This window comes from Pedobacter sp. AC190 (assembly GCF_979258025.1).
In genome coordinates this window covers 4,210,020-4,325,362 of sequence record NZ_OZ409824.1, presented here as the reverse complement: position 1 = coordinate 4,325,362, position 115,343 = coordinate 4,210,020, and the positions used below count along the sequence as shown (strand labels likewise).

The following is a 115,343-nucleotide window of genomic DNA, read 5'->3' as shown; positions in this document are numbered from 1 at the left end:
TTTTGACGGGAAAGACTATTTAATGGAGTATGCTTTCGATGCAGATTTTGCTATCGTAAAAGCCTGGAAAGGGGATAGCGCTGGAAATCTTGTGTTCCGTTCTACAAGTCGGAATTTTAATCCAATAATGGCAATGGCGGGAAAAGTAACAATTGCAGAAGTTGAGGAATTGGTTGAAGTGGGCTCATTAGACCCAGACCATATTCATACACCTGGAATTTATGTACATCGAATTTTTCAGGGAAAAGATTATGAAAAGCGAATCGAACAAAGAACAGTAAGAAAAGCTGATTAGTTCCCGAATTCATCACAATTCAATCACACAAAATTCATTAATGCGATCATTTTAATTTATGGCATTTTCAAAAGAAGAAATAGCACAACGTATTGCTAAAGAAATAAAAGATGGTTACTATGTTAACCTGGGTATCGGTATACCAACATTAGTGGCTAATTACATCCCAAAGGGAATAAATATTGTTTTACAATCTGAAAATGGTTTGCTTGGTATGGGACCTTTCCCTTTTGAGGGAGAAGAAGATGCCGATTTAATTAATGCAGGAAAGCAAACTATAACCACATTACCAGGTTCGTCGATTTTTGATTCGGCCATGAGTTTTGGGATGATTAGAGCACAAAAGGTGGATCTGACTATTCTCGGTGCAATGGAAGTTTCAGAAAACGGGGATATCGCCAATTGGAAAATTCCTGGTAAAATGGTGAAGGGGATGGGCGGTGCAATGGATTTAGTTGCATCAGCAAAAAATATAATTGTAGCAATGCAGCACGTTAATAAAGCTGGCGAAAGTAAGTTATTGCCAAAATGTACTTTGCCTTTAACAGGTGTTAATTGTATCAAGAAAATAGTTACTGAATTAGCCGTTTTAGATGTTTTGCCTGAAGGTGGTTTTAAATTGCTAGAACGTGCGCCTGGAGTAAGTGTCGAATTTATTAAACAATCTACGCTCGGAAGATTAGTTGTAGAAGGTGATATTCCAGAAATGCGACTAGATTAAGGGTTGATAAAAAAAAGGAAGGCTTAAGCCTTCCTTTTTGTTATATATCTTTTAAAACTGTATTTCTTAGTTCTACAGAAATTTCTTCAGTTATCGCAATAATTTCTTCTGCCTCGTTAGTATTGTTAACAACAATTTTATGGCATTGTTCTTTATAAGGCAATAGATATTCTTTATACGCAGGCAAAACATGATTATGCCATTTGTATAAAACATCTTCTTCAGGATAGCCACGTTCTAAACCATCACGTTTTATACGTCTGTCTAAAGCTATTTCCTCATCAGCATCAACAAAAATCATGTGATCTAGAAGTGCGGCAATTTCTTTAAAGTGAAGAATGAAAAGTCCTTCAACAATAATAATCGGAGCCGATTTAATCTCCAGAATTTTAACAACTGCCAGAGGGTTATTGAAGTTGTATTCTTTTTTGTAAACAACCTCTCCATCAAGCAGTTGCTTAATGTCTTTCAAAAATTGCTGACTATCAATTGTAGAAGGTAAATCAAAATTGTAAAGCTTGTTTTCCTCCTGAGACATTTCGCCAGCTGGGATGTAATAATCATCCTGAGAAACAAGTGTTACCTCATCTTGTTTAAAATGATGAAGGAAACAGTTTAAAAAAAAAGTCTTGCCCGAGCCACTTCCCCCAGCAATTCCAATTATAAATGGTTTTTTATTCAAGCTCATGCACACCGTACGTTAAATTGCAAAAAAATCTTTTGTCTAAAGCACCCAATGAATCGGCTACAGCTTTAGTCATTACAATTATAACATCTTTTGTGGATTCGTTCTCAGTAAATTTACCAACAACTTTAGCCAATGCGGTACGGTTGGTCATTGGATTGGTTAATTTAATAATGGTTCCAATAGGTGCAGTACGATGTAAAACGAGCATTTTTGAAGCATCTAAATCTGCATCAGTAATAGAAACTGCAGTTCCTTTCTCTTCCACCTGGCTCAAACCATAGCGACTTGGTGCACCACGAAGTTTCGGATCTTTAAACGAAGTACTATCTGTTTCTCCTTCTTGATCTTGCCTTGCTAATTCTGCAACCGATTTAGGTTCAGGAGCTTTTGGAATAATAAGTTTTTGTCCATTTGTAATGGTATTATCGTTTAATTTATTTGCTGTTCTTATTTGATAAGCGGTTAAATTAAATTTCTTTGCAATACTAAAAATCGATTCACCCGAATTAACAGTATAAATCTGGCTTTCTTCTTGTTGAGTTTCTTTAACAATTTTCTCGGCAACTTTTTCATTTACAACAGGTATTTCAGTCGTAATATCAGTAGGGATTTTTAAAAGCTGACCTGTGGATAATGTGTTATCCGAAAGGTTATTCATTTTTCTAATTTGATAAGCAGTTATACTATATTGTTTTGCAATATTAAAAATGCTTTCACCTTTTTTTACAGTATGTGTTCCAACTGCATCTTTTATAGCTGTTGTGCTTGCTGCCGTTTCTGTATCAGATACTATTTTATCGTGATCTATATTTTTAGTAGCAGGAATTTTTAATTTCTGGCCAATTCGAAGATTATTTCCCGAAAGATTATTTGCTTTTTTTATCTCTTCAACAGTTGTTCCGTATTTCTCGGCAATTTTACCTAAAAATTGTTTTGGCTCAACAGTATGTTCAATCATAGTTTCGCTAGCCGATGCTACAGATTCGGTAACAGGAACTACTTTTTCTTTAGCAGGTGGATTTGCAGGTGTACTTACCTGTGGTGTATTTTGAGCAATTTCACCGCTTTTTACAGGGATTTTTAAAACCTGACCAATGCTTAAATTAATACTTGTTAAATTATTTAATGCTTTTAATTCATTAATTGTTGTACCATATTTCTCAGCAAGCATATTCAAATTGTCTTTCGGTTTAACAACATGCTCAGTAACATTTGCTGTAGAAACAGTTTGTGTAGTTGTAGTATTACCTGAAGATGCAAAAGGTAGGTTTGTTGGTACTTTAACAATTACACCAATTTGAAGGTACTTATTGTCGTTATATGCCATAATTTCCTTAGGAGGAACATTATATCTTCTTCCTATAGAATAGTAAGTGTCTTTTGCAGCTGTTTGATGAACGATTAGTTTTTTACCGTTATTATTTTCAACTCCGATTGAGTCGATTACTGCGTTAGCTTTAGCACTTGCTACGTTTAAAGCAAGTAGAAGAACAGCAGTTAAGCCTATTTTATACATTTATTTTTATCTAAATTTTTTATGAGGGGTAGCAATTATACGAATAATATTATAAAAATTTTTAATCTCAGAATGAGGGAGACTAAATTTTATAAGATGATTTTGGTAAAAAGCTATCCATATTTTGTTAGTTAACAAATAGTTGCATTTATGTTAATTTATACAGCTACCTCTATTAAACGGATAGATAAAAAAGGTATTGTTTAAATTGATTTTTTAGGAAAACTTTTATGCTATATAGTTGTTTAGAAGGCATATTAATTTACTAAAACAAATAAAAATGGACGCTAAAGAAATAAGCTTAAATGAGAAAGAAGTTAAACCAGTTGTAGATCTGTTAAATGATTATTTGGCTAACTATCATATTCACTATCAAAAATTAAGAGGCTGTCATTGGAATATTAAAGGACAAAACTTTTTTACACTTCACATAAAGTTTGAAGAATTATACACGAATGCACAATTAACTATTGATGAAATTGCTGAGCGTGTTTTAACTCTTGGTAAACCACCGCATAGCCGTTTTGCTGATTATATTAAAGAATCTCAGATTAAAGAAATTGATACAATTGGGTTAAAAGATTTAGATATGGTTGATGCCATTTTAGATGACATGGCTACACTAATCGAACTAGAAAGAGACCTTTTAGAAGCTACAGATAAAGCAGGCGATGATGGTACAAACGATATGGTTAATCGCTTTATGCAGTTTAAAGAAAAAAATACCTGGATGTTGCGTTCTTTTGCAGGGAAGAAATAATCATCTACAAAATGTAAAAAGCCGCAGATATGCAGATTTTAAATCTGCATATCTGTGGCTTTTTGTTTTACAAATTAAGTAAATATATATCTTTGAGCATGGCATATAAAAGTTTAGCAGAGTGTGTAAGTGATTTAGAAAAGCATGGTCATTTGATTCGTATAAAAGAAGAGGTAGATCCATACCTTGAAATGGCTGCAATTCATTTACGTATTTATGAAAATAACGGGCCTGCCATACTTTTCGAAAATGTAAAAGGAAGCCCTTTTCCAGCAGTTTCAAATCTGTTTGGCACACTAGAACGGTCTAAATTCATTTTTCGAGATACATTGCCAAAAGTACAACAATTGGTTTCGTTGCGTAACGACCCAATGAAAGCCTTAAAGAACCCGTTTAAATATGTTGGCTCAGCAATGTCTGCTTTATCGGCTTTGCCATTAAAAACACCGTCAGCAAAAAATAATTTTTTACAAACTTCGATTAGTAAACTCCCTCAAATTGTAAACTGGCCAATGGATGGTGGTCCTTTTGTAACAATGCCACAAGTTTACACCGAAGATGTAGATAAACCAGGTGTTTTAAATGCGAACCTGGGGATGTACAGAATTCAGCTCGGTGGAAATGAATATGTACAGGATAAAGAAATTGGATTGCATTACCAAATTCATCGTGGAATAGGCGTTCATCAATCAAAAGCAAATGCTTTAGGCATTCCATTAAAGGTGAGTATTTTTGTTGGCGGTCCCCCGTCACATCCTTTAGCAGCAGTTATGCCCTTGCCTGAAGGATTATCTGAAATGACTTTTGCAGGGGCTTTGGGCGATAGAAGGTTTAGGTATTTTTATGATGATGAAGGTTTCTGCATCTCTGCTGATGCCGATTTTATTATTACGGGTACAGTCCATCCTAATGAAAATAAACCAGAAGGACCATTTGGCGACCATTTAGGTTATTATAGTTTAACGCATCCTTTTCCGTTGATGAAGGTTCATAACGTCTATCATAAAAAAGATGCAATCTGGTCTTTCACAGTGGTTGGCCGCCCACCGCAAGAAGATACCAGTTTTGGTGCTTTAATTCATGAAATTACAGGTTCTGCAATTCCGCAGGAAATACATGGGTTAAAAGAAGTTCACGCGGTTGATGCGGCTGGCGTACATCCTTTGCTGTTTGCAATAGGTAGCGAGCGTTATACTCCGTATCTAAAAGAACGCAGACCACAAGAAATTTTAACAATCGCCAATCATATTTTGGGTAAAAATCAACTGAGCTTAGCTAAGTATCTATTTATCGCAGCTAAGGAGGATGATGAAAGCTTAAGTACTCATAATATTGAAAACTTTTTACAACATGTTTTAGAAAGAATAGATTTTAAAACGGATTTACATTTTTATACTAACACAACAATTGATACTTTAGATTACAGTGGAGATGGATTAAACAGTGGTTCTAAAGTTGTGGTAGCTGCAGCAGGAGAAAAAAAGAGAACACTTTGGGATAAACTACCAGAAAATTTAAACTTTCCTGATGGATTTACAACCCCCCAAATAGCCATATCTGGTATATTTACTTTACAAGCCGAGCCTTATAAAAACGCTGAAAAAACTGCTGCAGAAATTGCATCATTAAATATATCATTGATTGATTCTGATTTATCAGGTTTGCCATTAATAATACTTTGTGATGATTCGAGTTTTACAGCACAGAATATTAACAATTTAGTTTGGGTAACTTTTACCAGAAGTAATCCAGCGGCTGATATATATGGTATTAATGATTTTACAAACAACAAACACTGGGGATGTAAAGGTTCTTTAATTATTGATGCAAGGAAAAAGCCCCATCATGCGCCAGAATTGCTTAAAAATGAAGCAGTCGAACAAAAAATTGATGAAATGAAAAAGGAGGGTGGATCGTTGTTCGGTTTGATTTAGTTTGATATTTGAAATAATATTTTGATTTTTAAGGACATCTATATCAAAATGTCCCGACCAAAACTGAAGTTTGTTTTTAATTTATTTTTGCTGATTGTCTGTTCAACTAATCTGAAAGCTCAGATTACGAAAATGGATAGTGTTGCAAATAACTTAACTAACTATGCTTCTAAAAATAAATCTTCCGAACTCTTTATTCATTTCGATAAGAATATTTACACCAATAACGATCAGGTTTGGTTTACGGGTTATATGCTTAAAACCATTACAAGCTTAGAGCGATATAACACCTTATATTTATCTTTAATTAGTAACCAGGATAGCGCAGTAGTTGTTCATCAAAAATTCCTAATTGATAAAGGTTATGTTTTTGGAAGCATGACTTTGCCAGATTCTATTCAAAGTGGAAATTACAGGTTTGTTGCCAGTACAAACATTAAGTTAAATGGGAAACCCGATGTCCAATTTTTTCAGCCAGTAACGATTAAGTCAACAACAATAAATCCATTAGTTGCAAATTTATCGTTATTTAAAGCAAACGACGAGCAAACAGGAAATGGTTCTATTCTGCTAAAAGCTTTATCAAGCGATAATCGTTTTATTTCTGATGCAGATGTAACTTATACTATTGGACGAAATTCTAATATTTTAAAAACTGGGAAAGCCAAAACGAGCATAATTGGCGAACTGATGATTGATTATCCAGCAGGTAAAATTAATGAGGATAATAATGAAGTTTCAGCAATTATAAAAAAGAATAGTGAAGTTAGATACGCTAAATTCGAAATTCCATTAAAAAACACTAATCGTTACACCGTTAAATTTTATCCTGAAGGTGGATATTTAATTTCAGCAATTAAAAATAAGATAGGGTGGGAGGTTAAAAACCATGAAGGAATTCCAACTAGTGTAAAGGCTATTTTATTTGCTAACGATAAGATTTTGGATACAATTAACACAAATTCTTCGGGTATAGGAAGCTTTTCAATTAAACCTTTACAAGGCTTAAACTATAGTGTAAGATTAATCGAGACTAATAATTTAATCGGACGTTACGAACTACCTAAGCCGTTAATTAGAGGAACAAATCTTAAATTAAATACTGCTTTAGCGACAGATGAATTAAGAATGCTTGTAGAAAGTAATTTTGAAAACAAGGTATTTGTTGTTGTACATAACTTTGAAACTGTTTTTTTGTCATCTGAATTAAATTTAGAAGATAAAAAAGCAACAAGAGTATTGTTGAAATTAGACTCGGTGCCTAAGGGGCTGAACACGATAACAATTTTAGATAGTACATATAAACCAATTGCCGAACGTATATTTTTTGCTCATTACGATGATATAAGTCGTTTGCAAATTAATGCTGACAAGGATGAATATACAACCAGAGATAGTGTTAATCTGGAGTTAAAGATTCTTGGAAAAGATGGTGAACTGTTTAATGGGCTAGTTTCTATTGCGTTGGTGCAGGGAAATAGATTAACACTTGCTAATAAAAGAAATATTATTGATTATACTTTTTTAGAAAACGAATTAAATGCACTGCCTCCAAATTTGTTGGGCGTAAAATATAGCGATGTAAATTACCTGGAAGATATTTTGTTGATAAAAGGATGGCGTAAATATAAATGGCCTGAAGAAAGGGAATCAAATTCAGATTATGAAAGGCAAATTTCTGAATACGAATATTCTGGTCAGATCAGCAAAAATAAAAAGCTTTTAAATAAAGCAGTTTCAATTAATACCATTGCTGCAAATAACATCAATTCTTTTGAAACCGACAGCGTTGGACATTTTTCATTACCCGCACATGCGCTTTTAACTGAAGATAAAATTAAGGTTTGGCTTAATGTGGGTGAGAAAAATTATCTCAATTATACTGTTAAGTTAAATGATCCTTCGGTAGAAATAAAATCATATCAAAAGAATCTGAGTTATAAAGAAAACTCGGGTAAAATGAATGTAATGCCTTCTATTTCGGAGGGCATTAATTCTTTGGCTGGCATAAAATTGAATGAAGTAATAATTAAAAAAACTAAGGATAATGATATTGGATTCGCAAAAGGAACCTTTGGTGTTAACCGATGTGGAGATTATGTTTGCGTAGCTAATATATTAAATTGTCAAAATCACGGAATCGGAACTATGCCCATTAAGGGTAAAAGCTATTTTTCAAATGGAAGGACGGTTGTTTATGCGGGTTGTAGTGAAGTTGAAAGTAAACCAAATTTTGTTGTTTTAAAAAACATTAATGTGCCAAAAGAATTTTACGTTTCAGATTTAACGAATAAAAATGAACCTATAAACTTTGCAACTGTATATTGGAATTATCAATTTCAAATAAAGAAGCAAGAAAAAGTTCCTTTAAAATTTACCACAGGAGATTTAACAGGTGATTTCAGTCTAATTATACAAGGTATTTCAGGAAATGGTGTAGTTTATGGAGAAAAGACAATCAGTATTAAAAAGCCATAAAAAAAGCTCTGATTTTCATCAGAGCTTTTTACTAATATGATTTTCTTTAAAACCTAACACCAAAAGTTAAAAACACATTATCTGCGCTATTTTTTAAATTGGCTGTTGGTCCAGCACCTGTGAAATTAAAATCAGGATAATCTGAAGAAATGGTATAAGGAGAATTTGTAGAATCCCACTTTGTGTGTCTGTAAGTAACATCCAAAGAATAATTATCAAAACGGTAGCCTAAACCCCCACTATATGATTGTGTAGTAAAATCTAAATTTTTATATGGAGAGCCTGAATATGAATATCCACCTCTAACCATAAATTGATCTACAACTTTTAATTCTAAACCAGCTCTGTAGTTAAAGTTTCCTTTATAAAGAGCAGCAATATCGCGTTTGGTATTTGCATTTATAACTGCATCATTAGAAGAGAGATGAATACTGCTGTAATCAACGTATTCTACATCGGCAGTAATTAAACCGCTATTGCCCAAAATGTAAGCTGCACCACCACTTACTTTATATGGTGTTCTTAAACTATATTCAAAATTATAATTTGATAATGGATTTGTATATTCAGGAATAATTGTTCCATTTGCTCTTTTAAACTGAGTATTTAAGTTTTCAGAAAAATTATCAGTTAAACTATACCAGGTTGGTGTAGTGAAATTTAATCCTAATCTTAACTCGTTAACTGGTTTATAGATTAAACCAAGCTTAGCATTAACACCATTACCTTTTGTTTGTTGTATAGAGTTATATCCAAAACTATAAGTACCATTTAAAAAAGTAGGGTCTTGTGCTGGAAAAGATCTATTATTTCCACTTTCAGTAAATGCAATATCAGAAGTATAATTGATATTGGTTAGCCCTAATGAAACACCAAGATATAATTTGTTGCCATAATTGCCAGCCATACCAATGTTTACTTCAGATTGAGATCCTGAACGAGTAATCGTGTTCTGTTGAGAGTTATTTGTAGCGGTTGTAGGAAAATAACCAGCCGGATCATACTCTATCAAAAAATTGCTATAAGCCATATCTTCTAGCGAACCTTGAATAAGATTAGCTGGCGCAGTATTGCCTGCAATATTAGCAAAGTAATCAGCCATCGAACTGCTGGCATTTTTTCCTCCGTAAGTAATGTTCTGGTTAAAGTTATTAGTTTTGTTATAACCGATACCAAAATTTACGCTTACCCATCCATCATTAAGATTAGAACCCTTTGCTTTATTTACTGGCGAATAAAAAACGGCACCAACCTGGTTTATACCCGCTTTACTTTTCTTATCAGATAAGCTGTTACCTAAATATTCAGATCCAACTTTAAAGTTGTTGAATTCTGGCGTAAAAGTAAATTCAGATTTTGTGAAAAAACCTAATCCTGCAGGATTACCAGATAAAGAACTAATATCTCCTCCTAATGCTGTTTGTGCCCCACCTAAGCCCCTAAAACGGGCTGTTGTTCCTTGCTCAGGCTGCGAGAAACGTAATACATCGCTGGTATATTGGGCATATAAAGAATTGCTGGCAAGAACTATCCCTGCCACAATAAAAATTGATCTGAGTTTCATTTTATAGAATGTGTGTATGTGCTAAATTATCTTCCGCCGCCTCTTGTTGGTCTTCCACCGCCGCCTCCGCCGCCACTAGAGCTACCGCCACCACTACTTCCTGATGACTGAGGAGGAGGGCTATAGCTACCACGATCAGGTCTGCTAGAAGGTTGTACCTGTTGCGTTTGAGGTTGCGGTCTGTAACTATCATCTCTGGATGGTCTTGCGCCTACACGACCTTGTCCATTATTAACTGGAGCACCATTATTACCATTCGACCATCTTTCTGGTCTACCAGAATTGTTAGTAGATACTGCTGGTCTTCCATAGTTTCCACTTATACCAGAAGGTCTTGATCCATTATTTCCGTAAGAACCACGATTATCGCCATCTCTGTTTGGTCTTGGTCTGCTGTTTCTATTGGTATATGAACCACCAAAGCCGCCACCGTAGTAACCACCTCCGTATCCATAACCGCCACCATAAAATCCACCGCCCCAACCAAAACGGTCGTAGTATGAATTTATTCCCCATCCAGAATACCAAGGATTATACCCAAAATATCCATAGTTGTATGGGTTGTTCCAGATGCTACCATAGCCAAAGCCACCGCCCCAACCGAATCCACCTCCCCAGCCAAAACCACTATTCCATCCTAAGCCGTATCCGTTATTCCAGCCACCTGCGCCGTAACCTAAAAAGTTTGTATTTCCGTAACTATTGCCGTAATAATAATTATCGTAGTAAGGATCGTAATACCCTCTCCAACTATATCCATTAGAAAAGCGACTTATTCTGGAAGAATAGTCCATATCGTAATATGGATTACTGGTTCCATAATATTCGTCATATTCCTGGTCGTTTTGGGCATATTGTTGTTGCTGTGGGGCAGGAGCACGGTATTCTACTTCTCTTGCTTTAGCCACAGTGTTGTAAACATCATCATTAGCATTGCTTTGAGCCAATTTTGATGTCGAACATGAAGCAACCAACCCAGCGGCTGCTATCATTACGATGGGTAAAAATTTAATTGGTTTCATTGTGTTTATAATTAGTTGTGTGTGTTAAATTTTAATAAAAACATTTTTAAAAAATGTTAAAACCTTTAATAATTATCGTTTTCAAATTAATGACTTGAGTTGATAATCGTTTTGTAGGCATAAATTTATAAATTTGTGGCTTAATTTCACATTATTTAACATACAATTTACGTTCCAAATACATAACATGAGCAAAGAAATTACAAGCAGAGCAGCAGATTATTCACAATGGTACAATGATATCGTAATAAAGGCCGATTTAGCAGAGCATTCTGCCGTACGTGGTTGTATGGTTATTAAGCCGAATGGTTACGCAATATGGGAAAAAATGCAGGCCGTTTTAGATAAAATGTTTAAAGATACTGGTCATCAAAATGCTTACTTTCCTTTGTTCATCCCTAAGTCATTTTTTTCTAAAGAAGCATCTCATGTAGAGGGCTTTGCAACAGAGTGTGCAGTTGTAACTCACTATCGTTTAAAAAATGATGGAAATGGTAATATTGTTGTTGATGAAACTGCAAAATTGGAAGAAGAGCTAATTGTTCGTCCAACTTCTGAAACCATTATTTGGAATACTTATAGAGGGTGGATTCAGTCGTATCGCGATTTGCCAATTTTAATTAATCAGTGGGCTAATGTTGTTCGTTGGGAAATGCGTACACGATTATTTCTACGTACTGCTGAGTTTTTATGGCAGGAAGGACATACTGCCCATGCCACCTCTCAAGAGGCTATTGAAGAAACAGAACGTATGCTTCATATTTATGCAGATTTTGCCGAAAACTGGCTAGCAGTTCCTGTAATTCGCGGTAAAAAAACTGCTAACGAACGTTTTGCTGGCGCATTAGATACTTATTGTATTGAAGCTTTAATGCAAGATGGTAAAGCATTACAAGCTGGAACTTCGCACTTTTTAGGGCAAAATTTTGCTAAAGCATTTGATGTTAAATTTACAGGTAAGGATGGAAAATTAGATCATGTTTGGGCTTCTTCATGGGGCGTTTCTACTCGTTTAATGGGGGCTTTAATTATGGCGCACAGCGATGATTCTGGTTTAATTATCCCACCTAAATTAGCGCCAATACAAGTTGTAATTGTTCCTATTTACAGAGGAGATGAGGATTTAGCCAAAATTACAGCTTATGTTAACGAATTAACGATGAGGTTGAAAGGCTTAGGCGTTTCGGTTAAATATGATGATAGAGATACACAACGCCCTGGATTTAAGTTTGCAGATTATGAATTAAAAGGTGTTCCTGTTCGTATTGCTATTGGAGGCCGGGATCTAGAAAATAAAACAGTAGAAATAGCTCGTAGAGATACAAAATTAAAACAAACCGTACCACAAGAGGGATTGGATATTTACATTGTTAAATTGTTGGAAGATATTCAAACCGCTATGTTTAATAAAGCTTTAGCTTATAGAGATGAACATATCACTGAGGCAAATAGTTATGAAGAGTTTAAAACTTTGCTTGATGAAAAAGCAGGTTTCATATCTGCCCATTGGGATGGAACGCCAGAAACCGAGCAAAAAATAAAAGAAGAAACTAAGGCTACCATTCGTTGTATTCCGTTAGATAATAAACTGGAAGATGGTGTTTGCATTTATTCAGGTAAACCTTCAATTCAACGCGTATTATTTGCCCGAGCTTACTAGATTTTAGAAAAGCATTAGTATAATTTTTAACCATCTTTCGCTAAAAAAGAGCTGGTTTTTTAGCTCCATAAATTGAAATATTAATGTAAAAAGGTCGAGATAAGGTAAAGGATTTAAAATCTTATTTCGATACTTGACATTCACACATTGATTTTATTAAAATGAAATTTGCAACAAAAGCTATACACGCGGGTCAGGAACCTGATCCAACAACTGGTGCAGTAATGACGCCGATATATCAAACTTCTACTTATTGGCAAAAATCGCCAGGCGATAATAAAGGTTATGAGTATTCAAGAGGTACAAACCCAACTCGTAAAGCGTTAGAAGATTGTTTGGCTGCTCTTGAAAATGCAAAATATGGTTTAGCATTTTCTAGTGGAATGGGTGCTACAGATGCGGTTTTAAAATTATTGCAACCTGGCGATGAAGTAATTACTGGAAACGATTTATATGGAGGTTCTTACAGGATTTTTACTAAAATCTTCACGAAATACGGCATAAAATTTCATTTCTTAGATTTATCTAAGCCCGAAAATATGCTTCCATATATCAATGATAAAACTAAATTGGTTTGGATTGAAACCCCAACAAACCCAACCATGCAGATTATTGATATAGAAGGTATTGCTAAAATCACAAAAGAGAAAAATTTAATTTTAACCGTTGATAATACTTTTGCTTCTCCATATTTGCAAAACCCTATAGATTTAGGTGCAGACATTGTAATGCATTCGGTTACAAAATACATTGGCGGGCATTCGGACGTGGTTATGGGTGCTTTAGTTACCAGCGATGAGCAATTGTATAAAGACCTTTGGTTTATTTACAACGCGTGTGGCGCAACGCCAGGGCCACAAGATTCATTCTTGGTTTTAAGAAGTATTAAAACATTGCACCTTCGTATGAAAGCACATTGCGAAAACGGAGAAAAAATAGCTCATTATTTAAAAAATCATCCAAAAGTCGATAAAATTTACTGGCCTGGTTTTGAAGATCACCCTAATCACGATGTTGCTAAAAAGCAAATGCGTGGCTTCGGTGGAATGATTTCGATTACCTTAAAAGGAGCTGATTTACAAGAAACTTTTAGAATTTCATCAAATTTTAAAGTTTTTACTTTGGCCGAATCTTTAGGTGGAGTAGAGTCGTTAATTAATCACCCCGCAACAATGACTCATGGTTCTATTCCGAAAGAAGAACGTGAAAAAGTTGGTGTTACTGATAACTTATTGCGTTTAAGCGTTGGTGTTGAAGATATCGACGATTTGCTTGAAGATTTAGAAAACGCTTTAAAATAAAAATATTAATTTCTTAAAATCCGATGATTAAATGGTTTTTACTGTTTAATTATCGGATTATTTTTTTCAATACAAATGGACTTTTTAGACCTTAAAAATTTTCTTGATGCTAAAGTTGAGCAATATAATAAGCCCAACTTTATTGAAAACGATCCCATTTGTATTCCACATTTATTTACCCAGAAACAAGATATCGAAATAGCTGGTTTCTTTGCTTCAATTTTAGCTTGGGGACAGCGTAAAACCATCATTAATAAATGTAAAGAGCTATTAAATCGTATGGATAATGCACCTTACGATTTTGTTCTGAACCATAAAGATGACGATTTAAAACGGTTATTGAATTTTAAACACAGAACCTTTAACGATATAGATTTACTGTACTTTATATCTTTTTTTAAATATCATTATACAAATTACGATAGTTTGGAAAATGCCTTTCTTCCAAATAACGGCGTTTTTTTGAATGATTATTATGAGTCTGCTTCGAGTGTTAATGCAATAGTCGCTGCTTCTGAAGTTTGTTTGTCTTCCACGTTTAGTTTTACTATCGAACAGGCGTTAAATCATTTTAGGCAATATTTTTTCGCTCTTGAAGATTTTCCACATCGTACAAAAAAACATATTTCATCTCCGCAGCAAAAATCTACCTGCAAACGTTTAAATATGTTTTTACGGTGGATGGTTCGAGCCGATGACAAAGGCGTTGATTTTGGTATTTGGAATATTTTAAAACCATCCGATTTAATTTGTCCTTGCGATGTGCATGTAGATCGGGTAGGCCGTTTGCTCGGCTTAATTAACCGCAAGCAAACTGATTGGCTTACGGCTATAGAATTAACTAATAATCTAAAGTCATTTGATAATAGTGATCCAGTAAAATATGATTTTGCCCTTTTTGGTTTAGGTGTAGAAAAAATATTATAGATCATTATTTTACATTTCGTTATTTCTGCATTGTAAGTATATTTACATGTAATACTTTAGATCACTCCCTATTTTAATAATATGATTCTAGTTAATTTATCTGATGAAAATCGATGGAAGGACTATAATAATTTTTCTCCTCTAATTTCAATATTTAAACAATTTCATCCCCTAAATCGAGAAATTGAACGTCTTATTAACGAGCAGACCTTTCCAGTAAGTTTTAAAAAAAATAAATTTCTTGTTTCACCCGTCGATCGTAATAATTATCTCTTTTTAATTGTGAAAGGTGTTGTGCGCAGCTATATTAAAGATGATAAAACAGAAATCACCACCTGGATGGCCAAAGAGAACGAGGTTGTAGGTACAATTCGAAACTTGTGGCTTGAAGGAGGATCAGAAGAATATCTTCAGGCAATAGAGGATGTAGATTTAATTGCTATTCCACATACACTTTCTGATTATTTGTATGATAATTTCCCTGAGGCCAATATTGTAGGGCGTAAAATGATGGAATTATATTATAGAACTGCTGAAGAACGAGCTTATTTGTGTCGAATATCTTCTGCCGAGAAAAGGTATAAAAGATTTTTAATTTCTTTTCCTGGTTTGATCAATCGAGTTTCTTTAAAATATGTTGCATCTTTTCTGGCTATAAGATTAGAAACTTTAAGTCGAATTCGTGCTAAATTGTAAGCTTCTTTTTCTTTAATCGGCTATCTTGTTAGAATTGTTGCATTTTGTCTTTTTAAACTATTCTAAAAATCGGAGGATATCAGTTTTAATATCATAAATGCGATTTTTATTGCGAATTAATCATCTATAAATCTAAATATTAGCCTTATCCTCGATATTACAATTGAAATTTAAATAATCAGAGAACTTATTTTGACTTTACAAAAACTGAGACTATTTCGATATAGAATCTCCACTGTTTTTTATGACAAATGTCAAAACTTTTCTAATATTCTATATGTTAAAAAAGTGATATTGCTTTTAACATATTTAATTATATATGTACATTTACAAATACAAACTTAAGAAACTAAAAAGTCCGATTACGAAATTGAAAACTACTGCGTCGTAATAATGTAACTATTGCCTATTTCATCCCCAATATCCAAACAATGAAGACAAAAAATACTGTAAGTACATTCTCTGTACTTATTGCTGATGATCATGAGATCATTCGCCGAGGTTTGAAAAATCTTATTTCAGACTACTGGACTGGTGTTCAGGTTCTTAACGCTTCTACTATGGAGCAAGCTTTAACCGAAGTTGAAAAATCTCCAAGTTTAATTATTATAGATGTAAACTTACCTGGAGGTAATAATTTAAAAGTAATTGATCAAATTAAATTAGTGCAGCCTAATGCTAAAATTTTAGTGTTTTCTTCACTTAATGAGAATATATACGCCGTTCCTTATTTAAAATCAGGTGCATCTGGTTATTTGACTAAGAATGCTGAAGAATCTGAAATTGTTACAGCAATTACTACAATTTTAGCTGGAAGCAGATATTCAAGTAGAAACGTAAAAGAAAATATGTTTAATAGCATATTGGGAAATGATGCAGATAATCCTTTCACAAAATTATCGGGAAGAGAATTAGAGGTTGCAGAATTGCTAACTAAAGGTATTGGCGTTCTCGAGATTTCAAATCAGTTGGGTTTACAAATGGGTACGGTGAGTACATACAAATTAAGGCTTTTTCAGAAACTTAAAATTAAAAGTATAATAGAATTAGCTGAAAAAATGAGTATCTACGAAAAATAATTTCCACCTAAATTATATAAAAAAGAGTTTACCAAAAGTAAGCTCTTTTTTATTTTATTATCATTTTTCTTTATTCTTGTTCGTAGTTCCTGCACCATCTTTTCCCGATTCATTGGGTGTTTTTCCTGCTTCACCAAACTTATCTGATGCACCCTTGCCGTTTTGATCAAACGTTGCCTTTTCTTTTGAGGTTCCTGATGTCTTTTTATCCTGCCCGTTTTTATGATTTTTATTTTCCATAACTGATGTGTTTTATTAGAATAAACAATCTGGAAGCTTTAAAAGTTTTTATAACTAAAAATGTTAGCATTTTGTTGATAAAATAATTAGTAATCAAAGTTAAAAACTAATAATTTTAGTAAATTTGTTTATTAGTTATGATGATTATGCAGCAGGATAAACATATTATTCATATGGATCAGGATGCTTTTTTTGTATCCGTAGAGTTAAAGAAAAACCCAGAACTTATTGGAAAAGCTGTTATTGTAGGCGGTAACTCTGATCGGGGTGTAGTTACTTCGTGCAGTTATGAAGCACGAAAATTTGGTGTGCACGCCGCTATGCCAGGTCGAACCGCAAAGCTATTGTGTCCGCAAGCGATCTTTGTTAAAGGTAATATGGATGATTATTCAAAAGCCTCTCATGAAATTACAGAAATCATAGCGCAACGTGTTCCACTATTTGAAAAGGCCAGCATCGACGAGCATTATATCGATATGACAGGCATGGATAAGTTTTTTGGTTGTATGAAGTTTGCGTCAGAATTAAGGCAAACCATTATTAAGGAAACTGGATTACCGATTTCTTTTGGCTTATCTGTTAATAAAACAGTTGCTAAAGTTGTAACTAACGAATGTAAGCCAAATGGAGAAATGGAAATTCCTTTTCCTGAGGTTCGCCCTTTTTTAAATCCTTTATCTGTACATAAAATTCCTGGTATTGGCCAGGCTACTTATCGAAAGTTAAGCGAAATGGGGGTTCGGAAAATTGAAACATTAGCCGAAATTCCTCAAGAATTAATGTTTAAAATTTTGGGTGATCATGGATTAAATCTTTTGCAAAAGGCGCATGGCATAGATTTTTCGCCTGTTGTTCCTTATCGTGAAAGAAAATCGATAGGAACACAAACTACCTTTGAAAACGATAGTATGGATATTAATAAAATGAAAGCCATATTAACGGGAATGGTTACTAACTTAACATTCGAACTGCGTAGCCAGCAGAAACTCACCGCTTGTATTACAGTTACTATTCGGTATTCTAATTTCGAAACGGTAACTCAACAGGCCCGAATTCCTTATACAGCATTAGATTCTTTTCTGATTACGAAAGCTCATGATTTATTTAAAAAATTATATAGTAAGCGAATGCTACTGCGATTAATTGGTGTTAAACTTTCTCATTTGGTTAGTGGTTTCGAGCAAATTGGTTTATACCATACTTCAGAGGAGGAGTATGATTTATATCAGGCAATGGATAAAGTGAGGCAGAGTTATGGTGTAGAATCGGTAGTGAAGGCTTGTATTGTAAATAAACCTCAAAGAGATGATAATGGAAAGATTATTAAATATAATCCTCGTAAAAAAAGACCAGACGAAAATAATAAAGAAGAAGAACGGAAAAAATCAAGAATCAGAACTTTTATCAATTCCGATGTTTCATCTGTAAATAAACCAACCGATAGCTAAATGTTTTTGAATGTACATTCATCGTATAGTTTAAAATATGGTACAATGAATATTGCATCCATAATAGCGCAAGCCCGTGCTTTAAATATTCATCAATTGGTATTAACCGATATTAATAATTCTACGGGTGCTATAGAATTTATTAGAGAATGTATAAAGCAAAGTATTTTTAAAGAAGCTGATGATGTGCAGGAAGGAAATATTCCTTACAACTTGAAGCCAGTTGCTGGCATTGAATTTAGAAGAGATAATCAGCTACTTTATTTTGGAATTGCCAGTAATAAAGAGGGAATGCGTGAGCTTAATGAGTTTTTAAGTTACCATAATATTCATAATGTTCCCTTGCCCTATAACGCACCAGAATTTAAGAATGTATTTGTTGTTTATCCTTTTACAAAAGATTTTAATCGGAAATTAGCTTCTAACGAATTTGTTGGCATCCGAAATACTCAATTAAACCATCTTTACAAACACTCGTTGCTTCAACAGAAGCATAAATTAGTTGTCTGGCACCCAGTTACTGTGTCTGATAAAATTACCTACAGACTGCATGAATACTTGCGTGCAATAGATTTAAACACACTTTTAACCAAAGTGCCCGATGACTTTAAATGTTCGAAAAATGAATTTTTGATTCCAGAAAATGAGTTGAAGATTTGCTTTAAAGATTATCCATTCATTTTAGAAAATACGCAGAAACTGATTGATAATTGCGATTTGTCAGTATATTTTGAGCCTGTAATTCAATCGAAAAATCGCTTTGCTTATACGAAAGAAGGTGCCGAATTTGATAAAGTTTTACTACGAAGAATTGCTTATAAAGGCTTAGCCTATCGGTATGGAAAAGATAATACCATTGCGTTAGCGCGCTTGGAAAAAGAATTGCGTATTATCGAATTCAAAAAATATTGCGCTTACTTTTTAATCACCTTCGATATTGTTCGTTATGCAATGGGTCGGTGTAAATTTTATCATGTTGGTCGTGGTTCTGGAGCAAATAGCATAGTTGCTTATTGCCTGCGTATAACCGATGTAGATCCAATTGATTTGGATTTGTATTTCGAACGGTTTTTACATGAAAAAAGAACCAGTCCACCCGATTTTGATATCGATTTTTCTTGGGATGAACGCGAAACCATTCAGAAATACATCTTTAAAAAGTATCCCTACTGGCATGTTGCGTTTTTGGGTACGATGAGTACGTTTAAAGATCGGGCAATTATTCGTGAAATTGGTAAGGTTTTAGGTTTGGCAAAAGATGAGATAGATAGTTTTAGCGACCAAACAAAAGAATGGCAGAATTTACAAAACCCAACTTATAAGAAGATAAAAAATGTACACAACAGAATGCGTGAAATGCCTAATCAGCGTTCGATTCATGCTGGTGGAATTCTAATTTCTGAAGAGCCGATAACTTATTATACTGCTTTAGATTTACCACCAAAAGGTTTTCCAACTGTGCAATGGGATATGTATGAGGCTGAATTAATTGGTTACGAAAAGTTCGATATTTTAAGCCAAAGGGGTATTGGGCACATCCGTGAAGCGGTTCAGTTGATCGCAAAAAATAAAGGAGATATTGTTGATATACACGATTTTAAAACATTTAAAGAAGACCCAAAATTAAATGGTATTTTAAAAGAAGGACAGCCAATTGGCTGTTTTTACATAGAATCGCCAGCTATGCGCCAGTTACTTAAAAAACTTAAATGCGAAAACTATTTAACGCTTGTGGCAGCTAGTTCCATTATACGTCCTGGAGTTGCCAGTTCAGGGATGATGAAAGCTTTTATAGAACGTTATCATGAGCCCGATAAGGTTGTGTATTTATGTGAAGAGATGAAAGAGCAACTTAAGGAAACTTATGGTGTTATGGTTTATCAAGAAGATGTGATTAAAGTTTGCCATTACTTTGCGGGTTTAGATTTGGCCGATTCAGACGTTTTACGAAAAGCGATGAGTGGGAAATATCGCTCTAAATTGGCTTTTGATGAACTAGTAAATAAATTTTTTGTTTCGGCAAGAGCACAAGGCCATTCGCATGAGTTGGTTACTGAGGTTTGGCGGCAAATTTCTTCTTTTGCTGGTTACAGTTTTTCGAAAGCACACTCCGCATCATTTGCGGTAGAAAGTTATCAAAGTTTATACCTTAAAACATACTATCCGAAAGAATTTATGGTAGCCGTATTAAATAATTATGGCGGCTTCTATAGTCGATGGGTTTATGTTCACGAACTTCAAAAAACTGGTGCAAGGGTACATTTGCCTTGCGTAAATAATAGTGATGTGGTGGTCAATATTAAGGGCGATGAAGCTTATTTGGGTTTTATCGGTATTCAAGGCTTAGAAAGCAAGTTCATCGAAATTATTCCAGCCGAACGAGAAAGAAATGGTAATTATCTGGATTTAGAGCAATTTATAAAGCGTACTCAAATTACTTTGGAACAGGCTATTCTGTTAATTCGTTTAGGTGCTTTAAGGTTTACAGGAAAGGATAAAAAAACGTTGTTGTGGGATATTTACAATTATTTAGGCCATAAGCAGAAGAAACTTAACCATGCCGAGCTATTTAACATCGAGCACAAATCGTATAGTTTGCCACATTTACAAAACTCACAAATAGAAGATGCTTATAATGAGTTAGAGCTTTTAGGTTATCCTTTAAATTTTAATATGTTCGATTTTTTGAAAACAAGTTATCGAGGTAATGTAATGGCTGCTGATTTAAACAATCATGTTGGCGAAACCGTAAAAATGGTTGGCAATTATGTATGCGAAAAAACGGTGCACACCATTAAAAATACTAAGATGTGGTTCGGTACTTTTTTAGATGCAAATGGCGATTTTTTCGATACCACACATTTTCCGAACACAACACCTATGTATCCTTTTAAAGGAAAAGGATGTTATTTGATTCTGGGGAAAGTGGTTGAGGATTTTAGTTTTCCAAGCATTGAGGTTTTGAAATTCGCTAAACTCGACATCCATTTAAACCCTGTAGCTTTTGATTAATTTTTTTATTTTTAAGCATGATTCATTTTAAAGCAGAAATAGAACGTTTCGAGCAAATGGGCGAAAAAACTGGCTGGAGTTATGTTTTTATTCCAGCAACAAAAGCCAATAAAATTAAACCAGAATGTAAAACATCCTTTAGGGTTAAAGGCAAAATCGATGATGTAGAAATCGCAGGAATGGCAACGATGCCAATGGGAGAGGGTGATTTTATAATTGCCCTTCGAAGCGAGCTGAGAAAGCAATTAGGTAAAGAAGCAGGAGCTGCTGTAGAAATCTATCTCGAAGAAGATAAGAATTTTAAAATTGATATGCCTGAAGATTTAGAAATGTGCTTAATGGACGAAGAGTATTTGATGTCAACTTTTTTATCATTTGCAAAATCGCACCAAAATTATTTCATTAAATGGATTAACGAGGCTAAAACAGAAGTAACCAGAACAAAAAGATTAGCCATGACCGTAACTGCGATGTATAAAAAGCAAGATTTTGGTGCAATGATAAGAGAAAGTAAAGCGAATAAGTGACTACCTTTTATAATTTCTAAACCAACTATTAACCTTCATTTGGATAACACCAAGAAAAGCTTCTCTGAAGATTTTAGTGCTCATTTTTGAAGTTCCTTCTGTTCTATCTGTGAAAATAATTGGAACTTCTACAACTTTAAAACCAAATTTTATTGCAGTAAACTTCATCTCAATTTGAAAGGCATAACCCACAAATTTAATTTTGTTTAATGGAATGGTTTCTAAAACTATTTTTCGGTAACATTTAAAGCCTGCTGTAGCATCCTGAATGTTAATTCGGGTAATTAACCGAACATACATTGATGCAAAGTACGACATTAATACCCTGCCCATCGGCCAGTTTACAACATTCACTCCTTTAACATAACGAGAACCCACAGCCACATCAGCACCATTAACACAAGCTTCTCTTAAGCGAACTAAATCATCTGGGTTATGAGAAAAATCAGCATCCATTTCAAAAATATATGGATAATCTCTTTGTAAAGCCCAGTTGAAGCCATAAATGTAGGCTGTACCTAACCCTTGTTTTCCAGAGCGTTCCTGGATAAATAAATGTCCAGAGTATTCTGCTTGTAACGATTTTACAATATCTGCAGTGCCATCTGGCGATCCATCATCAATAATTAAAACGTGAAAAGGTTGAGTTAAAGAAAATACCTTTCGGATAATTTTTTCAATATTTTCCTTTTCGTTGTAAGTGGGTATGATGACTAAACTATCGGACACGTTGTGATGTAAATTTAATTTGTTTGTGCGCTTTGCTTTTCGCTTAAAGTGGCACGAAAGTAAATATTTAAAGTGAAAAAACCCGTATCAATAGGCTTGATACGGGTTAAATTCTGTTAAAATGGCGTTTATCTTACTTCAGCCATTAATTTTTTAATCAATTGAGAAAAGATAATTAAAGCCAAGCCAGCAATTAAAGAATACAAGGCAAGCGATTTGTAACCTTCTGTATAAGCAATTAATTTAGTTGGTAAGGATGCATTGTCGATACTCGACATTTCTGCACCTAATTTACCAGCTGCTAGTTGTCCGAAGGCACTAAACAGAAACCACAAGCCCATCATCATACCAAACATTTTCTTTGGAGAAAGTTTCGTGATAATCGACATTCCAATTGGTCCGATACACAACTCGCCTAAAGTAAGCAACAAATATGCGAAGGTGAAAACATTCAAAGAACTGATACCTTGCACATTTGCAAAAAATCTTGTGGCGTAAAAAACATAAAAACTTGCTGCTAATAAAATGAAGCCCAAACCAAATTTTACAACCGTATTTGGTTCGATCTTGCGTTTATATAATCCTAACCACAAAATACCAATAATCGGACTGAATACAATAACGAAAAATGAGTTTACGCTATTGTTAACCACATTAGGATCGATGTTTAAGAATAGAATTTTATGGTCAAGGTTATCTTTTGCAAAAAGCGACAATGAACCGCCACTTTGCTCGGATATAGCCATAAAAATGAAGTAACAAAAGATGAAAACAAAGGCAGCCAATAGTTTATATTGTGCTTTTTTATCTTTTATTTTTATGGTTTCAAATAAGAAATAGACTAAAGCTACAACACCAATTGTGTACATGAAATAATCGGTGTATGCTGTATTTCTAACCATTATAAAAATTAATGGTATACATAACAATGAGCCAACATAAGTAGCTATTTCGTAAGTTTTTTGTTTAGTTTTTGCTAGGTGTAAAAGTGGCGAGATACCAATCGGACCTAGGTGTTTTTTTGTGAAAATAAATGTTCCTAAACCAAATGCCATTACAAGTGCAGCCGATAAGAAACATAAATGCCAGCTATAATATTTACCTAAATAAATGCACAATGCGCCACCTAATAAGCCACCAACATTAATCCCCGCATAAAATAACCCATAACCAGCATCTCTTCTGTTATCATTTTCGTGATACAATTCGCCAACCATTGATGAAATATTCGGTTTGAAAAAACCAGTACCAATAATGGATAGCGTTATACCAATATAAAATAAATCGTGAGGAGAAAAGGCCAGAATAAGATTTCCAATAATCATTAAAGAACCGCCCCAGAAAAGTGATTTTCTAAAACCTAAAATCTTATCGGCAAATATTCCACCAATAAATGTAAAAGCGTAAACAAAAGCTTGAATTGCGCCATATTGCAAATTCGATTTCTGATCACTTAAACCTAATTGGTCTACCATGAAAAATGCTAAAACACCTCTCATTCCATAGAAACAGAAACGTTCCCACATTTCTACTAAAGATAAATACCATAGTTGCTTTGGATATTTACCTTCGAAATTCTGAATTTCTTCTACTGTAATTGCTTTTTCCGAACTTAGATTCATTTTACTTAACCCCGTGCATTAGTTTTTTAATAATTGGATGTAAGGCTGCGATTAATAAACCAGCAACCATTGGAATGATAGTAAATATTAAGAAAAATGTTGTTAAGCTATATTTATGAGTAATTTCTTCAATCATACTTCCAGATACGCCAGCTAATTTATTACCCATTGCAAGGAACAAATAGTACACGCCAAACATAAAACCTATCCATTTTGCAGGAACAAGTTTACTAACATACGAAAGTCCTACAGGAGAAATACAAAGCTCACCTAGAGTATGAAACAGGTAAGCAAATACCAACCAAGCCATGCTAACTTTTATATCGGGTGATGTAATTGCAGTTGAACCGTAAGCTAAAAAGCCAAATCCTATACCAAGTAATACTAAACCTAATCCAAACTTTAAAGGACCAGGAAGATTGTATTTACTTTCCCACCATTTCGAAAATACAGGTGCAAAGCATATAATAAACAAAGAGTTTAAAATGTTAAACCACGAAGCTGCAATCTCAGTGGTGTTGGCAGAAAATTCACGTTCAACTTTCCATAATACAATACCCCATATAATTATGAAACTAGTAGCTAGTATTAAATTACCGAGTTTGTATTTTGAAATAGTTTGCGAAAAGAGTTTAATCAAAACATAAGAAATAATACCTAACGGAACAATAGTTAAAAGGGCATCAACTATTTTAAAAGTTAAGCCAGCGCTTCCTGTTAAAATCCTTGTGGTATTTTCTTTTGCAAAAATCGTCATACTTCCACCAGCCTGTTCGAAAGCTGCCCAAAAGAAAACGGTGAAAATCGAGAATATAAATACAACAATTAAACGATCTCTAACAATATTGGACGGAAGTTTTTCTTCTTTAATTTCTGTTGAATCAGCATTTTGTAATGCCTGTAATTTTTTTTCTTCTTTAGGAAGTAAGCCAATACTACCAAAAATGTTTTTTGTGAAATAAAATTGCAGCATTCCTAGAAACATGAAAATACCTGCTAGTCCAAAGCCCCAGCTCCAAGAAATTTTTTCACCTATATAACCACAAATCATGATACCTAAAAATGCACCTGCATTAACACCCATGTAAAAAATAGAGTATGCTCCATCTTTCTTCTCTGGATGATCTTTGTAAATTTTAGATACAATTGAAGTCATGTTTGGTTTAAATAAGCCATTACCTAACATTAAGCAGCCTAAACCGATATATAAAAATGTTGGTGTTTCTATCGCCATACTTGCATGACCAATAGTCATAATTAAAGCACCTAGAATTACCGCCCATCGGTAACCTAACAATCTATCGGCAATTAAACCACCAATAACAGGTGTAAGATATACGCCCATTGTGTAAGTTCCATATAAAGAAAGAGCATCAGCCTTGCTCCATTCCCAACCTCCAGCAGCAATAGTAGATGTAAGAAATAAAACTAATAGTGCCCGCATACCATAGTACGAAAATCTTTCCCACATTTCGGTAAAGAAAAGCACGAATAATCCTGCAGGATGACCCAATACCTTACTGCTAAAGAAATCGTCTTTAGTTTGAATAGATGTTTGCATAAAACATTTGTTTGTTTTAGTTTATGAATTCAGAATTTGTGTGTTGTTATGTTAGTTTAACAGCTCGCAATATAGTGAGGAGTGCGCATTCTAACAAATTTTTAAATTATGTGCAAAGTAATGAGGGATTTATGTTTGAGTAGAAATTAAAATTTTCTGATAGGTTTAACATTTTTACTTGGGTCTGCATATAATGCATCGCTTTGGTTGGCCTCATTTTTTAAAATAACATTTTCTTGAAATTTCAGTTTGCCTCCAATTACTTTGAAAGCATCGGTGCCGCCATCAGAACCATAAAATTGAAATCGACCCACCATTTCAGGATCAAAAGGAACAAGGTGGTCAAAAACGATAAGCCCTGCATTTTTATCTGTTTTTAAAACCATTGCATTTTGCTTATTATATTCGAAAATTACACGGTTTTTGCCTTTAAAATCCTTTCCGTCAAATACAGGCATTCCAAAATTGGCGTTGTCTTTATTAAAAGAAAGGATTTCGATTACTTTTTTAGTCGTTTCTGCTGTATTTCCTTTCCAGCCTAATAGAACATAATAGGGCAATTTGCCTGAAGATACAACTGGAATGATTTCATAATATCTGGCCCCAAACCATTTTTGGTTACTTGTAATAATGTTCGAATCGCCGATATTATCCGTTTGGTCGATTAGTGGAAATAACTTTAATCCACCTTTGTTATTCATTTGGATAGCACCATAATAACGGTAACTTCCGTTTTCCAATTGTACATACCAGGAAAGAGTTCTAAAAACCTGATCAGGAGATTTAATTACTGAAACCGTTTTTAACGAATCGAACGAATAATTAAAAGAATTCGGTTCTTTTAACGCTTCAACCAAAGTTTTAACAAACTTTCCATTTTCGGTAAGTTTGCTTTCATCACTTTGTGTTTTATAAATTATATTCGATATTTTGATTAAACTATCTTGAAAAACATCAAGTTTATTCGTTGATTGCTGAGCCTGAAGTTTAAAACTTATAAGGCTTATTAAAATTGCTAAATAAAATTTGATGTTTTTCATTAAAAGGATTTTATAATTTTTCGATTACCAAAGCGCTAGCGCCGCCACCGCCATTGCAGATGCCTGCAACTCCGATTTTGCCATCATTTTGTTTCAGTACAGATAAAAGGGTAACTACAATTCTAGCGCCCGAAGCGCCAAGTGGATGACCTAAAGAAACAGCGCCTCCATTAACATTTACCTGATTATCATTAAGGTTTAATATTTGATTATTCGCAATTGAAACTACAGAAAATGCCTCATTAATTTCAAAGTAATCTACATTTTTGATATCGATATTAGCTTTTTGTAGAGCTAAAGGAATCGCTTTCGAAGGTGCGGTGGTAAACCATTCAGGCGCTTGTTGAGCATCGGCAAAACCTAAAATTTTTGCTAATGGTTTAATTCCCAAAGCTTCAGCTCGCTCGGCGCTCATTAATACTAAAGCTGCAGCTCCGTCATTTAATGTCGAAGCATTTGCTGCTGTAATCGTTCCATCCTTTTTAAATACGGGTTTTAATCCAGGTATTTTCTCGAATTTAACAGCCGTTGGCTCATCATCAGTATCCACCAGGGTTATTTCGCCTTTTCTATCCTTTACTTCAATCGCAATAATTTCGGATGCAAATTTTCCTGAAGTTTGAGCAGCTTGCGCCCTTTTATAAGATTCTATAGCAAATTTATCCTGTGCTTCTCTACTAATATTGCAATCTGTAGCACAAAGTTCAGCAGCAGAGCCCATGTGATAATCATTGTATACATCCCAAAGCCCGTCTTTTACTAAACCATCAGTAATCTGGCCATGCCCTAAACGATAGCCATTTCGAGCTTTATCTAAATAATATGGAACATTGCTCATGCTTTCCATGCCGCCAGCAATAATGATATCATAATCGCCATTGGCAATACTTTGTGCAGCAAGCATAATTGCTTTAGTGCCCGAGGCGCAAACTTTATTTATTGTGGTTGCAGGTAAATCTGGTAAGCCAGCAAATTTTGCTGCTTGCGTAGCTGGCGCCTGACCTAAGTTAGCTGAAAGTACATTGCCCATATAAACTTCCTGAATCTGTTCGGCTTTTAAACCTGCTTGCTCTACCGCGGCTTTAATAGCAAAACCACCCAATTGAGTAGCAGAAAACTGTGCTAATGAACCGCCAAAACTTCCAATAGCTGTTCTTACAGCCGAAACAATTACAACTTCTCTCATGTAAACTAAATTTTATGAATTTTTGGTTAGGCTGCTAAGTTATGCATTTTTTGATATTGGATAAACGCAGTAAAAGCTATTTTAGCACAAAGCTTTGTCAAAATATATAAATCGGGTCGTAAAATAAAAAAGCACAAGTATTGTTACCTGTGCTTTTTAGAAGTTATTCTTCTTTCGATTTTCCCTTCTTTCTGGATTTAATTGCTTGATTTAATAGAAATTCAATTTGTCCGTTAGTACTTCTAAATTCATCAGCAGCCCAGGTTTCAATCTCTTTTAATAGGGCAGGACTAATTCTTAATACAAAAGCCTTTTTATCTTTCTCCGCCATTCTTATTGTACTGCTTGTATACCGTATTCTATTTAATTATATAGTGTTCCAGTATTTACAACTGGTTGCACATGCCTATCTCCGCACAAAACAACCAATAGGTTACTAACCATTGCTGCTTTACGTTCTTCATCTAATTCTACAATTCCTTTTTGCGATAATTTTTCTAAAGCCATTTCAACCATTCCAACAGCACCTTCTACAATTAGCTTTCTTGCCGCTATAACGGCTGTTGCTTGTTGACGCTGTAGCATTGCACTTGCAATTTCTGGAGCATAAGCTAAGTGCGATATTCTGGCTTCCAAAACTTCAATTCCCGCTCTCGATAAGCGTTCATTTAATTCGTTTTCTAAAAGCTCGCTTACTTTTTCAGCGCCATCTTTTAAAGTGATACTTGTTTCTTCTCCTTCGGCATGGTCATAAGGAAAGATATTTGCCAAATGCCTTACAGCTGCTTCACTTTGAATGTTTACGTACTGCATGTAGTTTTCTACAGAGAAAATTGCTTTTGCTGTTTCATTAACCTTCCAAACCACTACAGCCGCAATTTCTATAGGATTACCAAGCTTATCATTTACTTTTAATTGCTGACCATTTAAGTTGTTTGCCCTTAAAGAAACTTTTCTTTTGCTGTTTAAGGGATTTACCCAAAAGAAACCATCTGTTTTAACAGTACCAACATACTTGCCAAAAAGGGTTAAAACTTTTGATTCGTTTGGATTATTAATGATTAAGCCAGGTAAAACCAGAAAAAAATTAAAAGCTAAAATGCAGCCACCAAAAACAAAATTTTCTGTAAAAAAACAAAAAACGGTAGCACCCAATAGTGCTAAAAACAAAACGAGTGTTAAATATCCCGATGGTGGATTAATAATTTTTTCTTGATACATAATTGATATTAATTTGATATCATAAAGTAAAATATAAAACTTGGTAATTGCAAACAAAATCGTTAAAATGTATATTAGATAAAAATGTTATTTTTGACAACAACATATCCACATCGTTTTGGCCAAAATCAAGAAAAATTCGCACAAAATCTTTTACCGTAAGTATTCATCGAATCTAAAATATTTAATGATGATGTTTACAGTATTCGTAATCACACTTTTTTTACCTAAACAACCACGTTTCAGATATGAGTTTGAAAAGGGGAAAGTTTGGATGAATAAAGATTTGATTTCCCCTTTCCCATTTGCAATCTTAAAAACTAACCCGCAGGTAAGCACCGATAAAAAAGATGCTTTACGTGATATTTTACCCGTTTATCAAGTTGATAAAGAAGTAACAAATGATGCGCTTGAAGGTTATTTAAATGAATTTGATATAAAATGGCGATCAGGGCAATTAGATGAAAAGGATAAGATTTTGTTCAAAAATATTTCCTTTAAAATATTAGAAGGTATTTATCAAAAAGGAATAATTGGTTTAAATGTTAAGCATCTAACAAGTGGAAAGAATTACGATTTTTCTTTCCTCGATAATAATATTTCCAAACAGAAAAATACACAAGATATTTTTACAGCGGAAACAGCACTCAAATATTTTAAAGCCAATTTTAAGGCGCCTAATCAAGTTATGCAAGATTTGGTCGATAATTTAGCTGAAGATCATATTACACCAAACATCGTTTTTAACGAAAGGTTAACCGAAGTTATTCGCGAAAATACAGTAAGTAATGTATCAACCACTAGGGGAATGGTGCAAAAGGGAGAACTTATTGTGGCAAAAAACGACGTTATTGACGATGAAATTTATCAAAAATTAGAATCTTATAAAGCTACTTATGATGCTCAAACCAAAACTATAGGAAGTAGGACTTTAGTGTACTTAGGGCAGGTTGTTTTGGTTGCTTTTATCCTTTCTATATTGATGTCTTTTCTTTATCTCTTCCGTAGAGATATTTTTTCTGATAATAGACAGCTCTCTTTAATTTTAATTGTAACAACAGGAATGCTTCTGGCGCTAACATGGGCTTTGAAAATGAATATTGCCAGCTTATATTATATTCCTTTTTGTGTTGTTCCTATAATAATTAGAATTCTGTTCGATACCAGGCTTGCGCTTTATTTGCATATGTTGGTGATATTAATTGCTGGATTTTTTGTTGCAAATAGCTTTGAATTTGTTTTCTACCAGGTTACGGCAGGGATGGTTGCAATTTTTAGTATTAAAAACTTTGTGAAACGAGAAAGGTTTTTGGTTTCTGCACTTTTTATACTTTCAGCATACTTTGTTTCATTTGTAGGGATTGCTTTATTAAGAGAAGGGTCTTTCAGGGAAATTCAGTGGATCAATTTTGTTCCCTTTATTTTTAGTGTTTTACTTTCTCTTTTAGCATACCCTTTAATTTATATTTTCGAGCGAGTTTTTGGCATAACGTCTGATGTTGCATTGATAGAACTTACTAATACCAATAATAAATTGTTAAGAGAGCTAGCTTTTAAAGCACCTGGAACGTTTCAGCACTCTCTGCAGGTTGCAAACCTAGCCGAAGCTGCTATCTTTAAAATAGGTGGAAACTCTGTTCTGGTTAGAGCTGGTGCTTTGTATCATGATATTGGTAAGGTAGATAACCCCCAATATTTTATCGAGAATCAAAATACGGCAGTCAGCCCGCATGATAAGCTTCCTTACGAGCAAAGTGCTCAAATTATTATTCAGCATGTTCATAAAGGAATTGAGATTTTAAGAAAGAATCAAATTCCCGAAGCGATTATCGATTTTATCAGAACTCACCACGGAAATACGAGAGTCGATTATTTTTATCAGTCATTTCTTAAAAATTCGCCCGAAAAATTTGTCGATGAAAATATTTTTAGATACCCAGGACCGATACCTTTTAGTAAAGAAACTGGTGTGCTAATGTTAGCAGATTCGGTAGAAGCTGCCTCCCGAAGTCTGAAAAATCCCGATGCTCAGAACATAAATGACATAGTTGAACGGATAATTAACTATAAATTGGAGCAAAATCAATTAGATAATTGCGATTTAACATTAAAAGATATTGAGACTATCAAATTGATTTTCAAGACTATGTTGATGAGTATCTATCATGTTCGAATAGATTATCAACAAATTTTGTAATTTTTTTTTGTGGAATAGGTTGTTTTGCTATATTTGCAGACCTCAAAACAACGTCGGTAGGACAAAAACTTAGAGGAATAGGAGAGGTGCCTGAGAGGCCGAAAGGAACAGTTTGCTAAACTGTCGTACTGGTAACGGTACCGCGGGTTCGAATCCCGCCCTCTCCGCAAGAAAAATAAAATTGCAAAAATAAATGGAATTATCATTTTAAATCCGTTACTTTGCAGCCCTTAGAAATAAGGAAAAAAGGAGATACCAAGTTCGGGATGTAGCGTAGCCCGGTATCGCGCCTGCTTTGGGAGCAGGAGGTCGTAGGTTCGAATCCTGCCATCCCGACAAAAGTTCAAATCCACTTTAAAAAGGATTTAAAAAGGAGATACCAAGTTCGGGATGTAGCGTAGCCCGGTATCGCGCCTGCTTTGGGAGCAGGAGGTCGTAGGTTCGAATCCTGCCATCCCGACTAAACAAGACTTAAAACCCTCTAAATATTTATTTAGAGGGTTTCTTGTTTTTATCCAATTTAAGTGTGTTAATAATATCTGTTGCTAACTCAGTTTGTACTCTAATTTTCCCGTCAAAAATAAAAATTCGAAAGTTGTTTTTATGCAACAAATAACTGTTCTGCTTTATCATCCATTCTTAGTTTATTGAAAAAAAAGCCAACAAAATGTGGAGAGAATTAATTGAAGATTTCAAGATTGATAATTAATTTCGTGACCCAATAAATTTTATGATAGAACTTAACTACCGCTTTAAAGATGTTTATGGACATTACAGAACTTTACAACTATCTCAAATTGCACCTGAGGATTTATGGTGTTTAAATGAAGAAGGAGTATTGTTGGCAAGATTGTCAAAGATTCATGATTCATGGAAACAGTTATCTGGTGAATTATTGCCTAAAGAACTCATCCGTGGCGCTGGAGCTTATATTCAGCAGAATTATTATGATTCTATACCATTGCAAATTAAAGATCGATGGCCAGGGATTATTAGCAGTGCGGAAAAAAAATCTGATTCAGAAATCACAATTATTTGTAAACCTCAGGTAAATCTTTTTACGTTTCGATCTATTTTTTGCAAACACGTACCACGCCTCTTTAATCAAGAAATTAATGTTGAACTTAAAGTTTATAGCTATAATTATGCTCAGGACTTCAGTCTTAAATTAGATATAAAAACCAAACGCTAAAAGCACTAAAATTTGATTATAAAACTAATTAATAGTAAAGTTTTGTGTCTTTTTTAGATCATTCAATATTTTGAAATACGCCAATTTTAGGCCAAAAGTTTTATTATATTTGCGGCATGATCATAGGCATAAATGAAGCTAAATGCTGCGTTTTTCTTATAATTGTTTGTTGCCAGGTTGTAATTCAGTAAATCAGGTAATTGAATAGCTTGGTCCCGTAGTTCAACGGATAGAATAGAAGTTTCCTAAACTTTAGATATGAGTTCGATTCTCGTCGGGACCACTTTTGTATGTTTTAAAATGATTCAAAATCCTGTAAATCAACACGTTACAGGATTTTGTTTTTCATCAAAAACCACTAAAAACGGTGAGTTTTCACGCACTTTGGTGAGTAATTCGGTGAGTTTTGGAAAGAATCGAATTTCTACCACGGATTGAGTCTAAAATATTGATTGTCAGTATGTTCGAATTTTGAACATCTTGTTTTGATCAGGTTGCAAATCTAACTTTGTTAACCTGTTAATTCAAGCTTATGAACCAGAATTTTAGTGTGCTTTTCTATCTAAAAAAGCAAAAAAAAGAAAATGAAAACGGTCTTTTGCCGATTTACCTGCGCATCACCGTATGCGGAAAACGCTCTGAGATTTCAATCGGAAGAGAAATTGATCCTGAACAATGGGACAACCGCCGAAACAAAGTCAGGGGCACCAGGCAGGAAAGCCGTGCTTTAAATGATTACTTGAGTAGCATCATTTCCAAAATCAGGAAGATCCACACGGGTATGATAGACCGTGATGAAGAGATTGATGCAGAGACCATTCGTAATCACTACCTTGGAAAAGGCACAAAATCGAAAATGATTCTTGAAATTTTTCAGGAGCATAATGAAAAAGTGGCTGAGCTTATTGGCAACGGCTACAGCAAGAATACACTCAAGACCTACAAGAGTTCAATTAAGCATCTTGCTGCCTACATTCTGGCGAAGTATGAAAAAGCTGATTATCCCTTAATCAAGGTAGACTTTGGATTCATTACCGGATATGAGCACTATCTCCGGGTTGAAAAAGAATGCATGGCCATCTCTGCACAAAAATATATTGTTCATTTAAAGAAGATCATATTTTTCAGCCTGGCAAACGGGTGGATAGTCGCCAACCCGTTTCTGCATTATAAATTAAAAGCTAAGCCGTCTCCAAGAACATTTTTGACTCAGGCAGAGCTTGATGCCGTGCGGACAAAAAGGCTGCATGTACAGAGGCATATCCAGGTCAGGGATATTTTTGTTTTCAGTTGCTATACCGGTCTTGCCTACATAGATGTACAAAAACTTAAAAGAAGTGAAATCCAGATTGGGGATGATGGTAAGGAGTGGATTTTTACATCAAGGACTAAAACGGAAACACCTTCTCATATTCCCATCCTCGCTGAAGCGAAAGAAATCCTTGACCGATATCAGGACCATCCCGTTTGCGAGATAAAAGGTTTGGCACTTCCCGTGTACACTAACCAGCGGATGAACAGTTATCTCAAAGAAATCGCTGATCACTGCGGCATCACCAAGACCTTGACCTTCCATTTAGCCAGGCATACATTCGCAACAACAGTCACCCTTTCCAATGGCGTACCGATAGAAACTGTTTCAAAAATGCTCGGGCATAATAGCCTGAAAACCACCCAGCATTATGCCAAGGTATTGGATTCAAAAACGGGACATGATATGTCTGAGCTCGCTGAAAAACTATCTAAAAGAGTCAAGGATAAAGGACGGAAAAAGAAGAAAAAAGAAAAGGTAAAAGTTTTGAAACTTTATCAATATAGCTAACATATTAACCCGAATGGCATCATTGCAGGACATCGCTGCTATGAAATTGAATGCCATTGTCGGAAGTGGAGAACGTATTAAAGATTTTGTCGACTTATATCACCTGCCTGACAAACTCGACTATTCCGAAATGCTTAATCATTACTGGCAAAAATACCCCAACGTAACCATTGATATGGCTAACCGTTCTGTCGGCTATCACGAGCAAATTGATATGGAGGTACCCATAGATCTCCTGGACGGAACATTTCAATGGAAGAAAGTCGCAAACAAATTAATAAGCATCTCGAACGAGTTTAGTCTTCCCGCTAAAAACGTCCATGACAGACAGCCATGCCTTAGGCTTAACCTTGATAGCAACAAGGATAATGGACAAGGAATGACCAGATGATCACTAATTCTTTTTTGAAAAGTAAATTGAAAGATAACCTAAGTAACTGTGCAAAAGGTTGTGCTCTTTCTTAGATTATTGGGTCACAAATTACATTTTTGCCTAAATACAAAATCGGAACGAAGTTGGATTGTGTGTGCGGCTTCGATAAGCCACAGATGAGGGAGGGCCAACACGTATATCTCGGATTTTCATTTTTTTTCTCGCTTTTGTTGCAGTTTTTTCTTGAGTTTTTGCGCCTTGTTAAGTTCATCCTCTTTGTCCCTAAGGGTCTGTTCGGCCTGCTGCAGTTGCTCTTGATTTATTATGATTTCTTTGGTCGGATTTCCATAGTAGGTTTATTTAAGTTTTATCGGAGGTAGCCACTTTCTGCGACCATCGGAAGTGGAAAGCAAGTTCTTTTTCCATAGGAAAAAGGTTTTTGTGGTAACAAAAACATAAACTTGCTCCCTCAAAATTTCATAAAGACCATTCTTCCACATATTGCGAGGTGCATCATTATTTATTTAAAAAAATCAGGCTTCCAGATGGATTGAATGATGGTTGATAAGTGATGTACCCAGATCGACACAAGTCCTTAATACACTTATGATAAGTACTAGTTGATTGGATCTTGGACATCGTCATCAATTTTTTTCTTGTGATTACGATTGGATTCATTCTCCCTCCACTAGCCCAACACTGTACAATTGTAGTAAATAGACTGATATGCACTGGAGAAATCACTTCATCTTCCTGTGCCTTGCAAAGGAAGATTGAAAGAGGAGTTGCCATTTTCATTTTTAGGAATTTGGCGATTTAGAATGTTGGAGGACTTTGTTGATTTCCTCCATGCTGTAATACATGGTGCCCCCAATTTTGGTAAAACTGAGAGTTCCCTTATTTCTTAGTGTTTGAAGCGTTCCACTGGAAATAGCCAATAACTTTTTTACCTCATTACTTCGAAGCCATTTCTTACTGGCAGGTCTATCCGAGCTAAAAAGAAGTTTGAGTTCTTTAAACAGTTCAGATTTGAAATCTATCAAATCTGATTTAGTCATAATTTCTAACGACATAAATTTCAATTAGTATGGCAACATTGCCAGTACGAAATTGAACAAGAAAGGGACGTTTTAAATGACCATTTATTTGCTTTGGTCAGATTGGATGCGTTTTGAATTGGGTTCCAAGGTGATGATTTTAAAGCGCTTGCTAGATTCCGCAACTTCTGATCCTTTAATTAACTTGGAAGATGTATTTGCCGGAAAATAATTCCTGAGGGTTTCTAGGGAAATCTCATTTTCACCATGCTGAAAATACTTCGCAATCATTTTATACCAGGGGCTTTGTGATTGTGATCTGGCTAACTTTTTCCCATCAGGCATTGTGAGTTCCTGAATTTGCTTCACCAGATCGATTAATTGCGATAGGTTTCCGTCCAGCAATCTTATTTTCTGGTCCGGCTCATAACGGGTTAGTGATTTAATGTGATTTTTTAATAGTAGAATTTCTTCTTTAAGCTTTAATATCTCAATATCCTTTTCTGAAACAACTGTTTCTAGGCTCTTTTTGATATGCCATTTGTCGAACTTTCCAACAACATCTTTAAATTTTCTTAATGCATCGAGGCTCTTAATTGTATCCAAAGCCGTAATACTTTTTTTATGATAATGGACAATTTGGTCATCGATTTTATCTAAAACATGTGTAAAAAAGTCCTTTTCCGAATTTTCACAACTAAGAATAAACCAATCAAGATGGAATTGATAGTATTCCGCATATTCTACGGGTTCAAGACTAAAGAATTTTTTGAAGAAAAAGTTATCGCCTTTTTTTCTATCAAATTTAATTGGATTACCTATTTCAAACTTGTGGGGGCTTTTATCAAAAGGATCTCTGAATTTAAAATATTCTTTCATAATGCATTCTGCTGATCATTCTAAATTAAACATTTACACTTAAGATAGAGGAATGTGATGTGTAAATAACTAAACATGGTCTTAAAAAGCAGTGTGATTTTAACTGGAGATGAAGGTTATTGCGCTTCTCGGCCAGCAGATAAGGGTTGTTCGCTGGTAATTTCAGGAGACTGTTGAGCTTGCAGTTTGGCAATGGCCAGCACTCCTTTTCTTTAACGGTGAGGAGCGTGTGTAGTTTCAGGTTCGATTATCAAACTATAAAACACTGATTGCATTTCTGGTATTGATTAGATAATTAAATTATTCTGCTTCATTTTCAGTTGGTTAGTTTCCAGGGTTTGCGGATTTGAAAAAGGAATTTATTTTTGCGGCATGATTGTAACCGTACTGGCAATATTGGAGACTGATTTTAAGCCAGAGAAGAATCTTGCTAAGGTAATGAATGACCGTTTAGTGCGTGCGGCAAAGGATCTTCAGGACGTTTATTTTAAGCCGTTTTCTGGAAGGGGATTTTCTTCAGATGATCTGGTGGTGTATATTAGTTATAATCCGAAATATAAAATTCGTTTCCGTATTGTAAATGATGTACCTGCGGATATTGAGTATTTTGTGGCGGAATGTTGCGGGCGTTTGGGGTTTATTCTCTGGAAGGCTAATGCGATCGGGGTTAGCAGGGAAACTGTTTAGCAGGACTATCGTTACATAAATGTTCAATATCCTTGGTCTATTTTTTTTATGCTTTGCCATATCTCAGGACCAGCCGCGATTTTTCTGCGCCGGATACGTGCCTTGGTGTCCCTTAGATGCCAGCGTTTTTAGGTTATTTACTATTTTTGTGTTAAAGGTAAATCCAATTCTGCCACAAATTTAAGGTTCAGCTGCGGCACGCGAAGGAATTTCCGGCATAAACCCGCCTATGGCCTTTTCAGCCCGTTTCCATTTATTCCGTTCCTCCTTTCGCTTTGGCGCCGGGGCCTGAACCTTTTACTGCACCATAATTAAATCTTAAATATTATGGAAAAGCAAGTTTTTAGAGTTTCAGAAATCGAAATCAGTTATCGTCCGGCATTCAAGCTTTCAGAAAAACCCAGCGTAACTTCTTCCCTTATTGCTTACGGGATACTGGATCAAAGCTGGGATCGCAACAAAATGGAATTGTTAGAGGAGTTCAAAGTGCTTTTGCTTAACAGGCAGAACAGAGTGCTGGGTGTGCTGAATGTAGCTCAAGGAGGTTTTTCTGAAGTATCGGTGGATCCTAAGGTGATATTTTCCGCGGCACTGAAGGCTTGCGCCAGCGGGATTATTTTAAGCCATAATCATCCGAGCTCAGAATTAAGGCCTAGTGAGGCAGATGTAAAGTTGACTACTAGGATGGTGGAGTGTGGTAAGCTGTTAGGTGTTGAGGTTCATGACCATATCATCTTATCAGCTTATGGTTATTATAGTTTTATGGATGAAGGGATGATTTGATTCATTCCTTCATTATCTTTTGTTATAGCCTTACTTCTATGGTCGGACTAAAACTTCCGTTTAGGTATAATTATATCATGATCCAACGTAATTAGTGCCTGAATGAGTGTTTAAGCTGATGGCTTTAAACACAGTTTATTTTATTTTTAGTTATATGTAGTGAAGAAGGTATTGGGCAAGCGAAATGAATCCAGATGATTCAGAGAGCAAGCCGGTCTTCTTTAAGACAGATCAGTTTGTTGGCGGTTGCCTATCGGGCTTAGCTAGAATGGTTGTAGTTAAAATTAACTAATGCAATTTAAGTTAGGTGGCTGACGTAATAAATCGCCTCATTTGGGGCACTAAGAAAGGCAGCCTTGGTTTTTTCGTTGGGCACTAATGATCCAGATACAAGCTACCCAGCTTACAAGTGCGGTAGAAATACCTAGTTCCGGGTCGGCAAGCGTAAATGAGGAGAATATGGCTATTACCGAGATAGCTGTTGCGAAGAAAAAAGGGATAAATTTTTTCATAATTGTTAAACTGATTTAGATCAGGGTTTTCAAAAACTGAACCAGAATATCAATTTATTTAAAGATCATATTCTTTATTTCAATAGTCTGACATTTCTACCAAAAAAGTCAGGATTTTTTATATAATTTTCTAAAACTCAGAAAACAGACTGACATTGAATCCTTATTCGAGTGCAATACAGATAGTAGAAAACAGGTCATTTGAAATGGAGCTTCCGTCCAGTCGAAAAAATTCCTTTGATCTTTTCTGAATGTATCCTTTGAACTGGCCATTGGTGGTCACCCTGAATAGTGATCCATCACCTTTGACCTCGCTTATTACTATCAAATCCTCACCAATACTTAAAATTCTTTCTGGAGTAGCTGCTTTAGTAATCATATGCAAATATTGTTAATACTAAAATTATTAGCAAATAATCTTTTAAACAATTGATGATAAACAGTACGACCGATAAATTCATAATCTTATAATGGCCAGCGATACAGCGAAATAACTTTAGAATCGAATTGGAAAACAAATCTGAAAATCAGCGGTTTTATTAAAAATCAAACTTAATATTATGAACGATAATTCGAAAACAGTAGTTGCATTGCTTGCAGGACTTGCCGCAGGTGTTGCTTTGGGAGTGCTTTTTGCACCCGATAGAGGTGAGGAAACCGTTGATAAGCTTTCACGTTCATTATCCGATCTTAAAGACAGAGTTTTGGAACGTGCGAAGGATGAGCTGGAACGTCTGGTGGATACGGGAAAAGAGTATGGTAGTAAGTCCGCCGACAGTTACCAGTCAGCAAAGGAAGAGTTAAAAGAAAAAGCTGGTTCTGTTAAAGAAGAAGTAAAGGATTCAGTCATAGATTCAATTGAACAAGCTTAATATAATTACCTGAAAAATGGGATTACCAGATACAGGAGAAGCGGCTTGTACCGTTTTTTTATGTATCGGACTTGTGGTTTCGGTGCTCTGGTTAAATCACGGTTTTGTTAATGAAATGATGCAATGGGCGCTTGATGGGTATTCAATTTAATTTTCATAATTTTCGATATGGATCCATTTAATATTGTAGTCGTTCGGGCAGGAAAGCAACTTGGCCTAAACATCCACCCTAAAAATCAATCGGAATACATGGTGCTTTTTGAAGGCTCTCTTGTTGGGGAGGTATTGCTTAATGAGCAGGGAAAAGTATTGGGTGCTGTTTCTGCAAGTGAACTTCTTAAGGGCGATTATCCTGACTATCCATGTGATGTTTCACTGGATTGTGAAGGCTTGATTTCTGAAAACATAATGGTCGATCAAATTGGCAGGGAGATTTCCAGGGCTCTTGGTTTGTTGAGATAGCGGACCTAAATTTTTAGTAATGGCGCTGAGTTCGGGTATTTTGGTTTTTAGAAAAGCTGGTGAAGCACTGGAATTTTTTCTGGTGCATCCTGGTGGGCCATTCTTTGTTAAAAAGGATGTAGGGTTCTGGACAATTCCTAAGGGGCTTGTTGAGGAGAAGGAAGATCTGCTTGTTGCCGCAAAACGTGAGTTTCTGGAGGAAACTGGCTTCGAGCTTTCGGGGGATTTTATTGATCTGGGTTTCATAGTGCAGAAGGGGGGAAAGCGGGTTCATTGTTTCGCTGTGGAGTTTGACCTTGATCCCTCGCAGCTTGTCAGCAATACCTTTGACCTGGAGTGGCCACCGCATTCTGGAAAACTGGTTTCTTTTGCTGAAGTGTACAGGGGTGATTGGTTTAGCTACAAGAAAGCTTTAATCAAGATTAATTCGGCCCAAGCTAGCCTTATTACTAAGCTTGTAGATATAAATTCATAGTTTTATCAATCCAGCTATTTGCTAAGGTAATAATACCATTTGGCTAGGGGTGGCATTGCGCAGACCACGGGGGGGACCAGGGCATACTTGATGGATTTGTTATCCTTTCTTTTTATATGAGGTTTGAATTTTAAACTATTCTGGGAAAGTGTTGTTTAAGGCATATGGAAAAACTTAGCCTCTCTGTAAACACACTCTTACTTTTTGTGCTGGCCTTTGCAGGACTTTATTTTGCTGCGCCTTTCTTGATTCCCTTGACCTTAGCAGCAGTGCTTTCTATGGTCTTTATTAGATTATGCAGTTTTTTTGAACACCAAGGAATGTCCAGGGGTTATGCCTCGCTTATTTGTATACTGATTTTTTTGATAGCTATGGCTCTGGTTGTTCTATTATTATCCATTCAGCTAAGCAGTCTTTCGGAGAACCTGGATGGGATGGAAAAGCGTATTGTCAGCATGCTGGAGTCGCTTAAATCCTGGATTAATGAAACAGTGGGTATCAGAAAATCTGAACAGCAGAAGGCTATTGAGGATGGAACAAAGGGGAAATCTGGGGGAATGATACTGGCTTTTGCAGCGGGGCTAATGGGCGTTCTGGTCAATACGATACTTGTTTTGGTATATATGTTCCTGTTTCTTTCGATGCGTGGCCATATCAAAAAGTTCATTTTGAAACTGCTCCCAAAAAAAGAGAATGCTGATGCCAGTGTGGTGATCCATCAGACGGGAAAAGTTTCCCAAAAATACTTGAGCGGACTTGCGGCAATGATAGCAATTTTGTGGGTGATGTACGGGATTGGCTTCAGCATTGTCGGCGTTGAGAGCGCAATCTTTTTTGCTGTGCTCTGCGGTCTGCTTGAAATCGTGCCTTTTATCGGAAATCTGACGGGAACTGGTTTGACCGTACTAGCGGTAATGGCCCAGGGCGGTGATGGCAAGATGGTCTTTGGCGTCCTGGTCACTTACTTTATAGTGCAGTTTATCCAGACCTACATTCTGGAGCCGATCATAGTGGGCGAGCAAGTTAACATCAACCCGTTATTTACCATCATGGCCATTGTGCTCGGGGAAGTGGTTTGGGGGGTAGCAGGGATGATCCTGGCGGTACCGCTTTTGGGAATGGCAAAGATCATCTGCGACAGTTATCCTCACCTCCAGCCTTACGGGTTTCTGATTGGCCCCGAAAATCCGAAAAAGCCGCAGACAACTATAGTAGACTATATCAAAAAAATATTTTCAAAACAATAAGAAATGGTATTTAGCGGTTGATCGCTCGGGATACCAGCCGAACCATCCTATAAAAAGCTTTTGATTATAACTTGGTAGTTAGAAATAAATTTTTTCTAAATTGTTGCTTGCATACACGCCAGTAAATAAGCGGAATGATTTACTGTGCTGTAAATCAGTAGTTAATAAAAAAGGAGATGGAAAATCATCAAGATCATAAGTCCCAGACCATGCTCAACTTGCTGATCTGGGGATAATGCTGTTTTTGTCGTGTAATACGGAACGCATAACCAATGATTTCGTTGAAAGTAAATTCAAAACTGAGATAGCCCCATGTACAACAATTTATCCCGGATCCCGAATTTGTTGCTCAATTAAACGATATGATTTCGGATATCGACGCCAGGCTTTCATTCATTTTTATCAGATCATTTTTTTTGCCTGAAACCTTGAATACAGCGGTAAGCCTGTCTTCATCTTTACCAACTTCGAGTCTATCAAGCGTCAGCGAATTGCTTTGCAGCGACTGTTCCAGATTTGTGATTTGTGAAAACTCTGGTCCGCGAAAGGTAACGCTTAACAACTTTTCTTTCTGAAGCCCTGCGATTAGTTTTTCAATTCTGGTGACCATCAGCAACATGCATAGGGTAATCAGTGTTAATGCCAAAGCCAAGGCGTGATAGCCAATACCGGTAGTCATCCCAATTGCGGCTGAAGTCCAGATTACGGCCGCTGTTGTTAGTCCACGCACAGAAATCTTATCCTTAAAGATAACACCTGCACCAATAAAGCCGATTCCAGTGATTATATTAGCCGAAATCCGGTCGTCGGTGCCCACGCCATGCCGGGAAACAATTGTAAAAATTGTCGAACCCAGGGATATTAGTATAATGGTCCGAAATCCGGCAGACTTGCTTCTGTATTCCCTCTCGAAGCCGATTATGCCGCCACAAATCATGGACACCAACATGGCAACCATATCCTCAAGCTCAATTGTAAAATCCATTCTGTATTTTGTTTTAGAGTTGAATCATTAACCGACTATCATTTGTTTTTGTTTGGATAACATTATGCAAACTTCAGATATAATTATACAGGGGAATTCGTATTGATGCTGGTAATACACTGCCAGTCGCCTGAATTTCGAATAAGATCTTGTCTTGTGCCTTTCAGAATTTATCATAGGAAAATAATAAAATGGTTTTCTAGTGTTAATTATTAACCTTGATTTTTTGATTACTTGTATTGGCAGTTTCCTATATTCGCTACCTAATCTAATTGAGGACATAAGCTTGCCAAAGGATTCGGATTCTATACAAACGTAAATATGAAATTAACTATCTTGCCCCTTTCACTACATTTTCAGGTCAAGTGTTTTCGGACGAAATCGATAAAGACAAAATGGAAAATTACACCAAAAACTAATTGATTGATAAAGTGAATTTATTAACTATAGTCGCGGTCGTGACAATCTCCATTTCATTATTTTTTTCCTTTTTTTTGCTGACTGTTAAAACGGCACATAAATTAAGTAATCGCCTTTTTACTTTTTTTCTCTTTTTACAGGTGATTGACCACAGCGTTAATCTGGGTCAACTTTTTGAAATCCCGTTAACTGGGAGAATTTTGATCAGCTCATTTTTTTTCCTGCAGCTCCCTGTTTTTTACTTATATATCCTTTCGGTTTGCTATTCTGATTTTAAGTTAAAACCTATACACTTACTTCATACCATTCCTTTCCTGCTGGCAAACTCAATCTTATTGCCCCGCTTTTACCTAGTCGACCTGGCTGCTAAAATTAGCTTTCTCGAAAAAGGCAGTAGTATGGTGGAAGTGCAGTTCAATCATATTTAATGCATGTTCAATGTGTTTTTTATATTGTGGCAGCTTTTATGATCTTAAGGAAAGCCAAAAAGATTTACCTGGAAAATTACACCGGAGCAAGCCTGGAATCGCTTAACTGGTTATTCCAGTTTACTTTAGCCTTATCGATTTTCTTTTCTATTGCACTTTTAAAGAACATCTTTAAGTTTACTGCATACCCTGATGTTGCCGAATGGTTAAAAGTTGGACTGATCCTCTCTGAGCTGGTTATCATTTTCTGGTATCTGTATAAAGCATTAAATAATCCAGCACTGTTTAGAAATATCGATTCAAGGTTAAAGCTGGTTTCTGAAATCATTTTTGAGGATCAGAACATCAACACAGGGGTAATAAGTGAAAAAGAGCATAACTCGACCTTATTAACGCTAAAGCAATACATGACAGAAGCAAAGCCATTTCTTAATCCTTCATTAACTATACAGGAAGTATCGAAAGATATCAAAATTCCCGTGCGTGAATTATCTGTTTTGATTAACCATAATCTGGAGCAGCATTTTTACGACTTCGTTAATAACTACCGGATAGCTTATGCCATGGATTTATTAAAAGATGCGTCACAAAACAAGGTAACGGTTTTAGAAATTCTGTATGCAGCCGGTTTTAATTCAAAATCTTCTTTTAATACGGCTTTTAAAAAGCACACTGGCCAGACGCCCACTGCTTACCGTAAATCGCTGTAGAACAAAGCTTTGTAATTACCCGTACATCTTTTTTTAATTACTCGTACTCTTTTTTCAAAACAAATGCGTTCGAATGCTTTTACTCGGTCGCAGGAACTTGAATTCTTGTACAAATTTGTATCGAAATAATTTTTAATCTAAAGATAAGATACAATGAAGACCTCTATTACATTTTTAGCGGCGCTTTTGATAAGCAGCTTTTCCTTTGCACAGAATGTCACCAAAAGGATCGATTCGATAATAAACGACAACTACAAAAAAAATCCCCAGGTAGGGATAAGCGTTGGCTATATTGAAAATAATAAGGAATTCTTCACCGCATATGGTAAGTTGAATGAAGAAACCCAGGCACAGATTGATAAAAATTCCATATTTGAAATTGCTTCGATCACCAAGATTTTAACTTCGAATTTAATTGCACAGGCGGTTATTGAACATAAAATAAAATTGGATGATTATATAGATAACTTACTTCCAAAGGTGTATGTGCTGCATGAAAACTTAAGGAACAAAATAAAAATTTCAGATCTGGCTTCGCACCAATCTGGTCTGCCCGATATAGATTTTGCGAAACTCATAGCGGCGGATCCTAAACAGCCGTTAAATGGGGTTACCCAGGAAACGTTGAGTGCGGTAATAAATAGTTGTAGTGAACTGAAAGATTATGGCAAATACCGTTACTCAACTATTGGATATACTTTGCTGGGTCAGATACTGGAAAGAGCATATGGCAGTAGCTACGATAAAATTATTCGTGAAAAGATGCTGGATCCTTTAAAAATGAGGAATACGCTGACAAAGAATTTTGATGTAAAGAACAGAACAACCGCTCACAACGTTGAAGGAGGAACTCAGGAATTCCTTAAATGGAATGTTACCGCGCCTGCCGGGCTTGTAAAATCCAGTACTTCTGATATGGTCAGATTTTTAAAAGCGATATTGGATCAGGAAACTGAGGTGGGGAAGGCTGGATTAATTACTGAAAAAATATTCTATAAAGATGAAAACAGGGAAATGGGAATGGGTACAAATATTTCAACTGATGAAAAAAACACGATTTACCTAAAATCAGGGGATTCTATGGGACAATCTTCAATTATTTGTTATAACAGGGTTAAAAACTGGGGTGTTGTAATATTACTGGACCATCGGAATTCGAAAATGAGACAAAATCTTTTGAACACGATTTATGATACGGTTTTAAAGTAAGTAAGAAAATTTTTTTCTTATATAGCTATATCTAAGTGGCACGTTGTCCTCTAGTTTAGTTACCAGTTATCTCCCGCATATATCACTGGCCTACTGAATAAGCTGAACCTAATTGACCCCTTCTCACCAAAATATTTTTTTATCCTAATGTCTAGTTTATTAATGACTTTATAAATAATTAAAGATTGATGAGACGGGGTTAAGTAAGTTGGTTCGTACATGATCATCCTGGCCGGAAACGCATCACTTTGGAAGCGGGAAGAGCTTTTCATCTACCTGTGTTCCCTGACCCGCGACCATGCACCAGCTCCCGTTTTTCTTGATGAACACCTCAAGTCTTCTTACTTTAAGGGAGATATCATGTCCCTGAACACTAATCTGTACATCGGCCAGCCAGTTCACTACAGCTGTGGTAGCGGTATAGATCCTGATGATCTCTGTTCCGGATACAACCTTTACGGATTTAAAAACCAGTTTTTCTTTTTCCTGGGTGCTCTTCCATTGTGGCAGCGAGTAATTGATGTCGCCTTTGGGGCCAACCGATACAAAGTCATTGCAGTTGTGCTGCGTCTGAACCTTAAATTCTGGGTCATGCATAAATGCGATCACTTCTTTTCTTTCCTTGGGATAACTTAGTGTGTCCAGCTGAGCGAAAGCACTTACTGATCCAGTAATTAGAGCGCAGATGATTAATATTTTTTTCATAATCGTTATTGATTTGTTTGTCTAAAACTATAGGAGATAATTGACTTTTTTTTTCAAAATAGCCAGGATGGATTTTTGAGAGTACATAAATATTTAAAATCTGTTCTATCTCTTTTTATCGACGACGAAAAGCTTATGTCGATAAATGGGGTGGTTTTTTTAGCTAATTTGTATCTTGGTTAAAATTTAAAATTGAACAGACTACAATTTGTTTTCTCAGAGAAGCCTGCCTGGAAAATTCTCAGGCATTTCAGCTTTTGGTTTTGCTGGTATCTGTTTCAGGTGTACCTGTATTCTTTTACCCCTTCACCTATTTTAATGCGTGTCGATTTTCTGGAACGTATCCGTATAAACCTGGGAGAGAGTTTCTGGTTCATCCTGCCAAACCTGTTTTTGTCCTACTCGGTGATGTATCTGGTTATTCCGAAATTAATCATTCCGGCAAAGTACCTTAAGGCTACCCTTTGCATTATCGTACTCATTTTTCTTACTGCATTTTTTTCTGCGGCCTTATCCCTGAGCATTATCGAGTGGATGCGGCACGAATATCTTAAAAGCCACGCTGAATTATTCAATGGTGCACTGCCGGAAACACCTTTTAAAATCCAGTTATTCCAGGGCTTAATTTCGGGTCTGAGGGGAAGTATTACCATTGGCGGCCTGGCTGCAGCAATTAAGCTTACCAAATATTTTTACCTCAAGCAGGAGCAGACCCTCGCCCTTGAAAGGCAGAATGCAATTACAGAACTTCACTCACTCAAAGCGCAGCTCCATCCGCATTTTCTCTTTAACACGATTAACAACATTTATTCCCACGCGCAGGAAACAGCGCCCGTTGCAGCAGATATGCTCCTTCAGCTTTCTTCCCTGTTACGTTATATCCTATATTCCTGCAATACACCTCTGGTACCCCTTTCGCAGGAAATATCGATGATCAGGGATTATCTGGAACTGGAAAAGAAGCGCTATGGCAACCGACTTGAGATATCTCTGCAATTTCCTGGAAATGAAACAAGTGAACATTTCATTGCCCCTTTGTTGATCTTGCCTTTTGTAGAAAACTGCTTTAAGCATGGAACAAGCACTATTCTTTCCCACCCCTGGATCAGTATCGAACTGAGGCTTTCAGGGAAACGTTTGCTAATGAAGTTCATTAACGGTAAGTCGGAGATTGGATCGGAAAATACAGGTGGCATCGGGATTGAAAATGTGAGGAGAAGGCTTGAACTTCTTTATCCTGAGACGTACCGCCTGGATATTATTTCAGAAGAAGATGTTTATATTGTAATCCTGGAAATAACCACTCATCCCAATGCTGCGCTATAACTGTTTGATCGTTGATGATGAACCACCTGCAAGGGCGGTGTTAAAGCGCTATGTTGAAAAAATGCCTATGCTCAAACTATCGGGTGAGTGTTGTAATGCTTTTGAGGTCATTTCTTTTCTTCAAAGCGGGAGCGTCGATCTTATATTTTTGGATATCCATATGCCGCAGTTGACTGGTCTGGAACTGTTGAGGACACTGACCAAGCCACCCAAAGTGATTTTCACCACAGCATATGAGACTTATGCGCTGCAGAGTTATGATCTCGATGCAGTGGATTATCTGTTAAAGCCTATAGAATTTGAAAGATTTGTAAAAGCTGTAAATAAGGCTCTTCCTTCAAAGGTAATATCTTCCACAACTCAACAGATTTTGGGAACCGATCCGCTAGCCGCAACGGATGCCTTTCTTTATTTTAGGGTCGATCGAAAGATGGTCAAGGTGGTACTAAAGGATATTGTTTTTGTGGAATCTTTAAAAGATTACGTGAAGATTGCGACTATAAATGAGCTTGTTATTACCAAGAATTCCATGTCTGCAATGGAGGCGATGTTGCCTGGTGATCGATTTTTGCGTATTCACCGGAGTTTTATGGTCTCTATAGAAAAGATCCGTTCGTTTTCCCAAAGTAACATTCAGCTCTCCGAAGTAGAGCTGCCTATCGGAAAGCTCTACCAAAGAGAGGTTTTGAAAATATTGCAATCTTAATTTATGCATGCATTGAGTAACATATGCAAACATCTCCTTTTTTATCAAAAATTAATTCTACATAAATCAGTATTTCCCCCACTAAATAATTTCTTCTTTTAGCTCCGGATTTGACAATACTTGAAACCTAACCTTCAATAAGGTGGAAAGAGTATCTCAGCTCTCGGGATATTCAAGTATCTGAACATGTGGGCGCATTTTGGGATTTCTTTCCAACGCTCGCCGACCTTGCCGCACAAGCCAGTTAATCTTCCTTTTATTCCAGGCTTGGATGCCTCAGGGATTGTGGATGAGGTAGGTTCCGGTGTTACCCGAATTAAAGTCGGTGATAGGGTTGTAGCCAATGCCTATAATGGCACCTATGCAGAATATGCTTGTTTTCCTGAGGAAAATGTCGCAAATATCCCCACAAATATTGATTTTCATAGTGCCGCTGCCGCATCAATAGGTCTCATAACAGCACATACGTTTTTGATCGAACGAGGGGAGATTAAAGCAAGAAGCCGGATTTTGATACTTGGTGCTGCCGGGGGCACGGGCACTATCGTAATTCAAATGGCTAGAGCTTTAGGTGCTTATGTGATCGCCGTAGACTCCGGTGATGGCATTAAACTCGCAAAATCTCTGGGAGCTGATCAAGCATTGGATTACCGTGAAATAGATTTTACTGAAGTAGTCTCAGAGATCGATTTGGTTATAGATTTTGTAGGGGGGGATACACAATCAAAGGCCTTTAAAATAATTAAGGCGGGAGGTAAACTGTTAAGTGCTTTCTCAGTTCCTTCAATAGGGCTTGCTGATGAATACAACGTGGAAGCAGCATTTGTAATCGCAAACTTATACTATGAGAATCTTCAGTTCGGATTGAAAATGATGTTGGAAGATAAAATAAAACCAATTATCCGTGAAATTATGCAGTTAGAAGAGGCGGCAAATGCGCAAGATCAGTTGAGCAGAGGTGGCTTAAATGGTAAAATTATCTTGGAAATAAATTCTTAAAGTACAGTCAGCGCGCAGACAGATTCAGACACTGCCTTGCGCTCTGATTGATGAATCTTGTTCTGTTGTAACCAGTTCCATCCAGGTCACAGATGTTCCGTCCAATTTTTTCTGGATAGCGATGTGGCTCATACCAGTTGTAGACACTGTCATATATTTAAGAATAATATTTTTTGATTGCATTTTGATGCATACCTTCTAAAACAAATCCATTTGATAGAAACACTAATCAATGAATATTGGCAATTTTAACAACTTCGCATAAGAATAATACAATTGGCCGTTGTCGCCTTACCCACCAATTGTTAATCTAAAAACCCCCTTTAAGTGTTTGTGTTGGTAAGGACAGATTCTTGCCGGGCTCGCCACCTTCAACGTTTCTTTCCGGCCATATCACATCAAGTCTTGATCGGCTGATATACCATTTTCCCGATATCTGTTTGTATTCGTCAGAGTATAGGCCCAAAAGTAGTAAGGGATTTTGATCCTTTGGTCTGGCCGTTACCAGGTCAATCAGGTAGCACCGCCCTTGGGCAGTTGTTGGCCCGGTAAACTCGATCCAATGATTGGTAATTGCGTGCATAAATGGATAGTTGCCGTGCTGATTTGTATCATAATCTCTGAAGGCCTTTCTCAATCCTTCCAAAACACCGTTTCGTCCAATCCACGGCTCCCTGTCGGTCTGAACAATAGTATCTTCAGTAAATAATCCAGTTAGGTTTTCGAGATTGTTTCCATCAAGGTAGTGCGCATATTTAACGCGAAGACTTCTTATTTCTTCTATATTGCACAATTTTTCAATAGCTTCCATATACGCTGTCTTTTTTAAGTTTATCTTTTGTAATATTTTGAGACCCCTTGTTAAGATCAAATTCTTTAGCGATTAGCGCAATTGATCTCAACCTGTTTTCAACCCCATATATATGCGGTAGCAACATTATCTCATTTGTCTGATATTGGCTCGCCAAAAGTAAAATTTGTTCTTTTGCTGAAGCAGGTGTACCAACGATTATCCGGCTTCGATTATGTTTAATAATGCGCTTTTCCTGTTCCGAGTAATTATACTGATGTTCAGGAGACATGTAGTAAGGTGTTTCCCTTCCGGATTCAATCATTAATAACCAATGGTCAAAGCCTTTTGCCAGTGTCTCAGCTTCATGTTCCGTACCCGCAATTGCGACAAATATGGCAACCATCGTATTTGCTGCAGTATTAAAAAGGGATTTATAATTTTTTATTGCCGCTATTCCCAAGCCACTTGGGTTGATAAAGTGTGCGAAAATAAAAGAAGTTCCCTCCTGCGCCGCTAATATCGCCCCACTTTCTCCGGCTCCTAATGACCACATTTCTGGTAGGGTCTCAATTAACGGGGAGGTATGAAGTCCGGCAAAATTCGCCTCAACCACGGTGCTACCGGTTAAATAGGATTGCAAATCCTTCAATTGTTGTTCATAGGCAACAATATTGGTCTTGCCAATGTTCAGCGCAGATTGTGTTATTTTATCACCCCCTGCAGCCCGGCCTGTCCCCAAATCAATTCTTTCCGGATAGAGCGCTTCGAGCATCTTGAAACTTTCGGCAACTTTATATGCGCTATAATGTTGCAGCATAACCCCTCCTGAACCTATCCTTATTTTTGATGTACTGGCAGCCGGATGCATCATCAGCATTTCAGGATTACTTCCCGCCAGGGTTTTCATGCCGTGATGTTCAGAAACCCAAAACCTTTTGAATCCGGATTCCTCTGCCTGACGAGCCATCTTCGTAGTGGATAGAAGCGCTTCCCTATCAGTAGTATTTTCGTCGACTGGCGAATAATCTAATATGCTTAAATTAATCATGTGATGTTTTTTTATGACCACAAAGTTAGAGACTTGCCAAATGCCTATCAATTAGGGCAGATGTATTCTCATAGGGCAAACTTATGCCCGGTATGCTAAAGAGAATCCAATTGCGCCTCTTTCTTATGCTCTAATATCGCATAAAATTTTTCTCGGTATTCATTTCCCCACACCTCCATAGCCTGTGTAATCGGCAATAAGGATATGCCGAACGCAGTTAATTTGTATTCTACGTGGGGTGGGAGCACAGCATAAATTACCTTTTCAATAATGCCATGTTCCTGAAGTTCGTTTAATTGTATATTTAGTGCCCTTCGTGATGCCAACGGCATAGAACGCTGGAGGTCGCTTGGCCGGACAATACCGTTTTGAATGTGGTTGATCAATGTAGGCTTCCACTTACCGCCAATGATTTCCGTTGTAATTTCCAATCCGCAAAAATATTGTTTTTCAATCTTTCTCTCGTACATGTCTACTCTGATTTTTTGGTCAATGTCTTAAGATAGTGTATTCTCCATGACAGTCCCGATATTGATTTTAGCCGCATAGGTCCAATGAACCATTTTAAAAAGGCTAACATTCATACCTAAAAATACAAATTTACAATGACTTGCATCATAAATCAAGCCATAACGGCATTTAATAGCATTTCTATAAGAATGTTCGGTTTCAATAAGGCAAATTTTTGCCCTATAGGAATAATCCTGCCCTTATTGTGCCGTCAAAAAGCAGTAATTAGCTTTGCAATTCATTCACAACAAATAAAAATGAAATTATTAGAGCCTTACAAATCTAATCAGTTGAGCCTTAGAAACCGTGTAGTAATGGCACCTATGACCAGATGCCGTGCGGATAATGATGGTAATGTCGCAACAGACTTAATCGCAGAATATTATGCCCAACGCGCATCAGCAGGACTGCTCATTACTGAGGGTACTTTCATCAATGAGATGGCGCATGGGTACATCAACGTTCCTTGTATATATACCAGTGACCAGATTCAAGGCTGGAAGAAGGTAAATGATGCCGTTCATGCAAAAGGAGGAAAGATCTTCGCTCAGCTCTGGCACGTAGGTAGACTCGCACATCCTGATCTGTTGGGGGGAAGGCTGGCATTTGGCCCTTCAGCAATTAACGGACACTTTACATGTTACACCAAAGATGGTTTTAAAGAAACAGAAACACCTAAAGAGATGAGTATCGAAGATATCAGGCAAACCATTTTAGATTTTCAGCAAGCTGCAATAAACGCGATTCAAGCTGGCTTTGATGGCATAGAGCTTCACGCTGCAAACGGGTATCTTTTTCACCAGTTTTTTGCTAAATGCTCGAATTTAAGAGGAGATGAGTATGGTGGATCCATTGCCAATAGACTTCGTTTTCTGTTTGAGGTACTTGACGCCCTGACCGAAAAAATTGGTTCAGATAAGATCGCTGTCCGAATCTCTCCCTCACTGGATCAAACATTCGGGATTGTTTTGGACGATGAAACAGAGGTGTTGTATGACATAATGGTTGAACGCATGAATGCATACAAATTTGCCTACTTGCACATATCAGGTTTTACCATGTCGAATCACCCTAATCCATTTGGTCTGGTAATCGAAACGGCCAAACATTTTAGGTCAATTTATAAAGGAACACTCATGGTAAATAAGGCTTTTAATGCAGAAACTGCTAATATGGCCATTGAAGATTGCGTCGCAGATTTGGTGTCATTTGGAGAACCCTTTATTGGTAATCCCGACCTTGTCGAACGGTTTGCAGCCAATGAGCCCTTAAACCACAATGACAGGACTACATATTACACGCCTGGTAGTATTGGCTATACTGATTATCCCAAAATTTCAAAAAGCCAACAAAGTTGAAAAAGCTGATTCTAAAGTGCAATCAAAAGACCAATGCTGAAGGATGTTAGGGTCTATAGGGTGCAAGGTGGGCCAAGTAAAATTGGTCCCCTGAGAATTCAGGATCGATATCGGATTTGCTGGTTAAAGTGCCCTAAGGGTAATGGCGGTTATCTAGTATTCACCGGACCTGCGCTTCTCTATTGTGAGGATATGGTTGATTTTAAGCACTCTGGATATGTCGTGGAATTTACCGAAATCAACAAAAGAGGGCAGTGTATAAATTCGAGCTTTTACCTATTGGAAGTGCCTGTGTTTCGCGTTACAAGTTTCCAAATGAACTCTTTGGATCAGGTATTCAGAAAACTGACCGAATTGCTGAAATCAACCGGCCTTTTTGATACAGGAGATATAATTCATAAATTGATATTCATTATCTACCTTTGAATTCATTAATTTATCATTGTGAACAAAAGCCGAATTACTGAAACGTCTGAATTTAATTCTGAACTGAAACTTGCAGGATTTAAGGTATATCGAACGGATAGCAATTCCGGTGGGCACAGTTATAGCCGTAAGGATTTTTACAAGATCAACATTACCGTTGGCCAATTTCTGTTCCATTATGCTGACCGCACTATCGAAACCGAGGAGACTTATTTGTTTTTCGGCAATCCGCATGTGCCATATTCCTGTGAGCCTGTTTCGGATTCTTTCCATGGATATACATGCCTATTTACTGAGGATTTCTTGAAGCAGATCGACCGTTCGGAGAGCCTTCAGCAATCTCCCCTTTTCAAATTGGGCGGTACCCCGATCTTTAATCTAAATGAGCATCAGAAGGACACGGTCAGTAGTCTTTTCGAAAAAATGCTTGTCGAACAGGAGTCGGCCTATGTGTTCAAAGATGAGGTGATACGCAATTATATCGGGCTTATTATCCATGAAGCGCTGAAAATGCAGCCAACTCAAATTAGCAGTAGACATAACAATGCAACTGAACGGATCACAACCGTGTTTCTTGAGTTACTAGAAAGACAGTTCCCTATCGAAAATACTCAGCAACATCTCCAGCTTAAAACAGCCCAGGATTATGCTAGGCATCTTGGTGTCCATGTTAACTATCTTAATAGCTCGGTAAAAGAAGTGACAGGAAAGCCAACGACCAATCATATAGCAGATCGGGTAATCAGTGAGGCGAAGGCGTTGCTAATACATACTGACTGGAATATTTCAGAAATCGCCTACGCGCTGGGATTTGAATACTCAACCTACTTCAACAACTTCTTCAAAAAGAAGACGGGATTGGTCCCAAAAGCGATTAGAACTTCAAATATTTGATTTTTATACTTTTTACTTTGTTTTTCTTTATTTATTGACCTAGGCAATACGGACTTTTGTTAAATGATTACTGATCGTACGCTAACAAAATGAAATGAGGCTATCGAAGATGATGCATCAAGCATTCCTGAGCTTCGGCTCTATGGAGGTAGTGGTATGTATTCGAGAAGCCCTAAGTATGGTTTGGTGTCGGTAAATAGGATTAATACAAATCAATTGAAGTTAAGCATGAACTCACAAGCAATTCCAAAAGGTTATTTAGTTGCAAATTATACCGTTCATGATCAAGCTATATATGATAAATATGTGGTTGCCGCAAGGGTTCTTAATACAAGGTTCGATCTAAATCCAATCGTATATGACAGTAATGTAGAAGTCAAAGAGGGCAAGACAGGATTTGTAATTGCAATAGCGGAATTTCCAGATTTTGCTGCTGCTGAACGATTTTATAATTCGCCAGAGTATCAAGAGATTTTGCCGTATAGACTTGCCTCAACTACGGGAACTGTTGTACTCGTAAAAGGTCTTATCGTTGAGCAGAAATGAATGGTGTCAAATAATAATACTAAAATCTACATAAATAGTTAAGTATGGATCACAGTAAAAACAAAGCAACGGCAAATAATCAGGGAAAATGCATGGTAACCCGCCGAAATTTCTTAACCAGTTCGGCAATAGCGGGTTCAGCCATTGCACTGGCTCCCCTATCAAATGTTTTTGCCTCGGAAAAAACAAAACAAATAGATAAATCAACCTATAAAGGAAATAAAATGAAAACAAGAAAATTGGGTAACTTGGAAGTATCTGAAATAGGACTAGGATGTATGAATATGGCCGGAAATTATAATCCGCCTGCCGATCATGCGCAGTCTATCGCAACCATCCGAAAAGCATTTGAACAAGGCGTTACGTTTTTTGATACAGCCGAAGTTTATGGCCCATACCTAAGCGAAACATTGGTAGGTGAAGCCGTAGAACCTTTTCGTGATAAAGTTAAGATTGCCACCAAGTTCGGCTTTGCCATCGATGGTACCATTGGACTGGATAGTCGCCCTTCGCACATCAAAAAAGTAGTGGAGGATTCTTTGAAACGCTTACGTACAGACCATATCGATCTTTATTATCAACACCGTGTTGATCCAAACGTGCCTATTGAAGAGGTTGCCGGAACAATAAAAGAACTGATTCAACAAGGGAAGGTTTTACATTTTGGTTTGTCTGAAGCCAGTGCTAAGACTATTCTCCGTGCACACGCGGTTCAGCCAGTTGCAGCTGTACAATCAGAATATTCCCTTTGGACACGTAACGTAGAACTGAACGGGGTTCTGGCTACATGTGAAGAGTTGGGCATCGGCTTTGTGCCATGGTCGCCTGTTGGTGCAGGCTTTTTAACAGGAAAGTACGACACAAATACAAAACTTGATGAAAAAGCAGATTTCAGAGCCGCATTCCCGCGTTTTTCGAAAGAATTCTTGGCGTTAAACATGCCGATCATTGAATGGCTAAAAGGTTACGCAGCAAAGAAAAAAGCTACTCCTGCACAAGTAGCACTGGCATGGCTACTTGCCAAAAGCCCATCCATTGTTCCCATTCCTGGCACTCGTTACGAAACTCATTTGCTAGAGAACCTGGGCGCAAAGAACATCCAACTCTCCAAAGAGGATGTACAGGAAATTGAGACCTCGCTTTCAAAATTCCCAGTCTACGGCGACCGAATGGGGAAGGCGCATATGAGTCAGATTGATTATTCTTTTTAATCTCAAATCAATCCATGCATAAAAAAATGAACGAAATAAATCCAACTTACGATTTCAAGGGGCAGGTTGCTTTAGTAACCGGTGCAAGTGCGGGTCTTGGGCTTGCGACAGCTATTGCATTTGCCGGGGCGGGTGCAGCTGTAGTACTTTCCGATATAAATCACGATGCTTTGCTTAGAGAGACAGAAAAACTAAGAAATGCCGGATACATCGTAAGCAGCTTTAGATGCGACGTTGCTGATGAAACCCAGGTGGTCGGACTGATTAAGCATGCCGTAGATACTTTCGGGCGTTTGGATATGGCCTTTAATAATGCAGGCATTGCAGGCCCTTCTGGCCCTTTTCTTAATGAGACCATGGATGAATTCGAAAAGGTTAATGAGGTTAACCTAAAAGGGATCTGGATCTGTATGCAACAAGAGTTGAAACAGATGCAAAAACAGGGTTGTGGAGCAATTGTAAATTGTTCATCATTAGGGGGGGTAGTCGGCCAAACAGGTCGGGCGGCATACCACGGAACTAAACACGGCGTCTTGGGCTTAACAAAAAGTGTCGGTCTGGAATACGCACCTTTAGGAATACGCGTGAATGCGGTCTGTCCTGGAGTGATCGATACACCAATGTTGGGTTCTTTAAAAGAAACATCCCCAGATGCTATGGCAGAGGTTTTGCGCGATCAGCCTATCAATAGATTGGGGCTTCCAGAGGAAGTTGCATCAGCTGTGCTTTGGCTTTGTAGTTCTGCCTCAAGTTTTGTTGTAGCCACATCATTATCTGTTGACGGTGGATTTACTGCTCACTAAAATAAGCTAAAAAACCTATGAGTATGGATCAAAAAACCTTTTATGATACAGTACGAGAAAGACACTCTTGCCGAGGATTTTTACCCAACGAAATCCCTCATGAGATGATAGTCAATGTATTGAATGATGCACAACTTTCTCCTTCCAACTGTAATACACAACCCTGGAATGTGCACATTGCATCTGGTGAAAATAGGAAGACCTTGTCCAATAAGTTGATTTTGGCACATAATGAACGATTGTTTGATCCTGATTTTACGTTTGATACCAATGCATTTCCGGGTCGGTACAAGGAACGGATGTTTGCCCAGGGAAAATCCTATTATCAGGGATTGGGCATCAGCAGGGAAGATAAAGAAGGCCGCAATGAAGCTAATCTTAAAAATTATAATTTTTACAATGCTCCCTGTGTGGCGTTTCTTTTTGTACCAATTGTTGGCGATTGTGTAAGGGTCGCAACAGACGTTGGTATGTATGCCCAAACCTTTCTGCTTTCCCTTACTGCTCATGGTTTGGCAGGTGTACCTCAAACAATCTTAGGTTTTTATCCCAATCTAATAAGAGATCACTTGAAAATAACCGAAGACTACAAAATGCTATTTGGAATTTCCTTTGGGTATGAAGATAAACAGGCAAAGGGCAATACGATAAAAGTGGGAAGAGATTCTTTTACCGAGAATGTGACTTTCCACTAAAAAGATAATTACAATGAATTCAATGAAAAAAGTACTCCTAATCAATACCCACTTAACCTATCCCAATTGGTCAGAAGGTTTGCTAAATGATGCATTCTACAAAAAGGCAAAAGATTTTTTTGTCACTAATAACTTTGAGGTAATGGAAACCAAAGTAGAAGACGGCTATAATCCAGATGAAGAAGTGGAAAAACACGTTCAAGCCGATATCATTATCCTTCAAACACCTATCAATTGGTTTGGGGCTCCATGGATTTACAAAAAATATGTGGACGAAGTTTTCAATAGTGGATTGCACAGTGCAAAATTTCTAACGGGCGACGGTAGGACAAGAGAGGATGTGACCAAACAGTACGGAACAGGAGGAAAACTGCAGGGCAAGAAATTTATGGTATGCAGTACCTGGAATGCTCCAAAGGCAAGCTTCGACAATCCACAACAGTTACTTTTTGAAGGCAGAAGTACAGCGGATGTTTTAATACAGATTACCAGCAATTACCGATTCTGTGGCGTTGAAATTGTTTCAGACTACAACTGTTTTGATATTTTTAAAGATGGTGATATTTTAGGGGCTTTAGAAAATTATCCCGCTCACTTAAAGAAGGTATTTAATCTCTAAAACTCAGCCAAAACTAACTCGATCAGCCTTGGCAGCTCATTTTCGAAATTCTGCAGGTCTGTCGCATAGATGATGCGTTTGATTGGGTGATACTTATATTGGCTCGGCACAACGATCACCGGAATACTTGAGGTGTGCAGCAGCCGGCTGGTATGGGTGCCGAAGATTTCCTTGATCCAGCCGGCACCCCGTGTAGCGATCAGCAGGTAATCAAACTTTTGCTCCGCTACGTAGTCACTGATCGAACCGACGACATCGGTTGAGTTCAAAATAACGGATTTAAACTTGATGGGTACAACACCCACCGATCGGCAGATCGCAGAGACAAACTTGCTGAGCTCAGCGGTAAGCTGCGCCATGCTCTTTTTCAAAAACCTATCATATGCCTCAGTCGTCCAGCTAAAAGGCTTGGGAATGTGGTTTACCTGAACCACACTCAGGCTGCAGCCCCTGAGCTTGGCAAGGCGCAGGGCCATGCGCACCGCGGATTTCGAGTTGTTTGATTGGTCGGTGGTCACCATTATTTTTTTCATCGTTTTGTAGCCGGGGTCTTGGCAAAAGCCCGGTTTGGGCGCTTTCCGGCTTGGCCCAAATTGCAAAACATCAGCATTGCCCGCTATGACCGTGATCACCGCTCAGACTGATGCTCATTGGCAATGGCCGTTCAAAGGGAAGGCCTCAAAAGCCCGTCCAGTCAAGACGGACCTCTTGGCTTGACCCAAGGGCTCCAAGCCGGGCCCGACAGGCGTGAGCAAGCTCATCGGCGCCAATGACCGGGGTCAATACCGGCGGTTCTCAAACAGGATAACTTTGGGAAAGAAAATTAAACAGATTTGATAATGGAAAATTTAAAAACAAAGGAGGTGAGCTCAATGGTCGAGGACTTTTGGGATCCGGAATTCTTCGATGAGCCCGGGGAAATGAAAAAACCCGTCAATGTCATCGAAAGGGACAGTAAGATCAAACTGGAAATCCTCGCACCGGGGTTTCGTAAAAAGGATTTCTCGATAAATATCGAGGATGGCGTGCTCAATATTCTGGCCGAACATGACGGAAAGGACGAAGAGGGGTATCTCAGGAGGGAGTTTTCCCGATCATCTTTTTGCGGTGCCTTCTCGCTGCCTGAAAATGTCTCACCCGATGATATCAGCGCCAAGTACCGTGATGGCATTCTTTCACTCACCCTGCGCAAATCAGGTAAGCTCACGCCGATCAAAAAGCATGTAAAAATATCCTGAACAACGCCGCTGCAATACCCTTGCGGCCATCCGAAACCTTCCGGCCGTTGGCCGCTTAGTTTGGAAGGTCGCTTAAAGGAGTTCTGCCGGCATGACGCCAAACGTTAAAACACTTATTCAAAAGTTCTCATTGCCCATGGATAACACGACGGATTTATTTGATAAAAGGAAGTCTTTTGAGGCAGCACTGCTTCCGGAGATCGATCCCCTGAATAAAATGGCAAGACACTTTGTCCACGAAACGCAGGAAATAGAGGATCTGGTGCAGGATACCCTGCTAAAGGCGCTCCGTTTCTATGAAAAGTTCAGCCTGGACACCGACATTCGCAAATGGTTATACACCATCATGCGAAATACCTTTATCAACCAGGCAAGGCGGAACGGTAAAAGACGCGATCATGAGCTCCTGCTGTCCTCCTCGCACAGAGAGATCTCCTCTATCAGCCCGGTCTTTGGAAAGTTTATCCTGGATGATGTAAACCGCGTGATTTCAGACCTTCCCGTAAAGGTGAGCGAGGCAGTGAACATGTTCAATGTCGGATATAAATACCATGAGATTTCCAAGGCCACCTCGCAGCCCATCGGAACGGTGAAGACACGGATCCGTGCCGCCAGGCTGGCGCTGGCCGAAAGGTTTAACCTTCCTGCTTCATCTAATGCAAAAGGTACTCCATAAGGCTTTGCCCCAGGTCTCAACAGTAATGATAATCATGCCGGGCACTGACCGCCATTCTTTGGGCGCACAAAGAAATTCACGCTATTTGATGAATTGAAACAGTAAACATATTTAATTCAGAAATCATGAAAACAGACAACCAGATCCAAAAGGATGTTTTGGATGAACTCAAATGGGAACCATTGTTGAACGCAGCGGAGATTGGCGTAGCGGTAAAGGAGGGCATTGTTACCCTCTCGGGTGAAGTGGACAGTTATTCCAAAAAATTGGCTGCAGAGCATGCAGCAAAACGCATCTCAGGTGTCAGGGCCATAGCTGAGGACATCCAGGTCGGCCTGGCGCCAGTCTATCGCAAAACAGACGCCGAAATCGCAGCTGCTGTGGTAAATGCCCTAAAGTGGAACACCGCGGTCCAACAGGAAAGATAAAGATCAAAGTGGAGGACGGCGTGGTACGCCTGGAAGGACAGGTGGACTGGGCCTTTCAGAAAAATGGTGCGGGGAAGGCCCTGGAGCACCTGTTGGGGGTTAAGTCGGTGATCAACCTCATTACCCTAAAGCCCCGGGCAACCTCCTCGGAGATCAGCCGTCAGATCACCTCGGCCTTCACCCGCAATGCCATCCTTGATGCGGCAAACCTTAAGATATCGATCGATGGTGACAAGGTTACCCTGAAGGGAACGGTAAATTCTTTTGCAGAAAAAGAGCAGGCTGAGCATGCCGCATGGTCCGCGCCGGGGGTGATGCAGGTCGAAAGCCACCTGCAGGTTGAGCAACCGGAATTTTCTTTTTAGCACATCCCCAAAGAATAGCCCAAAAACAATCAAACCAGGTTTCCTGCATGCGCAGGCCTGGTTTTTTAAACCTTGCAGACTGCGCAATCAGTTGTGCATCTTTCTGAGCCTGCCCAGGTCCTCAATGTGGATAACACTCTCCGTGATGGAAATCACCCGCTCGTCCCTGAATTCCCCCAGCATCCGGATCATGGACTCCTTGGCCACGCCCGCCATGGCAGCCAGGTTCTCGCGCGTGAGGTCGATTTGAAAGGTTTCCTGTTGGGAGGGGTTGTATTTTTCATGGATGGATACCAGTGTGTCGGCAACTTTTTTGCGCAGGGAATTGTATGCGGTCGCCAGTAAATGGTCCTCTTTCTCGTTCAGGTTCCTGGCCAGCAGCGAAATGAACTTTTTCATCACCTGGGGATTACTGCCCATGAGCGATTCAAACTCCCCCTTGGGAATCACCGCAACCACCGTATCTTCCAACGCCTCTGCAGATTCCCGGTAGTTTCGGCCCTCGAGCAATGGAAGATAACCAAAGAAGTCCCCCTGGTTGTAGAGTCCGATAATGAGTTCCTTCCCGTCGGCATTTCGTTTGAAGGCCTTGACCTTACCTTTTATCAGGTAGAAAAGCTTTGATGGAAGGTTGCCCTCGGTATATATGATCTGCTTTTTTTTATAGTGGTTTTCCGTGCGGCTTTCCCGGAGCATGTCCAGATAGTCTTTGCCGCCATCGAGGCTGATCAAGCTGTTCATGCCGCTGATTCCGGAAATGACTTCATCTCTCAGGGCCGCGGCCTTACGAAGTCTGCCCTCAATGGCATTGATTACGTCGGTTCCGTCAAAGGGCTTTATAATATAGTCATCGGCGCCCATTTCCATGCCCTTTCTCACCTCCATCCGCTCAGATTTCGCCGTCAGGAAGATAAAAGGGATGTTTGCCGTAATCGGATTTTTCTGCAGCATCAGCAATACCCCATAACCATCCAATACAGGCATCATGATATCGCACAGCACAAGATCCGGCCGTGTCTTTAGGGCCATTTCCACACCCTGTTTGCCGTTTTCCGTCTCATACACCTCATAGCTGGCAAGCCTGAGCAGCTCGGCAAGGTTTTCCCTGATCTCCCTGTTGTCCTCAATGACTAAAATTTTCTTCATGGTCATCCTGATTTGGTTTTGAATGTTAAAATAAACTCACTGCCCGCCCCCAAAACACTCTTGAAAGAGATGTCGCCGTTCATTAGCCCCGTATACCTCGATACGATGTGCAGCCCCAGACCGGTGCCCTGAATGTTGGAGACGTTGCCGCCTCGGAAAAAACGTTCAAAGAGATGCGCCTGGTCGGCCATTGAAATGCCCATTCCCTTGTCCCTCACCACAATGCGCAGCTGATCTTCCTCCGCTGCGCTCAAGACCTCAATCAGCCCGTCTTCGGGCGAAAACTTGATGGCATTGGAAAGCAGGTTGACCATGATATGCTTGAGCATCACCCGGTCAAGATACGCGCGGGATGGGCCGCTATGGCTGAGGGAAATGTACTGTCCCTTGCCCTTAAGGCTCTCCAGCTCTATGACGACCTCACTCAGGCACTCCGCCAAATCAAAGTTGCTGTTATGGGTTACCGCCTTGTTTTCCTCGATCTTTTCAAGTGATAAAAAGTCGTTGAGTATGTCAGTCAATGATTGTACCATGGTGGCGATCCTGTTTACATGGTGTTGCCGCTTTTCCTGTTCCTGCGTGGTAGTGTATTTTGAAATGATATAGGCCGAGGAGAGAATGGTGCTCAAAGGTGTTCTGAATTCATGTGAGGCCATCGAGACAAACCTGGACTTGAACTCATTTGCTTCCCTTTCCTTTTTCAGGCTTTGCAGAATTTCTTCCTCAGCCTTCTTGCGTTCTGAAATGTTCATTGCGATGCCCAGGTAGCCCTCGATCTCTCCTGTTGCTGCAGTATGCATGGCCGTAAGGGTGAGCGATGCGGGAAACTGTGTTCCGTTTTTTCTCAAGTGCAGGATTTCCTGTTCATTGGGCATGCCCATATCGGCCCGGATCTTCAGTGCCTCAAAGTCCCCGCTCACGGGTTTGTTGAGCAATACTGACAAAGCCCCGGCCTTTTGCATCAGCACCTCTGCAGGATGGAGGAACGAGGGGGTAAACTTGTCTATGATCTCTTCCGCCGAATAGCCCAATTCCCTTTCAGCAGCAGGATTAAACATCTTTATAAGACCACTCGCATCGGTAACATAAAGGATTACCTCGGCGTGCCCCCATATACTGCGCAAGAAATTGTTCGCCCGGTTGAGTTCATTGTCCTTATGCTCCGTCTCGGTAATCAGCTCAGCAAGCTGCTTGACCGTACTGGTCAGCGAACGTGTACGATTAAGCACCTTTTCTTCCAGTTCCTGGTTTAAAAGCTTCAGCTCCAGTTCCGCCTGCTTCCTTGCCGAGATGTCGCTGATAAAACCAATGACAAATTTGCCATGGCCGGTCCTGTAACTGCTTAAACTCACCTCAACCGGAAATTCCGTACCATCTTTACGCAGACCGAAGAGATCAAGTCCCAGTCCCATCGGCCGGCTGCGGGGCTGCTCCGCATAGCCATGGACATGTGACTTGTGCTTGCTGTTGAATCTGGCGGGAATCAGGGTTTCAATGGCCCTGCCTCCGAGTTCACCGGGCTGATAGCCAAATTGATTTTCCAGGAAAGGATTGGTAATGACAATATTACCCTTTTCGTCGGCAACGATGATGCCCATGGAGGCATTATCAAATAAAGGATCGAAGCCAATTCCGGTGGTCTTGTTCATCGCGCATTTTGGAGACATATTAGCCTGTTTGATAAAGGTACACATTTTTGCCTGGATTATTCCTTATAGTTGTTTTGTGGCTTTCGCGGGTATATCTCGCAGCTATATTACCCAAAATCATAAAGGGTTTCCCGCAAGGACACATAAAAAAGGGTTTTTTAAATATGCGCCCTTATTTTCCCGTTTGCGATGACCGGGATCACTTTCAAATGTGATCACCATCACCCGCAAGCTGGTGCCCAGCCTCCGGGAAGGACGAGTATCGAGCCCAAATGCGTTTTCAACAGTTCATGGCAGTGCGAAGCGCTGAAGAGTTCATGAAGTAATCCATGGTCACGATTTACGATGACCAGCAGACGGGCAGCGGATCGGGTGGAATCCCCCTCGATCGCCTGTGAAACCGAATGACCTTCCAGTACCCTGAAGCCGATCCCGCCAAGTTCATCCGTTGCGCTCAGGGCATTCGAGAAAGCTGCAATATGATCTTCTTCATTAAAGTCGGCGACCAGCGCCGTCCTTGCCATAACATAGCGTACCGAGATGCCGGCATGGAAAACCTTGGCCATTCCCTGAAGCGCTTTTAAAAGCAATAAATCATTTTTATCGAGATTTGAGGCAAAGGTTATCTTGCAACAGTCTATTTGCAAACCACTGTTGGGGACGATGAGCAGCGGACAATTGCTGTTGCGCAGGGCAATATGAACATGATTGCCGAAAAGAAAACTGCTCTTATGCCCCTTATGCATGCCCATCACCACCAGGATGATTTCACCACTTTGCTGGATGTCGTAGAGCACCTCAGATAGGGGAGCCAAGGTGTTAATGGTACGGATGTTGATTCGGGCCTTTTTGGGCGGCATAATAGCGCTGAGCCTTTTTTTCTCCTTTTCCAGCCGTGCGTCTGCTTTTTTCTCTATCCCTTTATAGTCCATCAAGGGCGGATCAAAGAAGATTACCTGAGGCCAATGATAACTGTGCAGGAGCAGGATTTCCGCATGGAAATGTAGGGCCATATCGAGTGCGCTCAGGGCGGCATTTTTGGCCGCCTTCGAAAAATCCGTCATTACCAGAATCTTTTTCATCTTACTAAGCTAAATCCACGCCATTTCTAAATTGCTGATAATGGTCAGTTCTATGGGAAACATTCATCATTTCCGGAGCGAGGAGTGCAGGATCATCCCTCAGGATGATCCTCCTCATCGGGACATGTTATCGGTTTTGCCAGATTTACCCCTCATATATCCCAATTCAAAATGAGAACATTATTGGTCGCCACAGATTTTTCACCTGCAGCTGATGCCGCTGCGAAGTATGCACTTCAGATGGCCTGTCACTGTAAGTTGAATTTGATCCTTGTTCATGTATATTCTCCGGTTGTCCCCATGATCGCCGAGGGAACGGTACTGGACCAGGGCCGGATCTATGACCTGGCCGACAAGAGCTCCCTTGACAGATTAACGGCACTCTCAAATGAACTCACTCTTGCCGCGAGCCGTTTCCTGGGTCCGGATTTTCAACCTGATATCCGGCTAAGCCCGATGATAGGCATTCCGTCAGCGGCCATAAAATCCCTTTTGGAGAACAGTACTGTCGACATAGTGGTCATGGGCATCAAGCCCGGGGAACGGTTTTCGGGGATCTTGCCCGGCAGCACCATTCGCAGCCTGGTGAGATCGTCCAAGGTACCCATTTTGCTCATTCCACAGACTTTTCCCGCTCTGCGTCCACGGCAGATCGCTTTTGCATCCAATTTCACTGATGGTGATGCACAAGTCATCACCGTGCTGGCCCGGATTGCCCGGGATTTTGGCTCCGGACTGCTGATCTTTCACAACCTTCGCGCGAGTGAAAAAGGCAGGGGCTTTATGGCCAGGGAAAAGCAATTTCTGGATAACATCGCCTCAAGCGTAGACTATCCAAAAATATTTTACCAGCGCAGGTACAAGCACACCCTTACGGAAGCAGTAGCGGTACTGGAAAGAAACAACGATATGGACCTGCTGGCCATCAAACATCATGCACATCATCCAATAGGGGAGTTCTTCGGAACAGACCGTGTACTGCGCATGATCTCCGGGACCCGGATTCCTTTATTTGTCTTTCCTTATGGATTTGCCACCTCTGCACCGGACATGCCATTTACCACCGGACAACACGCTGATTAGATGGAAGACCGGTTGACCGCTCCTATGGCGATCAACATCGTTTGCGCTGAAATCAATATACCCTATTGCGGGATCATCAGATTCTCACCTGCTCCGGTATTTCAATAGCTCCATGCACAACGCTTCCAATTCCACTGAGGCGAAGGCGATACAGTAATCGGCGGCTCCGTAATAAATGTACAATCGCTTGCCGAACAGCGCAGCCCCGGAAGGAAAGCAGACATCATTCACTTTGCCCTCGCGCTCCCAGGATTCTGTTGGGGAAAATAAGGGGTAAGGAAGACGTGAGATCTCCACTTCCGGCCGCTCGAGTTCCAAAAGGGCTGCACAGGCATTGTAACAATACCCATCCGGGGTATCGCATACGCCATGGTAAATCACCAGCCAACCCCACCTGGTTTCAATCGGCGGACAGCCGCCCCCGAGGTAACTGACCTCATGCGGAAATTTCGGTCGCAAAAGAATATGGGATCCGAAGCTGCGCAGGTATGCCTTCCAGTATTGATCATCGAGCTCTTTCAGCTGATTTACCCAGGCGAGTTGAATGTCCGGTTTGACCCGATGTAGAAAACATAATTTTTCATTGATTCTTCTTGGGAAAAATACCAGGTCCTTATCCCAGACCCACAGTGGTCTGTTGCCCTTTTTAAGGATCTTGTCGTGCGCATAACGGGCATACTTCCCGTTCAGCACGCCTGATGTTCCGGCAAGGGTCGCGAAGTCGGGAAAGAGGATTTTGGGCACCAAAATCCCGTAGCGCTCAAAAGTGCCCAGATCAACTGAGGTACAGACCGAGCCCAGTGCGTTCATCCCGTCATAGGCGGTGTAGCTCAATAAGTAGTGCCCGTCGATCCTGACCAATCTGGGATCTTCAATGCCCATCCGTTCCGCCGCTCCGGCAGGTTTTAAAACAGGCACGCTCTCCCGCCAGGCGAGCCGCAGTGGCCCTTTGAACCGGCAAAGGCCGATACTGGAAATTCCCTGGGGACTTACCGCCCTGTAGAGCATTAGTAATTGCCCGCCTTCACGGAGCACCGCCGGGTTCAGCACGGCTATGGATTCAAAGGATTCATCACCTGGCCTCAACAGAACCCCATGCTTTTTGACCATGATCATGATTGTTGGTATCCCCTCATTTTCCCTCGTTTTAGCTTAGCAAAAATCAGCCTATGATCATCTTTGGTCAATGTCTCAGGTTATCATTTCCACTGACGCCCGTCATCTTCAAGGGATACCCTTTTGATTATTTTTGATGCGTAAGGGCTTTTGGGAGGGGAAACCGGAAGTCTTTCAAAAAACAAACCCATAAAGATAAAAAAATGAAAAAGATCCTTGTTCCGACAGATTTTTCCGTGCCTGCAGAAAATGCGGCAAACTATGCCATCGCTATTGCAAAAACCTTAGACGCCCGCGTCACCCTGGTAAATGCATTTACTTATCCGGTGCCGGTAGCTGAAAGCGGGCTATGGCCCGTGATTGACAATGAGGACATCAAAACCAGTCTTTCCGGCGAACTTGATGCGGTAATGAAACGATTGCTTGATGAATCCTGTCCCGATGGTGCCACCTCACCATGTCCTGTAGTAGACTATCAGTGTGCCGAGGGACCGGTGCTGTCGGTGATCAACCGGATTTCCGATGAAATGGATGTTGATCTGCTGGTTATGGGACTTTCCGGAGCCGGAGGATTGGTAAACTTTATTCTGGGAAGCAACGCTATGGGTATCACCGATAAGGGGGATCGTCCGACACTCCTGGTGCCTTATGGTGCAGATTTTCATGGCATTAAAAAAATAGTCTTTGCCGGAGCGCTTTCTTCGCTGGATATCAAGCCTTTGGAGTATATATGCCGACTGGCATCCTGGTTCAAAGCTGAAGTCAGCGTGCTCCATGTAATAGATATGCGCGATGATCTCAATACCGGGATTCAGTCCATAGGAGAGGATTTTGTTGATCAGATCCGGATATTGACCGGTTATAACAAGCTGCGTTATGAGCCGGTATGGAACAAGAATGTTGATCAGGGACTGGAGTGGATTGCCGAACAGCCGGATATCGACATGGTGGCCATGCGCCACCAAAAGCACCACCTGCTGGATAAGCTTTTTGCAGGGTCAAGGACCAAGCGGTTTGCCAGGTATACCACCATTCCGCTGCTGGTATTCCCGCCGAAATACATCGAAAAAGCAAACATACATAAAAACACCAATACCATGGAGAGCAAAAGCAATGAAAACTAGATACTTATACCTGAGTCTATTCGGGGTGTCATTGTTATTGATGTGCAGGCAGCCCTCCAATAAAAAGGATGCCGAAACGCTGATGAATATCGCCTCCACCAAAAGCTGCTATCTGGCTGTGGACGGCAGTGATTCCGCATTCCTGATGATCAATAACTATACTCAGCGTGCCGTGACAGGTAACCTAATCATCCGATACGCCGACCATCGAAAAAACACCGGCAAGTTTACGGGGAGTTTCTCGGGGGACACTCTTTTTGTCCAGTACAGGTTCCAATCAGATAAGAATGCGAAGACGGTGTTCACCAACCCCCTCGCTTTTTTAAAGTCCGGCGATTCGCTTATCTTGGGAACCGGTAAAATCATAAAAAACCTGGGACGCGTGTATCTGGATGAAAAGCAAGGCTTAGACTTTGAAAAAGGCAGGTTTAGGTTCTATACCATTGACTGCAAAGAGCGCCTGTTAAATCTGTCTGCAAAATGATAGCTGCTGCCCGCTATGCTTGATGCAAGAGGGATTTTGATCTCGTCATTTAAGCTGTCGGTATGCTTCTGTGGATAATCAGTTGTTAAAAAGGGAGCAGCCAAGACCGTTGGATCTTGCTGTTCATCTGTCCACCTTTAAACGGATAGAAAGGGTTATTCCCTCATCTATCCGCTTTTTGTTAATATTCTATAAATTCATCCCAGATCCAATCTGAAATCTCGGGCATATCCTTTCCATAGCAATGCACATAATGTTTGTGCTCCAGGAGTTTGTCCTGCAGCTGCTGTTTCAGGTAGTCACCCCGGGTACCCAGGTTGCCCAGGAGGTCGATGACCGCTATCACCAGGTGAAACCGGTCAATCCTGTTCTGAACCCTGAGGTCAAATGAGGTGGTAATCGTGCCCTCCTCGATATAGCCCCTTACGTGAAGGTTTCTGTTTGCCCTTTTATAGGTGAGCTGATGGATCAACCAGGGGTATCCATGGAAATTGAACAGGACAGGTTTTTCACGGGTAAAGATGGAATCATAATCCTCATCGCTCAGCCCATGAGGATGGGTTTGGATGGATTGCATTTTCATCAGATCGACCACATTGACCACGCGCACCCGAACCTGGGGCAGCTCTTTTTTGAGGATATCCACCGCGGCCAGCATTTCCAGTGTTACCGTATCCCCACAACTTGCCATGACGATGTCAGGTTCGCCATCCCGGTCATTGCCCGCCCATGGCCATATTCCAATGCCCTGGCTACAGTGCGAAGATGCCGCCTCAATATCCAGCCATTGCGGCAAGGGATGCTTTCCCGCAACCACCACATTTACATAGTTCCTGCTACGCAAACAATGGTCCATCACCGATAACAGGCAGTTGGCGTCAGGAGGCAGGTAGACCCGCACCACATCCGCTTTCTTACTGATCACATGATCAAGAAAGCCCGGATCCTGATGGGTAAAGCCATTATGGTCCTGCTGCCAGACGTGTGAGGCCAGAAGGTAATTTAGGGAGGCAATATCAGCCCGCCAGCTCAGTTCGTTGCAGACCTTCAGCCACTTGGCATGTTGACTGAACATGGAGTCTATAATCCTGATGAAAGCCTCATAGCTGTTGAAAATTCCATGCCTTCCGGTCAACAGATAGCCCTCCAGCCAGCCCTGGCACTGATGCTCACTGAGCTGCCCGTCCATGATGCGTCCTGCCGGGGATAGGAATTCATCACCCGGGATCATCTCCGCGGTCCATTGCCTTTCGCTGGCCTGGAAGACAGCACCCAAAAGATTCGACATCGTCTCATCCGGGCCAAAAAGCCTGAAGTTATCTGTATTGAGCAACATCACCCCGGCCAGGAAACGACCCAAGATCATGGTGGCCTGCGCCATGGATGCACCTGCACGGCCGGTGTTAAAGGCAAAATTTCGGTAGTCAGGCAGTCTGAGCGTTTTCAGAAGCAGCCCGCCATTGGTATGGGGATTGCTGCCCATCCTGGCATTTCCCTTAGGTGAAAGCGCGGCAAGGGAAGCATGGAGACGTCCGCTAGCATCGAAAAGTTCCTCAGGATGATAACTCTTCAGCCACTCTTCGAGAAGTTTCACATTTTCGGGATGCTGGCCGTCAACCGCAACGGGCAACTGATGGGCCCTGAAGGTGCCCTCGATTTTTTTGCCCCCGATCTCTTTGGGACCGGTCCAGCCTTTTGGGGAGCGAAGGACGATCATCGGCCATTTCGGCCTTGCAAGATTGCCCTCCAGTCTGGCGCCCGCCTGGATGGTTTTGATCTCTGAAATGACCCCTTCCATGACCATTGCCATTTTCCGGTGCATCTCACCGGGATCAGAGCCTTCTACAAAGTATGGCTTCCACCCGCAGCCGAGAAAGAACTGTTCGAGTTCCTCATGGGGGATGCGGGCAAAGATGGTTGGGTTGCTGATCTTGTATCCGTTTAGGTGAAGTATAGGAAGTACTGCGCCGTCTCTTTGTGGGTTCAGGAACTTATTGGAATGCCAGGCCGTGGCCAATGGCCCCGTCTCGGCCTCGCCATCACCCACCACGCAGGCCGCGATGAGATCCGGGTTGTCAAAAACCGCCCCGAATGCGTGGCTCAGGGAGTAGCCAAGTTCGCCGCCCTCATGCATGGATCCGGGAGTTTCCGGTGCCACATGACTGGATATTCCTCCTGGGAAGGAGAACTGCGTAAAAAGCTTTTTCATTCCCTGCTCATCCTCGCTGATATCCGGGTAGGTCTCGCTGTAGCTACCCTCCAGATAGGTATTGGCCACAAGTGCAGGTCCCCCGTGGCCGGGTCCGGAGATGTAAAGCATGTTCAGATCAAATTTTTTGATCACCCTGTTCAGGTGCACATATATGAAGTTCTGCCCCGGGATGTTCCCCAGTGGCCTACAACAATTGGCTTAACGTGTGAAATCGCCAAAGGCTCCCGGAGTAAGGGGTTGTCATAAAGGTATATCTGGCCAACAGAAAGATAGTTTGCTGCTCTCCAATAGGCGTCCATTTTTTTCAATTGCACTTCACTGAGCACAAAAGGCTGCAAGGGTGTCTGTATTTCCATTTTGAATTCTTTTTATCTTTGATTAATTATCATCTTTTGCTTCCTTTTCCGGCCTTTGATGATCATGATCCGGGTATTGACCCTTAGGCTAAGCTTCTGCAGGCTTTTGGACAGGAATCTCAAAAAGCTTTGTCTTTTCCCCTTGCCGGTTGATATGCGCCTCAAACCCCAGCGTATCGCGGATCTTTACCCGCAGGGATTCCTGTGCGCCGGGTTCTCCGTGCACAAGGAAAACGCCGGCATCTTTTTTTGCTGACAGTCTAAGCCACTCGATAAGTTCATGCTGATCTGCATGTGCAGACAAATTATTCAATGAAATGGTTCGGCATCTTACCGGAAAATATTGCCCTTCTATACGCAACTCGTGGGTACTTTCTTTCAGGGCCCGACCACGGGTACCCTCGGCCTGAAATCCCGAAAGAATGAGGCAATTGCGATCCTCCCCGACATAGTGCTTGAGGTATTCCAGAATCCTTCCCCCGGAAAGCATGCCACTTCCGGCGATGATGATCTTGCTTTTGCGGTTTCGGATAATACCGATCGTGCCCTCGTGTCGTTCATTGATCACAACGCTTTTCATCATCGCCCGGCATTCGCCCTCGCTAAGTGTTGTCCACTCCGGGAAGCGTAAAAGGATCTCTGAAGCTGCGGCAGCCATGGGGCTGTCAAGGTAGACAGGAACCTCGCCGGGAATCCTGCCGTCCGCTTTGAGCAGAAAAAGCATCCGGATAATTTCCTGGGCCCTTCCAACGGCAAAACAAGGTATCATGATATTTCCACCGTGATCCAGGGTCGTATTTATCGCATCCTGTAATTCGCTTTCCGCGCTGATCTGCTCATGTAAACGGTCACCATAGGTGGACTCCATTACCACGAAATCCGAAAGGGGTCCATGTTCGGGCGCTTCCAGAAATCCCGATTGGGTCCTTCCTATGTCCCCGGAAAAAAGGATCTTTCTATCGTAAACAGTAAAGGATATGGAACAGGCTCCGGGAATATGGCCCGAAGGGATGTACCTCATACTGATTTGTTCACCCAGGCTGATATCGACATCGGCATCGACCACCACAAACTGATGAAGCGAACGCTCCACCTCAGCCAGTGTATAAAGGGGCCTGGCAGGATGGTGACGTGAATAGCCATGACGGTTCGCCTTCCAGGCATCCTCTTCCTGGATTTTTGCACTGTCCCGCAGGATAAGCTCGGTAAGCTCCCGGGTGGGAGCGGTCATGAATATCTTTCCACGGTAGCCCGAGGCCACCAGCCTGGGAATATATCCGCAGTGGTCCAGGTGGGCATGGGTGAGGCACAATGCATCAATTCGATCAACATCAAAACCCGGATCGTCCCAGTTTTTGCGACGCAATGACTTTATTCCCTGAAAAAGTCCGCAATCGATAAGGATATCCATATTTGGGGTGTGCAGAAGGTGTTTGGAGCCGGTAACGGTCTCTGCAGCCCCGTAAGAGGTCAGCTCAACCCGTTGGCCGGCTACAGATGCTTCCACATGGTTCAAGTTCAGATCTTTTTGCATGTTCTTCTTTTTTAAGTCCCAATAAAATTAACGCTATTCCCTTGCCCGGCTTATGATCAGGATCACCGCTGACCATGACGGCAATTAGCAGCGCAGGATCAGATGTATGCGCTTTTATTTTCGCTTTTTCTGAAGATCATCCCGGGCTATGACCATGCTCATTTGATGTTCTTTCGTATATGTTCAATTTGCGGGAACAGTGCAGGGACGGGCCATGTCCAGTGATAACCTGTCCAAATCATAAAAATCTACCACCACTTAAATTTGAAATTTATGGAAATGAAAACGAACATGGGCATGCTGGACCGGACGCTTCGCACCCTACTTGCCATAGCAATCATACCCGCATATCTGTTCGGTGTCTTTGCAGGGACTGCCGAGATTATACTCATTAGCCTTGCCGGGATGCTCCTGTGGACAGGGATATTTGGTTTCTGCCCCTTGTATATGGCCCTGGACATCCGCACAAACCGTCACCGATAGTCTTTTCTTATTATTTCCGGTCAGTCGCTACTGATCAAACATTCTTATCCCCGCCAGAGACCATGAACCATAAATCAGAGATAAAATTCCTGGAGGGTCCCCGCTCGCGGACCAAGGAGCTCCTTTTTGTCATCCGTACGATGATGGATCTGATAAGGGGCTTCAGGGGGCTGCACTTCGTCGGCCCTTGCATTACATTTTTTGGATCCGCGAGGTTTCCCCCGACCACCCCGAATATATTTTTGCCAGAAAGGCTGCCGCTGCCTTTGCAAGGCTGGGATTTACCATCATGACCGGCGGCGGACCCGGACTGATGGAAGCGGCAAACCGTGGAGCCAGGGATGTGGGCGGCCGCTCGGTAGGCTGCAATATCGCGCTTCCGAAGGAACAAAAGCCAAATCCCTACCTGGACAAATGGGTTCACATGAAATATTTTTTTACCCGGAAGATTCTCCTGGTAAAATATTCCTACGCTTTTGTTGTGCTTCCTGGCGGCTATGGAACACTCGATGAATGCTTTGAAGCGCTTACCCTGATCCAGACCCGCAAGATCCATGACTTTCCCATTATCATATTCGGTAAGCAATACCATGAAAAGCTTTTTGCCCATATGCTCCATATGCGCGATAGCGGAACGATTACGGACCTGGACCTGCAACTTTGCCTTTTTACCGATGATATTTCCCGGGCCGAGACCTTCATCAAACTGCACAGCATCGACCGTTTTGGACTAAGGCCTGCCCGGGCCTTGCGTCCCTTTGGCTGGCTTATGGAAAGCCCATAATCTTGCTTTCGATCCTGTCGAAAATTAGTCCGTACAATGACCCCGGTCATTATTTACTGCCTACAGAAAACGAAACTTTGAGCATCCAAATCGACAGATTATGAAAACGACGAAATTTTTTAGCCCGCAGAATGCTTTCCAACGAATATGGATCGCCTTTGGTTGCATGATTTTCCTTTTTTTGGTCAATGCAACCGCATTGGCCGATTCTCCTGAAAACAGGGGGACGAGAAAAAACGATTATCCCGCTGACTCTCTCGGGATCAGCTCGTCGATCAGTCGCCTGTCGCCCAAATTGAACTACCCGAACCTTGTAAAGCAGTTTTACGGCAAAAGAAACTTTTCCCTGGCCTGGGTGAGGCCGGACACCGTAAAAACAGAAATCTATAAGTCCATGCTATTGATGGACTGTGTGCTTCAGTTCGGGCTGAACAGAGCGGATTTTCATCCCGAATACCTCACTTATGACAGGTTGCGTCCGCTCGTGCAGAAAAATGCGCCCATCGAATCGAAGGTCAATTACGATGTTTACCTGACCGATGCGCTCATCACCCTGATCAACCACCTTCACTATGGTAAATTTAACCCGGTTTATGCCAGACAGGTTTTGGAGTCCGGCAAAAGGCCGTTGGCCTTTGATCCGGTTCAACACCTTTCCGGTGCCCTTAAGTCCAAAAGCTTTATGGAGGCGGTCGTATCCGCACAGCCTGCAACAGAAATGTACAGACTGTTACAGGACTATCTCCATCTGGTAAAAGGACAATACATCGATGATTGTTATGAATTCCCCGAGGGTGATGCCCGAAGAATTGCCATCAACATGGAACGCCTGCGCTGGGTAAATTCCGGTAACCGGTATTTTATCCAAATCAATATCCCGGCTTTTACGCTCAAGGTCATCCATGCAGACAGCATCTCTGTCTTCAGAACGATTGTTGGCAATCCCTCTACGCCGACTCCTGAGCTGGAAAGCACCATCAACTACATGACCACCGCTCCGGAATGGAAGGTGCCCGCTAAGATATTTTCCAGGGAGCTCCTGCCAAAGGCCCTGAGGGACTCCGGTTTTATGGCCAACAACCAATACAATATCTATGATCAAAAAGGCAATCTTATTGCCGCATCCCGAAAGAACCTGCTGGAAATAGCACGTTATCCTAACCGATACTCAGCCAGGCAATCCCCGGGATGTGACAACGCCCTGGGCAGGATTGTATTCCGCTTTCCCAACCGCTTTGATATCTACCTTCACGATACGCCCGATCAAAAACTCTTCAAAAAAGATTTAAGGTCTTTTAGCCACGGATGCGTGCGTGTGGAGGATGCAGGCAAACTGGCCGCACTGCTGTTGAAGTATGACGGATCACCGGAAAAGGTTCCCTCACTGGACCTGTCGATGGCAAAACTCAAAAGGAAGACCTTTGGACTGAACCGTCCGGTGCCCGTCATGATCACCTACCTGACATGCGAAATTGTGGATGGGATTTTCACTTCCTATCCCGATATCTATAAAAGGGATGCTGTTCTGGAGGGCCTGATGTTTCCGGTAACACAGCAACTTGCGGGAAAAATAAAATAGATGCCGCGCCGGCCAGTCCCTGCCTTGCAGATCGTATACAAAAAAAGATAAAGAAAAGCTCATGAAAAAGATCCTTGTGCCCGTTAATTTTACGCCGGCTGCCAATAACGCGGCATATTTTGCAAGCGCACTTGCCTGCAGAATCGGCGCAAGCGTTGAACTGATGAACATCCTGCCCGTTCCGGTGCAGACTCCGCTGGCAGCCTCACTTCACTTCCCCGAGGATGAAACGGAGCTCCTCTGTGCTGATTCGGACAAAAAGCTCAACGAACTTGCCGGGAAGCTTTCACAAAAAATAAGGGATTCCTATGAGGTTTTGGACTTTAAGCCCGAAATCCATGGCAAATCCATCCTTGGCAATGTGACAGAGGAACTGAGCAGGCGTTTTGAGCATGAAAGGATGAACCTGGTGGTGATGGGCATCACCAAGGCCCCACGGATCAACAGGATCCTGGGCGGAAGCACGGTAAGGTCGGCCATTGAGAATTGCGAACTTCCGCTGCTGCTCATCCCCGAATCGTTCGCATTCCGTAAGTTCAAAAAGATCGCCTTTGCCTCGGACTACAATGTCAAGGATATTCCCTTGATCGCTATAATGGCTGAGATGATGAGGCCCTTCAATGCTGATATCTTAATCATACACAGTAAAAACCCCAAGGAAGATGACCGCAGTTACGCAGACACTTTTTTGAAACTGGTTTCCAATAAGGTGGATTATCCCAATATATATTTCAGGGAGGTGATCTCAAAAAGCGTCGATGAGGGAATTGACTACGTCCTGACCGGTTCCCAGGTGGATATGCTCGTCATGGTGCACAGGCACCACAGTTTTTTTCAGGACCTGTTCATGGGCAGCTCTACAAAGAGAATCTCGGACTCTATCCGGATCCCCTTATTCGTCTTTCCGCCGGATCAGAAACGGCTTATCTGAAGATTAAGGCGTTCAATTTGGGTACACATCCAATGCCCGATCATCGCCTGCCGATACCAAACCCGGGTTCAGTCGGGGTTGTCGGTACAGGGATATTTATAGTGGACGGCCGCAACCCTGCCCCTGAAATATTCCCAGTCGCCCCGGCGGGTGCTCCAGATTGCCCGTATCGTGCTTTGATTGGTTTTTACATCTTTTATGATTTCCACCCGCCATGGCGTCCTTAGGAGCTCCCCGTTATGCCTCAGGAAGCGGTCGTTGGTCGAAAAACCCATGAGCTCCCCGTCCTCTCCGATAGTGAAATCCCCTGCAGCACGCGTTCCTGCATCCCTAATGGTCGCATGCAGATAATGCGCGGAACGTTCCTGCCACTCGATATAGGGCATAAGCAGGTATGCCGGAATAATGAGTGCCTCGGCGAGCGTAACGGCCAGCTCTGATTGGGCAGTGTCTCTTCCGGAGCACCTGTCCAAACAAAAAAGGTTATTCAGGTTCAACTGAAGACTTCCCTGGCCGGACCAGTAATGATCGCGGCCAAGGAGGTGAAAGGGACCGAAGAAAGGAATCCGCATTTGGACAGACCGTCCGGGTTTATCGATCTGATTGAATTGCTCCATCCCAACACGGTGCCATTTCCCCTTGGGCGAAAATTTGATACTGGCCTCCGCCCATTCCACAAATGCGCTTTCGGGCCTTATTCTATGCTCCAGTCCCTTGCCCTGCAAGTGTCTGTTAATTGCGGCAGGCAAGTCCGGAAAAGGGTAGGTCATTTCCCCGGCAGGTGTCGGCCCGGAAAAGATTTTGCCGTATAAAGGACGTTCGTGATGTTTCATGGGTGTAGATGTTTTGGGATTAGACCTTTAATGCGTGCTGCTCCGGAACCACCAGAATAGGCCGCTGGGTAGTGTAAAGGATTTCATCAATTTCTGTACAAAACAAATAGTCATTGTTTTTTAGCGGACGTCCCCCCATAACAATCAGCACGATGTCTTCCTGTTCCAGAAGATCGCACACGCCTTGGGATAATGCGCCATCGCTTCCGTAGCTTTCGATGTTGGGCCGGAAGGCAGATTTTTCCATTTCCTGCAACTGTTTTTGGAGCCTTTCCTTTTCCAGCTCGAAATGTTTCTCGATAGAGGAGAGGTAGCTTGCATCCTCAAGGGGATGCATAATGCCGGGGCTATAACGTTGGGTGTAGGCATGCAACAAAATCAGGTCCAAGCCCAGTTTTATGCCCAGTTTGAGTGCTGCGTCTGAGGCATTTCGATCCCTTTTGCTAAACTCGGTCAGCACCAGGATCATCGGTTTTTTTTCTTTGCACATCTTATTCACGATCATTGTTTTTTACTGATTAAATATGACCAATAGGATACGCTTCGCAGCTGACTGCGGTCATGGCAGAATCTGTTTCCCGTCATCCCCCAAAGCTTTTGCCCGCAAGAGTGGGATATTGAACAGACTAAGATAATGCCGGTTCATCTCAAATCATCTTTCCCGATGACCATCATCATCACCCAAAAAGCTGTCATGGTATAAATTTGAGACACACCCCATCAGCGGCGTTCCACCTGTATGCAAAACAATGATTATTATTTCCAGGGTCTCACAGACGCCCAAGTGGCCGGCTCCAGAGCCAAATTTGGATCTAATGTACTATCCCGCAAAAAGGAACACCCGGTCATTGCGGAGCTCCTAAATGTGATCAAAGAGCCTATGGTCATTCTTCTGATCATCATATCGGTAATGTATTTTTTGACCGGAAACATGGCCGACGGAATATTTCTATGTTTTGCCGTATTGACCGTTGCCGGGATATCACTCTTTCAATCCTCCCGAAGCCGGCGTGCATTGGCAAAACTGGAAACTTTTTCCCGTCCTGTTTCCAAAGTCATCAGGGATGGGAAGATACTGGAACTAGAGACCCGGCAACTCGTTATCGGGGATTGCCTCATGGTTGAGGAGGGAAGGACCGTTCCGGCCGACGGAACGATCATTTATGCCCATGACTTCTGCGTGGATGAAAGCCTGCTCACCGGTGAGTCGCTCCCGGTCTATAAAAACCTCAACTCACCGGATAAATCGGTTTTTCAGGGTACAGTGGTCGTTGGTGGAATGGCTGTTGCGACCATTACCGCCATTGCCAACGGCACAAGACTGGGCAGGATCGGCAAAAGCCTTGCAGACATTAAAGAAGAGGCAACGCCGTTGGAGCGACAAATCAACAGTTTTGTTACAAAAATGGTTATTGCCGGCACGATCGTATTTATCCTGGTCTGGCTTATCAACTATTTTCAGACCCTGAATTTCCTGGATAGCCTGATCAAGGCGCTGACGCTTGCCATGAGCATTCTGCCTGAGGAAATCCCTGTGGCCTTTACTGCCTTTATGGCTATTGGTGCATGGCGTATGCTCAAAATGGGCATTGTTGTAAAACAGATGAAAACTGTTGAAACCCTGGGCAGTGCCTCGGTGATCTGTACCGATAAGACCGGAACTCTTACCGAGAACAGGATGTCTCTTGCTGGTATTTTTGCCCTTGATGGCGTCCGTTTTTTTTATCCGGAGGAATTTAAATCAAGCAGCGCCGCCCGGCAGGTGCTCACAATGGCCATGTGGGCAAGCGAGCCCATACCTTTCGATCCCATGGAAATCGCACTTCATAATGCCTATTCCGAAAATATCCTTCATGACTTACGCCCGGATTTCCATATGGTCCATGAATATCCGCTCGGGGGGAGGCCACCGATGATGACCCATATTTTTGAAGACGTACACCATACGCGCATCATCGCCGCCAAGGGTGCTCCTGAAGCAATTATGCAGCTAGCCGGGCTCAATGAAGCAGAAAGATTTGCCATTGGCGAGGCAATAGTTTCCCTGGCTGCCTCCGGTTACAGGATATTGGCCGTCGGGGAGGCGGTTTACCATGGCAGTGATTTCCCAAAGCTGCAGCAAGAGTTGGAGTTTTCCTTCAAGGGCCTTGTCGCCTTCTATGATCCACCAAAAAAGAACATCAAATCGGTACTGGAAGCTTTTTACCTTGCAGGGATACAGGTTAAAATCATCACAGGCGATAATGGTCCTACCACAAGTGCCATAGCCCGTCAGATTGGCCTAAAGGGCTCCATCGACTGTATTTCAGGCGAAGAGCTTATGACACTCTCTGAAGAGAAACTACGGGAAAAAGTTGAGACGGTCAACATTTTTACGCGTATGTTTCCCGAGGCCAAACTGCGCATTATAAATGCACTCAAAGCCAACAGGCAGATCGTGGCCATGACCGGAGATGGCGTAAATGATGCACCCGCACTCAAAGCTGCCCATATCGGAATAGCCATGGGAAAAAAAGGTGCTGAGGTTGCCAAAACAGCTGCATCGCTGATACTTCAGGAAGATGATCTCTCCAAGATAGTCGATGCAATCGCCATGGGACGGCGCATATATGCCAACCTGAAGAAGGCCATACAGTATATCATCTCCATCCACATCCCCATCATATTGACCGTGCTCACCCCACTTGCGCTGGGATGGAGGTATCCGGCCATCTTTACCCCATTGCACATCATTTTTCTGGAGCTGATCATGGGGCCTACCTGTTCGATTATCTATGAAAACGAGCCGATGGAAGAAAACACCATGCAACAAAGGCCCAGGCCTTTCACAACCACCTTCTTCAATTGGAAGGAACTCTCAACAAGCATCTTCCAGGGCCTGATGATTACCCTTGGCACTTTGGGATCCTACCGGTATGCCCTTCATCACGATGCTGATGAAGCGACAACGCGTACCATGGTATTTGTCTCCCTGATTACAGCGAACATTTTCCTGACCCTGGTGAACCGTTCTTTCTTTTATTCGCTGCTCACCGTGATTACCTACAAGAACAACATGGTTCCCTTTATAATAGCTATCACCACGCTGGTTGCTGCCGCTTTGATATCCTGGCCGCCATTTGCTGTTTTTTTTGGGTTCAGCACACTTAGTTCCTCCGCGCTTTTGTTCAGCATAACCACTGGATTTGTTTCTGTTGCATGGTTTGAAGTTGTGAAATTGAAAATCCGTTACGACCACAGGAATTAAACTGCAGCTGTAAGTCTCTTAGTAGATCCTGATTGACGAAGATCAGGGTAAGCGCTGATTCCGGTCATGGTCTAATATGCCCCGCCGGCTAACTTTGTGATGCCAATATGTCCATGCTTAAAACGATTGATCACAAATGAGAGCAAGATGAAATCAAGACCCGTTAACAACGTCCCGTTGCCCTGGTGGCTTTTTGTTTTTTTTTCCGGAACGTTTATGGTCCTGGTCGGCATATGGGTATTGATAACCCCAAGCGAGGCCTATTTTTCCCTGAGCATACTGCTCGCTGTTGGCCTTGTTGCGGCCGGATTGGTCAACCTGATGTTGGCCCTTTACCTTCGCGGAACAGTTAGGGGATGGTTCTGGCTTTTGGCCGGGGCACTGCTCGACCTCGCACTGGGGATTTACCTGCTTTACTTTCCCATGCTGAGCATGATCCTGCTGCCTTTTTTGATTGGTCTCTGGCTTCTTTTTCGCGGGCTTACCGATATAGGCAGATCAACAACCTATCCAATCGGTCCTCGCAAGTGGTTCCATTCCCTGTTGCCGGGCTTGCTGATCTTGCTCTTTTCGGTATTCATTCTCCGGTATCCGCTAAGCGGAATGATCAATATTGTTTCCTGGATGGGATTGGCATCTATTGTTTCGGGTTTGCTCCGCATATATTTCTCCGTCAGGCTTTATCAGTCTTCAACTTTCAATTAACCCTCCGAATATGAAAACCATACTCGTACCAACCGATTTTTCCGAAGCTGCTAACCATGCGCTTGACCATGCTGTGGTTCTTGCAAAACAGCTTCATGCAAGGTTGCTTCTGGCCAATGCGATACTCGTGCCCATACCTGTTGTTACGCCCGCGGGAATTGACATTCCCTTTGAGGGCACTGGCGAAATCCTGGATTCCACGCTCGGTCAACTCCAGGCGATCAAGAAATGCATAGAGAAAGCTGAAAGTAGCGATATTTTGAAGCCTCCCCTTCAGGTAAGTGTCGCCGCAGGTTTCGGTCCTCCGTTTGCCTATATTGCCAAGCTCGCCGGCCAGCAGGCTGCGGGACTGGTGGTTGCCGGGCGCTCAGGGGCGGGGGCCATGCACCGTTTCTTTTTGGGCAGCACAAGCAGGGATCTGATCAACGTATCAGCCTTTCCGGTGTTGCTCATTCCCCTGCAGGCGCCCCTAAGGCCTGTTTGCAATATCGTCTTTGTAAGTGACCTCAGCGCCACGGACATCGATGCCATCCGTATTTTGGTGCCATTGGCAAGAACAATGGGGGCAAAGATTCGCATAGCCCATATCTGCGGCGAACATGATACGGCGCTGAGCAGCAAGATAGAGACCTTCATGGCCAGGGCAAAAGATGAATGCACGGACGTTGAACTCCACTACCAAAGCGTGTATAACAGAGCAGAGGAAGAAGGCTTCGAGTGGCTCCTGGAACACATGAAGGTCGACTGGTTTGTGATGGTCCACAGACACCATGGTTTCCTCAATACCATATTCAAAGAAGGCTATTGCCAGAAAATGGCCAAACAGTCCACCGTTCCGGTGCTGGTTATACCGGAACATTTCCATCCGAAAAATTAACGCTGAAAATATGTATCCCAAAAAAATGAAGGCCGCGGTCATCCGCCAACATGGTGGACCGCTGATGATAGAAGAACTTCCGGTTAGGGCTTGTGGTGAAAATGAAATATTGGTCAAAGTGCTCGCCTGTGGGGTCTGCCACACAGACCTGCATGCCTGTAACGGGGACTGGCCTGTAAAGTCAAAAATGCCCCTGGTGCCGGGTCACGAGGCCATAGGGCAAGTGGTCGCGATGGGAAAGGGCGTGAGGAATACCTCCGAAGGGGCGATTGTTGGGGTGCCCTGGCTTTACAGCGCCTGTGGGTGCTGCGAGTTTTGCCTCACCGGATGGGAGACACTCTGCTATGAGCAGAAGAATGGCGGCTACAGTGTGGATGGGGGATTTGCGGAATACATCGTGGCAGATGCCCGGTATGTAGCACATTTTCCTTCCTATGTCAATTTCCTGGAAATGGCGCCCATTATCTGCGCAGGGGTAACCGTTTACAAAGGACTTAAAGAGCTCGAGGCAAATCCCGGAGAATGGGTGGCCATATCGGGCATCGGCGGGCTTGGCCACCTTGGCGTGCAGTATGCAAAGGCTATGGGTTTCCAGGTCGCAGCAATCGATGTTTCGCATGAAAAGCTCGATTTGGCAAGAAAGCTGGGCGCAGACGTGACCGTGAATGCACTGGAGGAAGATCCGGGAGAAACCCTGAAGAAAAAAACCGGTGGCATGCATGGGGTACTGGTTACCGCCACAACCCCCATTGCTTTCAAACAAGGCCTTTCAGCTCTTCGCAGAAAGGGAACCCTGAGCCTGAACGGACTTCCCCCCGGAAGTTTTGATCTGCCCATTTTCGATACCGTGCTCAACCGGCTCACCATTCGCGGCTCTATCGTAGGCACCAGACAGGATATGCAGGAAGCGATCGGCTTTGCTGTAGAAGGGAAGGTTCGTGCCCGGGTGTCCGCGGCAAAGCTCGAGGATATCAACCAGGTTTTCCAGGATATGAAAGCCGGGCGCATCGATGGCAGGGTGGTACTGGACATCGCCGGAATTTAAATTTTTACTTCTTAAATGAAATACCATGTTAGGCAAATTAACAGAAAACCAGATTGAAGCGCTCCTGTCCGGTCAGCATATCGGCCGCCTGGGTTGTAGCTCCGCGCAGCAATGCTATATTGTACCCCTGAACTACATTTATCGTAAAGGTGCCATCTTCAGCCACTCTGCGCCCGGAAGGAAAATCGCCATGATGAGGGGAAACCCAAGGGTGTGTTTCCAGGTGGACCATATTCTGGATACCTATAGATGGGAGAGCGTAATCTGTCAGGGCAGCTTTGAAGAGGTAACCGATCCAAGCGAGAAACAACAGGTCATCCAGGGCATTATTCATAAAATGATGCCCCTGACAAACAGTCCTGAGCAACAGCCCTCCCACGGAACCGGCAAAGATGGGCCCTATGAGGATAGTATAATTGTCTTTAAGATTGTCATTCTGGAAAGAACAGGACGGTTTGAGAAGCAGGAGGTATTATAAGTCCCGCGAGTGTTATTTGTAAGGTTCAATTTTTTGAATGCTCATGAGCGCGATGTTCGGTTTCTCGCAGACCTTTACGAGGTTCCTCGATTTGGGTATGTTTCTGAAACTTTTTATTGGCAGCATAGTGTGTCAGGCAACAATTTCCTTTCGATTTTGAAACATCATGTGGATCAGAAAACAAGTACGATATCAATAACAAAACAATAGATGTCCCAACAAAAATCTACGAAGAAGCGTAGCAAGTTTCGCCGTTTGCTAAGCATAATGGGACCCGGACTTGTAACGGGTGCTGCAGATGATGATCCTTCAGGGATTGCAACCTATTCTCAGACCGGGGCTCAGTTTGGTTATGGCCAGTTATGGACGGCATTTTATATGCTTCCTTTTCTGATCGCCGTTCAAGAATCATGTGCAAGAATTGGCCTGGTGAGCGGAAGTGGTATATCCGCTGCTATAAAGGCGCGGTACAATCGAACAGTTCTCTATTTTGTCGTCGGACTTGTCGTAATGGCCAATACGATAAACATTGGAGCCGATATTGGGGCAATGGCTTCAGCTATGCAACTGCTGCTTCCGGCACCATTTTTTATTTTAACATTAGTCTTTACCTCAATTATCCTCATCCTCGAGCTATTTACCTCCTACAAAGCCTATGCAAAGATATTGAAGTGGCTGACCTTGGCATTGATTGCCTATCCAATCACTTTATTTATTATAGATCAGCCATGGCTAATAGTAATTAGATCAACGCTAATTCCACACTTTGAGTTTTCTTTTACCTTCCTGTTTGTTATCACCGGGGTATTAGGAACAACCATTTCTCCATATATGTTTTTCTGGGAGGCATCACAGGAAGTCGAAGAGCAGCGGCAGCGGGATAGCTTACTTAAAAGGCGTCGGCATATTAGTTGGTCACAGATTAAGCGAATGCGCATCGACAATACCATAGGTATGCTAATTTCCGAATTGACCACATGGAGTATAATTATAGTTAGTGCAACCGTACTCCACAGTAACGGATTTAAAGATATTAAAACTGCGGCCGACGCAGCAAAGGCGATAGAGCCGCTGGTTCACAGCTTTGCAAATGCGGGCCTGCTGGCAAAGCTGATTTTTTCTTCAGGTATTATTGGCCTGGGCTTACTGGCAATACCTGTGCTTTCTGCATCTGCATCGTATGCGGTATGTGAAGCTTTCAGCTGGAAATCAGGTTTAAATCTTAAGCTTAACCGGGCACCGGCTTTTTATGCGATAATCTGTGCTGCCACCGCCATTGGTCTTATTATGAATTTTTTGGGTGTAGATCCAATTAAGGCGCTCATTTATGCAGCTGTATTTAACGGGATTGCCGCCGTACCATTGCTGTTCTTAATTCTTCGTATCGCCGGTAACGAAGAAATCATGGGTGAATATAAGAGCGGCTGGTTATCAAATTTGCTCTTGTGGATTACATTTTTAGGAATGGGGGCGGCCTCAATTGCTATGTTTTACAGTATTATTGAATAGGCAAGTCCATAAAACCGGATAAACCAGAGTAGATTAAGGTTACCTCGCCGGAAACAAATCTATTGCAGTTCGTTACTTGCCATTACGTTTGTATGTTGGCTAGAAGGGGTCAAATGGATTGGTTTGCCCACTACACATTATTGCGGGCTATTGCCATAAGCGTTAAAGACGGGATTAATAATTGGGCGGGAAAATCAAAATTTGTAAACCCCACCTGAATGTATATGAATTGGTTAAAAGTATTCCATACAAACTTCAACTTGTCTTTAGATTTGATGTTTATTATTGCCTGATGCAACAATCATAAAGAAACATGGAGCAGATAATAGACAGGGCAATGGTTTACGTTAAGAGATTGTTTATGGATCAGTTATCCGATAACATGTACTTTCACGACCTTCAGCATACCCTGCAGACCGCCAGGATTGCCAGAGAGATCGGGATCAACAGTGGGTTAAGCGAGCTTGAGCTGTTCAAACTGGACCTTGCGGCGTTGTTTCACGATACAGGTTATACTAGGAAATACATAGGGCACGAAGAAGAAAGCATACGGATTGCAACTGACTTTTTGCGAAATGAAAATCTGGGACAGGAGATCATTGATGAAATATGCCGTTGCATTGCCGACACCAGGTTTCCTCAATTCCCAACGGAAAAACTCGGAAAGATCTTGTGCGACGCTGACCTTTACCATTTTTCTCTACAGGATTATGTCCTTTATTCTGAAAAACTTAGAAAGGAATGGGAGGTCACGTTAAACCTGTTTTATGACTCAGCGCAATGGAATTCCTTAAATCTTAAGCTTCTTATCTCCCACGAGTATTTTGAGCCCTATTCCAGGTCTGCATTTCAGCCGGGAAAACAGGTTAACATTAAAAGACTTTCAGGCAATTGATTCACCTTAAATCCATTTTGGTACTTTTTTGCGGAAACTTCAAGATGTCTTCAGTATCTTAAACCATATTTGTTCTTATGAAGATTCTAATCATTGAAGATGAACCCGGGCTGCAACGTAGCATAGCCCAGTATCTGCTCTCCCAGGGAAATTTATGTAGTCAGGCTTCAACCTATAGCGAAGCACTTGGCCGCTTGGGATCCTATGATTATGACTGCATTTTGCTCGATCTCAACCTTCCCGATGGAGAAGGGCTTCAGATACTGAACTATCTTAAACGGATGAACAGAACAGAAGGAGTAATCATTATTTCCGCGAGAAACTCAATCGATCAAAAAATAGAAGGCCTTAGCCTTGGAGCTGACGATTACCTGATCAAGCCCTTCCACCTCTCGGAGCTCAATGCCAGGATACTGGCAGTTGTTCGCCGAAAAAGTGCGCAAGGTGAAAGGCATATTGAATTTAATGAAATCAGGATAGACCTGGATGCTAAAGAGGTACATGTAAATGGCAAAGTAGTTCACATGACCAAAAAAGAATTTGATCTTGTGCTTTATTTTGTTTCCAACAAAGGTAAGGTAATCTCCAAATCTGCTGCGGTTGAGCACATCTGGGGTGATGATTCAGATATGGCCGACAGTTTTGATTTCATCTATACCCATATCAGGAACATCAGAAAAAAACTCACTGACGCCGGGAGCAGGGATTATTTTCAGTCCGTATACGGCATTGGTTACAAATTCACGGAAGTATGAGGCTATTTACAAGATATAACAGGATACTGATGATCATCAGTCTTTTTGGCCTGCTGCTGATCGGATTTCTTTTTTACCGGATGCTCATCTATTATCTTGATCAGCAGATTGATCATGATCTGGTGGAAGAAGTTATGGAGGTAAAAGAATATTCGGCAGCGGGAAATTTTTATCAGCCGCATGAATTTGAGGACCTTGTTGTTCAATATAGAAAAATCGAAAAGGCCAATCCTTCCAGTAGCTACGCTGATACCCTGTTCTACAATCCCCTTAAGCATCGCAAGGAAACCGCAAGATACCTTAAAACCGAACTCGAACTGGTTGGGCAACCTTACCGGGTCCTGGTCATCGCCTCTAAATTTGAACGGCAGGAGCAGATCAGGAACATCTGCCTCATTATCCTCCTTCCGGTGACGATGCTTTTTGCCCTGGTGTTATTGGTGAACAGGATTTTGCTCAGGAAAATCTGGGCCCCTTTTGAGCAGCTTTTAAAGAATATTACAGCCTTCAATATCAACCATGACCGGCCATACGAGCCTGTTGAAATGCCCGTGGCAGAATTCAGGCAATTAAACAAGGTATTGGTAGAACTTTCGGGTAAAGTAAAATCTGATTATAACGAGATCAAGCTTTTTACCGAAAACGCATCCCACGAAATGATGACGCCGCTGGCGGTAATCAATTCGAAGCTCGATAATATGCTCCAGTCAAATGTTCTGGGTAAGGAAGATGGCGAAACCCTGGTTGAACTGTATAAGGCCACTTCACGACTAACCAAGCTGAACCAATCACTACTACTCCTGGTTAAGATTGATAATAATTTATTGCAGGACGAGGAAAAGGTTAACCTGAAATCGCTTATCGAAGAAAAGCAGGTATACTTCCAGGAATTGATCAGCGAGCGGAATATTACCGTAGAAACCATTTTGACCGATGTAACGATTTCTGCAAGCCGAAGCTTACTTGAAATACTGATTAACAATCTTTTCAGCAATGTGATCAGGCATAACTATGATGGAGGAAAAATTGAGATTAGCTTGGATGCAGAAAAAATAGTATTTGCCAATACCGGGCACAACAAGGTGCTCGATCCCGAAAAAATATTTGACCGTTTTTACAAGGACAACGCCTCTGAGGGTGCAGGTTTGGGGCTTGCCATACTCAAGCAGATCTGCAACCGGCAACATTATCAGCTTGATTATTTCTATTATCAAGACCTGCATACTTTTACTGTAACCTTTAAAGCCCAATAAAATCATATGGCCATTATCGAACCTACCAATCAAGAAATCGGAGGCAGCAGAAAAGGAAAGAAATATGCTTCTTCCACACGTTTCTGGCACTGGCTAAATTTTATTATAATCTCAGGATCCCTGCTCACTGTGCTGATCAATTCTACACTTTTTGACCGTGCGCAGCGCAGCTTTGTGAAAAATGAATTGGTCAATGCCGGCGCAACTGTAAGTGATCAGCAGGCCGGTGCAGTTACGCATGGCCTGGAAGATCAGGTATGGGATATACACATCTATTTTGGCTACGCATTAGCCGCGCTTTTTCTGTTCAGGTTAATCGCAGAGTTTTTTATGCCGCCCTCGCAAAAACTCTTTCCCAAGCTCAGAAAGGCTTACCGGGCTTATTTTGTCTTAAAAAAAGAGCGAGAGGCAGCAAAGCACGAACTGGTGGTAAAAGGACTTTACATCATTTTTTATCTCCTGCTTTTGGTTATGGTGGTTACAGGCCTCCTGCTCACTTTTGAAGATTATACCGGCATCCCGCAAAACATTAACCACAGCATAAAGGAATTCCATGGCTTTTGCATGTACCTGATACAGGGTTTTATTGTTCTTCATTTGGCGGGAGTTTTTCTAGCCGAGCGTAAAGATGGAAAGGGAATTGTTTCGGATATGATCAACGGGGGAGAGAGTTGAAAATGATGAAAATAATTAGGATCTAGGCCATGCTAAAAAGAACTGCTGTACTTCTGTTGTGCTGTTATCTTTTTTCATCTACAGCGCTTTCCCGGTTTCTAAAGGTGCCCGAGCTGATCGGACATTACCTTGAGCATAAAGAGAAGCAAAAGCATTTATCCCTTTGGAGATTTTTTTATATCCATTACTTTAACGGAGATGTGCGTGATGCAGACTATGATAAGGATATGAAATTGCCCTTTAAGACCTGTGTTCCGTTGAACCATGGGGAATCCTTTGTTCGCCTGGAAGCCGGTCAGATAGTCGTTCCAATCGATCCGGGCATTGAATTGCGACACCTCAAATTATTCTTTTATCAATTTCCCGAAACCCCTACACCCGGAGGCGACATTTGGCAACCACCAAAGTGCTGCCTGAGCACTTATGCGCTATCGATCTGATAAGCATAAGAACAAATTTTATTAATTTTTAAACGTTTATTAAAGATTTTATGCTCAACAGGATAATAGAATTTTCGGTGCGCAATAAGCTCATCATCGGGCTGTTTATTTTTGCGCTCATCGGATATGGATTTTACGAGATCAAAAAACTCCCCATAGACGCAGTTCCCGACATTACCAATAACCAGGTTCAGGTAATCACCATTGCACCCTCTTTCGGTGCGACCGACATCGAAAGACTGGTCACCTTTCCCATCGAACAGGCCAACAGCAATATACCGGGTATGCTCGAGATCAGGAGCTTTTCGAGGTTTGGCCTTTCCCTGGTTACCATTGTTTTTAACGATGATACCGATATTTACTGGGCAAGGCAACAGGTTGCAGAACGTCTGCAACAGGTTCAGACGCAAATTCCGCAGGGAATAGGAAGCCCTGAGCTTGGGCCGGTATCTACCGGTCTGGGGGAAATTTATCAATACGTGGTCCGGCCGGAAAAAGGTTATGAACATAAGTATAAAGAAACCGAGCTCAGGACCATTCAGGACTGGATTGTAAGAAGACAGTTACTTGGCGTCAAAGGGGTAGCAGAGGTAAGCAGCTTCGGTGGCAAGCTTAAGCAATATGAAATTGCCATTAGCCCCAACAAACTCGCATCTTTCGGAATTACCATCAATGATGTGTTCAGTGCGATTGACCGGAATAACCAGAATACCGGCGGTGCTTATATCGAAAAAGGTCCCTCGGTACTCTTCATCCGTACCGAAGGACTGGTATCTACGGTAGAAGATATTGGAAATATCGCCATTAAAACGCCGCAGAACAGACCGCTGTTTATCCGCGATGTAGCTGAGGTCAAGCTTGGCTACGCCACTCGTTACGGTGCAATGTGCTACAACGACCAGGGCGAAGTATCGGGCGCAGTGGTAATGATGCTCAAAGGCGCAAACAGCAGCGAGGTGATCAAAAATGTAAAGGACAGGATTGCCCAGATCCAGAAGACCTTGCCGAAAGGGGTTGTAATCGAACCATTTTTGGATCGGACCAAGATGGTGAATAATGCCATCGGTACGGTAGAGAAAAACCTGATGGAAGGTGCACTGATTGTTGTATTTGTACTCGTTCTTTTTCTGGGTAATTTCAGGGCTGGGCTGATTGTGGCTTCCATTATTCCCCTGGCCATGCTTTTTGCGGTGATTATGATGAATACCTTCGGGGTAAGCGGAAACCTGATGAGCCTCGGCGCACTGGATTTCGGATTGATCGTAGATGGTGCGGTAATTATCGTTGAAGCGGTGATGCACCAGCTTTCCCATCACAGGAAGTTTGCGACGCTCGATAAAATATCGCCGCATGAAATGGACGGACAGGTGGAGCAATCTGCAGGTAAGATGATGAACAGTGCAGTATTCGGGCAGATTATCATTCTCATCGTTTACCTTCCGATTTTTACCTTGCAGGGGATTGAGGGAAAAATGTTCAAGCCAATGGCGCAGACAGTCGCCTTTGCGTTGCTGGGTGCCTTTATCCTCTCGCTCACTTACATACCCATGATGAGTGCGCTGTTTTTGAGCAAAAAAATCAAGCACAAAGCCAATTTTTCTGACCGTATGATGTCCAGACTGGAAAATTCTTACCATAAAACGCTATCGAAAGTTATGGCATTTCCAAAAATGGTATTACTCACTGTATTTTCATTATTTGTACTGGCTGCGATTACACTCACATTTCTTGGGGGCGAATTTATTCCGGCACTGGAAGAAGGCGATTTTGCTGTAGACACCAGGGTACTCACCGGAAGCAGTATTTCCACGACGATAGAAAGTACTCAGAAGGCCGCCCACATTTTAAAAACCCGGTTTCCGGAAGTCGAAAAAGTGGTCACCAAGATTGGAAGCGGCGAGGTGCCGACTGATCCCATGCCAATGGAGGCCAGTGATATGATGGTGATATTGAAGGATAAAAAAGACTGGACCTCGGCAAAAACATTCAATGAGCTTTCTGAAAAAATGGGCAAGGCGCTGGAAGCAGTGCCCGGCATTACCGCAGGATTTCAGTATCCGGTACAAATGCGATTTAATGAGCTGATGACCGGAGCCAGGCAGGATGTGGTTTGCAAGATTTTCGGGGAGAACCTGGATACCCTAGCGATATTTGCCAAACAACTGGGTTCGGTGATTTCTTCTGTAAACGGCGCCCGGGATCTCTTCATTGAGCCGGTAACCGGAATGCCGCAGGTGGTGATTTCTTACAACAGGGCATTAATCGCTCAATATAACCTGGATATTACGGACGTGAACCGGATCGTGAATACCGCATTTGCCGGCCAGAGTGCAGGTCTTATTTTTGAAGGGGAGAAGCGTTTTCAACTTGTCGTTCGGCTTGATGGGGAGCAGCGCAAAAACTTAGGAGACATTCAAAATCTTTTAATACCAACGCCTGCAGGGACGCAGATACCCTTATCTCAACTTGCAAGCGTCGAAATCAAAAACGGCCCCAACCAGATTCAGCGTGAGGATGCCAAAAGGAGATTGGTTGTCGGTTTCAATGTAAGGGGAAGAGATGTGCAGACCATTGTTAATGAACTGCAGGAAAAGGTGAATGCCAAGATCAAATTTCCCCCGGGCTATTACGTCACTTATGGTGGTGCATTTGAGAATCTGAATGCGGCCAAGAAAAGGCTGATGGTTGCAGTGCCCGTATCCTTGGTACTGATATTTATCCTGCTGTTTTTTGCTTTTGGCTCGGTTAAACAGGGACTGCTTATCTATTCAGCCATTCCGCTATCTGCAATAGGCGGGATCTTCTTTCTGGCGCTTCGTGGAATGCCTTTCAGTATCAGTGCAGGGGTTGGCTTTATCGCGCTGTTTGGTGTGGCTGTACTCAATGGAATTGTGCTTATTGCGGAATTTAACAGACTAAAAAAAGAAGGCATGACGAATTTAAGGGAAATAGTACTTAAGGGAACCAGTTTGAGATTAAGACCGGTCATGATGACCGCCTTTGTGGCATCTTTAGGCTTTCTGCCGATGGCCCTGAGCAATGGAGCAGGTGCCGAAGTGCAGCGTCCTTTGGCAACAGTTGTGATAGGAGGCCTTATGGTTGCAACTTTTTTAACACTTTTTGTATTACCGGTGCTTTATATTTTGTTTGAAAAAGGAATTGGATTTTCATTTGGTCGTAAAAGGCTTACCATAGTTGGTATTGTACTTTCCATTGGTATAGGTAAGGTAAATGCCCAGCAGCCTATCTCGCTTTCAGCAGCCATAGATACCGCCATGAAAAATAGTTTGACGGTTAAAAACCAGGCACTACTCATCAAATACCGGCAGCAACTCATCAAAACGTCTGGCGCTAGGCCCATGGCCAATCTAACAGGAGAGATTGGACAGCTAAACAGTGCTTTTACCGATAACCGGATCGGAATTTCCCAGTCTTTCAGTTTCCCGTCCGTATATGCAAAACAGCGAAATCTGCTTACTTTGGAAGCCGAGCAGGCAACCTTAAGCGCTACCCTGAAAGCAGCCGAGCTCCGCAGGACAATAGCAGAAGTGTTTGATCATTTTTTATATTTAAAAGAAAAGGAAAAACTCATCCTGAAAAGCGATTCGCTTTTCAGCCGGTTTTTGGATAAGGCAAAAATCCGTTTTAAGGTTGGAGAAAGCAATATCATGGAAAAGGCTACAGCCGAAACCCAAAAAGCGGCAGTGGCTTTTCAGTTAAGCCAGCTCCGCCAGGAAATGGAAACGGTATTGCTTCAGTTTGGGGTGTTACTCAATAGTGAAAATAGGTTTTATCCTGCGGGCAAAATAGAAAAGAAAAAATTGCCTGAAAATGTGGCGGCTTTTGAAGTGGATAAAAATTATACCTTGAAGATCTATGAGCAGCAAAAGCTCATCAGTAAGGCACTCACCAAGGTAGAACAGTCGAAACTGCTACCGGAAATAAGCCTCGGCTACTTTAATACCTCCATGAAGGGAACCGGTGCTGATGACCGTTACTATAATGGTAACAAACGTTTCCAGGCCGCGCAGATAGGGATCGGTATCCCGATTTTTAGCGCTGCCCAGAAAGCCAGCATATCGGCAGCCAGAATTAATGAGGACATTGCCATTTCCGGTTTCGAGCAGCAAAGACAGCAACTGAACCTACAGTTAATGACCCTCAGAAAGCAATACCAATATGGGCTGGAAAATGTAGAGCAGTATGAAAAAACGGTGCTTAAAAATGCGGACCTCATTATAACCACAGCCAATAAGCAGTTTGTAAACGGTGAAATCAATTATCTCGAATGGGGGATGCTGATCAACCAGTCTGTTACGATACGAAGCAATTACCTTGACCTTGTTAAAAGCCTGAATCAGGCAGTCATTCAGTTTAATTACTTAAACGCAGGAACAGAATGAAAAAATCCCGTATCTCACCTGAGCAACATTCAGTGAACACAGACTCGGCACTGTCATCACCAATAAAAATTAACCAAGGCCATCGTGAGTTTCACGCCAATAAAATGGATTGGATCAAAACTCATGATCGCCGCATCGCCAATAAAAAATAAACCCTATAAGGATGAAAAATATAATTCCAATCTTCGTCATATTGCTTTTTACAGCCTGCAGCCAAAAGAAAGCAGCACCTGAAAAGGCAGCAGATCACACCGATCAAACTGATGTAGTCGCACTGACTTCACCCCAGTTAAAAAATGCGGGAATCAAAACCGGTCAGATAGAAAACCAAGATATTGCGGAAGTGATCAGGGTAAACGGGAGCATAGATGTACCGCCCCAGAATATGGTTTCTATAAGTATGCCACTTGGTGGCTATCTGCGTTCTACCAAGCTTTTGCCGGGTATGCACGTGGTCAAGGGGGAGGCCATCGCTGAAATGGAAGATCAGCAGTATATCCAGATGCAGCAGGATTACCTGACGATAAAGGCTGAACTCGAATTCGCCCAAAGGGAGTACTTCCGCCAGAAAGAGCTGAACCAGAGCCAGGCCAGCAGCAACAAGGTGTTTCAACAGGCAGAGGCAGACTATAAAACCCTGCGCATCAGTTTGGGTGCACTGGATGAAAAACTGGTCCTGATCAATATCAATGCCCCCAGGCTTACCGAGCGGAATATTTCCAGGAAGATAAATTTATATTCTCCCATCACCGGCTTTGTATCGAAGGTGAACGTGAATATCGGTAAATATGTAAACCCTTCTGATGTGCTTTTTGAGCTGGTGAACCCGGCCGATATTCACCTTAACCTTAAGATTTTTGAAAAGGATTTGCCAAAGCTGGTCATTGGCCAAAAACTCAAAGCCTACAGCAACAATAATCCCGGGAAAAAGTATGATTGCGGGATTATTTTGATCAGCAAAGATTTATCGGCAGACCACCTGGCGGAGGTTCACTGCCATTTTGAAAACTATGATAAGGCGCTGATCCCTGGTATGTATATGAATGCAGAGATCCGGGTCACCAATAATAACTCATCCACGCTCCCCGATGAGGCGCTGGTTGATTTCGAAGGCAAGCAATACATCTTTGTGGCAATCGCCCCTGATAAGTTCAAAATGACTCTGGTAGAAAGCGGTAAAAGCCAGTCAGGAAGGACCGAAATCAAGGATGCGGAGACCTTAAAAGGAAAACCGATTGTGATCAGGGGCGCTTACACACTGCTCATGAAACTTAAAAATAAAGCTGATGAATAATCCACATGATGAAAAGCATTTAAAAAGCTCAGCATTCATTTCCGATATTGTTATCGGGATGAGTGATGGGCTCACCGTTCCATTTGCACTTGCCGCCGGCCTGAGCGCCGCGGTAAGCAGCAATTCCATTATCATTACCGCCGGCATTGCCGAGATCATTGCAGGTTGCATCGCCATGGGGCTGGGTGGTTACCTGGCCGGTAAAACAGAGCAGGAGCATTACGAGAGCGAACTCAAAAGGGAATACCTTGAGGTAGAAAATGTTCCCGAAAAGGAAAAAGAAGAGGTGAGGGAAATCTTTGCCGAATATGGGCTGGACGAAAAGGCACAGGACCTCATCGTAGATCAGTTGAGTAGGAATAAAGACCACTGGGTAGATTTCATGATGAAGTTTGAACTTGGCCTGGAGAGACCGGATATCAACAGGGCACGCAACAGTGCCCTTACCATCGGGTTTTCTTACTGTGTGGGCGGTATGCTGCCCTTGTCAGCTTATTTTTTTACTTCAATGCCGCAGGATGGGCTGATCCTCTCCGCTATACTGACCACCATTTGTCTTTTTGTATTTGGCTATTTTAAAAGCCGTGTAACCGGCCAACCGCCCATAAAGGGTGCTTTTAAAGTGACAGCGATAGGCCTGATTGCTGCCGGGGCGGCATTTCTGATCGCAAGACTAATTACTTAAGTCGTCTCATTTACTAAAAATATGATTAACAAATATTTAACAAATTTTAATTCAAAACTTCAGGATGTCTTCAGACTTTGTCTATAGTTTTGTTACAAGCGGTTGCTTTTTTAAAACTCATTCATCAAATAGTAGCTAAAGTACACGGAAACCTAAAGCCTTTTTATAGATAGAATTTTTACACAGATTTTATTCAATACAATCCCGTCGATACTAAATGGTTATCCATCGGGACTTTGTCCGAATATTTCATTGCATCACTCATTTTAACTTTAAAAAGAATATGGACAGAAAAGATTTTCTTAACAGCATCGGGATGAGTGCAGCGTCCTTTGCCCTGATTGGCTGTGTCGGTTGCAAAAAGACTGATGGCAGTAGTTCTGCAGATACCAGCGGGCCCACTGGCGTAAACTTTACGCTCGACTTAAGCCTGGCTGCCAATGCAGTATTGCTGAGCAATGGTGGATCTTTGGTGTCAAATGGTATTATTGTGGCTAAAACAAAAGCAGGGGCATATATTGCTGTGCAGCGATCGTGCACACATGAAAGCTACACCTTGACTTATCAATCGGCAAACAGCCGCTTTTATTGCCCTAACCACGGCGCGACCTTTTCTGAAAACGGCGCAGTAACCAATGGACCAGCATCACGCGCCTTAACTGTTTATAATACCCAGCTTACCGGGACTACTTTAAAAGTTTATTCTTAAAAATTATGAAACTACTTTTTGTCGCCCTATTGGGACTGTTTATTATTCCTGCATCCTGGATGGGGAACTTTACCGAAGCGCAGAAACAGGCTAAAGCCACACATAAACAGATCCTTATCAATTTTTCCGGATCCGATTGGTGCGGTCCCTGCATCCGCCTGCGCAAGGAGATCCTGGAATCTGAAACATTTGAACAATATGCCGCTGCCAATCTGCTACTTGTGAGAGCGGATTTTCCAAGGCAAAAGAAAAACCAGCTTCCAAAAGAACAGGTCAAACTCAATGAATCATTGGCCGAGGCATACAACAAGGATGGCAGGTTTCCTTATACCGTTCTGGTTGATGAAAATGGAAAAGTGCTTAAAAGCTGGGACGGATTTCCGGATGAAACACCGCAGGCTTTTGTTTCCGAAATCGATAAACTAAAAAAATAATCTCCTAATGGCTAAACCTGTTTCTGTAAACCGGATACTAAAACTCATGGGGAACCGGTTTGAGTTTACTGTGATTGCTGAGCATGAGCAGGAAGGTAATGCGGCCATAGATGCCGCCATAGCGGAAGTGCGAAGGATAGAATACCTGCTCACCACTTTCAGCGATCTCAGCCAAACCAGCCTGATCAACGAACATGCCGGTTTAAGCCCGGTAAAAGTAGACGAGGAAGTCGTAGGTCTGATCGAGCGGTCAATCAGGATATCAGAAATTACCGGTGGTGCTTTTGACCTTACCTATGGCTCTATAGACAAAAGGCTCTGGAACTTTGATCCGGGTATGACCAGTCTTCCTGATGAGGCAACCGCCCTGGCATCCGTTGGACTCATCGATTACCGGAATATAATCCTGGATAAGGAGAAATCGACCGTGTTCTTAAAAAATAAGGGCATGCGTATCGGTTTTGGTGGAATAGGGAAAGGCTATGCTGCCGATAAGGCAAAGTTGGTGCTGCGGAAACTAGGCATCAAAAGCGGGATTGTGAATGCGGCAGGGGATCTGATTACCTGGGGAACTCAAAGTACCGGTCATCCATGGACCGTGGGTATTGCGGACCCTGAACAGACCGATAGACCGTTTTCCGCGCTAAAAATCAGCGATATGGCGATTGCCACTTCGGGCAGTTACGAAAAATTTGTGACGATTGGTGGCAAACGCTATTCCCATACCATAGATCCCAAAACCGGACTGCCGGTAAGCGGTGTAAAAAGTGTGAGTATCATCTGCCCAAGTGCCGAGCTCGCTGATGCCCTGGCTACGCCGGTTGTGGTAATGGGCGTAAAAATAGGTCTGGAGCTGATTAACCAGATTAAACAAGTAGCCTGTATTGTTATCGATGATAATGATCGGGTGTATACCTCAAACAATATTAATGTGATATAATATGAAAATTTCCAGAACAGTTGTCCTTTCCTTGCTTGCCGCATATGCACTTAGCAGTATGCTAACTGCCTGCAGCAGCGTAAAGGCTTATCAGAAAAACAAGATTAATGATGCCGATATGATCCTTTCAGCCCGAAAGGCCCAGAAATTTGAACAGAGTTTTCAGCTTTACCGCGAGGGCGCCTCAGGTGCAAATGGTGGCAAGAGTGGTGGTGGTTGTGGCTGTAACTAAATAGGATCAGAAAATGAAAAAAATATATCTTCATGTGCTTTTTATGTACTTCGGTATATTGGGCACTTATGCGCAGACCAGGCCTGAGCCTGTAAAAGCGGACAGCAGTAAATACCAGTCGAGAAAACTTAAAATAGATGAGATAAATCTGGTTTCGGCATACTACCACCAAGATGGAAATAATTCTGCCGTTACAGGGGGGATAGGTACGGAGAAACTGAGCGATTTTGCCAATACCATCGACCTGCAGATGTCCAAATTCAATAAGAGGGGCAGAAAAAATACTTTTCTTTTTGAGCTTGGGGTAGATCATTACACTTCGGCATCTTCAGATAAAATCGATCCCAGTACTATTTCTTCAGCATCTTCAGCAGATACCCGTATTTATCCTTCCTTAAACTGGACACACTCCAATGAAGAAACCGGGAATTCCTTTGGTTTCACAGGATCTTATTCAACAGAATTCGATTACCAGTCTATGGGAGCAGCTTTTAATTTAACCCGTTTATCAAAAGACAAAAATACCCAGTTTGACTTTAAACTTCAGGCATTTTTGGATCAGTGGACGGTCATCCTGCCCATTGAACTGCGAACGGGAAATACCGGAAGGGGAGGAGAACAATACGATACCGCGCCGAGGAATTCTTTCAGTGCATCCTTTTCGCTCTCGCAGGTAATTTCACAGAAATTTCAGGCTTCACTGATTTTGGAGCCATCCTATCAAAAAGGATTGCTGGCTACCAAATACCAGCGGGATTATTTTACCGATGGCTCGCTGCGTTCAGAAACCCTGCCCGATAAGCGTTACAAGCTTCCTATCGGGCTGCGCATGAACTACTTTTTAGATGACCGTTTTGTGATCCGCACTTTTTACCGTTATTATATGGATAACTGGGGCATTAGGGCACATACGGCAGAGCTTGAAATACCCGTAAAGATCAATTCGTTCTTTTCTATAAGCCCTTTCTATCGCTATACTAACCAAGTGGGAACCAAATACTTTGCACCTTATGGCCAGCATTCGCCATCAGAACAATATTTTACCAGCGATTATGACCTATCTACCTTAACCAGCGATTTTTATGGTGCAGGTATTCGGTTTGCTCCGCCCAAGGGTGTTTTTGGCTGGCAGCGCTTAAATATGCTAGAGTTGAGGTATGGCCACTACTCGCGTTCAACAAGCCTGGTCTCAAATATCGTTTCATTGAACCTCAAGTTTAAGTAGGTGCGTTTAAAAAGACTGTCAAATGATTATCTTCTTTTGATGTTGGTTTCTTTGGCGTGAGTGGGATAGTGGTACTGAGGCGTGAATATTTAGTATAAAATAAAGCCATCGTTTTGGAGGCTAGGTATCGTTTCATTTTATCTTATCTAAATTCTTTATTTGATTGGAAAAACGGCCCTTTCTGCAAAAGGGTTTGATTAATGGGCTTCGAATAAAAATATTATACTATTGATTAATTGGCTTATTTACAATAGTTTAATAATTTTTAGCAATACCATGTTTAAGTCTTTAACTAAAAGTCTGACAATTAAATTTTCTAAGGCTAAAAAGTGATGATGAATAAAAGGGCTTTTACCTTGCAAAAAAGGATGTGTTTCCTTAATTTTAAAATAGAAATCAAGGGTGAAAAGTCTGACAAAAGTCTGCCAAATACCCCCTAAAAATAGCGAAATGAGAAAAGTAAAACCCCTCTCAGAGTATCAAAAAGGCATCTAGCTAATGTAGTCAGAGCACTAATCTCACGTTTCGGTTTAAGGGAAGGTACTTGGCGTAAGTACCATAACCTGACTGATGCAGATAAGTTTCTAAACGCAAGCGTTGACGCTTCAACAAAGTTGATCGCTGCTTTCCCTACGCTAAATCCAAACTATGATTTAGACTTCAACAGCGTTTCTTTAGCAGGTGCGCCAGGAATCTTGTTGTATAAAGCTTATGTAGCAAACCAAATTACCCATGGACTCTCCACCCAAAATAGAAATTCATCAGGACGATACGATCTTACCAAAGCTGCAGCAGATATGTTTTTAATGACGGATGGGCAGACACGTTTTACAAGCCCACTCTTTCAGGGCGATAAATCCCCATTTACCGAATTCAGAAATAGAGATAAAAGGCTGTATTTCTGCGTCCCTCCCCCATATATTGTGAATACAACGCCTCCAAGTTTGAATTTTACATATACAACCAATGCCGTGGATACATCCTATTTCGGGGCAAAAACTTATAGAAACCCCGAATATTGACAAGATTGCATCTCGGGGGATGAAGTTTAATCAGTTCTATGCCGGTACTTCTGTTTGTGCGCCCTCTCGGGCATCTTTGATGACAGGACTACATACTGGTCACACGCCGGTGCAGGGTAATTATGAAATTAAACCAGAAGGACAGCTTCCTTTACCAGATTCCATTCTTACGTTACCAGAACTATTTAAAAAAGCAGGCTATACAACCGGGGGTTTCGGTAAGTGGGGTTTAGGCTATCCAGGTTCGGAAGGTGATCCGGTGAAACAAGGTATGGATGTTTTCTTTGGCTATAATTGTCAAAGACAATCGCATAATTATTTCCCGGATCACTTGTGGGACAATTTAGAAAGGTTACAACTGGACAATACGCTAACCAGGCAAAGGCAATATGCACCTGATCTGATACAAAAGAAGGCAGTAGAGTTTATAGGAAAAAATAAATCAAATCCATTTTTCCTTTATCTTGCCTACACGCTTCCACATGCTGCACTTCAGTTACCTGATGGTGACAAAACTTTTGAGTATTATAAAACTAAATTCAAAGAACAGCCTAGAAAGGTGAGTGACAAGTGGGATGGAAGTGGTTATCAACCCCAAGCCTATCCCCATGCGGCATATGCGGCTATGGTGACTAAAGTTGATAATTATGTTGCTGAAATCGTGATGAGTTTGAAAAAAAGTGGATTGGATAAGAACACGATTATTATTTTTGCGAGTGATAATGGGCCACATATTGAAGGTGGGAACGATCCTTCCTATTTTAACAGCAGTGGAGGTTTTAAAGGGGTCAAAAGGTCATTGAATGAGGGCGGGATAAGGAGCCCGCTTATAATAGCCTGGCCTGGCAAGATTAACGAGGGACAAGTATCTGAACATGTGGGCGCATTTTGGGATTTTTTTCCAACGTTCGCCGAACTCACTGCACAGAAAATTGATCACCCTACAGACGGCATTTCAATGCTGCCACTACTGCTTGGCGAACCACAAAGAAACCAACATGACTTCCTTTATTGGGAATTTCACGAAGATGGCGGAAGACAGGCTGTTAGATTAGGTCATTGGAAAGGGATTAAGGAGAAAGTTATAAGCAATCCCGACGCTCCCATTGAATTGTATGACCTCGACTCTGATCCTAAAGAAAGCAAAAATCTTGCTTCTACTTATCCTGATATAGTAGATAAAATTAAAGTCATTATGAAAACCGAACACTTAGAAAACAAAAATTTTCCTTTTATTAAAAATTGATTTGATAATTTCCTTAGATTATCTTAAATTTTCTGGTAATGAATGGAGCGGTTTATTCTCCTGAAAAGGATTTGAATTCGCAAGAGCATATGAGATTGATTTAGTGGAATGACTTTCTAGCTCGCTCGATTCGAATTGCAAATCCCATTCGTATGAAAATATTTATTTGAAAAGGAAAAGCAACCATGCGAGTGCTGAGAAATCATATTCCCGTTTAAATCCTTGCATCTTTGCTGCAAACTGCTCCTTGAGATTATTAATTATTTATCTAACCGACTCTCTGAAAAATGGGCACATACGAAAGTTCCATACTCTGCCTAAACTGTAAAAGGGGCGGGACGACAACTGGCGTCCCACCCACTTTTTTTGGTTGGAAATTTATAGGATATCCAGGTCCCTGGCTACATAAAAACTAGGTACCAAAGGTCTATAGCCTATTTTTCGAATCTTATTGGTATCCACGATGCCCTCGAATGGATCGGTTAGCGGCCCTTCGGAATGATCAAAGATCTCTTTTACTTTACCCACCGAATCGGCCAGTTCATAAAGAGTAATTGGCGCATCATCGACGATATTGAAAGTCTCTCCGTTAAGACCGTCTTGCCCCAGCAGCAAGAGTAGCCCCTGCGCCACATCCAGGTGGTGCACCATGTGCATTCTGGAGCCCGAGTGGCGACCCCAGGTTTTCAGTATCGGCATGATCTCGGCAATATGTGGATCTTTGTCTCCATAAACGAATCCCAGACGCAGGATGCGCACGTCCAGCTCAAGTTTCAATAGTTCCTTTTCGGCGGAGATCTTGCTTGCCGAGTATGGCCTTGGGTCATTGATGTCAACGGCATCATTTTCTCTGGCAGGGTGGCCATATCCTGATCCGTATACGTTGCTGGTGCTCACAAAAACAAACCGTTTGACGCCCGCTGATACCGCGGCCTTTGCCAGGGCGAGCGTACCTGTATGGTTGGTCTTTACGATACCGTCGTTGTCGGTGAAGGTGCGGAACAGGGCAGCAAGGTGAATTACCGCATCTATGCCAGCTACTGCTGGCGGAAGGGTGCTGGGGTCGTAAAGATCGCCTATTACCGCTTTGGTTCCAGGCAATGCCTTCATGGGGTCCCGTATTAATATTGTAACGTCATAGCCCTTGGCTACTAGGCGGGGAACAAACCTGCTCCCAACCTTTCCCGTTGCTCCTGTAACTAGAATTTTCATAACCCAAAGTTCGGGCATGAGGCTTATGCCTGTTAACGGTAATCAAACCGATAACTATGATATTCAAACCTTTCTGAAAGAATTCGGGGTGGTTCCGGTGATTCTCTTGAAGTAGTTGTTGAAATAGGCGGGGTATTCGAAACCAAGGGCAAAGGCAATATCGGCTACGCTCCAGTCGGTATGTTGCAGGAGGGTTTTGGCTTCTGCGATGATCCGGGCGGAGATATGTGCGGATGTAGGTTTGTTTGTGGCTTCCTTTACCGCCCGGTTAAGATAGTTGACATGTACGGCAAGATTTGCTGCGAACTGCTGGGGGCTGCGCAGTTTCAGCGGTTCGCCTGGGCGCTCGATCGGGAACTGTTTTTCCAGTAAGTCCATGAAAAGGCGGGCGATGCGCCCTGCACCGTTATTGATGGGGGCGGCCTGCTGCGATGGCTGAATGAGCAATGCCTGGTGGATGACAAGGTTGATGCAGCTTTTGATCAGGTCCGCCTTATGTGGATATTCACTATTGTAGGCTGTGAGCATTTTTTGGAAGAGGCTGCGCATAAATAATGCCTCATCGGTGCCTAGAGGGATAACTGGGTTGTCTCTGGCACGCAGGAGCGGGGAATGCTGAATTTCCCTGGCACTGATAAAACTTTCGGTGAAAATGCAGGCGTAGCCACTGGTACGTTCTACCCGGCTGACCATGGAATGTGGTACTTTCGGGTTGACGAAGAATAAGAATGTTCCCTTGATCTCTTTTTTATGGCCGTCATGGTCCATTGTTATGTTACCATCCACCAGACCCATTTTATAAAAATCACGGCGGCCTGTCCTTGCCGGTTCGTCCACCGAGGGGGATAGCTCATGCACTTTAAAACCTTTGAGCCTTAGCTCATCCCAGCTTAGTCCAGGAATCCCTGTTTCCATTTGAAAAATTAATAAAATCAAACCTTAAAATCAATTCGTTTGATCAATTCCCGCCAGTTTGCTGGCATACTAACAGACAAAACTTACAAAAAAATCAATACTGATGTGAACGCATCAATTTCTTTGGTATATCCTCAGACCTGATAGCTATTTAACAGCTTGATAGTCTGTTCATCTGGCGCGCCATTGAAATATTTATCCAGTATAAGCTGAAACACGCTGTCCACATTTTTTATCTGCGCAAAAAGGGTCATGCATGAATGCAGTTTCAAATTATCGGGATAGCCAAAAATTTCGCTGGCTGACCTGTTCTCGATGCCCAATAAAACATTGGAAATTTCTAAGAGGTTTGCCCCGAGTACAGGATGGGCGTAGTAGGCTTCTGCTTCTTTTAAATCCTGAATCCCATACAGGATTGCGGTATCACTTTTGCCAAGACCTTTAAGTTGGGGGAATATGTACCACATCCAGTGGCTTTCCTTTTTTGAATGCTTTATCTCCTCCAGTGCACGCTGGTAAGTCAGGTTATGTGGTGCCAGAAAACGGTAAATATCCCCACTGCTCATATATGTACTTTTACTTGAATGGCAAAAATATAAATAATTGTTTGTACAGAAGAATGCTCTAAAGTCCAGTCGGCTTAATTCTTTTATTAAAGGTTATATGGATACGCAATCCAGGCTTTTGATATGAAGATTCTTATCTAAATAAATCTGTAGATTTAAGCATTCTAAACCAGCCTATAACACATCTTCGTCAAACACAAAGAAAAGGTCCGAGCCATATTTAGAAAGGTTGGCAGCAATGCAAACTGAAAGATGAATAATTCAGTAATTGTTTGCATTAAATATGACCATAAGCATCATACGAGCTCCCATGATGCTGAAAAAATCCAAACTATACCTAAATATTTATGTTTTTTAAATATATCAATAAGGAAAAATTATGAAAACTTTAAAATTAACATTTATTGCCTCTGCCTTTTTATTTTTGGGTGCTTGCAACAACAATACAGAAGAAAAAAACCGGGAATCAGAGGTAAATACAGATACAATCGATACCACCGCAATCGGTAATCAGGAAATGAGGGATACTACTCACATTGATTCATCGACCAGGACATTGCCCCCGAATAAATAAAAAGCCTTGTTTATAGATTTGAAAGACCTCGTCTTGCCGCAAATAAATTCAAATGTTAAATATTGTCAAATAGATTTTAGCAGTTTGATCGAAGGGGGGCAAAGGGTATTGGTTTATTCCTTTCATATGCAATTATGATTTTTTGGTCTAACTTTACAATTAAGGTAGTTATTGACTAAATACCTCTGTTTAATGCTATTGGGCTCTTTAAAGTTTTAAATCAGAGCTTCTAGTTGCCCAGGTAGCTATTTTTTAAGCGCAGAGAATAAAGTGTTGACCAAATCCTGTTCTTGGAAGGGTTTGAACTTTAGAGCTTTCTGATGGTTGGGAAGTAGGAAGTTTCAATCCATAGACAAGATGTCTTACTAGAGAAGTTATTTTGATATCGGTGAAAAGTTCGATTAATTAAAGGTATTTTAATAATTCAAGATAAATATTTCTGCAGGCTGTTTAGAAATCTTAATTGTAAAACTATTGCTAAAAACTAATGTTATTTAATTGCAGGTGTGAGAAGCTTGCATCAGTCTATTTTGATTGAGAGCGTTAATTAAATTATGTTGGTGGATGCCAGCAGTAAAAAAGGTGAACATTTATTTGTTTGCCTTTTTTTATTTATAAAACCATTCGAAATTCTTTGAGTTGTATGATCAGGAATTGATTAATTTGAGCAGTTGCATTAATTTGTAACTGCTTTTTTTTATAATTTCCCAGCTCCAAATTTAAGCCCATTGGTAAACAGTACGATAAACGAACACAACTTTTTGTACTGGGCTATGATTAATAGCCAGTACAAAAATTACATTTAAAGATAAATTGTGAATTATATAGGTGATTTTAAGCGTTAGCTTCTACGATAAGTTTTAAGGTTTTTAGTCTCCAGATGAGCGGCTGGTTTACCCTGCTGGTTGCATCAATTCTTAGTGGTGCGAAATGGCTTTCCAGAAAGTGTTCGTAGTCGTTTATGACGGTGGCCTCATTCAGGTAAATTGGTGTTGCCTGCTTGTCTGCGTTTGCAAAGAATTCTTCTAGTTTTTGTACTTCTTCAATAGTCATCGTGTAAATTTAGGTAAAGCGGAATTTAGAACGGGGAGGTGTTGGTAAGTTTTCGTTTGGCGGTATATTTTGAAGAAGAGGAGGCTGTGCCTTTTTGGCTGCGGTATATGTTATATTTTTTCTTGAAAATGGGGGGATGGTATGGAATGTGTTGGGGTCAGTAGATTAAGGTGGGCTAATATTTTTTGTGTGGCTTTTTCTTGCGGGACGGGCTGTGCGCTGGATCTTTTGCTGCAAAAGGATGCCGCTGCTATCCCTGGTAGGAAAGGAAAGTTAGTCTTTTGGTTTTGTGAAAGACTTCGGGGGGGTACTTAAGGAACAAGCTGGAGAAGTTACTTTTTGAAGTTTTTTCTCCGTTCTTTTATGCTCTAAATTACTCTTTATTTGATAGATGAGTTGGGTGGCTAGGTTTGGTGAAGTGGTTCGATATTTATTTCCGATAATCGTATGTTTATTTCGAAATATCGAACAAATAATATTATTTTTTCATTTATAGTGCCTTTAAAATAAAATAACGCGGATCTTGTATCGATTTAAGGCCACTGCAATTATTAAACCTACATTTTCAAAGTGTAGTCGATCTTTTTTGATCGATGATAGTTTTCGTTCCAGCTCTTGTATTTTTCCTTCACTTTTCTTTTTCATGGTAGAGAAATCATCCACCGATAAATTATCAGATCAGAACAGCCAGCCTAGCTCGGTAATCATGTTGTTCTGATCTGAGATTTAAATACCAATTGCTTTTCCATTTCATTATTCGCATCTGGCTTATTCGATGTTGCATCATTACTGCTTTATAGAGCTATAAAATCCCGGGTCGGATATAAGTTTTTGTAGTTCTCTTTCAAAGTCAAAATTAATTTCAGCTGCTTTAAATTGTGCTTAGCCAAGATTAGAGGGTTACTATCTCTAGAAGATATAGCAACTCAAAGTGCTGTTACTGTTTATTGAACCGCCGCATTACAGACGCCACTTAGGTTGTAAGGGTACAGTTAATCAAATAATAATTCCATTAATATTCAATTGCAAAAACAACGGTTGCCTCTTAGCGTTTAACCAGCCAGGCATTAATAGTAATCCTACTAACAAGATTTATTTATTAATGACTTTATTAGGCCAACGCCTGATTCTTGATATTAAAGTAAAAAATCATAAGTTTCATAATTTTCTAAAGGCTTAACTGCCATAAGTTTGATGGGGACCAGATCTGTTTTAAGGTCTATTTCATAACCTTTAATCCAGGCTAACTTACAGTAAGCGCATGTATCTGATGACATGAACTCAGAAGTTAAACCATTCTTCATTCTTTTTGGATGATCTTTTATCAAGGTGAGTAGAGCTTGTTCTAATTTTAATGGATCTTTCGATCGAAAACTTTCAAATACATCAGCACAAGGAGCAAAAAATCTTAATTTATCAACGGCCGTTAATCTCTTAACATTTTGAATATTTATGTCAAGGCTATTCCAGTTTTCAAGTAGGATATTTTGAATTGCATTAGCTAACTGAAAACCTAATGAAGTTTCATGGTTGACCTTGTTTTTTAAAGTCGAGTAGGATTCTATTAGCGCTTTATTATCCGATAGCAAAGCATATGAAATTTGAAATGTTCCATTGTCCATGACGCGCCAATCATATTTTTTACTCATGTGAAGTGCAATCGAAGCTGCATTGTAAAAATGCTGTCTTGCTACATTAAAATCATTATCGATGTAGATATCGCTCAATGCAAAGATTACATTATTATCCTAAAAAAGGTATCTGATAATATTTTTCAGCTTCATCGGAATAAATCATCTTCAATGAAGATACGCTAGACTCCAACGCTACGCCTTTTGCAAAAATTAACTTTTCTATTCTACTCATAATAACTACTTCATTTCAATATTACGATTTCTCCAGAAGTTTTATCTACCCCATTAGAGTTCTCACAATTTTTGCTGGTTGAAAACAATTCTCAAGCATATTAATGTTCCAAAAAAAAAACGATTAATGCGTATGACTCATTTTTTGCTCCATGGTTCCTGGCTTTTCATCAATGTTTGAGTTACCAACAGCCAATGAGGGAATTTAATTTTATCAATCGATTGAAATGAATCCAGAAATCATAACAATGTTTTTTCGACAGTTCAATTTAATTAATGCGAATATTTCTGTTTATAATGAGTTGCCTAACCTGAATATCGTGATAAAACAACTCCTTAAAAACATACGCTCCAAAGTAATTTCGAATTTATCCAAATATAATATTCCATCAGGATTTAGATCGGCTATTGTATTGACCGTTGCAGGTGTATGCGCTGTCTCAAATCTTGGCGCACAGATTCCTGTTCTTATAAATGACGGTAATCCCCATCAGATTTTTACCTTCAATCAGATTGATGTTCTGGAGGATACCTCAGGTACATTAAATATCGGGCAAATATTAACTCCGGGTTTCCAGAATAAATTTGTTCCGAACCGGAATAGAATTCCTAAAAATGAAAACAAAGCTTCAGCGTACTGGTACAGGTTCAGGATAGGTCATGATGCTTCGTCAACAAAACGTTGGATACTGGAGTTTTTTGACCAGTCCATAACTGACCTTAAGCTATTCGTGCCTGATGGCTACAACAGCTACCAGGTTAACGCTTTCGGTACCAATTACAATTTCGATAAACGGGTTTATGAGCATAAAAATTTCACCTATGATTTATCCAATAAGTCCAATGAATTACTGACTTATTATGTCAGGATTAAATCAACCAATCCGGTAAGCGGAATCATTGTATTGAGGGATTTAAGATGGTTTGTGGGATACGCAATCGGGGAATATTTTTTATTTGGTTTGTTTTATGGAATGATATTCGTGTTTTGCCTGTATAATTTATTGATGTACTTCGCAATTAAGGGCCGCCAATACTTATATTATGTGATTTATAACCTGGGCATTGGTTTATATGAGATGTGCAACGATGGCATTGCTTTTCAATATCTCTGGCCTTCATACCCGACGGCTAATAACTATGGCTTTGGTATAGCGCTTTTTTTGAGCAGTATATTCGGAATGCTTTTCACGGCGAAATTCTTGTACCTGAAATTTAAGTCCCCTTTGTTTTACAAAATAATATTATACCTTATCGTCCTGCGGACTGGGTATTTTATTGCCTGCTTATTTTATACTGGGTTATTTAATATAAAAGTTATTGAATTCCTTCCACTTCTTACGGTTTTCCTCGCAGGCATCCAGGTTTATCGAAAGGGCTTTAAACCTGCGTTATTTCTGGTGTTCGGTTATGGATTTCTGGTGGTTGGGTTTCTCCTTAAGATTCTGCTCCTGCTAAAGTGGATCCCGTACGGAACACTGGTGTATTACAGCCTGAGCATATGTTTTCTTATAGAAATGGTCTTGATTTCTTTTGCTATCGGCAATAGTATCCGGAACCTTCGCAAGAAAAAAAGCAGTGTGCAAAAGAGGGTAATAGAACAGATGCAGGTGAATGAAAGGTTAAGCCAAACCCTGAACTCCAACCTTTCAGACCTTGTCGAACAAAGGACCAGGGAAATTCAATCTAAAGCTGAAATAATAGAAAGGCAGAACATTGAGATTTCCCTGATGAACTCCTTGTTGAAAGATGATAATAAGGAACTGAACCTGAATATTGAGCGGGCGACCAAAGCGAGGTTAACTTCAAAAGTCGTGGATTTTGAGGAGTTTAGCCGAATCTATCCCGACAAGGAACATTGCCTGAAATTCATTGCGGATCTAAAGTGGCGGGCCGGATTTACCTGTAAAAAATGTAGTAACGCAAACTTTCTGGCGGGACAGACCTTTCTGGGCAGGCGCTGTACGAAGTGCGGGTATGACGAATCGGTAATTTCCGGAACAATATTTCAAAACAGTAAGATACCGATCAATAAGGCTCTTTATATGCTTTTCGTGGTTTATAGTACGAAGGGGACGATTTCCTCTTATAAATTATCCCAAATGCTGGAGATAAGACAGAGTACCTGCTGGACATATAACTCCAGGATGCAAAAGCTTTTCCATCTCCGGAAGGATGAACTCAAAAAAGCCGGCGAAGAGGGTTGGAGCCGCCTCATACTGGATTCCATCTCCTGAATATAAATTTTCAGGAGGACTTAAAAAAAAATGATCTAAAACGCTTGCTTTCAAAGCGTATTAGTCAAAGAAACCGAAAGTCGTTCTGTGTGTATTCCACTTTGTTTTCGTTTGATATCCTTGTTTAGTAAGCGTATCACTATTTAATGTAACTATCTATTTGTTAGGTGTTTATGCTTTTTTTTATTTGTTTTTTGCTGAATATTGCAATAGGTTTGTGTTTACTAATCAAATCTAAGCCAGTTAAAAATGAGAAAAAAAATTACCCTTTTTATTGCTCTGGTTTGCTTTACCCTTAGCTTCTGCTTCGCGCAGGACGTTACGGTAAAGGGAACCATCAAAGACAAATCCGGGGAGCCGATCCCAGGTATTTCGGTAAAAGTTAAAAACAGTAAATCAGCGGTTTCCTCGGGTGCGGACGGCGGCTTTTCAATCACCGCACCCGGAACCGGGACGTTGATTTTTTCTGCAGTGGGTTATACCACTCAGGAACTTGCCGTTAATCAAAAAACGTCACTTTCGGTAACGATGGTTGAAGAATCAAAAAACCTGACGGATGTGGTGGTGATCGGTTATGGTACCACAACAAAAAGGGATGCAACGGGTGCAATCTCCAGTGTGAAGGCGACCCAGCTTGAAAATGAAAATCCGCAAAGTATTGCCGATGTATTGAAAGGTAATATTCCGGGTTTGTCAGTTGGTCTGAGTTCAAGTGCCAAAGGCGGTGGCGATTTACTGGTTCGGGGAAAATCTACACTGAGTGCAGGTACATCTCCGTTAATTGTTCTTGACGGGGTAATTTACAATGGACAACTGGCAGACATCAACCCTAATGACATTGAAGGAGTCGACGTATTGAAGGATGCGAGTTCGCTCGCTGTATATGGCGCGAAAGCAGCTACGGGGGTAATTGCCGTTACGACTAAAAAAGGAAAAGGAGAATCGCCTACAATAACCTTCAATACCAATGCCGGTCTTGCCCAGCTGGCCAAAAATATGCGTCCTTATGATGGCGAGGCTTTTTTAGCATGGAGAGGGGATGTTCTCAGAAGTGGTGCAACTACACCAGAATATCTTTACAATGATCCCAGAAACCTGCCTTCAGGGGTAACACTGACGCAATGGCTGAACGGGCAGACGGGAGATCCTGTCGATCTGTGGCTAAACAGGCTTGGTCTTGTGGCAAATGAAAAGTCAAATTATCTGTCGGGAAAGACTACCAACTGGTATGATGATATCTTCCGGGTCGGTTTCCGTCAGGACCATACCCTGTCGCTGAGCGGTAAAAAACAGGAAATCAGTTATTACATGTCGCTAAATTACCAGAAAAACCAGAATGTGATTGAAGGGGGTGACTACACAGCGATTCGCGGCAGGATCAATCTCGAAGGTGAGGCCGCAAAATGGCTCACTTTAGGAATGAATTTACAGTTTGCAGACCGGGATGAGGCAAGGACCGGCACTGGATCAACAGAGGCGGACTGGACTCAGATCTTAAATTTATCGCCCTATGGTGATAAGTATCTGCCGAACGGGGAGCTAAGGAGAATTCCTACAGACGACAGTGGCCTGAATGCCAGAAATCCTTTTTTAAGCATGACCTATAATGAGCGAATGAACAGGCAGAATACAATATTTGCGAGCATTTATGGACGGGTAAAATTACCTTTTGGAATTACCTATCAACTTAACTTTAGTCCTGGGTTTGATTTCTACAGAACCTTCGATTACCGCTCTTCCAGAAATCCGGATGTGGTCACCCCGGGCGGTTCGGCATCCAGGGCAAATGAAACCCGCTACAATTGGCAGGTTGATAACCTGATCAAATGGAATAAAACATTTGCTAAAATTCATAATGTGGATGTCACCCTGCTTGCAAATGCGGAAAAGTATCAAACCTGGTGGACTCAGGCTTCGAATGAAGGCTTTGTTCCCGGTGATGTGCTGAGCTACCACAACCTTTCAAGCGGAATTAAACCAGTGACAAACAGTGAAGATAAAGTTTACACGGGTGATGCATTAATGGCCCGGTTAAACTATAGTTTACTAAGCCGCTACATTTTAACGCTTTCGGTAAGACGCGATGGTTATTCTGTTTTTGGGGTAAACTTCAAACGTGCAACATTTCCGGCTGCTGCCTTCGCATGGGTGTTTACCGATGAGGGTTTTATGAAAAACCAAAACTGGTTAAACTATGGAAAACTTCGTGTTTCTTACGGGGTAAACGGAAACAGGGATTTACGTAATCCGGATAATGGCACGGTGGATCCTTATGCGGCACTTGCGCAGCTGACCAGTGGTAAATATCAGACTGTAAACGGCAGCGGGGCGGCCTCGGATGTGAATACGGTCCAGATTGGTTCAAAAATGGCCAACTCAGACTTGAAATGGGAAGAAACGACTGCGCTGAACGTAGGGCTTGATTTCTCGGTTTTAAACGACAGAATCAGCGGGTCAATTGATGCGTACAATAAAAAAACCAGTGATTTACTGGTTAGACAAACCCTTCCCAATGTAAGCGGCTATTCTAATGTTTATTCTAACCTGGCGCGAATCAATAACAGGGGAGGTGAACTCAACCTGAACACCAAAAACCTGGTTGAAGGCAACATCCGCTGGAACACGAATTTTAACTTCTCTTTCAACCGCAACAAAATCGTTGCCCTTGCCCTGCCTACCGATGATCCGGGTAACGGCTGGTTTATCGGGAGAGATATTGATGTCATCTGGGATTATAATGTGCAGGGGGTATGGCAGCAAAGTGAAATGGCTGAGGCAGCCAAATTTACCAAAGCAGCCATTAAGCCCGGGGATTTTAAACTCGAAGATGTGGATGGCGATTACGCCTATTCGGATAATGATAAAAAATTCCTGGGTTACCGTACGCCGCGCTACTTTTTTGCGATGCGTAATGAGTTCAATATCTTTAAGAACTTCGATTTTTCATTTCAGCTTCTGGCCAACTGGGGACAGCTCAAACAATATAATTCTGCTAAGAACCAGCCTGGAAGTGTCGGTTTTGCTCGCTCTTCTTCCTACGTGCTGCCTTACTGGACACCGTCAAATCCAATAAACGATTATGCAAGACTCAACTCAGGGTCAAGCGGGACCAGTTATAACGTGTATTGGGATAACTCTTTTATCCGCCTGAATACGGTTGCAGTTTCCTATTCGGTGCCTGCGAATTTATTGACTAAGCTCCGCGTAAAAAGTGCGAAGATATACGCCAATGTGAATAATGCTGGCTATTACGCTCCGACGTGGACTTTTTGGGATCCGCAGAATGATGGTCCTACACCAAGATATTACACTTTAGGCCTGAATGTTACTCTATAAAGTCTTATCAAAATGAAAAAAACAAATCAAAATATAGTTGTGCTGATAGCCTTTGTTTCGCTACTGGGCATGGCAGGATGCAAGAAAGCTTATCTGGATTCTGAGCAGCTGTCTGCTTACGCACCTGAAAACCTTAATAACCTTACTGCGATGAAAGCGGCTTTAAACGGGCTGGGACTTGCAACAAGACGCGAATTTTTTGGTGATTCAGCTCCTCTGCTTACCGAATCCTTGTTCTCTGATGTGGCAGTAGATGGCACGACCGATAAAAATACACCGGCGCAGGATCTGATTTCAAGGATTACCCCTGATGCAAACCTCAACAGTGATGATTTTAATAAAATCGGCTGGTATTGGGATAATGAATTTGTTGCTGTAAGGCAGGCCAATACAATTATTTCAAATATTGATAAGCCAACCTATGGCTCTGAGGCAGAAAGAAACCTGATTCTGGGATCAGCTTATTTCTACCGTGCGTATTATTACTACCGTTTAGTACACCAGTTCGGGGATGTGCCTTTGCTTTTGAATGATCTGGAATCACCTAAAGCTGATTTTTATTCAACTAAACGGGAAGTGATACTCGCTAAAATGAAAACTGATTTGGAGTTTGCGCAAACCTGGGTAACCGATGGTGGAAATAAAGGGGATGTTACCAAAGGTGCGGTGAGTCATCTGCTCACCAAAGTAAACCTCGCACTTGGTAAATTTGATGATGCCATTGCCTCCGCGAATAATGTTATCAACGGAGGGAAATATGGCATGATGACTGCACGTTTCGGAAGCACAGCTTCAGATTTGACGAAAAATGTCATTTGGGATTTGCACAGGATGGATAATAAGGCGCTCACAACCAACAGGGAAGCTTTGTTTTTGGTTATCGACCGTGAGGCTTTTGCTGGTTTTACTGCCCTGGGCTCTCAGCTGATGAGAAATACGGTTCCGGCCTGGCACTTTGCGAATGTTAAAACCCCTTCGGGTGCAACAGCCATTGTAGATGCGGTTACTGCCGAAATTCCGTTGACCAGGATGTACGGAAGGGGCATCGGCAGGTACCGGGGAACGCCTTACAGTACAAAATACATCTGGACGGACAATACGGACTATCGCCATGCAAAAGGGATGTGGATGGAAATGACCGACCTGGTTTATAACAATCCCGCCCTTAAAACCTCAACCAATGCAGCGGACAGGGCCTTGTATGGCCAGCCTTTGCAGATGTATTCGGATGCTAATATTAAGCAGCGTTTTACGAACGGTTCTTTGGATACCATCCGGCACTGGTTTGGATGGCCGCATTATAAGGTTTTCATCAACTCGACCAACGCTCTGGCCAATGATCCTTACTGGACCCCGCCACGCGGTACCAACACCGACTGGTATGTATTCCGTCTGGCTGAGACTTATCTGCTCCGGGCAGAAGCTTATTACTGGAAAGGTGATCTGGCTCTTGCGATGGCAGATTTGAATGTAGTCAGGAGCAGGGCTAATGCTACGCTTTTAACGAATGCCTCGCAAATTACCATTGGAACCATTTTAGATGAAAGGGCGCGGGAACTTTACTGGGAGGAACCTCGTAAAACGGAACTCACCAGGATGGCATATATCTTTGCCCAAACGGGCAAACCTGCCTATAATGGCAAGAGTTATACTTTGGCGGCCTTTTCGGATAACAACTTTATGTATGACAGAATAATGGAAAAGAATGATTTTTATAAGAATCAGGTGCCTACACTGCAAGGCGTAAATTATAAGATAGCGCCATACCATGTATTGTGGCCTGTGCCTGCAAGTGCACAACGCTTCAACACTGAAGGCAGGATCAATCAGAACAAGGGCTATGCAGGATACGAGCAAAATGTTCCTGCATTGGATAAATTACCCTAATTAGTAATTAGCCGCAGTCCGCATAACTGCGGTTATGGTTAGTGAAAGGCAGTCCCTTAAGCAAGGACTGCTTCTTTTGAAATCATCAATATTAAAATCACCAAAATACACGGAAAAGATAAAAGTAACCATATCATTACTGCACCGGACTGTCCAGGACAGAAAACTGCCATCAGAAACATCTAACCAGATTTAAAATTAAACCTTTACAAAATGAGTCAAAAAATTAATTTTTATAGATTAACGGGCTTTGCCGTGTTGATTTTTTCATGCTCTATTCTAGGATGTTCTAAAGACTCCTCTGAAGCAAATCAGGATATCGTTCCCGCAGGGAAACTCTCGGTGAATAAAAGCATGGCGGTTGCTGCAG

Annotated in this window: 109 protein-coding genes, 4 tRNA genes and 1 pseudogene (2 of these 114 cut by a window edge); 78 read left to right on the top strand and 36 right to left on the bottom strand. The window is 41.1% G+C overall.

Annotation, left to right across the window (positions count from 1 at the left end):
* A protein-coding gene (locus ACZZZI_RS19040) for a CoA transferase subunit A (RefSeq protein WP_424059079.1) crosses the window boundary here: on the top strand, nucleotides 1-295 show its final stretch. Its footprint begins 407 nt before the window's first position; only the last 295 of its 702 coding nucleotides appear in the window; its start codon lies beyond the left edge, outside the window; the stop codon is at nucleotides 293-295.
* 58 nt (nucleotides 296-353) lie between these two features.
* Nucleotides 354-1,016, top strand: coding sequence for a CoA transferase subunit B (locus ACZZZI_RS19035; protein ID WP_316758426.1), 663 nt, complete (start codon nucleotides 354-356; stop codon nucleotides 1,014-1,016).
* Between the two features lie 40 nt (nucleotides 1,017-1,056).
* On the opposite strand, the gene ACZZZI_RS19030 is transcribed toward ACZZZI_RS19035, so the two are convergent.
* Nucleotides 1,057-1,698 carry a uridine kinase family protein gene (locus ACZZZI_RS19030; RefSeq protein WP_316758937.1) on the bottom strand — a complete coding sequence of 214 codons (642 nt, stop codon included), beginning with the start codon at nucleotides 1,696-1,698 and terminating at the stop codon, nucleotides 1,057-1,059.
* Nucleotides 1,691-3,220, bottom strand: coding sequence for a LysM peptidoglycan-binding domain-containing protein (locus tag ACZZZI_RS19025; RefSeq protein ID WP_463490727.1), 1,530 nt, complete (start codon nucleotides 3,218-3,220; stop codon nucleotides 1,691-1,693). Before ACZZZI_RS19025 ends, ACZZZI_RS19030 begins: the two co-directional genes overlap by 8 nt.
* A gap of 280 nt (nucleotides 3,221-3,500) precedes the next feature.
* Between ACZZZI_RS19025 and ACZZZI_RS19020 the strand changes: the two genes are divergently transcribed.
* From ACZZZI_RS19020 to ACZZZI_RS19010, 3 genes are all read left to right on the top strand, one after another.
* Nucleotides 3,501-3,980: a Dps family protein gene (locus tag ACZZZI_RS19020; RefSeq protein WP_316758430.1), complete on the top strand. Its 480-nt coding sequence runs from the start codon at nucleotides 3,501-3,503 to the stop codon at nucleotides 3,978-3,980.
* Nucleotides 3,981-4,078: 98 nt separating this feature from the next.
* Entirely contained in the window at nucleotides 4,079-5,914 is a 1,836-nt protein-coding gene (locus ACZZZI_RS19015) for a UbiD family decarboxylase (protein WP_463490724.1), read from the top strand.
* A 132-nt stretch (nucleotides 5,915-6,046) separates the two neighbouring features.
* A complete protein-coding gene (locus ACZZZI_RS19010; protein WP_463490722.1) occupies nucleotides 6,047-8,392 on the top strand; it encodes a hypothetical protein in 2,346 nt (781 codons plus the stop codon).
* A 46-nt stretch (nucleotides 8,393-8,438) separates the two neighbouring features.
* Here ACZZZI_RS19010 and ACZZZI_RS19005 read toward each other — a convergent pair whose 3' ends face one another.
* Together ACZZZI_RS19005 and ACZZZI_RS19000 are read right to left on the bottom strand one after the other, a co-directional pair.
* The gene (locus tag ACZZZI_RS19005; RefSeq protein ID WP_463490720.1) at nucleotides 8,439-9,956 is read right to left on the bottom strand and encodes an OmpP1/FadL family transporter; all 1,518 of its coding nucleotides are present in this window, start codon (nucleotides 9,954-9,956) and stop codon (nucleotides 8,439-8,441) included.
* Between the two features lie 26 nt (nucleotides 9,957-9,982).
* Nucleotides 9,983-10,978 (bottom strand): hypothetical protein, encoded by a 996-nt coding sequence (locus tag ACZZZI_RS19000; protein ID WP_344764216.1) that lies wholly within the window; start codon nucleotides 10,976-10,978, stop codon nucleotides 9,983-9,985.
* 187 nt (nucleotides 10,979-11,165) lie between these two features.
* Between ACZZZI_RS19000 and proS the strand changes: the two genes are divergently transcribed.
* The 5 genes from proS (at nucleotide 11,166) to ACZZZI_RS18975 (ending at nucleotide 16,641) form a co-directional block, all read left to right on the top strand.
* Complete coding sequence (proS, locus tag ACZZZI_RS18995) at nucleotides 11,166-12,638, top strand: proline--tRNA ligase (protein WP_463490717.1); 1,473 nt, start codon at nucleotides 11,166-11,168, stop codon at nucleotides 12,636-12,638.
* 161 nt (nucleotides 12,639-12,799) lie between these two features.
* Nucleotides 12,800-13,939, top strand: coding sequence for a cystathionine gamma-synthase (locus ACZZZI_RS18990; RefSeq protein ID WP_463490715.1), 1,140 nt, complete (start codon nucleotides 12,800-12,802; stop codon nucleotides 13,937-13,939).
* A gap of 75 nt (nucleotides 13,940-14,014) precedes the next feature.
* The gene (locus ACZZZI_RS18985; RefSeq protein ID WP_463490713.1) at nucleotides 14,015-14,866 is read left to right on the top strand and encodes a TIGR02757 family protein; all 852 of its coding nucleotides are present in this window, start codon (nucleotides 14,015-14,017) and stop codon (nucleotides 14,864-14,866) included.
* 81 nt (nucleotides 14,867-14,947) lie between these two features.
* Nucleotides 14,948-15,562: a Crp/Fnr family transcriptional regulator gene (locus tag ACZZZI_RS18980; RefSeq protein WP_463490711.1), complete on the top strand. Its 615-nt coding sequence runs from the start codon at nucleotides 14,948-14,950 to the stop codon at nucleotides 15,560-15,562.
* 431 nt (nucleotides 15,563-15,993) lie between these two features.
* Nucleotides 15,994-16,641 (top strand): response regulator transcription factor, encoded by a 648-nt coding sequence (locus ACZZZI_RS18975; RefSeq protein WP_316758448.1) that lies wholly within the window; start codon nucleotides 15,994-15,996, stop codon nucleotides 16,639-16,641.
* 60 nt (nucleotides 16,642-16,701) lie between these two features.
* On the opposite strand, the gene ACZZZI_RS18970 is transcribed toward ACZZZI_RS18975, so the two are convergent.
* Nucleotides 16,702-16,881, bottom strand: a complete 180-nt coding sequence (locus ACZZZI_RS18970; RefSeq protein WP_424058163.1) for a hypothetical protein — start codon at nucleotides 16,879-16,881, stop codon at nucleotides 16,702-16,704.
* A 146-nt stretch (nucleotides 16,882-17,027) separates the two neighbouring features.
* Here ACZZZI_RS18970 and dinB point away from each other — a divergent pair, with 146 nt between their 5' ends.
* Genes dinB through ACZZZI_RS18955 form a run of 3 tightly spaced genes read left to right on the top strand, consistent with a single transcriptional unit; the run spans nucleotide 17,028 to nucleotide 21,868 of the window.
* Nucleotides 17,028-18,329 (top strand): DNA polymerase IV, encoded by a 1,302-nt coding sequence (dinB, locus tag ACZZZI_RS18965; RefSeq protein ID WP_463490708.1) that lies wholly within the window; start codon nucleotides 17,028-17,030, stop codon nucleotides 18,327-18,329.
* A complete protein-coding gene (dnaE, locus tag ACZZZI_RS18960) occupies nucleotides 18,330-21,341 on the top strand; it encodes a DNA polymerase III subunit alpha (protein WP_463490705.1) in 3,012 nt (1,003 codons plus the stop codon).
* A 17-nt stretch (nucleotides 21,342-21,358) separates the two neighbouring features.
* Nucleotides 21,359-21,868 carry a YdeI/OmpD-associated family protein gene (locus ACZZZI_RS18955; RefSeq protein ID WP_463490703.1) on the top strand — a complete coding sequence of 170 codons (510 nt, stop codon included), beginning with the start codon at nucleotides 21,359-21,361 and terminating at the stop codon, nucleotides 21,866-21,868.
* Here the strand turns inward: ACZZZI_RS18955 and ACZZZI_RS18950 are convergent, their stop codons facing one another.
* The 7 genes from ACZZZI_RS18950 to ACZZZI_RS18920 all read right to left on the bottom strand — a co-directional run bounded on the left by ACZZZI_RS18950 (nucleotide 21,869) and on the right by ACZZZI_RS18920 (nucleotide 29,227).
* Nucleotides 21,869-22,597, bottom strand: a complete 729-nt coding sequence (locus ACZZZI_RS18950; RefSeq protein ID WP_316758457.1) for a polyprenol monophosphomannose synthase — start codon at nucleotides 22,595-22,597, stop codon at nucleotides 21,869-21,871. It lies immediately after the preceding gene.
* Nucleotides 22,598-22,725: 128 nt separating this feature from the next.
* Nucleotides 22,726-24,219 (bottom strand): peptide MFS transporter, encoded by a 1,494-nt coding sequence (locus ACZZZI_RS18945; protein ID WP_463490700.1) that lies wholly within the window; start codon nucleotides 24,217-24,219, stop codon nucleotides 22,726-22,728.
* A 1-nt stretch (nucleotide 24,220) separates the two neighbouring features.
* Nucleotides 24,221-25,780, bottom strand: a complete 1,560-nt coding sequence (locus ACZZZI_RS18940) for a peptide MFS transporter (RefSeq protein WP_316758461.1) — start codon at nucleotides 25,778-25,780, stop codon at nucleotides 24,221-24,223.
* 146 nt (nucleotides 25,781-25,926) lie between these two features.
* Entirely contained in the window at nucleotides 25,927-26,820 is an 894-nt protein-coding gene (locus tag ACZZZI_RS18935; RefSeq protein ID WP_463490698.1) for a hypothetical protein, read from the bottom strand.
* Nucleotides 26,821-26,830: 10 nt separating this feature from the next.
* Nucleotides 26,831-28,006: an acetyl-CoA C-acyltransferase gene (locus tag ACZZZI_RS18930; RefSeq protein ID WP_316758468.1), complete on the bottom strand. Its 1,176-nt coding sequence runs from the start codon at nucleotides 28,004-28,006 to the stop codon at nucleotides 26,831-26,833.
* A 163-nt stretch (nucleotides 28,007-28,169) separates the two neighbouring features.
* The gene (locus tag ACZZZI_RS18925) at nucleotides 28,170-28,337 is read right to left on the bottom strand and encodes a type II toxin-antitoxin system antitoxin (RefSeq protein ID WP_316758470.1); all 168 of its coding nucleotides are present in this window, start codon (nucleotides 28,335-28,337) and stop codon (nucleotides 28,170-28,172) included.
* A gap of 32 nt (nucleotides 28,338-28,369) precedes the next feature.
* Nucleotides 28,370-29,227 carry an SPFH domain-containing protein gene (locus ACZZZI_RS18920; RefSeq protein ID WP_463490695.1) on the bottom strand — a complete coding sequence of 286 codons (858 nt, stop codon included), beginning with the start codon at nucleotides 29,225-29,227 and terminating at the stop codon, nucleotides 28,370-28,372.
* 190 nt (nucleotides 29,228-29,417) lie between these two features.
* On the opposite strand from ACZZZI_RS18920, the gene ACZZZI_RS18915 reads away from it, so the two are divergent.
* The 8 genes from ACZZZI_RS18915 to ACZZZI_RS18880 all read left to right on the top strand — a co-directional run bounded on the left by ACZZZI_RS18915 (nucleotide 29,418) and on the right by ACZZZI_RS18880 (nucleotide 34,829).
* On the top strand, nucleotides 29,418-31,424 hold the full coding sequence (locus ACZZZI_RS18915) for an HD family phosphohydrolase (RefSeq protein ID WP_463490693.1): 2,007 nt from the start codon (nucleotides 29,418-29,420) through the stop codon (nucleotides 31,422-31,424).
* A gap of 80 nt (nucleotides 31,425-31,504) precedes the next feature.
* A tRNA-Ser gene (locus ACZZZI_RS18910) sits at nucleotides 31,505-31,591 on the top strand.
* A 95-nt stretch (nucleotides 31,592-31,686) separates the two neighbouring features.
* Nucleotides 31,687-31,760: transfer RNA gene (locus ACZZZI_RS18905), tRNA-Pro, on the top strand.
* 50 nt (nucleotides 31,761-31,810) lie between these two features.
* Nucleotides 31,811-31,884, top strand: a tRNA-Pro gene (locus ACZZZI_RS18900).
* A 270-nt stretch (nucleotides 31,885-32,154) separates the two neighbouring features.
* A complete protein-coding gene (locus ACZZZI_RS18895; protein WP_316758476.1) occupies nucleotides 32,155-32,616 on the top strand; it encodes a hypothetical protein in 462 nt (153 codons plus the stop codon).
* Between the two features lie 211 nt (nucleotides 32,617-32,827).
* Nucleotides 32,828-32,899, top strand: a tRNA-Arg gene (locus ACZZZI_RS18890).
* A 249-nt stretch (nucleotides 32,900-33,148) separates the two neighbouring features.
* Nucleotides 33,149-34,438 carry a site-specific integrase gene (locus tag ACZZZI_RS18885; RefSeq protein WP_463490691.1) on the top strand — a complete coding sequence of 430 codons (1,290 nt, stop codon included), beginning with the start codon at nucleotides 33,149-33,151 and terminating at the stop codon, nucleotides 34,436-34,438.
* Nucleotides 34,439-34,478: 40 nt separating this feature from the next.
* The gene (locus tag ACZZZI_RS18880) at nucleotides 34,479-34,829 is read left to right on the top strand and encodes a hypothetical protein (RefSeq protein ID WP_463490689.1); all 351 of its coding nucleotides are present in this window, start codon (nucleotides 34,479-34,481) and stop codon (nucleotides 34,827-34,829) included.
* A 782-nt stretch (nucleotides 34,830-35,611) separates the two neighbouring features.
* Here the strand turns inward: ACZZZI_RS18880 and ACZZZI_RS18875 are convergent.
* Complete coding sequence (locus ACZZZI_RS18875) at nucleotides 35,612-35,884, bottom strand: helix-turn-helix domain-containing protein (RefSeq protein ID WP_463490688.1); 273 nt, start codon at nucleotides 35,882-35,884, stop codon at nucleotides 35,612-35,614.
* Nucleotides 35,885-35,953: 69 nt separating this feature from the next.
* A complete protein-coding gene (locus tag ACZZZI_RS18870) occupies nucleotides 35,954-36,727 on the bottom strand; it encodes a hypothetical protein (RefSeq protein ID WP_463490686.1) in 774 nt (257 codons plus the stop codon).
* A 372-nt stretch (nucleotides 36,728-37,099) separates the two neighbouring features.
* Between ACZZZI_RS18870 and ACZZZI_RS18865 the strand changes: the two genes are divergently transcribed.
* Together ACZZZI_RS18865 and ACZZZI_RS18860 are read left to right on the top strand one after the other, a co-directional pair.
* On the top strand, nucleotides 37,100-37,414 hold the full coding sequence (locus ACZZZI_RS18865) for a hypothetical protein (protein ID WP_463490684.1): 315 nt from the start codon (nucleotides 37,100-37,102) through the stop codon (nucleotides 37,412-37,414).
* Nucleotides 37,415-37,741: 327 nt separating this feature from the next.
* The gene (locus ACZZZI_RS18860) at nucleotides 37,742-38,197 is read left to right on the top strand and encodes a JAB domain-containing protein (RefSeq protein WP_463490682.1); all 456 of its coding nucleotides are present in this window, start codon (nucleotides 37,742-37,744) and stop codon (nucleotides 38,195-38,197) included.
* A 341-nt stretch (nucleotides 38,198-38,538) separates the two neighbouring features.
* Here ACZZZI_RS18860 and ACZZZI_RS18855 read toward each other — a convergent pair whose 3' ends face one another.
* Nucleotides 38,539-38,709, bottom strand: a complete 171-nt coding sequence (locus ACZZZI_RS18855) for a hypothetical protein (protein ID WP_316758488.1) — start codon at nucleotides 38,707-38,709, stop codon at nucleotides 38,539-38,541.
* 163 nt (nucleotides 38,710-38,872) lie between these two features.
* Nucleotides 38,873-39,088, bottom strand: a complete 216-nt coding sequence (locus ACZZZI_RS18850; protein ID WP_316758490.1) for a hypothetical protein — start codon at nucleotides 39,086-39,088, stop codon at nucleotides 38,873-38,875.
* A 181-nt stretch (nucleotides 39,089-39,269) separates the two neighbouring features.
* On the opposite strand from ACZZZI_RS18850, the gene ACZZZI_RS18845 reads away from it, so the two are divergent.
* The 5 genes from ACZZZI_RS18845 (at nucleotide 39,270) to ACZZZI_RS18825 (ending at nucleotide 41,765) form a co-directional block, all read left to right on the top strand.
* Nucleotides 39,270-39,581 (top strand): YtxH domain-containing protein, encoded by a 312-nt coding sequence (locus ACZZZI_RS18845; RefSeq protein WP_463490679.1) that lies wholly within the window; start codon nucleotides 39,270-39,272, stop codon nucleotides 39,579-39,581.
* A gap of 16 nt (nucleotides 39,582-39,597) precedes the next feature.
* On the top strand, nucleotides 39,598-39,732 hold the full coding sequence (locus ACZZZI_RS18840; RefSeq protein WP_463490678.1) for a hypothetical protein: 135 nt from the start codon (nucleotides 39,598-39,600) through the stop codon (nucleotides 39,730-39,732).
* A 17-nt stretch (nucleotides 39,733-39,749) separates the two neighbouring features.
* Entirely contained in the window at nucleotides 39,750-40,043 is a 294-nt protein-coding gene (locus ACZZZI_RS18835; protein ID WP_463490677.1) for a hypothetical protein, read from the top strand.
* A 19-nt stretch (nucleotides 40,044-40,062) separates the two neighbouring features.
* Entirely contained in the window at nucleotides 40,063-40,518 is a 456-nt protein-coding gene (locus ACZZZI_RS18830) for an NUDIX domain-containing protein (RefSeq protein ID WP_463490676.1), read from the top strand.
* Between the two features lie 164 nt (nucleotides 40,519-40,682).
* On the top strand, nucleotides 40,683-41,765 hold the full coding sequence (locus ACZZZI_RS18825) for an AI-2E family transporter (RefSeq protein ID WP_316758495.1): 1,083 nt from the start codon (nucleotides 40,683-40,685) through the stop codon (nucleotides 41,763-41,765).
* Between the two features lie 349 nt (nucleotides 41,766-42,114).
* On the opposite strand, the gene ACZZZI_RS18820 is transcribed toward ACZZZI_RS18825, so the two are convergent.
* Nucleotides 42,115-42,750 (bottom strand): MgtC/SapB family protein, encoded by a 636-nt coding sequence (locus ACZZZI_RS18820; RefSeq protein WP_344764177.1) that lies wholly within the window; start codon nucleotides 42,748-42,750, stop codon nucleotides 42,115-42,117.
* Between the two features lie 886 nt (nucleotides 42,751-43,636).
* Between ACZZZI_RS18820 and ACZZZI_RS18815 the strand changes: the two genes are divergently transcribed.
* On the top strand, nucleotides 43,637-44,308 hold the full coding sequence (locus ACZZZI_RS18815; protein WP_463490675.1) for a helix-turn-helix domain-containing protein: 672 nt from the start codon (nucleotides 43,637-43,639) through the stop codon (nucleotides 44,306-44,308).
* Between the two features lie 153 nt (nucleotides 44,309-44,461).
* Complete coding sequence (locus ACZZZI_RS18810) at nucleotides 44,462-45,517, top strand: serine hydrolase domain-containing protein (protein WP_463490673.1); 1,056 nt, start codon at nucleotides 44,462-44,464, stop codon at nucleotides 45,515-45,517.
* A 243-nt stretch (nucleotides 45,518-45,760) separates the two neighbouring features.
* Here the strand turns inward: ACZZZI_RS18810 and ACZZZI_RS18805 are convergent, their stop codons facing one another.
* Entirely contained in the window at nucleotides 45,761-46,222 is a 462-nt protein-coding gene (locus ACZZZI_RS18805; RefSeq protein WP_316758503.1) for a hypothetical protein, read from the bottom strand.
* Nucleotides 46,223-46,414: 192 nt separating this feature from the next.
* Between ACZZZI_RS18805 and ACZZZI_RS18800 the strand changes: the two genes are divergently transcribed.
* From ACZZZI_RS18800 to ACZZZI_RS18790, 3 genes are all read left to right on the top strand, one after another.
* On the top strand, nucleotides 46,415-47,548 hold the full coding sequence (locus ACZZZI_RS18800) for a sensor histidine kinase (RefSeq protein WP_463490671.1): 1,134 nt from the start codon (nucleotides 46,415-46,417) through the stop codon (nucleotides 47,546-47,548).
* On the top strand, nucleotides 47,535-48,254 hold the full coding sequence (locus ACZZZI_RS18795; RefSeq protein ID WP_316758507.1) for a LytR/AlgR family response regulator transcription factor: 720 nt from the start codon (nucleotides 47,535-47,537) through the stop codon (nucleotides 48,252-48,254). Before ACZZZI_RS18800 ends, ACZZZI_RS18795 begins: the two co-directional genes overlap by 14 nt.
* Before the next feature lie 186 nt (nucleotides 48,255-48,440).
* Entirely contained in the window at nucleotides 48,441-49,253 is an 813-nt protein-coding gene (locus ACZZZI_RS18790; protein ID WP_463490668.1) for a quinone oxidoreductase family protein, read from the top strand.
* A gap of 24 nt (nucleotides 49,254-49,277) precedes the next feature.
* On the opposite strand, the gene ACZZZI_RS18785 is transcribed toward ACZZZI_RS18790, so the two are convergent.
* The 4 genes from ACZZZI_RS18785 to ACZZZI_RS18770 form a co-directional block, all read right to left on the bottom strand.
* Entirely contained in the window at nucleotides 49,278-49,406 is a 129-nt protein-coding gene (locus ACZZZI_RS18785; RefSeq protein WP_463490666.1) for a hypothetical protein, read from the bottom strand.
* Nucleotides 49,407-49,563: 157 nt separating this feature from the next.
* Complete coding sequence (locus ACZZZI_RS18780) at nucleotides 49,564-50,046, bottom strand: nuclear transport factor 2 family protein (protein ID WP_463490664.1); 483 nt, start codon at nucleotides 50,044-50,046, stop codon at nucleotides 49,564-49,566.
* A 4-nt stretch (nucleotides 50,047-50,050) separates the two neighbouring features.
* On the bottom strand, nucleotides 50,051-51,094 hold the full coding sequence (locus tag ACZZZI_RS18775; RefSeq protein ID WP_463490662.1) for an LLM class flavin-dependent oxidoreductase: 1,044 nt from the start codon (nucleotides 51,092-51,094) through the stop codon (nucleotides 50,051-50,053).
* 95 nt (nucleotides 51,095-51,189) lie between these two features.
* The gene (locus tag ACZZZI_RS18770) at nucleotides 51,190-51,564 is read right to left on the bottom strand and encodes a winged helix-turn-helix transcriptional regulator (RefSeq protein WP_463490660.1); all 375 of its coding nucleotides are present in this window, start codon (nucleotides 51,562-51,564) and stop codon (nucleotides 51,190-51,192) included.
* Between the two features lie 189 nt (nucleotides 51,565-51,753).
* On the opposite strand from ACZZZI_RS18770, the gene ACZZZI_RS18765 reads away from it, so the two are divergent.
* From ACZZZI_RS18765 to ACZZZI_RS18735, 7 genes are all read left to right on the top strand, one after another.
* Complete coding sequence (locus ACZZZI_RS18765; RefSeq protein WP_463490658.1) at nucleotides 51,754-52,962, top strand: alkene reductase; 1,209 nt, start codon at nucleotides 51,754-51,756, stop codon at nucleotides 52,960-52,962.
* Between the two features lie 444 nt (nucleotides 52,963-53,406).
* On the top strand, nucleotides 53,407-54,282 hold the full coding sequence (locus ACZZZI_RS18760) for a helix-turn-helix domain-containing protein (RefSeq protein ID WP_463490656.1): 876 nt from the start codon (nucleotides 53,407-53,409) through the stop codon (nucleotides 54,280-54,282).
* Nucleotides 54,283-54,510: 228 nt separating this feature from the next.
* Nucleotides 54,511-54,828 (top strand): DUF1330 domain-containing protein, encoded by a 318-nt coding sequence (locus ACZZZI_RS18755; protein ID WP_463490654.1) that lies wholly within the window; start codon nucleotides 54,511-54,513, stop codon nucleotides 54,826-54,828.
* 92 nt (nucleotides 54,829-54,920) lie between these two features.
* A complete protein-coding gene (locus tag ACZZZI_RS18750) occupies nucleotides 54,921-56,039 on the top strand; it encodes an aldo/keto reductase (RefSeq protein ID WP_463490652.1) in 1,119 nt (372 codons plus the stop codon).
* Between the two features lie 26 nt (nucleotides 56,040-56,065).
* Nucleotides 56,066-56,842: a glucose 1-dehydrogenase gene (locus tag ACZZZI_RS18745; protein WP_463490650.1), complete on the top strand. Its 777-nt coding sequence runs from the start codon at nucleotides 56,066-56,068 to the stop codon at nucleotides 56,840-56,842.
* A gap of 23 nt (nucleotides 56,843-56,865) precedes the next feature.
* A complete protein-coding gene (locus ACZZZI_RS18740; protein WP_463490648.1) occupies nucleotides 56,866-57,537 on the top strand; it encodes a nitroreductase in 672 nt (223 codons plus the stop codon).
* Between the two features lie 22 nt (nucleotides 57,538-57,559).
* Nucleotides 57,560-58,156, top strand: coding sequence for an NAD(P)H-dependent oxidoreductase (locus tag ACZZZI_RS18735; protein ID WP_463490646.1), 597 nt, complete (start codon nucleotides 57,560-57,562; stop codon nucleotides 58,154-58,156).
* On the opposite strand, the gene ACZZZI_RS18730 is transcribed toward ACZZZI_RS18735, so the two are convergent.
* Nucleotides 58,153-58,689 carry a universal stress protein gene (locus ACZZZI_RS18730; RefSeq protein WP_463490644.1) on the bottom strand — a complete coding sequence of 179 codons (537 nt, stop codon included), beginning with the start codon at nucleotides 58,687-58,689 and terminating at the stop codon, nucleotides 58,153-58,155. The genes ACZZZI_RS18735 and ACZZZI_RS18730 overlap by 4 nt on opposite strands.
* 306 nt (nucleotides 58,690-58,995) lie before the next feature.
* Here ACZZZI_RS18730 and ACZZZI_RS18725 point away from each other — a divergent pair, with 306 nt between their 5' ends.
* The 4 genes from ACZZZI_RS18725 (at nucleotide 58,996) to ACZZZI_RS18710 (ending at nucleotide 60,863) form a co-directional block, all read left to right on the top strand.
* Entirely contained in the window at nucleotides 58,996-59,394 is a 399-nt protein-coding gene (locus ACZZZI_RS18725) for an Hsp20/alpha crystallin family protein (protein WP_463490642.1), read from the top strand.
* A 91-nt stretch (nucleotides 59,395-59,485) separates the two neighbouring features.
* Nucleotides 59,486-60,070, top strand: coding sequence for an RNA polymerase sigma factor (locus ACZZZI_RS18720; RefSeq protein WP_463490640.1), 585 nt, complete (start codon nucleotides 59,486-59,488; stop codon nucleotides 60,068-60,070).
* A 125-nt stretch (nucleotides 60,071-60,195) separates the two neighbouring features.
* Complete coding sequence (locus ACZZZI_RS18715; RefSeq protein WP_463490638.1) at nucleotides 60,196-60,498, top strand: BON domain-containing protein; 303 nt, start codon at nucleotides 60,196-60,198, stop codon at nucleotides 60,496-60,498.
* Nucleotides 60,468-60,863, top strand: coding sequence for a BON domain-containing protein (locus tag ACZZZI_RS18710; RefSeq protein WP_463490636.1), 396 nt, complete (start codon nucleotides 60,468-60,470; stop codon nucleotides 60,861-60,863). Before ACZZZI_RS18715 ends, ACZZZI_RS18710 begins: the two co-directional genes overlap by 31 nt.
* 87 nt (nucleotides 60,864-60,950) lie before the next feature.
* Here the strand turns inward: ACZZZI_RS18710 and ACZZZI_RS18705 are convergent, their stop codons facing one another.
* The 3 genes from ACZZZI_RS18705 to ACZZZI_RS18695 form a co-directional block, all read right to left on the bottom strand.
* Nucleotides 60,951-62,009, bottom strand: a complete 1,059-nt coding sequence (locus ACZZZI_RS18705; RefSeq protein ID WP_463490634.1) for a response regulator — start codon at nucleotides 62,007-62,009, stop codon at nucleotides 60,951-60,953.
* 2 nt (nucleotides 62,010-62,011) lie between these two features.
* Nucleotides 62,012-63,658 carry a sensor histidine kinase gene (locus tag ACZZZI_RS18700; protein WP_463490632.1) on the bottom strand — a complete coding sequence of 549 codons (1,647 nt, stop codon included), beginning with the start codon at nucleotides 63,656-63,658 and terminating at the stop codon, nucleotides 62,012-62,014.
* Nucleotides 63,659-63,879: 221 nt separating this feature from the next.
* Complete coding sequence (locus ACZZZI_RS18695; protein ID WP_463490630.1) at nucleotides 63,880-64,740, bottom strand: universal stress protein; 861 nt, start codon at nucleotides 64,738-64,740, stop codon at nucleotides 63,880-63,882.
* A 171-nt stretch (nucleotides 64,741-64,911) separates the two neighbouring features.
* On the opposite strand from ACZZZI_RS18695, the gene ACZZZI_RS18690 reads away from it, so the two are divergent.
* Nucleotides 64,912-65,823 carry a universal stress protein gene (locus tag ACZZZI_RS18690; RefSeq protein ID WP_463490628.1) on the top strand — a complete coding sequence of 304 codons (912 nt, stop codon included), beginning with the start codon at nucleotides 64,912-64,914 and terminating at the stop codon, nucleotides 65,821-65,823.
* Nucleotides 65,824-65,907: 84 nt separating this feature from the next.
* On the opposite strand, the gene ACZZZI_RS18685 is transcribed toward ACZZZI_RS18690, so the two are convergent.
* A complete protein-coding gene (locus ACZZZI_RS18685) occupies nucleotides 65,908-66,933 on the bottom strand; it encodes a glycoside hydrolase family 130 protein (protein ID WP_463490626.1) in 1,026 nt (341 codons plus the stop codon).
* Nucleotides 66,934-67,142: 209 nt separating this feature from the next.
* Here ACZZZI_RS18685 and ACZZZI_RS18680 point away from each other — a divergent pair, with 209 nt between their 5' ends.
* Both ACZZZI_RS18680 and ACZZZI_RS18675 read left to right on the top strand, forming a co-directional pair.
* The gene (locus tag ACZZZI_RS18680; protein WP_463490624.1) at nucleotides 67,143-68,063 is read left to right on the top strand and encodes a universal stress protein; all 921 of its coding nucleotides are present in this window, start codon (nucleotides 67,143-67,145) and stop codon (nucleotides 68,061-68,063) included.
* Nucleotides 68,053-68,547, top strand: coding sequence for a hypothetical protein (locus tag ACZZZI_RS18675; protein ID WP_463490622.1), 495 nt, complete (start codon nucleotides 68,053-68,055; stop codon nucleotides 68,545-68,547). The genes ACZZZI_RS18680 and ACZZZI_RS18675 overlap by 11 nt, the downstream gene beginning before the upstream one ends.
* Before the next feature lie 181 nt (nucleotides 68,548-68,728).
* Here ACZZZI_RS18675 and ACZZZI_RS18670 read toward each other — a convergent pair.
* Together ACZZZI_RS18670 and ACZZZI_RS18665 are read right to left on the bottom strand one after the other, a co-directional pair.
* Nucleotides 68,729-71,058 (bottom strand): annotated as a pseudogene (locus ACZZZI_RS18670) (phosphoketolase family protein).
* A gap of 145 nt (nucleotides 71,059-71,203) precedes the next feature.
* Nucleotides 71,204-72,649 carry an MBL fold metallo-hydrolase RNA specificity domain-containing protein gene (locus ACZZZI_RS18665; RefSeq protein WP_463490620.1) on the bottom strand — a complete coding sequence of 482 codons (1,446 nt, stop codon included), beginning with the start codon at nucleotides 72,647-72,649 and terminating at the stop codon, nucleotides 71,204-71,206.
* A 273-nt stretch (nucleotides 72,650-72,922) separates the two neighbouring features.
* Here ACZZZI_RS18665 and ACZZZI_RS18660 point away from each other — a divergent pair, with 273 nt between their 5' ends.
* The 4 genes from ACZZZI_RS18660 (at nucleotide 72,923) to ACZZZI_RS18645 (ending at nucleotide 76,426) form a co-directional block, all read left to right on the top strand.
* Nucleotides 72,923-73,132, top strand: a complete 210-nt coding sequence (locus tag ACZZZI_RS18660; protein WP_463490618.1) for a YgaP family membrane protein — start codon at nucleotides 72,923-72,925, stop codon at nucleotides 73,130-73,132.
* Between the two features lie 187 nt (nucleotides 73,133-73,319).
* Nucleotides 73,320-73,916, top strand: coding sequence for an LOG family protein (locus tag ACZZZI_RS18655; protein ID WP_463490616.1), 597 nt, complete (start codon nucleotides 73,320-73,322; stop codon nucleotides 73,914-73,916).
* A gap of 100 nt (nucleotides 73,917-74,016) precedes the next feature.
* Nucleotides 74,017-75,495: a L,D-transpeptidase scaffold domain-containing protein gene (locus ACZZZI_RS18650; RefSeq protein WP_463490614.1), complete on the top strand. Its 1,479-nt coding sequence runs from the start codon at nucleotides 74,017-74,019 to the stop codon at nucleotides 75,493-75,495.
* A gap of 61 nt (nucleotides 75,496-75,556) precedes the next feature.
* A complete protein-coding gene (locus tag ACZZZI_RS18645) occupies nucleotides 75,557-76,426 on the top strand; it encodes a universal stress protein (protein WP_463490612.1) in 870 nt (289 codons plus the stop codon).
* 68 nt (nucleotides 76,427-76,494) lie between these two features.
* On the opposite strand, the gene ACZZZI_RS18640 is transcribed toward ACZZZI_RS18645, so the two are convergent.
* Together ACZZZI_RS18640 and ACZZZI_RS18635 are read right to left on the bottom strand one after the other, a co-directional pair.
* Nucleotides 76,495-77,259 carry a DUF6544 family protein gene (locus ACZZZI_RS18640; RefSeq protein WP_463490610.1) on the bottom strand — a complete coding sequence of 255 codons (765 nt, stop codon included), beginning with the start codon at nucleotides 77,257-77,259 and terminating at the stop codon, nucleotides 76,495-76,497.
* Between the two features lie 19 nt (nucleotides 77,260-77,278).
* Nucleotides 77,279-77,764: a universal stress protein gene (locus ACZZZI_RS18635; RefSeq protein ID WP_463490608.1), complete on the bottom strand. Its 486-nt coding sequence runs from the start codon at nucleotides 77,762-77,764 to the stop codon at nucleotides 77,279-77,281.
* Nucleotides 77,765-77,998: 234 nt separating this feature from the next.
* Here ACZZZI_RS18635 and ACZZZI_RS18630 point away from each other — a divergent pair, with 234 nt between their 5' ends.
* The 22 genes from ACZZZI_RS18630 (at nucleotide 77,999) to ACZZZI_RS18525 (ending at nucleotide 101,328) form a co-directional block, all read left to right on the top strand.
* Nucleotides 77,999-80,506, top strand: a complete 2,508-nt coding sequence (locus tag ACZZZI_RS18630; RefSeq protein ID WP_463490606.1) for a cation-translocating P-type ATPase — start codon at nucleotides 77,999-78,001, stop codon at nucleotides 80,504-80,506.
* Nucleotides 80,507-80,653: 147 nt separating this feature from the next.
* Complete coding sequence (locus ACZZZI_RS18625; protein WP_463490604.1) at nucleotides 80,654-81,211, top strand: HdeD family acid-resistance protein; 558 nt, start codon at nucleotides 80,654-80,656, stop codon at nucleotides 81,209-81,211.
* Nucleotides 81,212-81,221: 10 nt separating this feature from the next.
* Nucleotides 81,222-82,088: a universal stress protein gene (locus ACZZZI_RS18620; protein WP_463490602.1), complete on the top strand. Its 867-nt coding sequence runs from the start codon at nucleotides 81,222-81,224 to the stop codon at nucleotides 82,086-82,088.
* A 10-nt stretch (nucleotides 82,089-82,098) separates the two neighbouring features.
* On the top strand, nucleotides 82,099-83,133 hold the full coding sequence (gene adhP, locus ACZZZI_RS18615; RefSeq protein WP_463490600.1) for an alcohol dehydrogenase AdhP: 1,035 nt from the start codon (nucleotides 82,099-82,101) through the stop codon (nucleotides 83,131-83,133).
* 25 nt (nucleotides 83,134-83,158) lie between these two features.
* Nucleotides 83,159-83,611, top strand: coding sequence for a pyridoxamine 5'-phosphate oxidase family protein (locus ACZZZI_RS18610; RefSeq protein WP_463490598.1), 453 nt, complete (start codon nucleotides 83,159-83,161; stop codon nucleotides 83,609-83,611).
* A gap of 210 nt (nucleotides 83,612-83,821) precedes the next feature.
* Nucleotides 83,822-85,120 carry an NRAMP family divalent metal transporter gene (locus ACZZZI_RS18605; protein ID WP_463490596.1) on the top strand — a complete coding sequence of 433 codons (1,299 nt, stop codon included), beginning with the start codon at nucleotides 83,822-83,824 and terminating at the stop codon, nucleotides 85,118-85,120.
* Between the two features lie 313 nt (nucleotides 85,121-85,433).
* Nucleotides 85,434-86,015, top strand: coding sequence for an HD domain-containing protein (locus ACZZZI_RS18600; RefSeq protein ID WP_463490594.1), 582 nt, complete (start codon nucleotides 85,434-85,436; stop codon nucleotides 86,013-86,015).
* Nucleotides 86,016-86,092: 77 nt separating this feature from the next.
* Entirely contained in the window at nucleotides 86,093-86,770 is a 678-nt protein-coding gene (locus ACZZZI_RS18595; RefSeq protein WP_463490591.1) for a response regulator transcription factor, read from the top strand.
* A complete protein-coding gene (locus ACZZZI_RS18590; protein WP_463490589.1) occupies nucleotides 86,767-88,023 on the top strand; it encodes a sensor histidine kinase in 1,257 nt (418 codons plus the stop codon). Before ACZZZI_RS18595 ends, ACZZZI_RS18590 begins: the two co-directional genes overlap by 4 nt.
* A gap of 6 nt (nucleotides 88,024-88,029) precedes the next feature.
* Nucleotides 88,030-88,698, top strand: coding sequence for a cytochrome b/b6 domain-containing protein (locus ACZZZI_RS18585; RefSeq protein ID WP_463490587.1), 669 nt, complete (start codon nucleotides 88,030-88,032; stop codon nucleotides 88,696-88,698).
* 29 nt (nucleotides 88,699-88,727) lie between these two features.
* Nucleotides 88,728-89,138, top strand: a complete 411-nt coding sequence (locus tag ACZZZI_RS18580) for a hypothetical protein (RefSeq protein WP_463490585.1) — start codon at nucleotides 88,728-88,730, stop codon at nucleotides 89,136-89,138.
* 50 nt (nucleotides 89,139-89,188) lie between these two features.
* The gene (locus ACZZZI_RS18575; protein WP_463490583.1) at nucleotides 89,189-93,541 is read left to right on the top strand and encodes a CusA/CzcA family heavy metal efflux RND transporter; all 4,353 of its coding nucleotides are present in this window, start codon (nucleotides 89,189-89,191) and stop codon (nucleotides 93,539-93,541) included.
* Nucleotides 93,538-93,693: a hypothetical protein gene (locus ACZZZI_RS18570; RefSeq protein WP_463490581.1), complete on the top strand. Its 156-nt coding sequence runs from the start codon at nucleotides 93,538-93,540 to the stop codon at nucleotides 93,691-93,693. Before ACZZZI_RS18575 ends, ACZZZI_RS18570 begins: the two co-directional genes overlap by 4 nt.
* A gap of 11 nt (nucleotides 93,694-93,704) precedes the next feature.
* Nucleotides 93,705-94,835: an efflux RND transporter periplasmic adaptor subunit gene (locus ACZZZI_RS18565; RefSeq protein WP_463490579.1), complete on the top strand. Its 1,131-nt coding sequence runs from the start codon at nucleotides 93,705-93,707 to the stop codon at nucleotides 94,833-94,835.
* Nucleotides 94,828-95,520, top strand: a complete 693-nt coding sequence (locus ACZZZI_RS18560; protein ID WP_463490577.1) for a VIT1/CCC1 transporter family protein — start codon at nucleotides 94,828-94,830, stop codon at nucleotides 95,518-95,520. Before ACZZZI_RS18565 ends, ACZZZI_RS18560 begins: the two co-directional genes overlap by 8 nt.
* A gap of 283 nt (nucleotides 95,521-95,803) precedes the next feature.
* Nucleotides 95,804-96,229, top strand: coding sequence for a QcrA and Rieske domain-containing protein (locus ACZZZI_RS18555; protein ID WP_463490575.1), 426 nt, complete (start codon nucleotides 95,804-95,806; stop codon nucleotides 96,227-96,229).
* A gap of 5 nt (nucleotides 96,230-96,234) precedes the next feature.
* Complete coding sequence (locus ACZZZI_RS18550) at nucleotides 96,235-96,663, top strand: thioredoxin family protein (protein ID WP_463490573.1); 429 nt, start codon at nucleotides 96,235-96,237, stop codon at nucleotides 96,661-96,663.
* Nucleotides 96,664-96,670: 7 nt separating this feature from the next.
* The gene (locus tag ACZZZI_RS18545; RefSeq protein WP_463490571.1) at nucleotides 96,671-97,603 is read left to right on the top strand and encodes an FAD:protein FMN transferase; all 933 of its coding nucleotides are present in this window, start codon (nucleotides 96,671-96,673) and stop codon (nucleotides 97,601-97,603) included.
* 1 nt (nucleotide 97,604) lies between these two features.
* Nucleotides 97,605-97,835, top strand: a complete 231-nt coding sequence (locus ACZZZI_RS18540; RefSeq protein ID WP_463490569.1) for a DUF4266 domain-containing protein — start codon at nucleotides 97,605-97,607, stop codon at nucleotides 97,833-97,835.
* Between the two features lie 13 nt (nucleotides 97,836-97,848).
* Nucleotides 97,849-99,060, top strand: coding sequence for a DUF3570 domain-containing protein (locus ACZZZI_RS18535; RefSeq protein ID WP_463490567.1), 1,212 nt, complete (start codon nucleotides 97,849-97,851; stop codon nucleotides 99,058-99,060).
* A gap of 614 nt (nucleotides 99,061-99,674) precedes the next feature.
* Nucleotides 99,675-100,082, top strand: coding sequence for a hypothetical protein (locus ACZZZI_RS18530; protein WP_463490565.1), 408 nt, complete (start codon nucleotides 99,675-99,677; stop codon nucleotides 100,080-100,082).
* Nucleotides 100,027-101,328 (top strand): arylsulfatase, encoded by a 1,302-nt coding sequence (locus tag ACZZZI_RS18525; RefSeq protein ID WP_463490563.1) that lies wholly within the window; start codon nucleotides 100,027-100,029, stop codon nucleotides 101,326-101,328. Before ACZZZI_RS18530 ends, ACZZZI_RS18525 begins: the two co-directional genes overlap by 56 nt.
* Nucleotides 101,329-101,706: 378 nt before the next feature.
* Here ACZZZI_RS18525 and ACZZZI_RS18520 read toward each other — a convergent pair whose 3' ends face one another.
* The 3 genes from ACZZZI_RS18520 to ACZZZI_RS18510 form a co-directional block, all read right to left on the bottom strand.
* Nucleotides 101,707-102,540 (bottom strand): NAD-dependent epimerase/dehydratase family protein, encoded by an 834-nt coding sequence (locus tag ACZZZI_RS18520; protein WP_463490561.1) that lies wholly within the window; start codon nucleotides 102,538-102,540, stop codon nucleotides 101,707-101,709.
* A 63-nt stretch (nucleotides 102,541-102,603) separates the two neighbouring features.
* Nucleotides 102,604-103,455, bottom strand: coding sequence for a helix-turn-helix domain-containing protein (locus tag ACZZZI_RS18515; protein WP_463490559.1), 852 nt, complete (start codon nucleotides 103,453-103,455; stop codon nucleotides 102,604-102,606).
* Between the two features lie 134 nt (nucleotides 103,456-103,589).
* Nucleotides 103,590-104,021, bottom strand: a complete 432-nt coding sequence (locus ACZZZI_RS18510; protein WP_463490557.1) for a DUF1810 domain-containing protein — start codon at nucleotides 104,019-104,021, stop codon at nucleotides 103,590-103,592.
* Nucleotides 104,022-104,400: 379 nt separating this feature from the next.
* Between ACZZZI_RS18510 and ACZZZI_RS18505 the strand changes: the two genes are divergently transcribed.
* Nucleotides 104,401-104,595: a hypothetical protein gene (locus tag ACZZZI_RS18505; RefSeq protein ID WP_463490555.1), complete on the top strand. Its 195-nt coding sequence runs from the start codon at nucleotides 104,401-104,403 to the stop codon at nucleotides 104,593-104,595.
* A gap of 834 nt (nucleotides 104,596-105,429) precedes the next feature.
* Here the strand turns inward: ACZZZI_RS18505 and ACZZZI_RS18500 are convergent.
* Complete coding sequence (locus tag ACZZZI_RS18500; protein WP_424056209.1) at nucleotides 105,430-105,648, bottom strand: DUF6965 family protein; 219 nt, start codon at nucleotides 105,646-105,648, stop codon at nucleotides 105,430-105,432.
* 1,136 nt (nucleotides 105,649-106,784) lie between these two features.
* Complete coding sequence (locus tag ACZZZI_RS18495) at nucleotides 106,785-107,375, bottom strand: Imm49 family immunity protein (RefSeq protein WP_463490553.1); 591 nt, start codon at nucleotides 107,373-107,375, stop codon at nucleotides 106,785-106,787.
* 365 nt (nucleotides 107,376-107,740) lie between these two features.
* Between ACZZZI_RS18495 and ACZZZI_RS18490 the strand changes: the two genes are divergently transcribed.
* The 4 genes from ACZZZI_RS18490 to ACZZZI_RS18475 form a co-directional block, all read left to right on the top strand.
* Nucleotides 107,741-109,750, top strand: coding sequence for a 7TM diverse intracellular signaling domain-containing protein (locus tag ACZZZI_RS18490; protein WP_463490551.1), 2,010 nt, complete (start codon nucleotides 107,741-107,743; stop codon nucleotides 109,748-109,750).
* A gap of 249 nt (nucleotides 109,751-109,999) precedes the next feature.
* Entirely contained in the window at nucleotides 110,000-113,086 is a 3,087-nt protein-coding gene (locus tag ACZZZI_RS18485; protein WP_463490549.1) for a SusC/RagA family TonB-linked outer membrane protein, read from the top strand.
* A 39-nt stretch (nucleotides 113,087-113,125) separates the two neighbouring features.
* The gene (locus ACZZZI_RS18480) at nucleotides 113,126-114,973 is read left to right on the top strand and encodes a RagB/SusD family nutrient uptake outer membrane protein (RefSeq protein ID WP_463490547.1); all 1,848 of its coding nucleotides are present in this window, start codon (nucleotides 113,126-113,128) and stop codon (nucleotides 114,971-114,973) included.
* Between the two features lie 213 nt (nucleotides 114,974-115,186).
* A protein-coding gene (locus tag ACZZZI_RS18475; RefSeq protein WP_463490545.1) for a polysaccharide lyase crosses the window boundary here: on the top strand, nucleotides 115,187-115,343 show its 5' portion. It continues 731 nt past the right edge of the window; the window shows 157 of its 888 coding nt (coding positions 1-157); it begins with the start codon at nucleotides 115,187-115,189; its stop codon lies beyond the right edge, outside the window.

Bases quoted from the DNA above. Each gene is read 5' to 3' on its own strand.
- ACZZZI_RS18535 (WP_463490567.1), top strand. From the start codon at position 97,849: ATGAAAAAAATATATCTTCATGTGCTTTTTATGTACTTCGGTATATTG.
- ACZZZI_RS18610 (WP_463490598.1), top strand. From the start codon at position 83,159: ATGTTAGGCAAATTAACAGAAAACCAGATTGAAGCGCTCCTGTCCGGT.
- ACZZZI_RS18485 (WP_463490549.1), top strand. From the start codon at position 110,000: ATGAGAAAAAAAATTACCCTTTTTATTGCTCTGGTTTGCTTTACCCTT.
- ACZZZI_RS18985 (WP_463490713.1), top strand. From the start codon at position 14,015: ATGGACTTTTTAGACCTTAAAAATTTTCTTGATGCTAAAGTTGAGCAA.
- ACZZZI_RS18935 (WP_463490698.1), bottom strand. From the start codon at position 26,820: ATGAAAAACATCAAATTTTATTTAGCAATTTTAATAAGCCTTATAAGT.
- ACZZZI_RS18805 (WP_316758503.1), bottom strand. From the start codon at position 46,222: ATGAAAAAAATATTAATCATCTGCGCTCTAATTACTGGATCAGTAAGT.
- ACZZZI_RS18770 (WP_463490660.1), bottom strand. From the start codon at position 51,564: ATGTACGAGAGAAAGATTGAAAAACAATATTTTTGCGGATTGGAAATT.
- ACZZZI_RS18575 (WP_463490583.1), top strand. From the start codon at position 89,189: ATGCTCAACAGGATAATAGAATTTTCGGTGCGCAATAAGCTCATCATC.
- ACZZZI_RS18885 (WP_463490691.1), top strand. From the start codon at position 33,149: ATGAACCAGAATTTTAGTGTGCTTTTCTATCTAAAAAAGCAAAAAAAA.
- ACZZZI_RS18955 (WP_463490703.1), top strand. From the start codon at position 21,359: ATGATTCATTTTAAAGCAGAAATAGAACGTTTCGAGCAAATGGGCGAA.
- ACZZZI_RS19025 (WP_463490727.1), bottom strand. From the start codon at position 3,220: ATGTATAAAATAGGCTTAACTGCTGTTCTTCTACTTGCTTTAAACGTA.
- ACZZZI_RS18895 (WP_316758476.1), top strand. From the start codon at position 32,155: ATGATAGAACTTAACTACCGCTTTAAAGATGTTTATGGACATTACAGA.
- ACZZZI_RS18765 (WP_463490658.1), top strand. From the start codon at position 51,754: ATGTTCGGTTTCAATAAGGCAAATTTTTGCCCTATAGGAATAATCCTG.
- ACZZZI_RS19015 (WP_463490724.1), top strand. From the start codon at position 4,079: ATGGCATATAAAAGTTTAGCAGAGTGTGTAAGTGATTTAGAAAAGCAT.
- ACZZZI_RS18725 (WP_463490642.1), top strand. From the start codon at position 58,996: ATGGAAAATTTAAAAACAAAGGAGGTGAGCTCAATGGTCGAGGACTTT.
- ACZZZI_RS18645 (WP_463490612.1), top strand. From the start codon at position 75,557: ATGAAAAAGATCCTTGTGCCCGTTAATTTTACGCCGGCTGCCAATAAC.
- adhP (WP_463490600.1), top strand. From the start codon at position 82,099: ATGTATCCCAAAAAAATGAAGGCCGCGGTCATCCGCCAACATGGTGGA.
- ACZZZI_RS18590 (WP_463490589.1), top strand. From the start codon at position 86,767: ATGAGGCTATTTACAAGATATAACAGGATACTGATGATCATCAGTCTT.
- ACZZZI_RS19035 (WP_316758426.1), top strand. From the start codon at position 354: ATGGCATTTTCAAAAGAAGAAATAGCACAACGTATTGCTAAAGAAATA.
- ACZZZI_RS18750 (WP_463490652.1), top strand. From the start codon at position 54,921: ATGGTAACCCGCCGAAATTTCTTAACCAGTTCGGCAATAGCGGGTTCA.
- ACZZZI_RS19005 (WP_463490720.1), bottom strand. From the start codon at position 9,956: ATGAAACTCAGATCAATTTTTATTGTGGCAGGGATAGTTCTTGCCAGC.
- ACZZZI_RS18545 (WP_463490571.1), top strand. From the start codon at position 96,671: ATGGCTAAACCTGTTTCTGTAAACCGGATACTAAAACTCATGGGGAAC.
- dnaE (WP_463490705.1), top strand. From the start codon at position 18,330: ATGTTTTTGAATGTACATTCATCGTATAGTTTAAAATATGGTACAATG.
- ACZZZI_RS18525 (WP_463490563.1), top strand. From the start codon at position 100,027: ATGCCGTGGATACATCCTATTTCGGGGCAAAAACTTATAGAAACCCCG.
- ACZZZI_RS18500 (WP_424056209.1), bottom strand. From the start codon at position 105,648: ATGACTATTGAAGAAGTACAAAAACTAGAAGAATTCTTTGCAAACGCA.
- ACZZZI_RS18630 (WP_463490606.1), top strand. From the start codon at position 77,999: ATGCAAAACAATGATTATTATTTCCAGGGTCTCACAGACGCCCAAGTG.
- ACZZZI_RS18565 (WP_463490579.1), top strand. From the start codon at position 93,705: ATGAAAAATATAATTCCAATCTTCGTCATATTGCTTTTTACAGCCTGC.
- ACZZZI_RS18755 (WP_463490654.1), top strand. From the start codon at position 54,511: ATGAACTCACAAGCAATTCCAAAAGGTTATTTAGTTGCAAATTATACC.
- ACZZZI_RS18975 (WP_316758448.1), top strand. From the start codon at position 15,994: ATGAAGACAAAAAATACTGTAAGTACATTCTCTGTACTTATTGCTGAT.
- ACZZZI_RS18920 (WP_463490695.1), bottom strand. From the start codon at position 29,227: ATGTATCAAGAAAAAATTATTAATCCACCATCGGGATATTTAACACTC.
- ACZZZI_RS18640 (WP_463490610.1), bottom strand. From the start codon at position 77,259: ATGAAACATCACGAACGTCCTTTATACGGCAAAATCTTTTCCGGGCCG.
- ACZZZI_RS18840 (WP_463490678.1), top strand. From the start codon at position 39,598: ATGGGATTACCAGATACAGGAGAAGCGGCTTGTACCGTTTTTTTATGT.
- ACZZZI_RS18970 (WP_424058163.1), bottom strand. From the start codon at position 16,881: ATGGAAAATAAAAATCATAAAAACGGGCAGGATAAAAAGACATCAGGA.
- ACZZZI_RS18865 (WP_463490684.1), top strand. From the start codon at position 37,100: ATGATTGTAACCGTACTGGCAATATTGGAGACTGATTTTAAGCCAGAG.
- ACZZZI_RS18605 (WP_463490596.1), top strand. From the start codon at position 83,822: ATGTCCCAACAAAAATCTACGAAGAAGCGTAGCAAGTTTCGCCGTTTG.
- ACZZZI_RS18730 (WP_463490644.1), bottom strand. From the start codon at position 58,689: ATGAAAAAAATAATGGTGACCACCGACCAATCAAACAACTCGAAATCC.
- ACZZZI_RS18600 (WP_463490594.1), top strand. From the start codon at position 85,434: ATGGAGCAGATAATAGACAGGGCAATGGTTTACGTTAAGAGATTGTTT.
- ACZZZI_RS18740 (WP_463490648.1), top strand. From the start codon at position 56,866: ATGGATCAAAAAACCTTTTATGATACAGTACGAGAAAGACACTCTTGC.
- ACZZZI_RS18675 (WP_463490622.1), top strand. From the start codon at position 68,053: ATGAAAACTAGATACTTATACCTGAGTCTATTCGGGGTGTCATTGTTA.
- ACZZZI_RS18980 (WP_463490711.1), top strand. From the start codon at position 14,948: ATGATTCTAGTTAATTTATCTGATGAAAATCGATGGAAGGACTATAAT.
- ACZZZI_RS18705 (WP_463490634.1), bottom strand. From the start codon at position 62,009: ATGAAGAAAATTTTAGTCATTGAGGACAACAGGGAGATCAGGGAAAAC.
- ACZZZI_RS18665 (WP_463490620.1), bottom strand. From the start codon at position 72,649: ATGCAAAAAGATCTGAACTTGAACCATGTGGAAGCATCTGTAGCCGGC.
- ACZZZI_RS18585 (WP_463490587.1), top strand. From the start codon at position 88,030: ATGGCCATTATCGAACCTACCAATCAAGAAATCGGAGGCAGCAGAAAA.
- ACZZZI_RS18880 (WP_463490689.1), top strand. From the start codon at position 34,479: ATGAAATTGAATGCCATTGTCGGAAGTGGAGAACGTATTAAAGATTTT.
- ACZZZI_RS18515 (WP_463490559.1), bottom strand. From the start codon at position 103,455: ATGGAAACAGGGATTCCTGGACTAAGCTGGGATGAGCTAAGGCTCAAA.
- ACZZZI_RS18580 (WP_463490585.1), top strand. From the start codon at position 88,728: ATGCTAAAAAGAACTGCTGTACTTCTGTTGTGCTGTTATCTTTTTTCA.
- ACZZZI_RS18785 (WP_463490666.1), bottom strand. From the start codon at position 49,406: ATGACAGTGTCTACAACTGGTATGAGCCACATCGCTATCCAGAAAAAA.
- ACZZZI_RS18635 (WP_463490608.1), bottom strand. From the start codon at position 77,764: ATGATCGTGAATAAGATGTGCAAAGAAAAAAAACCGATGATCCTGGTG.
- dinB (WP_463490708.1), top strand. From the start codon at position 17,028: ATGCAGCAGGATAAACATATTATTCATATGGATCAGGATGCTTTTTTT.
- ACZZZI_RS19000 (WP_344764216.1), bottom strand. From the start codon at position 10,978: ATGAAACCAATTAAATTTTTACCCATCGTAATGATAGCAGCCGCTGGG.
- ACZZZI_RS18680 (WP_463490624.1), top strand. From the start codon at position 67,143: ATGAAAAAGATCCTTGTTCCGACAGATTTTTCCGTGCCTGCAGAAAAT.
- ACZZZI_RS18570 (WP_463490581.1), top strand. From the start codon at position 93,538: ATGAAAAAATCCCGTATCTCACCTGAGCAACATTCAGTGAACACAGAC.
- ACZZZI_RS18560 (WP_463490577.1), top strand. From the start codon at position 94,828: ATGAATAATCCACATGATGAAAAGCATTTAAAAAGCTCAGCATTCATT.
- ACZZZI_RS18550 (WP_463490573.1), top strand. From the start codon at position 96,235: ATGAAACTACTTTTTGTCGCCCTATTGGGACTGTTTATTATTCCTGCA.
- ACZZZI_RS18505 (WP_463490555.1), top strand. From the start codon at position 104,401: ATGAAAACTTTAAAATTAACATTTATTGCCTCTGCCTTTTTATTTTTG.
- ACZZZI_RS18775 (WP_463490662.1), bottom strand. From the start codon at position 51,094: ATGATTAATTTAAGCATATTAGATTATTCGCCAGTCGACGAAAATACT.
- ACZZZI_RS18855 (WP_316758488.1), bottom strand. From the start codon at position 38,709: ATGAAAAAATTTATCCCTTTTTTCTTCGCAACAGCTATCTCGGTAATA.
- ACZZZI_RS18745 (WP_463490650.1), top strand. From the start codon at position 56,066: ATGAACGAAATAAATCCAACTTACGATTTCAAGGGGCAGGTTGCTTTA.
- ACZZZI_RS18690 (WP_463490628.1), top strand. From the start codon at position 64,912: ATGAGAACATTATTGGTCGCCACAGATTTTTCACCTGCAGCTGATGCC.
- proS (WP_463490717.1), top strand. From the start codon at position 11,166: ATGAGCAAAGAAATTACAAGCAGAGCAGCAGATTATTCACAATGGTAC.
- ACZZZI_RS18795 (WP_316758507.1), top strand. From the start codon at position 47,535: ATGCTGCGCTATAACTGTTTGATCGTTGATGATGAACCACCTGCAAGG.
- ACZZZI_RS18860 (WP_463490682.1), top strand. From the start codon at position 37,742: ATGGAAAAGCAAGTTTTTAGAGTTTCAGAAATCGAAATCAGTTATCGT.
- ACZZZI_RS18990 (WP_463490715.1), top strand. From the start codon at position 12,800: ATGAAATTTGCAACAAAAGCTATACACGCGGGTCAGGAACCTGATCCA.
- ACZZZI_RS18595 (WP_463490591.1), top strand. From the start codon at position 86,093: ATGAAGATTCTAATCATTGAAGATGAACCCGGGCTGCAACGTAGCATA.
- ACZZZI_RS18815 (WP_463490675.1), top strand. From the start codon at position 43,637: ATGATCTTAAGGAAAGCCAAAAAGATTTACCTGGAAAATTACACCGGA.
- ACZZZI_RS18625 (WP_463490604.1), top strand. From the start codon at position 80,654: ATGAAATCAAGACCCGTTAACAACGTCCCGTTGCCCTGGTGGCTTTTT.
- ACZZZI_RS18870 (WP_463490686.1), bottom strand. From the start codon at position 36,727: ATGAAAGAATATTTTAAATTCAGAGATCCTTTTGATAAAAGCCCCCAC.
- ACZZZI_RS18940 (WP_316758461.1), bottom strand. From the start codon at position 25,780: ATGCAAACATCTATTCAAACTAAAGACGATTTCTTTAGCAGTAAGGTA.
- ACZZZI_RS18520 (WP_463490561.1), bottom strand. From the start codon at position 102,540: ATGAAAATTCTAGTTACAGGAGCAACGGGAAAGGTTGGGAGCAGGTTT.
- ACZZZI_RS18620 (WP_463490602.1), top strand. From the start codon at position 81,222: ATGAAAACCATACTCGTACCAACCGATTTTTCCGAAGCTGCTAACCAT.
- ACZZZI_RS18555 (WP_463490575.1), top strand. From the start codon at position 95,804: ATGGACAGAAAAGATTTTCTTAACAGCATCGGGATGAGTGCAGCGTCC.
- ACZZZI_RS18925 (WP_316758470.1), bottom strand. From the start codon at position 28,337: ATGGCGGAGAAAGATAAAAAGGCTTTTGTATTAAGAATTAGTCCTGCC.
- ACZZZI_RS19010 (WP_463490722.1), top strand. From the start codon at position 6,047: ATGGATAGTGTTGCAAATAACTTAACTAACTATGCTTCTAAAAATAAA.
- ACZZZI_RS18820 (WP_344764177.1), bottom strand. From the start codon at position 42,750: ATGGATTTTACAATTGAGCTTGAGGATATGGTTGCCATGTTGGTGTCC.
- ACZZZI_RS18735 (WP_463490646.1), top strand. From the start codon at position 57,560: ATGAAAAAAGTACTCCTAATCAATACCCACTTAACCTATCCCAATTGG.
- ACZZZI_RS18830 (WP_463490676.1), top strand. From the start codon at position 40,063: ATGGCGCTGAGTTCGGGTATTTTGGTTTTTAGAAAAGCTGGTGAAGCA.
- ACZZZI_RS18685 (WP_463490626.1), bottom strand. From the start codon at position 66,933: ATGGTCAAAAAGCATGGGGTTCTGTTGAGGCCAGGTGATGAATCCTTT.
- ACZZZI_RS18720 (WP_463490640.1), top strand. From the start codon at position 59,486: ATGACGCCAAACGTTAAAACACTTATTCAAAAGTTCTCATTGCCCATG.
- ACZZZI_RS18810 (WP_463490673.1), top strand. From the start codon at position 44,462: ATGAAGACCTCTATTACATTTTTAGCGGCGCTTTTGATAAGCAGCTTT.
- ACZZZI_RS18540 (WP_463490569.1), top strand. From the start codon at position 97,605: ATGAAAATTTCCAGAACAGTTGTCCTTTCCTTGCTTGCCGCATATGCA.
- ACZZZI_RS19020 (WP_316758430.1), top strand. From the start codon at position 3,501: ATGGACGCTAAAGAAATAAGCTTAAATGAGAAAGAAGTTAAACCAGTT.
- ACZZZI_RS18945 (WP_463490700.1), bottom strand. From the start codon at position 24,219: ATGAATCTAAGTTCGGAAAAAGCAATTACAGTAGAAGAAATTCAGAAT.
- ACZZZI_RS18490 (WP_463490551.1), top strand. From the start codon at position 107,741: ATGAATCCAGAAATCATAACAATGTTTTTTCGACAGTTCAATTTAATT.
- ACZZZI_RS18790 (WP_463490668.1), top strand. From the start codon at position 48,441: ATGTGGGCGCATTTTGGGATTTCTTTCCAACGCTCGCCGACCTTGCCG.
- ACZZZI_RS18915 (WP_463490693.1), top strand. From the start codon at position 29,418: ATGATGTTTACAGTATTCGTAATCACACTTTTTTTACCTAAACAACCA.
- ACZZZI_RS18845 (WP_463490679.1), top strand. From the start codon at position 39,270: ATGAACGATAATTCGAAAACAGTAGTTGCATTGCTTGCAGGACTTGCC.
- ACZZZI_RS18850 (WP_316758490.1), bottom strand. From the start codon at position 39,088: ATGATTACTAAAGCAGCTACTCCAGAAAGAATTTTAAGTATTGGTGAG.
- ACZZZI_RS18835 (WP_463490677.1), top strand. From the start codon at position 39,750: ATGGATCCATTTAATATTGTAGTCGTTCGGGCAGGAAAGCAACTTGGC.
- ACZZZI_RS18715 (WP_463490638.1), top strand. From the start codon at position 60,196: ATGAAAACAGACAACCAGATCCAAAAGGATGTTTTGGATGAACTCAAA.
- ACZZZI_RS18695 (WP_463490630.1), bottom strand. From the start codon at position 64,740: ATGAAAAAGATTCTGGTAATGACGGATTTTTCGAAGGCGGCCAAAAAT.
- ACZZZI_RS18700 (WP_463490632.1), bottom strand. From the start codon at position 63,658: ATGAACAAGACCACCGGAATTGGCTTCGATCCTTTATTTGATAATGCC.
- ACZZZI_RS18930 (WP_316758468.1), bottom strand. From the start codon at position 28,006: ATGAGAGAAGTTGTAATTGTTTCGGCTGTAAGAACAGCTATTGGAAGT.
- ACZZZI_RS18875 (WP_463490688.1), bottom strand. From the start codon at position 35,884: ATGTCGTTAGAAATTATGACTAAATCAGATTTGATAGATTTCAAATCT.
- ACZZZI_RS18825 (WP_316758495.1), top strand. From the start codon at position 40,683: ATGGAAAAACTTAGCCTCTCTGTAAACACACTCTTACTTTTTGTGCTG.
- ACZZZI_RS18650 (WP_463490614.1), top strand. From the start codon at position 74,017: ATGAAAACGACGAAATTTTTTAGCCCGCAGAATGCTTTCCAACGAATA.
- ACZZZI_RS18660 (WP_463490618.1), top strand. From the start codon at position 72,923: ATGGAAATGAAAACGAACATGGGCATGCTGGACCGGACGCTTCGCACC.
- ACZZZI_RS18510 (WP_463490557.1), bottom strand. From the start codon at position 104,021: ATGAGCAGTGGGGATATTTACCGTTTTCTGGCACCACATAACCTGACT.